The organism is Streptomyces johnsoniae, from assembly GCF_031845565.1.
Taxonomy (GTDB): domain Bacteria; phylum Actinomycetota; class Actinomycetes; order Streptomycetales; family Streptomycetaceae; genus Streptomyces; species Streptomyces johnsoniae.
Genome location: NZ_JAVREV010000021.1, coordinates 1 through 113,553 on the forward strand (window position 1 = coordinate 1; position 113,553 = coordinate 113,553).

Annotated in this window: 103 protein-coding genes, 4 pseudogenes and 1 riboswitch (1 of these 108 only partly in view); of the genes and pseudogenes, 66 read left to right on the plus strand and 41 right to left on the minus strand. The window is 72.4% G+C overall.

Annotated elements, in window-relative coordinates; translation table 11 throughout:
* On the plus strand, positions 1-1,530 hold a 1,530-nt coding region (locus tag RM779_RS28985; RefSeq protein WP_311620756.1), incomplete at its 5' end, for a chondroitinase-B domain-containing protein.
* 77 nt (positions 1,531-1,607) lie between these two features.
* On the opposite strand, the gene RM779_RS28990 is transcribed toward RM779_RS28985, so the two are convergent.
* Entirely contained in the window at positions 1,608-1,823 is a 216-nt protein-coding gene (locus RM779_RS28990) for a DUF6243 family protein (protein ID WP_311620757.1), read from the minus strand.
* Positions 1,824-2,026: 203 nt separating this feature from the next.
* Positions 2,027-2,512, minus strand: a complete 486-nt coding sequence (locus RM779_RS28995) for a pyridoxamine 5'-phosphate oxidase family protein (RefSeq protein WP_311620758.1) — start codon at positions 2,510-2,512, stop codon at positions 2,027-2,029.
* A 905-nt stretch (positions 2,513-3,417) separates the two neighbouring features.
* Between RM779_RS28995 and RM779_RS29000 the strand changes: the two genes are divergently transcribed.
* From RM779_RS29000 to RM779_RS29015, 4 genes are all read left to right on the plus strand, one after another.
* The gene (locus tag RM779_RS29000) at positions 3,418-4,209 is read left to right on the plus strand and encodes a DUF5753 domain-containing protein (RefSeq protein WP_311620759.1); all 792 of its coding nucleotides are present in this window, start codon (positions 3,418-3,420) and stop codon (positions 4,207-4,209) included.
* On the plus strand, positions 4,206-4,388 hold the full coding sequence (locus RM779_RS29005; protein WP_311620760.1) for a DUF397 domain-containing protein: 183 nt from the start codon (positions 4,206-4,208) through the stop codon (positions 4,386-4,388). Before RM779_RS29000 ends, RM779_RS29005 begins: the two co-directional genes overlap by 4 nt.
* A 25-nt stretch (positions 4,389-4,413) precedes the next feature.
* On the plus strand, positions 4,414-4,602 hold the full coding sequence (locus tag RM779_RS29010) for a DUF397 domain-containing protein (protein WP_311620761.1): 189 nt from the start codon (positions 4,414-4,416) through the stop codon (positions 4,600-4,602).
* A 70-nt stretch (positions 4,603-4,672) separates the two neighbouring features.
* Positions 4,673-5,632 (plus strand): hypothetical protein, encoded by a 960-nt coding sequence (locus RM779_RS29015; RefSeq protein WP_311620762.1) that lies wholly within the window; start codon positions 4,673-4,675, stop codon positions 5,630-5,632.
* Positions 5,633-5,639: 7 nt separating this feature from the next.
* On the opposite strand, the pseudogene RM779_RS29020 reads toward RM779_RS29015, so the two are convergent.
* Positions 5,640-5,831: pseudogene (locus RM779_RS29020) on the minus strand (MerR family DNA-binding transcriptional regulator); the annotation flags it as partial.
* Between the two features lie 31 nt (positions 5,832-5,862).
* A complete protein-coding gene (locus tag RM779_RS29025) occupies positions 5,863-7,611 on the minus strand; it encodes an ABC transporter ATP-binding protein (protein ID WP_311620763.1) in 1,749 nt (582 codons plus the stop codon).
* Positions 7,612-7,891: 280 nt separating this feature from the next.
* Between RM779_RS29025 and RM779_RS29030 the strand changes: the two genes are divergently transcribed.
* The 6 genes from RM779_RS29030 (at position 7,892) to RM779_RS29055 (ending at position 13,091) form a co-directional block, all read left to right on the plus strand.
* Positions 7,892-9,196, plus strand: coding sequence for an ATP-binding protein (locus RM779_RS29030; RefSeq protein WP_311620764.1), 1,305 nt, complete (start codon positions 7,892-7,894; stop codon positions 9,194-9,196).
* Positions 9,193-9,633, plus strand: a complete 441-nt coding sequence (locus tag RM779_RS29035; RefSeq protein WP_311620765.1) for a roadblock/LC7 domain-containing protein — start codon at positions 9,193-9,195, stop codon at positions 9,631-9,633. The genes RM779_RS29030 and RM779_RS29035 overlap by 4 nt, the downstream gene beginning before the upstream one ends.
* A gap of 93 nt (positions 9,634-9,726) precedes the next feature.
* Entirely contained in the window at positions 9,727-10,074 is a 348-nt protein-coding gene (locus RM779_RS29040; protein WP_077061226.1) for a DUF742 domain-containing protein, read from the plus strand.
* Positions 10,052-10,651, plus strand: a complete 600-nt coding sequence (locus tag RM779_RS29045) for a GTP-binding protein (RefSeq protein WP_311620766.1) — start codon at positions 10,052-10,054, stop codon at positions 10,649-10,651. Before RM779_RS29040 ends, RM779_RS29045 begins: the two co-directional genes overlap by 23 nt.
* A complete protein-coding gene (locus RM779_RS29050) occupies positions 10,648-12,003 on the plus strand; it encodes a cytochrome P450 (RefSeq protein WP_311620767.1) in 1,356 nt (451 codons plus the stop codon). The genes RM779_RS29045 and RM779_RS29050 overlap by 4 nt, the downstream gene beginning before the upstream one ends.
* Positions 12,004-12,011: 8 nt before the next feature.
* A complete protein-coding gene (locus tag RM779_RS29055) occupies positions 12,012-13,091 on the plus strand; it encodes a cytochrome P450 family protein (protein ID WP_311620768.1) in 1,080 nt (359 codons plus the stop codon).
* A 132-nt stretch (positions 13,092-13,223) separates the two neighbouring features.
* Here RM779_RS29055 and RM779_RS29060 read toward each other — a convergent pair whose 3' ends face one another.
* On the minus strand, positions 13,224-15,479 hold the full coding sequence (locus tag RM779_RS29060) for an MMPL family transporter (RefSeq protein ID WP_311620769.1): 2,256 nt from the start codon (positions 15,477-15,479) through the stop codon (positions 13,224-13,226).
* A 197-nt stretch (positions 15,480-15,676) separates the two neighbouring features.
* Between RM779_RS29060 and RM779_RS29065 the strand changes: the two genes are divergently transcribed.
* Positions 15,677-16,423, plus strand: a complete 747-nt coding sequence (locus tag RM779_RS29065) for an SGNH/GDSL hydrolase family protein (RefSeq protein WP_311620770.1) — start codon at positions 15,677-15,679, stop codon at positions 16,421-16,423.
* Between the two features lie 374 nt (positions 16,424-16,797).
* Here RM779_RS29065 and RM779_RS29070 read toward each other — a convergent pair whose 3' ends face one another.
* Complete coding sequence (locus RM779_RS29070; protein ID WP_311620771.1) at positions 16,798-17,100, minus strand: hypothetical protein; 303 nt, start codon at positions 17,098-17,100, stop codon at positions 16,798-16,800.
* 72 nt (positions 17,101-17,172) lie between these two features.
* Complete coding sequence (locus RM779_RS29075; protein WP_311620772.1) at positions 17,173-18,003, minus strand: phytanoyl-CoA dioxygenase family protein; 831 nt, start codon at positions 18,001-18,003, stop codon at positions 17,173-17,175.
* Between the two features lie 93 nt (positions 18,004-18,096).
* On the opposite strand from RM779_RS29075, the gene RM779_RS29080 reads away from it, so the two are divergent.
* Positions 18,097-18,894, plus strand: coding sequence for an AraC family transcriptional regulator (locus RM779_RS29080; RefSeq protein ID WP_311620773.1), 798 nt, complete (start codon positions 18,097-18,099; stop codon positions 18,892-18,894).
* A 19-nt stretch (positions 18,895-18,913) separates the two neighbouring features.
* Here the strand turns inward: RM779_RS29080 and RM779_RS29085 are convergent, their stop codons facing one another.
* Positions 18,914-19,996, minus strand: a complete 1,083-nt coding sequence (locus RM779_RS29085; protein WP_311620774.1) for a terpene synthase family protein — start codon at positions 19,994-19,996, stop codon at positions 18,914-18,916.
* Positions 19,997-20,516: 520 nt separating this feature from the next.
* Between RM779_RS29085 and RM779_RS29090 the strand changes: the two genes are divergently transcribed.
* The 6 genes from RM779_RS29090 to RM779_RS29115 are packed head-to-tail and all read left to right on the plus strand — an operon-like array spanning position 20,517 to position 35,448.
* Positions 20,517-27,338: an SDR family oxidoreductase gene (locus tag RM779_RS29090; protein ID WP_311620775.1), complete on the plus strand. Its 6,822-nt coding sequence runs from the start codon at positions 20,517-20,519 to the stop codon at positions 27,336-27,338.
* On the plus strand, positions 27,335-31,855 hold the full coding sequence (locus RM779_RS29095; protein WP_311620776.1) for a polyketide synthase: 4,521 nt from the start codon (positions 27,335-27,337) through the stop codon (positions 31,853-31,855). Before RM779_RS29090 ends, RM779_RS29095 begins: the two co-directional genes overlap by 4 nt.
* Positions 31,852-32,268, plus strand: coding sequence for a hypothetical protein (locus tag RM779_RS29100; RefSeq protein ID WP_311620777.1), 417 nt, complete (start codon positions 31,852-31,854; stop codon positions 32,266-32,268). The genes RM779_RS29095 and RM779_RS29100 overlap by 4 nt, the downstream gene beginning before the upstream one ends.
* A 9-nt stretch (positions 32,269-32,277) precedes the next feature.
* Entirely contained in the window at positions 32,278-33,132 is an 855-nt protein-coding gene (locus tag RM779_RS29105; protein WP_311620870.1) for an alpha/beta fold hydrolase, read from the plus strand.
* Positions 33,129-34,376 carry a glycosyltransferase gene (locus tag RM779_RS29110; RefSeq protein WP_311620778.1) on the plus strand — a complete coding sequence of 416 codons (1,248 nt, stop codon included), beginning with the start codon at positions 33,129-33,131 and terminating at the stop codon, positions 34,374-34,376. Before RM779_RS29105 ends, RM779_RS29110 begins: the two co-directional genes overlap by 4 nt.
* Before the next feature lie 13 nt (positions 34,377-34,389).
* The gene (locus tag RM779_RS29115; RefSeq protein WP_311620779.1) at positions 34,390-35,448 is read left to right on the plus strand and encodes a class I SAM-dependent methyltransferase; all 1,059 of its coding nucleotides are present in this window, start codon (positions 34,390-34,392) and stop codon (positions 35,446-35,448) included.
* Between the two features lie 25 nt (positions 35,449-35,473).
* Here RM779_RS29115 and RM779_RS29120 read toward each other — a convergent pair whose 3' ends face one another.
* From RM779_RS29120 to RM779_RS29130, 3 genes and pseudogenes are all read right to left on the minus strand, one after another.
* Positions 35,474-36,472, minus strand: a complete 999-nt coding sequence (locus tag RM779_RS29120) for an RICIN domain-containing protein (protein ID WP_311620780.1) — start codon at positions 36,470-36,472, stop codon at positions 35,474-35,476.
* A gap of 243 nt (positions 36,473-36,715) precedes the next feature.
* A pseudogene (locus RM779_RS29125) lies at positions 36,716-37,132 on the minus strand (bifunctional 5,10-methylene-tetrahydrofolate dehydrogenase/5,10-methylene-tetrahydrofolate cyclohydrolase); the annotation flags it as partial.
* Positions 37,133-37,323: 191 nt separating this feature from the next.
* Positions 37,324-37,782 (minus strand): annotated as a pseudogene (locus tag RM779_RS29130) (tetrahydrofolate dehydrogenase/cyclohydrolase catalytic domain-containing protein); the annotation flags it as partial.
* Positions 37,783-37,804: 22 nt separating this feature from the next.
* Positions 37,805-37,893, minus strand: a riboswitch (ZMP/ZTP riboswitch).
* Positions 37,894-38,050: 157 nt separating this feature from the next.
* Here RM779_RS29130 and RM779_RS29135 point away from each other — a divergent pair.
* Positions 38,051-38,695 (plus strand): hypothetical protein, encoded by a 645-nt coding sequence (locus tag RM779_RS29135; protein ID WP_311620781.1) that lies wholly within the window; start codon positions 38,051-38,053, stop codon positions 38,693-38,695.
* Between the two features lie 154 nt (positions 38,696-38,849).
* On the opposite strand, the gene RM779_RS29140 is transcribed toward RM779_RS29135, so the two are convergent.
* Complete coding sequence (locus RM779_RS29140; protein ID WP_311620782.1) at positions 38,850-39,515, minus strand: M23 family metallopeptidase; 666 nt, start codon at positions 39,513-39,515, stop codon at positions 38,850-38,852.
* Between the two features lie 436 nt (positions 39,516-39,951).
* Here RM779_RS29140 and RM779_RS29145 point away from each other — a divergent pair, with 436 nt between their 5' ends.
* From RM779_RS29145 to RM779_RS29160, 4 genes are all read left to right on the plus strand, one after another.
* Positions 39,952-40,479, plus strand: coding sequence for a GNAT family N-acetyltransferase (locus RM779_RS29145; RefSeq protein WP_311620783.1), 528 nt, complete (start codon positions 39,952-39,954; stop codon positions 40,477-40,479).
* A 738-nt stretch (positions 40,480-41,217) separates the two neighbouring features.
* Complete coding sequence (locus tag RM779_RS29150; RefSeq protein ID WP_311620784.1) at positions 41,218-42,405, plus strand: IS701 family transposase; 1,188 nt, start codon at positions 41,218-41,220, stop codon at positions 42,403-42,405.
* Between the two features lie 418 nt (positions 42,406-42,823).
* Entirely contained in the window at positions 42,824-43,843 is a 1,020-nt protein-coding gene (locus tag RM779_RS29155) for a ScbR family autoregulator-binding transcription factor (protein WP_311620785.1), read from the plus strand.
* Between the two features lie 284 nt (positions 43,844-44,127).
* The gene (locus RM779_RS29160; protein ID WP_077061244.1) at positions 44,128-44,793 is read left to right on the plus strand and encodes a ScbR family autoregulator-binding transcription factor; all 666 of its coding nucleotides are present in this window, start codon (positions 44,128-44,130) and stop codon (positions 44,791-44,793) included.
* On the opposite strand, the gene RM779_RS29165 is transcribed toward RM779_RS29160, so the two are convergent.
* Genes RM779_RS29165 through RM779_RS29175 form a run of 3 tightly spaced genes read right to left on the minus strand, consistent with a single transcriptional unit; the run spans position 44,747 to position 49,946 of the window.
* Positions 44,747-46,249, minus strand: coding sequence for a maltokinase N-terminal cap-like domain-containing protein (locus tag RM779_RS29165; RefSeq protein ID WP_311620786.1), 1,503 nt, complete (start codon positions 46,247-46,249; stop codon positions 44,747-44,749). The two genes, RM779_RS29160 and RM779_RS29165, sit on opposite strands and share 47 nt — an antisense overlap.
* The gene (treS, locus tag RM779_RS29170) at positions 46,246-47,985 is read right to left on the minus strand and encodes a maltose alpha-D-glucosyltransferase (RefSeq protein WP_311620787.1); all 1,740 of its coding nucleotides are present in this window, start codon (positions 47,983-47,985) and stop codon (positions 46,246-46,248) included. The genes RM779_RS29165 and treS overlap by 4 nt, the downstream gene beginning before the upstream one ends.
* Positions 47,982-49,946: an alpha-1,4-glucan--maltose-1-phosphate maltosyltransferase gene (locus RM779_RS29175; RefSeq protein ID WP_311620788.1), complete on the minus strand. Its 1,965-nt coding sequence runs from the start codon at positions 49,944-49,946 to the stop codon at positions 47,982-47,984. Before RM779_RS29175 ends, treS begins: the two co-directional genes overlap by 4 nt.
* A gap of 280 nt (positions 49,947-50,226) precedes the next feature.
* On the opposite strand from RM779_RS29175, the gene RM779_RS29180 reads away from it, so the two are divergent.
* The 7 genes from RM779_RS29180 to RM779_RS29210 are packed head-to-tail and all read left to right on the plus strand — an operon-like array spanning position 50,227 to position 58,003.
* Positions 50,227-51,054: a type 1 glutamine amidotransferase domain-containing protein gene (locus RM779_RS29180; protein ID WP_311620789.1), complete on the plus strand. Its 828-nt coding sequence runs from the start codon at positions 50,227-50,229 to the stop codon at positions 51,052-51,054.
* A gap of 37 nt (positions 51,055-51,091) precedes the next feature.
* On the plus strand, positions 51,092-52,747 hold the full coding sequence (locus tag RM779_RS29185) for a thiamine pyrophosphate-binding protein (RefSeq protein ID WP_311620790.1): 1,656 nt from the start codon (positions 51,092-51,094) through the stop codon (positions 52,745-52,747).
* A 20-nt stretch (positions 52,748-52,767) separates the two neighbouring features.
* The gene (locus RM779_RS29190) at positions 52,768-53,196 is read left to right on the plus strand and encodes a hypothetical protein (RefSeq protein ID WP_311620791.1); all 429 of its coding nucleotides are present in this window, start codon (positions 52,768-52,770) and stop codon (positions 53,194-53,196) included.
* Positions 53,193-53,798 carry a DJ-1/PfpI family protein gene (locus RM779_RS29195; RefSeq protein WP_311620793.1) on the plus strand — a complete coding sequence of 202 codons (606 nt, stop codon included), beginning with the start codon at positions 53,193-53,195 and terminating at the stop codon, positions 53,796-53,798. Before RM779_RS29190 ends, RM779_RS29195 begins: the two co-directional genes overlap by 4 nt.
* Positions 53,795-55,627 carry an AGE family epimerase/isomerase gene (locus RM779_RS29200; RefSeq protein WP_311620794.1) on the plus strand — a complete coding sequence of 611 codons (1,833 nt, stop codon included), beginning with the start codon at positions 53,795-53,797 and terminating at the stop codon, positions 55,625-55,627. The genes RM779_RS29195 and RM779_RS29200 overlap by 4 nt, the downstream gene beginning before the upstream one ends.
* 7 nt (positions 55,628-55,634) lie before the next feature.
* Positions 55,635-57,680 (plus strand): glycogen debranching protein, encoded by a 2,046-nt coding sequence (locus tag RM779_RS29205; RefSeq protein WP_311620795.1) that lies wholly within the window; start codon positions 55,635-55,637, stop codon positions 57,678-57,680.
* Complete coding sequence (locus RM779_RS29210; RefSeq protein ID WP_311620796.1) at positions 57,677-58,003, plus strand: STAS domain-containing protein; 327 nt, start codon at positions 57,677-57,679, stop codon at positions 58,001-58,003. The genes RM779_RS29205 and RM779_RS29210 overlap by 4 nt, the downstream gene beginning before the upstream one ends.
* Here RM779_RS29210 and RM779_RS29215 read toward each other — a convergent pair.
* A complete protein-coding gene (locus tag RM779_RS29215; RefSeq protein ID WP_311620797.1) occupies positions 57,972-58,823 on the minus strand; it encodes a helix-turn-helix domain-containing protein in 852 nt (283 codons plus the stop codon). The two genes, RM779_RS29210 and RM779_RS29215, sit on opposite strands and share 32 nt — an antisense overlap.
* 173 nt (positions 58,824-58,996) lie before the next feature.
* Between RM779_RS29215 and RM779_RS29220 the strand changes: the two genes are divergently transcribed.
* Entirely contained in the window at positions 58,997-59,866 is an 870-nt protein-coding gene (locus RM779_RS29220) for an LLM class F420-dependent oxidoreductase (RefSeq protein ID WP_311620798.1), read from the plus strand.
* Between the two features lie 118 nt (positions 59,867-59,984).
* On the opposite strand, the gene RM779_RS29225 is transcribed toward RM779_RS29220, so the two are convergent.
* The 4 genes from RM779_RS29225 to RM779_RS29240 form a co-directional block, all read right to left on the minus strand.
* Positions 59,985-60,674 (minus strand): EthD domain-containing protein, encoded by a 690-nt coding sequence (locus RM779_RS29225; protein WP_311620799.1) that lies wholly within the window; start codon positions 60,672-60,674, stop codon positions 59,985-59,987.
* A gap of 13 nt (positions 60,675-60,687) precedes the next feature.
* A complete protein-coding gene (locus RM779_RS29230; RefSeq protein WP_077061258.1) occupies positions 60,688-60,996 on the minus strand; it encodes a muconolactone Delta-isomerase in 309 nt (102 codons plus the stop codon).
* 78 nt (positions 60,997-61,074) lie between these two features.
* Entirely contained in the window at positions 61,075-62,514 is a 1,440-nt protein-coding gene (locus RM779_RS29235; protein ID WP_311620800.1) for an ankyrin repeat domain-containing protein, read from the minus strand.
* A 111-nt stretch (positions 62,515-62,625) separates the two neighbouring features.
* Positions 62,626-62,982: a transposase gene (locus RM779_RS29240; RefSeq protein ID WP_311620801.1), complete on the minus strand. Its 357-nt coding sequence runs from the start codon at positions 62,980-62,982 to the stop codon at positions 62,626-62,628.
* Between the two features lie 130 nt (positions 62,983-63,112).
* On the opposite strand from RM779_RS29240, the gene RM779_RS29245 reads away from it, so the two are divergent.
* Positions 63,113-63,526: a nuclear transport factor 2 family protein gene (locus RM779_RS29245; protein WP_311620802.1), complete on the plus strand. Its 414-nt coding sequence runs from the start codon at positions 63,113-63,115 to the stop codon at positions 63,524-63,526.
* Between the two features lie 85 nt (positions 63,527-63,611).
* Positions 63,612-64,325 carry an SDR family oxidoreductase gene (locus RM779_RS29250; protein WP_311620803.1) on the plus strand — a complete coding sequence of 238 codons (714 nt, stop codon included), beginning with the start codon at positions 63,612-63,614 and terminating at the stop codon, positions 64,323-64,325.
* Between the two features lie 171 nt (positions 64,326-64,496).
* Here RM779_RS29250 and RM779_RS29255 read toward each other — a convergent pair whose 3' ends face one another.
* Positions 64,497-65,408, minus strand: a complete 912-nt coding sequence (locus RM779_RS29255) for a helix-turn-helix transcriptional regulator (protein WP_311620804.1) — start codon at positions 65,406-65,408, stop codon at positions 64,497-64,499.
* Between the two features lie 309 nt (positions 65,409-65,717).
* Here RM779_RS29255 and RM779_RS29260 point away from each other — a divergent pair, with 309 nt between their 5' ends.
* The 9 genes from RM779_RS29260 to RM779_RS29300 all read left to right on the plus strand — a co-directional run bounded on the left by RM779_RS29260 (position 65,718) and on the right by RM779_RS29300 (position 74,132).
* A complete protein-coding gene (locus RM779_RS29260) occupies positions 65,718-66,179 on the plus strand; it encodes a TIGR03618 family F420-dependent PPOX class oxidoreductase (RefSeq protein ID WP_077061263.1) in 462 nt (153 codons plus the stop codon).
* Positions 66,180-66,341: 162 nt separating this feature from the next.
* Positions 66,342-67,820, plus strand: coding sequence for an MFS transporter (locus RM779_RS29265; RefSeq protein ID WP_311620805.1), 1,479 nt, complete (start codon positions 66,342-66,344; stop codon positions 67,818-67,820).
* Positions 67,821-67,876: 56 nt separating this feature from the next.
* Positions 67,877-68,323, plus strand: coding sequence for a VOC family protein (locus RM779_RS29270; RefSeq protein ID WP_311620806.1), 447 nt, complete (start codon positions 67,877-67,879; stop codon positions 68,321-68,323).
* A gap of 243 nt (positions 68,324-68,566) precedes the next feature.
* A complete protein-coding gene (locus RM779_RS29275; protein WP_311620807.1) occupies positions 68,567-69,076 on the plus strand; it encodes a flavin reductase family protein in 510 nt (169 codons plus the stop codon).
* A 61-nt stretch (positions 69,077-69,137) separates the two neighbouring features.
* Entirely contained in the window at positions 69,138-70,199 is a 1,062-nt protein-coding gene (locus RM779_RS29280) for an LLM class flavin-dependent oxidoreductase (protein WP_311620808.1), read from the plus strand.
* Between the two features lie 130 nt (positions 70,200-70,329).
* A complete protein-coding gene (locus tag RM779_RS29285) occupies positions 70,330-71,136 on the plus strand; it encodes an SDR family NAD(P)-dependent oxidoreductase (RefSeq protein WP_311620809.1) in 807 nt (268 codons plus the stop codon).
* A complete protein-coding gene (locus RM779_RS29290; RefSeq protein ID WP_311620810.1) occupies positions 71,133-72,413 on the plus strand; it encodes an aminotransferase class I/II-fold pyridoxal phosphate-dependent enzyme in 1,281 nt (426 codons plus the stop codon). The genes RM779_RS29285 and RM779_RS29290 overlap by 4 nt, the downstream gene beginning before the upstream one ends.
* Complete coding sequence (locus tag RM779_RS29295) at positions 72,410-73,357, plus strand: diiron oxygenase (RefSeq protein WP_311620811.1); 948 nt, start codon at positions 72,410-72,412, stop codon at positions 73,355-73,357. The genes RM779_RS29290 and RM779_RS29295 overlap by 4 nt, the downstream gene beginning before the upstream one ends.
* A complete protein-coding gene (locus tag RM779_RS29300; protein ID WP_311620812.1) occupies positions 73,350-74,132 on the plus strand; it encodes a tryptophan 2,3-dioxygenase family protein in 783 nt (260 codons plus the stop codon). Before RM779_RS29295 ends, RM779_RS29300 begins: the two co-directional genes overlap by 8 nt.
* Before the next feature lie 161 nt (positions 74,133-74,293).
* On the opposite strand, the gene RM779_RS29305 is transcribed toward RM779_RS29300, so the two are convergent.
* The 6 genes from RM779_RS29305 to RM779_RS29330 all read right to left on the minus strand — a co-directional run bounded on the left by RM779_RS29305 (position 74,294) and on the right by RM779_RS29330 (position 77,634).
* A complete protein-coding gene (locus tag RM779_RS29305) occupies positions 74,294-74,674 on the minus strand; it encodes a toxin Doc (protein ID WP_311620813.1) in 381 nt (126 codons plus the stop codon).
* Positions 74,674-74,913 carry a hypothetical protein gene (locus RM779_RS29310; protein WP_311620814.1) on the minus strand — a complete coding sequence of 80 codons (240 nt, stop codon included), beginning with the start codon at positions 74,911-74,913 and terminating at the stop codon, positions 74,674-74,676. Before RM779_RS29310 ends, RM779_RS29305 begins: the two co-directional genes overlap by 1 nt.
* Positions 74,914-75,496: 583 nt before the next feature.
* Positions 75,497-75,718, minus strand: coding sequence for a hypothetical protein (locus tag RM779_RS29315; RefSeq protein WP_311620815.1), 222 nt, complete (start codon positions 75,716-75,718; stop codon positions 75,497-75,499).
* Positions 75,715-75,915, minus strand: a complete 201-nt coding sequence (locus RM779_RS29320; RefSeq protein ID WP_311620816.1) for a hypothetical protein — start codon at positions 75,913-75,915, stop codon at positions 75,715-75,717. The genes RM779_RS29315 and RM779_RS29320 overlap by 4 nt, the downstream gene beginning before the upstream one ends.
* The gene (locus tag RM779_RS29325) at positions 75,908-76,234 is read right to left on the minus strand and encodes a hypothetical protein (protein ID WP_311620817.1); all 327 of its coding nucleotides are present in this window, start codon (positions 76,232-76,234) and stop codon (positions 75,908-75,910) included. Before RM779_RS29325 ends, RM779_RS29320 begins: the two co-directional genes overlap by 8 nt.
* A 209-nt stretch (positions 76,235-76,443) precedes the next feature.
* Positions 76,444-77,634 (minus strand): helix-turn-helix domain-containing protein, encoded by a 1,191-nt coding sequence (locus RM779_RS29330; RefSeq protein WP_311620818.1) that lies wholly within the window; start codon positions 77,632-77,634, stop codon positions 76,444-76,446.
* Positions 77,635-78,206: 572 nt separating this feature from the next.
* Here RM779_RS29330 and RM779_RS29335 point away from each other — a divergent pair.
* The 6 genes from RM779_RS29335 (at position 78,207) to RM779_RS29360 (ending at position 82,528) form a co-directional block, all read left to right on the plus strand.
* Positions 78,207-78,704, plus strand: a complete 498-nt coding sequence (locus RM779_RS29335; protein WP_311620819.1) for a DUF6879 family protein — start codon at positions 78,207-78,209, stop codon at positions 78,702-78,704.
* A complete protein-coding gene (locus RM779_RS29340) occupies positions 78,701-79,531 on the plus strand; it encodes a helix-turn-helix domain-containing protein (RefSeq protein ID WP_311620820.1) in 831 nt (276 codons plus the stop codon). Before RM779_RS29335 ends, RM779_RS29340 begins: the two co-directional genes overlap by 4 nt.
* Before the next feature lie 334 nt (positions 79,532-79,865).
* Positions 79,866-80,621 carry a hypothetical protein gene (locus tag RM779_RS29345; protein WP_311620821.1) on the plus strand — a complete coding sequence of 252 codons (756 nt, stop codon included), beginning with the start codon at positions 79,866-79,868 and terminating at the stop codon, positions 80,619-80,621.
* A 20-nt stretch (positions 80,622-80,641) separates the two neighbouring features.
* Positions 80,642-81,535 (plus strand): phosphotransferase family protein, encoded by an 894-nt coding sequence (locus RM779_RS29350; protein WP_311620822.1) that lies wholly within the window; start codon positions 80,642-80,644, stop codon positions 81,533-81,535.
* A 68-nt stretch (positions 81,536-81,603) separates the two neighbouring features.
* Positions 81,604-81,966 (plus strand): class I SAM-dependent methyltransferase, encoded by a 363-nt coding sequence (locus RM779_RS29355; protein WP_311620823.1) that lies wholly within the window; start codon positions 81,604-81,606, stop codon positions 81,964-81,966.
* Positions 81,967-81,991: 25 nt separating this feature from the next.
* Positions 81,992-82,528: an HAD domain-containing protein gene (locus RM779_RS29360; protein ID WP_311620824.1), complete on the plus strand. Its 537-nt coding sequence runs from the start codon at positions 81,992-81,994 to the stop codon at positions 82,526-82,528.
* On the opposite strand, the gene RM779_RS29365 is transcribed toward RM779_RS29360, so the two are convergent.
* Positions 82,505-83,353 carry an alpha/beta hydrolase family protein gene (locus RM779_RS29365; protein ID WP_311620825.1) on the minus strand — a complete coding sequence of 283 codons (849 nt, stop codon included), beginning with the start codon at positions 83,351-83,353 and terminating at the stop codon, positions 82,505-82,507. The two genes, RM779_RS29360 and RM779_RS29365, sit on opposite strands and share 24 nt — an antisense overlap.
* 136 nt (positions 83,354-83,489) lie before the next feature.
* On the opposite strand from RM779_RS29365, the gene RM779_RS29370 reads away from it, so the two are divergent.
* Entirely contained in the window at positions 83,490-85,367 is a 1,878-nt protein-coding gene (locus tag RM779_RS29370) for a coagulation factor 5/8 type domain-containing protein (RefSeq protein WP_311620826.1), read from the plus strand.
* Between the two features lie 135 nt (positions 85,368-85,502).
* Here the strand turns inward: RM779_RS29370 and RM779_RS29375 are convergent, their stop codons facing one another.
* Both RM779_RS29375 and RM779_RS29380 read right to left on the minus strand, forming a co-directional pair.
* The gene (locus RM779_RS29375) at positions 85,503-86,060 is read right to left on the minus strand and encodes a cysteine hydrolase family protein (RefSeq protein WP_311620827.1); all 558 of its coding nucleotides are present in this window, start codon (positions 86,058-86,060) and stop codon (positions 85,503-85,505) included.
* A gap of 299 nt (positions 86,061-86,359) precedes the next feature.
* On the minus strand, positions 86,360-87,418 hold the full coding sequence (locus tag RM779_RS29380; protein WP_311620828.1) for an aldo/keto reductase: 1,059 nt from the start codon (positions 87,416-87,418) through the stop codon (positions 86,360-86,362).
* 107 nt (positions 87,419-87,525) lie between these two features.
* Between RM779_RS29380 and RM779_RS29385 the strand changes: the two genes are divergently transcribed.
* The 3 genes from RM779_RS29385 (at position 87,526) to RM779_RS29395 (ending at position 90,068) form a co-directional block, all read left to right on the plus strand.
* A complete protein-coding gene (locus tag RM779_RS29385) occupies positions 87,526-88,203 on the plus strand; it encodes a TetR/AcrR family transcriptional regulator (RefSeq protein ID WP_311620829.1) in 678 nt (225 codons plus the stop codon).
* Between the two features lie 348 nt (positions 88,204-88,551).
* Positions 88,552-89,109: a MarR family winged helix-turn-helix transcriptional regulator gene (locus RM779_RS29390; protein WP_311620830.1), complete on the plus strand. Its 558-nt coding sequence runs from the start codon at positions 88,552-88,554 to the stop codon at positions 89,107-89,109.
* Positions 89,106-90,068 (plus strand): phosphotransferase family protein, encoded by a 963-nt coding sequence (locus RM779_RS29395; RefSeq protein WP_311620831.1) that lies wholly within the window; start codon positions 89,106-89,108, stop codon positions 90,066-90,068. The genes RM779_RS29390 and RM779_RS29395 overlap by 4 nt, the downstream gene beginning before the upstream one ends.
* A 61-nt stretch (positions 90,069-90,129) precedes the next feature.
* Here the strand turns inward: RM779_RS29395 and RM779_RS29400 are convergent, their stop codons facing one another.
* Entirely contained in the window at positions 90,130-92,397 is a 2,268-nt protein-coding gene (locus RM779_RS29400; RefSeq protein WP_394813418.1) for a glycosyl hydrolase, read from the minus strand.
* Positions 92,398-92,652: 255 nt separating this feature from the next.
* Between RM779_RS29400 and RM779_RS29405 the strand changes: the two genes are divergently transcribed.
* Together RM779_RS29405 and RM779_RS29410 are read left to right on the plus strand one after the other, a co-directional pair.
* Complete coding sequence (locus RM779_RS29405) at positions 92,653-93,897, plus strand: NAD(P)/FAD-dependent oxidoreductase (protein WP_311620832.1); 1,245 nt, start codon at positions 92,653-92,655, stop codon at positions 93,895-93,897.
* 10 nt (positions 93,898-93,907) lie between these two features.
* Entirely contained in the window at positions 93,908-94,852 is a 945-nt protein-coding gene (locus RM779_RS29410; protein ID WP_311620833.1) for a sigma-70 family RNA polymerase sigma factor, read from the plus strand.
* A gap of 9 nt (positions 94,853-94,861) precedes the next feature.
* Here RM779_RS29410 and RM779_RS29415 read toward each other — a convergent pair whose 3' ends face one another.
* The 3 genes from RM779_RS29415 to RM779_RS29425 all read right to left on the minus strand — a co-directional run bounded on the left by RM779_RS29415 (position 94,862) and on the right by RM779_RS29425 (position 96,472).
* The gene (locus RM779_RS29415; RefSeq protein WP_311620834.1) at positions 94,862-95,065 is read right to left on the minus strand and encodes a hypothetical protein; all 204 of its coding nucleotides are present in this window, start codon (positions 95,063-95,065) and stop codon (positions 94,862-94,864) included.
* Between the two features lie 85 nt (positions 95,066-95,150).
* Positions 95,151-95,867 carry a hypothetical protein gene (locus tag RM779_RS29420; protein WP_311620835.1) on the minus strand — a complete coding sequence of 239 codons (717 nt, stop codon included), beginning with the start codon at positions 95,865-95,867 and terminating at the stop codon, positions 95,151-95,153.
* Entirely contained in the window at positions 95,864-96,472 is a 609-nt protein-coding gene (locus RM779_RS29425; protein ID WP_311620836.1) for an RNA polymerase sigma factor, read from the minus strand. The genes RM779_RS29420 and RM779_RS29425 overlap by 4 nt, the downstream gene beginning before the upstream one ends.
* Positions 96,473-96,982: 510 nt before the next feature.
* Between RM779_RS29425 and RM779_RS29430 the strand changes: the two genes are divergently transcribed.
* The gene (locus RM779_RS29430; protein ID WP_311620837.1) at positions 96,983-97,948 is read left to right on the plus strand and encodes an oxidoreductase; all 966 of its coding nucleotides are present in this window, start codon (positions 96,983-96,985) and stop codon (positions 97,946-97,948) included.
* 101 nt (positions 97,949-98,049) lie between these two features.
* Positions 98,050-98,823 (plus strand): hypothetical protein, encoded by a 774-nt coding sequence (locus RM779_RS29435; protein ID WP_311620838.1) that lies wholly within the window; start codon positions 98,050-98,052, stop codon positions 98,821-98,823.
* A gap of 24 nt (positions 98,824-98,847) precedes the next feature.
* Here RM779_RS29435 and RM779_RS29440 read toward each other — a convergent pair.
* Positions 98,848-99,180: pseudogene (locus RM779_RS29440) on the minus strand (anti-sigma factor domain-containing protein); the annotation flags it as partial.
* Here RM779_RS29440 and RM779_RS29445 point away from each other — a divergent pair.
* Positions 99,145-99,318, plus strand: coding sequence for a hypothetical protein (locus tag RM779_RS29445; RefSeq protein ID WP_449657312.1), 174 nt, complete (start codon positions 99,145-99,147; stop codon positions 99,316-99,318). The pseudogene RM779_RS29440 and the gene RM779_RS29445 overlap by 36 nt on opposite strands.
* 41 nt (positions 99,319-99,359) lie before the next feature.
* Here RM779_RS29445 and RM779_RS29450 read toward each other — a convergent pair whose 3' ends face one another.
* Positions 99,360-100,064 carry a cation transporter gene (locus RM779_RS29450; RefSeq protein WP_311620839.1) on the minus strand — a complete coding sequence of 235 codons (705 nt, stop codon included), beginning with the start codon at positions 100,062-100,064 and terminating at the stop codon, positions 99,360-99,362.
* Complete coding sequence (locus RM779_RS29455) at positions 100,064-100,399, minus strand: ArsR/SmtB family transcription factor (protein WP_311620840.1); 336 nt, start codon at positions 100,397-100,399, stop codon at positions 100,064-100,066. Before RM779_RS29455 ends, RM779_RS29450 begins: the two co-directional genes overlap by 1 nt.
* Positions 100,400-100,576: 177 nt before the next feature.
* On the opposite strand from RM779_RS29455, the gene RM779_RS29460 reads away from it, so the two are divergent.
* From RM779_RS29460 to RM779_RS29470, 3 genes are all read left to right on the plus strand, one after another.
* Positions 100,577-101,518, plus strand: a complete 942-nt coding sequence (locus RM779_RS29460; protein WP_311620872.1) for an arsenic resistance protein — start codon at positions 100,577-100,579, stop codon at positions 101,516-101,518.
* Positions 101,519-101,629: 111 nt separating this feature from the next.
* Positions 101,630-101,857, plus strand: coding sequence for a hypothetical protein (locus RM779_RS29465; RefSeq protein WP_311620841.1), 228 nt, complete (start codon positions 101,630-101,632; stop codon positions 101,855-101,857).
* Between the two features lie 312 nt (positions 101,858-102,169).
* A complete protein-coding gene (locus RM779_RS29470) occupies positions 102,170-103,228 on the plus strand; it encodes an FAD-dependent oxidoreductase (protein ID WP_311620842.1) in 1,059 nt (352 codons plus the stop codon).
* 4 nt (positions 103,229-103,232) lie between these two features.
* On the opposite strand, the gene RM779_RS29475 is transcribed toward RM779_RS29470, so the two are convergent.
* Positions 103,233-103,874, minus strand: coding sequence for a sugar O-acetyltransferase (locus tag RM779_RS29475; RefSeq protein WP_311620843.1), 642 nt, complete (start codon positions 103,872-103,874; stop codon positions 103,233-103,235).
* A gap of 101 nt (positions 103,875-103,975) precedes the next feature.
* Here RM779_RS29475 and RM779_RS29480 point away from each other — a divergent pair, with 101 nt between their 5' ends.
* On the plus strand, positions 103,976-104,599 hold the full coding sequence (locus RM779_RS29480) for a GNAT family N-acetyltransferase (protein ID WP_311620844.1): 624 nt from the start codon (positions 103,976-103,978) through the stop codon (positions 104,597-104,599).
* A 24-nt stretch (positions 104,600-104,623) separates the two neighbouring features.
* On the opposite strand, the gene RM779_RS29485 is transcribed toward RM779_RS29480, so the two are convergent.
* Positions 104,624-105,721, minus strand: a complete 1,098-nt coding sequence (locus tag RM779_RS29485) for a LacI family DNA-binding transcriptional regulator (RefSeq protein ID WP_311620845.1) — start codon at positions 105,719-105,721, stop codon at positions 104,624-104,626.
* 529 nt (positions 105,722-106,250) lie between these two features.
* Here RM779_RS29485 and RM779_RS29490 point away from each other — a divergent pair.
* A complete protein-coding gene (locus RM779_RS29490) occupies positions 106,251-108,119 on the plus strand; it encodes a rhamnogalacturonan lyase family protein (protein WP_311620846.1) in 1,869 nt (622 codons plus the stop codon).
* A gap of 112 nt (positions 108,120-108,231) precedes the next feature.
* Complete coding sequence (locus RM779_RS29495; protein WP_311620847.1) at positions 108,232-108,582, plus strand: hypothetical protein; 351 nt, start codon at positions 108,232-108,234, stop codon at positions 108,580-108,582.
* An 83-nt stretch (positions 108,583-108,665) separates the two neighbouring features.
* On the opposite strand, the gene RM779_RS29500 is transcribed toward RM779_RS29495, so the two are convergent.
* Positions 108,666-109,205, minus strand: coding sequence for a DUF1062 domain-containing protein (locus RM779_RS29500; protein WP_311620848.1), 540 nt, complete (start codon positions 109,203-109,205; stop codon positions 108,666-108,668).
* Between the two features lie 273 nt (positions 109,206-109,478).
* Here RM779_RS29500 and RM779_RS29505 point away from each other — a divergent pair, with 273 nt between their 5' ends.
* On the plus strand, positions 109,479-109,853 hold the full coding sequence (locus tag RM779_RS29505) for a DUF488 domain-containing protein (protein ID WP_311620849.1): 375 nt from the start codon (positions 109,479-109,481) through the stop codon (positions 109,851-109,853).
* A gap of 550 nt (positions 109,854-110,403) precedes the next feature.
* Positions 110,404-113,289: a chitobiase/beta-hexosaminidase C-terminal domain-containing protein gene (locus tag RM779_RS29510; protein WP_311620850.1), complete on the plus strand. Its 2,886-nt coding sequence runs from the start codon at positions 110,404-110,406 to the stop codon at positions 113,287-113,289.
* A 116-nt stretch (positions 113,290-113,405) separates the two neighbouring features.
* On the opposite strand, the gene RM779_RS29515 is transcribed toward RM779_RS29510, so the two are convergent.
* Positions 113,406-113,553 carry the 3' portion of a LacI family DNA-binding transcriptional regulator gene (locus tag RM779_RS29515; protein WP_311620873.1) on the minus strand. 872 nt of this gene lie beyond the right edge of the window, so the window shows 148 of its 1,020 coding nt (coding positions 873-1,020); its start codon lies beyond the right edge, outside the window; its stop codon occupies positions 113,406-113,408.

The window sequence follows — 113,553 nt, forward strand, 5'->3', positions numbered from 1 at the left end:
GAGAACTCCGGCGACGGCAACTACTTCAAGGCCGGCGCCTACACGCAGGCCAACTGCGACCGTTCCTCCCCGTGCAGCGGCGACAACTACGGCGAGGTCGAGATCTACGACCTCAACGTCACGCACGGCGACGGCGACGAGGACGGGGGCGGGGACGACGATGAGCAGAACCCCGACCCGAACCCCGGCAGCACTGTCGACGTCTCGGACTCGGACGAGCTGGCGGACGCGTTCGACGCCGCGCAGGCCGGTGACCGGATCGTGCTCGCGGACGGCGCGTACGAGATCAGCGGTATGAGCGGCAAGCACGGGACGGAGGACGAGCCCATCACCGTCGTCGCGGCAAACCGCGGCGAGGCGGAGATCAACGACGGGCAGCTGGAGATCGAGGACTCCTCGTACGTGACGTTCGAGGGCCTGACGTGGACCAACAGCGACACGTTGAAGATCACCAGCTCAAACAACGTGCGCCTGACCCGCAACCACTTCCGGCTCACCGAGGAGGAGTCCCTGAAGTGGGTCCTCATCGGCGGGGCGGACAGCCACCACAACCGGATCGACCACAACCTGTTCGAGGAGAAGCACGAGCTGGGGAACTTCATCACCATCGACGGATCGGAGACCGAGCAGTCCCAGCACGATCGCATCGACCACAACCACTTCCGCAACATCGGCCCCCGCGCGGAGAACGAGATGGAGGCCATCCGGGTCGGTCAGAGCGCGATCTCCGAGTCGGACGGACACACCCTCATCGAGCACAACCTCTTCGAGGAGTGCGACGGTGACCCGGAGATCATCTCCGTGAAGAGCAACAACAACACCGTCCGCTACAACACCTTCCGTGCCTCCCAGGGCACCGTGACCCAACGGCACGGCAACGAAGGCCAGTTCTACGGCAACTTCTTCCTCGGCGAAGGGAAGGAGGGCACCGGCGGCATCCGGATCTACGGCCAGGACCACACGATCTACAACAACCACTTCGAGGGCCTGACCGGCAGCGGCTACGACGCGGCGCTCCAGATCGACGGCGGCAACGTGGACACCTCCGGCGCGCTCAGTGAACACTTCCGTGTCTACCGGGCGACCGTGGTGAACAACACCTTCGTCAACAACACCTCGAACATCGAGATCGGCGCCAACTACGACCTCGCCCCCGTCGACACGGTCATCGCCGACAACCTGGTCGTCGGCAGCGAGGGCAAGCTGTTCAACGAACTCATGACGCCGGAGAACATGACCTACGCCGGCAACATCGCCTGGCCGACCGGATCGGCGACCGTCGGCGTCAGCGAACCGGACTCCGCCATCATGACGGCCGACCCGCTGCTCAGCGGCGAAGGCCCCGTGCAGCACATCGGCGCCGACAGCCCGGCGATCGACGCCGGCACCGGCGACCACGCGTTCGTCACCGACGACATCGACGGCCAGCCCCGCACCGGCACCGCCGACATCGGAGCGGACGAACACTCCTCGTCAACCATCACCCGAACCCCCCTCAACGCATCCGACGTCGGCCCGGACGCCGAGTAGGCGCAGCGGAACGGCAAAGCGGCCGGGGCGGCGCAGTCATGCTGCGCCGGCCCGGCCGCCCGGTGAAACGATCAGCTTTAAGTGTTGTCCTCGGCGGGCTCGGCGGCCTCAACCGCCGGAGTCGTCCGAGCCGCCTCGGAGCGTTCGCGCATCTTGCGCAGCAGCTCCTGCTTCCGATCGGCGGCCGACTCACGGTCCGCGGTACCCGCATGGGCAGAGCCCTGCCGGTCGGCACGGGACAGCCTCTTGCGCTGCCCGCCTACGCCGAGAAGGTTGTTCTGGCGCTTGGCCATGGAGAGTTCTCCATCCTGATGAGAAGTGGTCCGGAAGACGCCGGTGAGGATGGCAGACGCTACATGGCACGACCTTAACACGAGCCCGAACCCCCGGCACCTGATTTTCCCCCACGCCACCCCGGCCCCCGTCCACGACGTTCAGGTTCTCCAGCATCCGCTGGCCCCTCCGGCGACGGCTGGCAGGAGCGGTGGCGACGCGGTCAGCTCGACTTCTTGGCGAGTTCGGCGAGGAAATGCGGCAGTCGGCCGGCACCGAAGTCGTAGAACCGTGCCCACTGCGGCTCGACCGCGATACGCGCCATCTGGTCGTACATAGCCCGGCAGTTCCGCTCGAACTCGGCCGCGTACTCGGCGTCGAAGTTCTTCCGCGCGGCCGCGAGGTACTCCGGAACCACCCCGTCGACGATGGTGAGGTGTACGACGCCGCGCACCGACAGTGTCTTGGCCGAGCCAGGGCTGTCGCCGGCGTCGATGGTCAGGGCAACCTCGGGGCGGGCGGACAGCGCTTCTACCTTGGGCGCCGTGGCCGCGGTGGACATGACGATCTCGTCACCGGTCCAGAAGATACCGATCGGGATGACGCGTGGCCGCCCGTCGAGTCCGTTGTATGCCAGCCGCGCCATTGACGCCTGGCTCAACAGCTCGTGGGCGTCGGCCAGCTCCTGTGCGATCTGCTCGGGGTCCATGAGTCGTCGTCCTCTGCTGTCGTGCGGCCGCGCGCGGCCGCCATGTCCCTGGGACGGAGACGCCGGCACGCTCTCGACACCCGCGGCCGCATCACCGTCGACTCGCCCACGGTATTCGTGCCTACAGACAAGACCGAGTGGCGAAGTGGAGGTCCAGGACTTCGAGCAGGTCTCCGTCCTCGCGGTACGCCCCCTCGGCGAGCAAGGGGCGCGCGATCGTGGTGAGCGTGTCGCTGAACGGCCTCCGCGAACGACTCCCGCTCTCGGGATTCGGTGACGTCCGTGCTCAGCCCGAGGCCGGCGAGCCTGCGTGTCAACGGTTTCTTCTCCCCGAAGGCGGCCGCTTTCCCCCCGCCGGCCCCGGCCGCGTCAGGTAGAGGACAGGCCACGATGCTCTGCCCAGTGCACAGCGGCATTGAGGACCGCCTTCGACCAGGGTTCGTCGGGACTACAGCGCTCGGAACCTCTCTTCCATGTCATCGATGCGCTCGGCTCGGCGGCTCATCAGGTAGACCTTGGTGTGCGTGCGCTGTACTTCGTGCAGGAGCTTGAAGCCCTGGGTCTCGTTGTATCTCGGCCGCGTTCTCCCGCCAGCTCGGAAGCCCGCGTTCCTCCAGCCAGTTGGAGCGGACGAGGATCATTTCTTCAACGGCGGGAATGTCATCGGCTGTGGCCGGGCGCATTCCGAACACGGTGTCTCCTGATAGTTGGAACCCACCGGGAGTCTTCGTGTGAGGCCCGCTTTGCAGTTGCCGGGCATCCTCTTGCGCCTTCCCGATTGCCTGCTGTAGTCCTATCGTCGCGCTCCGGTATCGGTTCGGGGCAGGGGTCGTCCGTCCCGGGCGGCGGCAGGGACGGGGAGGCATATGACATTCGAAGCGGGCGAGTTGAGTCCTGAGCGGTCCGTGCGGCACCTGTACGGTTTCGACTTGCGGCGGCACCGCGAGCACGCGGATCTGTCGCTGGCGAAGCTGGCCGGGGAAGTGCCGTGCAGCAAGAGCCAGCTGGCGAGGATCGAGACGGCCGAGTCCATGGCCCTGCCGGGCCTGTCGGAGGAGTTCGACCGGCTCTTCGGCACCAACGGGCACTTCGTGCGACTTCATGCCCTGGTCCGCCGGGAGTTGCATCCGGACCAGTACCGGCGCTTCATGGGCTATGAGGAGAACGCCCAAGTCATCGAGTACTACGCCACGCAGGCGGTGCCCGGCCTGCTTCAGACGAAGGAGTACGCACGGGCTTTCTTCGGATACGCGCCGGATGTCGCCCCGGAGGTGCTCGAGGAACGGTTGGCGGCTCGCATGCTCCGGCAGGAGCGGCTTGAAGGGGCGGGATCTCTTCGTGTGTGGGCGATTCTGGATGAGGCGGTCCTGCGCCGCCCGGTCGGCGGCCCGCGCATCATGCGGGGCCAGCTTGCGCGTCTGCTGCTGCTCGGGGACGACTCGGCCTCGGCGCTTCAGGTCCTGCCCTTTGCGCACGGCGGTCACGCCCTGATGGAAGGGCCGCTCACTCTCCTCCGGATGCGCGACGGCAGGGCGGTCGCCTGGGAGGAGGGGCGCAACTCCGGTTATCTGCACGAGGATGCGGAACTGGTCGAGCGACGCAGGCGGCTTTACGATGCGCTCAGGGCGTACGCGCTGTCACCGAAGGAGTCGGCTCAGTTGATCCGGCGCATCATGGAGGAGTACAAGCCGTCGTGAGCGTTGTCAGGTGGCGGAAGTCGAGTTACAGCAACATGGACGGCGGGAACTGCGTCGAGGTGGCCGATGGGGTCGCCGGGGTGGTTCCTGTGCGGGACAGTAAGCGTCCGGGGCCGGTTGTCGTTGTGTCGGCGGGGGCCTGGCGGGCGTTCGTCCAGGGTGTCGGATTGAATCCGTAAGTCTTCGAGCGGAACGGTGTCTGTCATGCGAGTTGATCTGAGTGGTGTCAGGTGGCGGAAGTCGAGTTACAGCAACATGGATGGCGGGGACTGCGTCGAGGTGGCTGATGGGGTCGCCGGGGTGGTTCCTGTGCGGGACAGCAAGAATCCGGGGCCTGTTGTCGTCGTTCCGGCCGGGGCGTGGCGGGTGTTCGTGCGAGGTATCGGGCGCTGAACGTCACACCTTCGTACCGCGGGGGTGGGCCGCATGGCGTGGGGTGGGGGTGAGGTTTTAGGGTCGCGGCATGAGGCCAGGAGAGCAGCAGCCGGGGGGCGAGTCTTGGTCGAACCCCTATCAGCAGCCGGGATATCAGCAGAACAACCCGTACCGCGCCGAGCAGCCCGGTGGGCCGTGGCAGGCGGCGGGTGATACGCCGCCGCCCGTGCCGCCGCCGGGCGGGGGTGGCGGTCGGCGGCGGACGGTGATCGCCGTGGCGGCCGTGGTGGTCCTGGTGGTGGCGGGGGTCCTCGGCAGGGTCTTCGTCGTCGCCGGGGACGATGGGGAGCCGGAGGCCGGAGGCGAGCAGAGCCCGTCCGCGGAGGAGACCGAGCGGCCCGCGGCGCCGGACGATCCACGGCAGGGGGTCGTCGAGCAGCCCGATCCCGTCGTCGCGCCCGACTGGCAGGTGCAGACGAACGAGGACCGCAACAACGCGTTCGACGTGCCCCCAGAGGACTGGGAGATCGAGAGCGCGAGCACCGCGCGCGGCTACGAGCAGGAGGTGCCGGGCGAGGAGCCGACGGGCGAGATGACGATCGGGGTCATGGCACCGGCCGTCTACCTGAACGCCTACTGCGCGGAGGCCGAGTACCTCAGCGATCGGGCGATGGCCGGGACGCGGGGCGGGCAGGGCTACACCGGTACCGAGGAGGCCGCGGCGGCGGACGCGGAGCGCTTCGCGCTCGCGGCCTGGGCGGGTACGCACGAGGCCGAGGTGGAGGTGGGCGAGCCGGAGCCGTTCGAGAGCGAACACGGCCTGGTGGGGCACACCGTGACGGCGACGGTCACCGGGCTGCCGCAGGGCGAGGACAGCCCGTGCGGTCCGCCGGCCGGCCGGGTGACGACGGTCTCGTACCTCGACCCCGACAACGACCTCGCGACCTGGGTGCTCGTCGCGGACGTCGGCGTTCCCGAGGCGCTGGACGAGGAGACGATCGGCCAGATCATGAACAGCCTGCGGCCGTTCCCCGCCGAGAGCGACTGACCGCGCCTCAAGGCGGCGGGGGCACAACGGCCGCGGCGAGGCGCAGCCCCGCGGCCTGGGCGCCGCGTATGAACACGAGGCGGTCCGCGCTCTCCGGCGGGTAGTCGCGGTAGCCCGACGGGGTGCGGGGCGGCTCGGGCAGGAGTCCCTTCCGTTTGTAGAACCTGACCGTCTTCGTGGTCACCCCGGCCGCGTGGGCGAGCGATCCCGCCCGTCGCCCGGAAGGGTGCTCATTCGACGGTGGCGAGGAACTGGGTGGCGGCCAGTTCGGCGTACAGCGGGCTGCCGTTGACCAGTTCGGTGTGCGTGCCGACGGCGAGCACCCGGCCGTTGTCCATCACCACGATGCGGTCGGCGGTGGTGACCGTCGACAGCCGGTGTGCCACGACCAGCACGGTGGTTTCGCGCGCGACGGCCGCGACCGTGTCGCGAAGCGCCGCCTCGTTCACCGCGTCCAGCTGGGACGTCGCCTCGTCGAGCAGCAGCAGCCGCGGGCGGCGCAGCAGGGCCCGTGCGATGGCGACGCGCTGCCGCTCGCCGCCGGACAGTTTGGTGCCGCGGTGGCCGACGACGGTGTCGAGCCCTTCTGGCAGCCGTGTCACCAGCGTTTCGAGGCGGGTGGTGGCGAGGACGGCGGTGACCGCCGCCTCGTCCGCGTCGGGCGCGCCGAAGAGCAGGTTGTCGCGCAGCGTGCCGGAGAGCACGGGGGCGTCCTGCTCGACGTAGCCGATCGCGGCGCGCAGCGCGGCGACGTCCCACTCGGCGATGTCCAGGCCGTCGAGCAGGACCCGGCCCTCGACGGGGTCGTAGAACCGCTCGATGAGGGAGAAGACCGTCGTCTTGCCCGCGCCTGACGGGCCGACGAACGCGGTCATGCCGCGCGGCGGCACGGCGAACGTCACCCCGTGGTGGATGTACGGCAGTTCGGGGGAGTAGCGGAAGCGCACGTTCTCGAAGGTGACGGCCGCGGGCTCGGCGCCGGGCGTGGGCAGGGGGGCCGGGGGCCGGTCGGGCTCGCCCGGCAGGGCCTGCACTTCCTGGATGCGGCTGATCGCCGCGGAGCCGAGCTGGTACTGCGCGACGGCCGTGACGAGCTGCTGGATCGGCGACATCAGATAGAAGACGTACAGGAGGAACGCGACAAGCGCGCCGACGTCGATCGCGCCGGTCGACACCCGGGCGCCGCCGACGGCGAGCACGGTGATGAACGCGACCTGTGTGGAAAGACCGGCCGTGTTCCCGGCGAGCGCCTGCCATTTGGCGGCGCGCACGCTCTCCCGCCAGGACTCCTCGGCCGCGCGGTGCACCGCGTCCCGTTCGCGCCGCTCGGCACCCGACGCCTTTACGGTGCGCAGGGCGCCGAGTGCGCGCTCCAGAGCTGCTCCCATGCGCCCCACGGACTCCTGTGCGCGCTTGCCCGCCCGGTTGATCAGCGGGACGATGCCGCCGATCACCAGGGAGGCGACGGCTATGACGCCGACGGTCACCGCGAGCAGCACCGGGTCGACCAGGCCCATCATCAGCAGGGTGCCGACCAGGGTGAGGCCTCCGGTGCCGAAGCCGATCAGCGAGTTGGTGGTCATCGCGCGCAGCAGCGTGGTGTCGGAGGTGGCGCGCGCCAGCAGGTCGCCGGGCTCGACGGCGTCCACGGCGGAGATCCGCAGCCGCAGCAGGGCGGAGGTGAGGGAGTGGCGGGCGGTCAGCACCACCGATTCGGCGGTGCGCTGGAGCACGTAGCCGCCGAGCGCGCCGATGCCCGCGTTCGCGACGACGAGCAGGCTGAGCAGCATGAGCGCGCCGGAGATGGAACGGTCCGCCGACAGGTCGCCGATCAGCTCCTGGGCGACGAGCGGCAGGGCGAGGCCGGTGGCGCCGGTGGCCAGGGAGAGCAGGGCGCCCGCCACCAGCGCCTTGCGGTGCGGTCGGACGTAGGCCAGGAGGACACGCCAGGGCGGGGCGGAAGCGGGAGGGGTGGACACGCGTTCACCCTACCCACGCTTGGTCACCAGTGCGGCTTGCGGAGTGACGTTCCGCCTGCTTGACTCTGGCCTGCCGCTGGAGCGGTGCTTGCAACTGGCACAGGTTGGCTGCCGGTTGCTGTGCATGGTCGGGCACGGTGCGGGCAGGTCGCCGTGCCCTGATGTGCCTTTCCCCGCCGCGGATATGTTCAATTTGTGGGTAGCCGACACCTTTTGGGTGGGTGCGATGGAGATACCGGCGGCGTTGGCCGTCTGTCTGGTGGCCGGCACTACGTCGGCCGTGCTGTTTGCCGCACTGTGGTTGCGGCAGCAACGAAGCCAGCGACGGCTGGACGTGGAGATGCGGCGCAGGACGGCGGATGCCGACGCCGAAGTGGCCGCCCTGCGCGACCGGCTGGCCGAGGCCGCGCGCCGCGAGCGGCTGATCGCCGAGGAGGCGGCGCACCTGGCGGAGAACCGGCTGCCCGCGATGGCCAAGGCGTTGCGGCACCCGCACGTCAGGGTGCCGGCGGCCCGTTACCCCGAGCTGCTCGACGGGCCGGGCGGCAAGGCGTTCGAGTTGGTACTCGCAGGGGTGTCATCGGCCGTTCTGGGGGAGCGGCGGCGCGTGGACGGCGCGGCGCAGGCGGCCATGCGCGGGGCGACGACCAAACTCCAGACCATGTGCTACCAACTCCAGACGACCGTCGACGACATGCTGCACAAGTACGACGATCCCGAGCTGGCGGAGAAGCTGGCGGGGCTCGACTACCTGAACGAGCAGATCCTGCGCCGCCTCCAGGTCACCCGCGTCGTCTGCGGCGCGGGCGCGGGCCTGGTGCGCACCGCCTCGCCGCTGCGCGCGCTGGTCATGGGCGCCAGTTCCCGCATCCCGAGCTACGAACGGGTGCAGATCGTCGACCACCTGCCGGAGCCGGTGGCCGTCGCGGACCGCGCGGCCGAGCCGGTGGCGATCGTCATCGCCGAACTGATGGCGAACGCGGTGCACCACTCGCACGGCTCGCTGCCGGTGGAGGTGTCGCTCCACCAGGCGCACAACGGTGCCGTGGTCGTCATCAACGACGCGGGCATCGGCATGAACGCCGACGAGTTCGGGCGGGCCCGCCGCCTGCTGTCGGGCAAGGAGGACATCCACCTGGCGGAGCTGGGCGACCCGCCGCGCTCGGGGTTCGCGGCGATCGGCGAGATGTGCCGGCAGTACGGCGTCGCGGTGTCCGTGGAGCCCTCGCACTACGCCGGAGTCAAGGCCGTGGTGTTCATCCCCAGCGAGCTGCTGACCCCGGTGACCGAGGAGCCGCCGATCCCCGCGCCCGTGTCGCGCCCCGCGCCCGCGGGCCCGGCCGTGGCCCCCGCCCCGGCGGCGGCAGCGGACGACCCGCCGGCCCTGCCGCAGCGGCGCAACCGCCGCGCGTCCGACCCGGCTCCCGCCGCCTCCGGCGGCGTGGGCGGCCCGGCGAACCGCGCGTTCCGCGATCCGGACGAGGCCGCGGCACGCATGGGCGCGCTCCAGCGTGGGACCGCCAGGGGACGGGCCGCGGAGCCAGGCAGCGCCCCCGAGCACGACTCTGAAAGGGATAGCCGATGAACGCCCGAGTCCCCGTCACCAAGCCCAAAGTGGACCTCTCCTTCGTCCTTACGCCCATCCTTGAGGTGCCGGATGTCCAGCACGCCATGGTGATCACCGCGGACGGTTTCTACGAGGCCCACTCGGGTCTCGACACGGAGACCGCCGAGAAGCTGTCCGCGGTCCTGGCGTCCCTGCTGGCCTCGGGGCGCGGCACCAGCCACACGTACTACGGCGGCGATTCGCTGCTGCGGCAGGTGATGGTCGAGACGTACGACGGGTACGTGTTCGTGATCCCGGCGGGCGAGGGCACCTACCTCGCGGTGTTCACGGGCCCCGGGGTGGCGATGGACAACGTTTCGTACGAGATGCAGAAGCAGGTGCAGACCCTGGGCAAGGCGATGGTCAGCCCTCCCAGGGGCGACGTCGGCAGGGCTCCGGCCGGCAGCGACGGCTGACCGGTCCGGCGGACCGGACGGCGCCCCAGGGGCGACGCCCTCCGCCGGGCAGCTCGTTGACCGCTGCGTGTGCCTTCACGCAAGGGAGTTTCGATGAACCGGCGGCTGATTCCGCCCTATGTGTGGACCGGCGGCAGAACGCGTCCGAGCCGGAACGTTCTGGACCGGCTGACCGTGCTGCGGTGCGCCATCGAGGAGATCCCGGGCGACGTGACGCCGGCCGGGCAGCGGGTGATGGAGATTCTTCAGGCGGGTGCCCTCCCGCTGGCGGAAGTGGCCGCCCACCTGTCCCTGCCCGTGAGCTTCGTCAAAGTCCTCGCCAGTGACCTCTTCGACCAGGGGCTGTTGATCGTGCGGGCGCCCACCGCGGTCCCCGCCGGTGAGCAGCCGGACAAGCAACTCCTTGAAAGGGTGATCCGTGGACTCCGCGCCCTCCAGTAGAGGTATTTATCTGCGCAACCCTGACCAGCAGTTGGTCAAGGTCATCGTGAGCGGCCCGTTCGGCGTCGGCAAGACCACCATCATCCGCACCCTGTCGGAGATCCCGCCGCTGAAGACCGAGGAGGTCATGACGGCCACCGGGGCCGTCGTCGACCACCTGCACGGAGTCAGGGACAAGACCACCACCACCGTCGGTCTCGACTACGGCCGCATCTCGCTCGGCGACGACCTCGCGCTGTGCCTGTTCGGCACCCCGGGTCAGAAGCGCTTCCACGCGCTGTGGGAGGACCTGACGCACGGCGCGCTCGGCGCGCTGATCCTCGCGGATACCCGCCGCATAGGGGATTCCTTCGAAGTGATGGGCATGATCGAGGAGCAGGGCATTCCGTACGCGGTGGCCCTGAACGACTTTCCCGACTCGCCCGACTACCCCGACGAGGACCTGCGGCAGGCCCTCGACCTGGCCCCCGAGACCCCGCTGGTCAGCTGCGACGCCCGCGACCGCGGCACGTCGCTGAACGCGCTGCTCGCGCTCGCCGAGCATGTGATGAAACTCCCCGCCCTGGAGCAGTCGTGACCACCGACCCCATGCAGCCGGTGCCGATGTACGGACCCGAGTTCGCAGGCGATCCGCACACCGTCTACGCGAAGCTGCGCGCGTACGGCGCCTGCGCGCCCGTCGAACTCGCGCCCGGAGTCCGCGCGACGCTGGTGACCAGCTACCGGGCGGCACTTGAGGTGCTGCACGACACCGACACCTACTCCAAGGACCCGCGGGTGTGGCAGCACACCCTCCCGGCGGACAGCCAGTTGCTGCCGATGCTGATGTGGCGCGCCAACGCGCTGTTCAACGACGGCGAGGTGCACGCCCGTTACCGCCGCGCCACGACCGACAGCCTGGCGCTGATCGAGCCGCACGAGCTGCGCGACCTGGTGCACCGGTCCGCCGACTCGCTGATCAGCGGCTTCGCCGACCGCGGCGAGGTGGACCTGATCAGCGAGTACGTCCGCGTGCTGCCGCTGCTCATCTTCAGCGGCGTGTTCGGCGTCTCCGAGGCCGCGAGCCCGCGTCTGGTGGCCGCGGCGCACGGCATGTTCGACGCGCACTCGCCGGAGGAGGCGCACCAGGCGAACGACGAGTTCGGCCACCTGCTGGCCGAACTCGTCGCGGCCAAGCGGGAGAAGCCCGGCCCGGACTTCACCTCCTGGCTGATCGACCACCCGGTGGAGCTGAGCGAGGAGGAGGTGATCGGCCAGCTGGTGACGACCCTTGCCGCCGGCTACGACCCGCTCACCAACCTGATGGGCAACGCCCTGGCCCGGATGCTGTCCGACCCCCGCTACTACCGCACGGTCTCCAGCGGCGCGCTGACCGTCACCGACGCCATCACCGACGTGCTGTGGAACGACCCGCCGGTGGCGAACTATTCGGCGCACTACCCGCGGCGCGACGTCGACCTGCACGGCACCTGGATTCCGGCCGGTACGCCGGTGCTCGTCTCCTACGCCGCGGCCAACACCGCGCCCGCCGACCTGCCGCCGGGGCCGCGTTCCGACTCCGGCGCCCACCTGGCCTTCGCCGCGGGGCCGCACGCCTGCCCGGCGCAGCAGCCGGCCGTGCTGATCGCCACCACCGCGATCGACCGGCTCACGTCGTGGCTGTGCGACATCCGGCTCACCGTTCCCTTTGACCAGCTCACCTGGCGCCCCGGTCCTTTCCACCGGGCGCTCACCGAGCTTCCCGCCGTCTTCACACCGATCGCGCCCGATCAGAAGGGAACCAGTCCATGGACCGTCAGCCGTTCGTCCTCGACCCCACCGGAAGAGACGTCCCCGGCGAAGCAGCCCGTCTCCGGGAGGCAGGACCGGCCGTCCGTGTCTTACTCCCCGGCGACGTCGAAGCGTGGGCCATCACCAGCCACGCCCTGATCAAGCGGTTGCTGACCGACCCGCGGGTCTCGAAGGACGCGCGCAAGCACTGGCCCGAGTTCATAGCCGGCCGGATACCGGAGACCTGGCCGCTGTACACCTGGGTCGCCGTGCAGAACATGTTCACCGCCTACGGGATGGACCACACGCGGCTGCGCAAGCTGGTCGCACCGGCCTTCACCGCCCGCCGCACCCGCGCCCTCGCCCCGCGCATCGACTCCCTCACCCGCGACCTGCTCGACACCATGGCCGCCGCGCCCGCGGGGCAGCCGCTCGATCTGCGGGCCGCGTTCGCCCAGCCGCTGCCGATACGCGTGATATGCGAGCTGTACGGGGTGCCCGCCCACCTCCAGCCCGGGATGCTGCGGACGATGGACAGCATATTCAGGACCTCGGTGCCGCCCGAGGAGGCCGCCGCCAACTACCGGCAGCTGTACGAGATACTCAGCGAACTGGCCGCCCTCAAGCGCGCCGAGCCGGACGACGATCTGGCGACCGCGCTGATCGAGGCCAGGGACGGGAACGACCGGCTCTCCGAGCAGGAGCTGCTCGACACGCTGCTGCTTGTCCTGTCCGCCGGACACGAGACCACGGTCAATCTGCTGGCCAACGCCGTCAGGGGCCTGCTGGCCCACCCCGACCAGCTGGAGCTGGTCCGCTCGGGCCGCGCGAGCTGGGACGCGGTGATCGAGGAGACGCTGCGGTGGGCCCCCTCGGTCGCAAGCCTCCCGCTGCGGTACGCGACCGAGCCGATAGAGCTGGACGACGACGTCACCATCGGCACCGGTGAGGCGATACTCGCCGTGTTCGCCGCCGCGGGCACCGACCCCGCGCAGCACGGGCCCGACGCGGCCACGTTCGACATCACCCGCCCCACCCGCGACCACCTGGCCTTCGGCCACGGCGTCCACTACTGCCTGGGCGCGCCGCTCGCCCGGATGGAGGCGCGGGCCGCGCTGCCCGCCCTGTTCGACCGTTTTCCCTCGATGGAGCTGGCCGAACCCACGCCGCCGCCCATCGAGTCCTTCATCTCCCACGGCCCCGAGATCCTGCCGGTCCACCTGGTCCGCGAACGGGTCGCCGGCTGAGCCACGCCGCGCCGCGCCGCGCCGCGCCGCGCCGCGCCGCGCCGCGCCGCGCCGCGCCGCGCCGCGCCGCGCCGCGCCGCGCCGCGCCACGCCGCGCCACGCCACGCCGGAGCGGCGTGGCGCGGCGCGCGTTCACCGGTCGGCGCGGACCCGTTCCCCGGCGTCCCCGGCGTCCGTGGCGGGCGGCGGCACGTGCTCGTGCAGCCCGAACCGCCGGTGCACGCGCCGAAGTCCCGGCGGCAGCCACCAGATCGCGCGCCCGCCGAGCCGCATCGTGGCGGGCAGCAGCACGCCGCGGATGAGCGTCGCGTCCATCAGCACCGCCAGCGGCAGCCCGACGCCCATCGCCATCATGAACGAGATGTCGGAGATGAGGAACGCGAGGAACACCACGGACAGCGCCGCCGCCGCGGCGGTGACGATGCGCCCGATGCGTTCGAGCCCCACGGCGACCGCGGCCGTCGGGTCGCCGGTGTGCTCGTACTCCTCCCGGATGCGGGACAGCATGAACACCTGGTAGTCCATGCCGAGCGCGAACGCGACGGCGAACAGCAGCACCGGCACCGTGCCGACGACATCGCCCGTGGTGGTGAACCCGAGCAGCCCCGACAGGTGCCCGTCCTGGAATCCCCACACCAGGGCGCCGAACGTGGCGGTCAGGCCGAGGCCGCTGAGCAGCATCGCGAGGAAGGGCAGCAGCACGCTGCCGGTGAGCAGGAACAGCAGGACCACCATGGTCACGGCGAGGGTAAGACCGGCGACCGGCAGGCGGTCGAGGATGCTGTCGATGCCGTCCATGTTGACGGCCGTCTGCCCGCCGACCAGCGCCTCGCCGGGGGCGGGCAGGTCCCTGATCTCGCGGACCAGCTCCTCGCCGGCCGCGGTGCCGTTCGGCTCGGGCACCACGGACAGGTGAACGCCCCCGCCGTCCCGCGCGGCGAAGTCCTCGTGCCGCGCGCCTGGGGGCGCGGCCTCGGCGCCCTGCGCGTAGGAGCCGGTGACGGTGTCGACGCGGGCCACGCCGGCCAGGGCGGAGATGTCCGCGGCGTAGGCGGGCACCTCGCCGGAGTCCGCGGGCGTGCCGGGGAGCACCACGTTCAGCGCCTGGCTCTCGCCGGAGTCGAACTCGGCGCGCAGCGTCTCGGCGACCTGCCGCCCGGCGGAGGACTCCGGCAGGCCGCGCTCGTCGGCGGTGCCCATCTTGATGCCGAGGAACGGGCTGCCGAGCAGCAGCAGGACGAGGACGCCGAGGGTGGCCACCGGGACCGGGCGGCGCATGACGAACGAGGCCAGCCGGTGCCAGAAGCCGTTCGCCACGTCCCCGGCCGCGCCCGGGGCGGCCGCCGCCGCGCCGCGGCGCCGGAAGAGGCGGCCCGCCTCGACGCGCGGCCCGAGCAGCGCCAGCAGCGCGGGCAGCACGGTCAGCGTGACGACGGCGGTCAGCACGGCGACGGCGATGCCCGCGTACGCCATGGACCGCAGGGCCAGCAGCGGGAACCAGGCGAGGCCGGCGAGGGTCACCGCGACGGTGACGGCGGAGAAGACGACGGTGCGGCCCGCGGAGAGCATCATGACGCGGATGGCCGCGGCCGGTTCGCGCCCGGCGGCCAGCTCCTCGCGGTAGCGGTTGACCATCAGCAGGCTGTAGTCGACGGCCAGGCCGAGGCCGAGCAGGGTCACGACGTTGACGGCGAAGACCGACAGGTCGGTGACGCCGGCCAGGGCCCACATCATGCCCATCGACAGCATGATGGTGAGGGCGCCGACGATGAGCGGCAGCGCGGCGGCGACCAGGCTGCCGAAGATCAGCACCAGGATCACCAGCAGGATCGGGAACGCGAGCATCTCGCCGCGCACGGCGTCCCGTTCGCTCAGCTCGCCCAGCTCCCGGTTGATCATGGCGGTGCCGCCGATCTCCACGTGCAGGCCCCCGGCCTGCTCGCCCTCGAAGTGGGGCTCCAGCTCGGTGAGCCGCTCGCCCGCCTCGGTGTCGTCGCCCTCGACGGCGGCCAGGATCAGCGCCTTGTCGCCGTTCTCGGCGCGCAGTTGCGGGGCGCGGTCGGCCAGCCAGTAGGAGAAGACCTCGGCGACGCCGTCCTCCTCGGCCAGCCGGCGGCTCAGCTCCTCGCCCGCGGCGGCGGTGGCGGGATCGTCCACACTGCCCCGCGCCCTGACCAGCAGGGCCAGGTTCATGTCCTCGCGGCCGAAGTCCTCGGCGAGCACGTCGGCGGCCCGGCCCGACTCGGCGCCGGGGTCGTCGAACCCGCCCGCCTTCATCTTGTCGAACAGCGTGGCGCTCAGGGCGCCGCCGACCAGGGCGAGCAGGACGGCGACCAGGAGCACCACTCTGCGCCGTCGCAGCAGGAGCCCGGTGAGGTTCGCCAGCATCGTTCCATCTCCCTCGCATCGCGGTGTGTGTCCGCCGCAAGCCAGGACGGAGCGGGGGGCGCCGGATGTGACATCGGGAGGAGTACCGCGAGGACGCGGCGGGAAGAAATTCCTCGCCACCGGAGAGGGGGCTGAGCACGGGCTGTCCGAACGGCCCGCGCATCCGGCGGGACTTCCACCTGCCCTGGAGCAGCCCCATGTCCATCCCCATGCCCACCTTCATGTCCGCGCTCATCCGCATGCCGCGGAGATCCGGCCTGGTCCTGTCCGTTCTCCTCGCCGTCTTCCTGACCCTGGCGGCCAGGCCCGCCCAGTCCGCCGAGCCGGTGCGGATCATGCCGCTCGGCGACTCGATCACCGGCTCGCCCGGCTGCTGGCGCGCCCTGCTGTGGCAGGACCTGACCGCGGCGGGACACACCGGGATCGACTTCGTCGGCACCCAGGCCCCGCAGGGCTGCGGGTTCGCCTACGACGGCGAACACGAGGGCCACGGCGGCATCCTGGCCACCAACATGGCCGATCAGAACCAGCTGCCCGGCTGGCTGGCGCAGACCTCGCCGGACGTGGTGCTGATGCACCTGGGCACCAACGACGTGTGGAGCAACCGTTCGACGGACGCGATCCTCGCGGCCTACACCACGCTCGTCGGGCAGATGCGCGCCGAGAATCCGCAGGTGACCGTCCTCGCGGCGCAGATCCTGCCGATGGCGCCCAGCTCGTGCGGCGCGTGCGGACAGCGGGTGATCGACCTGAACGCGGCGATCCCGGGCTGGGCGGCGGAGTTGAGCACGGCGCGGTCACCCGTCGTCGTGGTCGACCAGTGGACCGGTTTCTCGACCGCGACGGACACGGGGGACGGCGTCCACCCGAACGACGCGGGCACCAGGAAGATCGCCGACCGCTGGTTCCCCGCGCTCTCCGCGGTACTGGCCGGAACGGCCTGACGCGGCCCGCGCCGCCGGCCCGCGGCCTCAGGTCGGCGGCCTCAGGTCGGCGGCGGGGCCGGCGGGGGAGCGGGCTGCGGGCGCGGCTCCGGGTGATCGGGGCCCGGCGGCGTCGGCGGCACCGGATCGGGCTCCGGCGGCGGCATCGGCTCGGGCGGGGGCCCTGGCGGCGGTGCGGGCGGCGGCCCGGGCACGGGGCCCGGCGAAGGGCCGGGCCCCGGCCCGCCCGGATCGGGCGGCGGGGTGGGCGTCGGCGGTACCGGATCGGGCGGCTGCGGTGTGACCATCGGGGCGCTCTCCCGTGGACGGCTTGCGGAAACGACAAGGACGCCACGGGTGCCCGCCCGCCCCGCACCCGAAACGGGCCGCCGCGCTCAGACCCGCACGAGCTTTTCGAACAGGAACTCGTGCTTGAGGAACGAGACGTCGTACTCGTGCCCCGGATAGGGCGGGATCAGCTGCGCGGCCTGGATCAGCCGCCAGCCGTCCCGCAGGGCCGCGACCCCGTCCGGGTAGGGCGGTTCGTCGCCGTCGCCCGTCGTCGGCGTGGTGGTGCCCGTTCCGTCGTAGCGGGCCCAGCCGACGGTGCCGCTGTCGAGCGCCGAGGTGGAGAGGTACAGGACGAGCACCTGCTGCCGCAGCGTGCCGGTGGCTGCGGGGGTTTCCGCGGTGGTCATGGGAGACGGTCCTTCCTGAACGGTGATTTCCCGGAACGTGCGGAACGTGCGGAACATGCGGAACGTGCGGGGTCAGGCGTCGGCCGGCTGGCGTTCCGGCCGGTTGCTGACCCGGGTCACCCAGTGGTCGAGGTCGAAGTCGTCCTCGCCGGTCAGGGCACGCCACAGCCGGACCCGGTTGTGGAATTCGAGCCGCCCGGTCGCCTGCTCGTACCAGGGGAACTGCGCGCGCAACTCCTCGGCCACCGCCGGGTCGTCGAGGTCGGCGGTGTTCCACAGCAGCCGCTGCCGCACCACCGGGTTGAAGCGGATCTTGAACATGTAGCGCCGCTCCGTGCCCTCGTTCCGCCGCCCGCCGTGCCACAGGCCGTGGTGCAGGATCAGCACCGTGCCCGCCGGGCAGGTCAGCCGGTGCTGGCCGCGCAGGTTCTGGTAGCGGCCGGTGTCGGTCTCGTTCGTGCGCCGCAGATGGCTGCCCGGCACGATCAGCGTGCCGCCCGCCCGGAGCGTGACCTCCCGCGGGTAGTACATGAGCTGCACGTCGAACGCGTCGGGCCGCACGTCGATGATCGCGTCGCCGTGCAGCGGCTGGGCCGAGCCCTCGCCGGGCTCGCGCACGTGCACCGCGTGGTGGTCCACGTGCGGCGCCGGGCCGACCAGGCTGTGCAGCGCGCCGGCCACCGCGGGCACCCCGATCAGCCGCGCGGGCAGGGAGCCGGGCGGGAACGCCTCCGCCACCGGGGTGCCGTAGGGGACGGCTGGGATGCCGGCGGACAGCACGTCCACCGCGTCGGCGTTCAGCTCCTCGGGCACCACGGCGTCGAGCCGCACGAAGCCGTGGGCCACGAAGCGGGCCATCTGGACGGAGGTCAGCAGGTGCTCGGGTGCGGGACGGTTGCTCATCTTTCCCTCCAAGTGGTTGCTGCTGACCAACGGTAGAAGCGAAGGCCCAGCGTGCACATGGGTACTGCTCACCACTACTGGTAACTTTTCACCATGCAACGCTTCCAGATCCGGCTTGGCGAGCCGCCGCGCGTGGAGGGGATCGGTGTCGGCGTGCACGGCACGGCGAGCCTGCACGACACCTTCCGGCTGCCGGATCTGTGGCAGCTGCACCTGTACCGGTACACGGCCCGCCTCACCGTCGACGACACCGTGTACACCGTCAGGCCCGGCTGGGTCAGCCTCGTCCCGCCCGGCACCCTCGTGCGCTACCACTACCGCGGGCGGTCCGAGCACCTCTACGCGCACCTGCGGACGGCCCGCACCGGCGAGCGGCACACGCTGCCCGCGGTGCAGGACGCGGGGACGCGGACCACCGCGCTCTCCGACCAGCTCCTGCGGGCCATCGCGGCCCGCCCGCGCACCCCGGCGCGCACCGTCGCCGAGGTGTGGTCCGCGCTGTGGGGCATCGCGGACCTGCCCGCCCAGTACGGCGCGGACGGCGCGGACGGCGGCCACCCGGCGGTCGCCGCGGCCGTCGCCCATATCGAGGCGCACCTCGCCGAGCCGCTCACCGTGCCGGGACTGGCCCGGGCCGCGGACGTCTCGCACAACCACCTGACGCGCCTCTTCCGCGCCGAGACCGGCGACACGGTGGTCGCCTACCTCAGGCGCCGCCGCATGGAGCGCGCGGGTCACCTGCTGCGGGACACGACGCTGCCCATCGCGTCGGTGGCCGCGTCCGTCGGCATCGGCGACCTCCAGGCGTTCAACAAGATCTGCCGTCGCGAGCTGGGTGCCTCCCCGCGGGCCGTGCGCGCCGCCGCCCGCCGCGGCCCCGCGTCCGGGTGAGGCGCGCGGTGCCCGGCGTTCACCCGGGCCCGGGGCCCGGCTCCCGCGCGTCCGAAGGCAGCTGCCACCACCAGGCCACGGCAGGCAGCGGCAGAGGGCCCTCGTCCCGGCCCGGCGGGGTGCCGGTCAGGCGCACCCGGCCCGCGGCCGGCGCGCCGGCCGGCCGGTGGCGCGCGGAGCGCACCGACCAGTCGAGGTTGCCGCGCACCCAGGTGCCCAGGCCCCCGAGGTAGCGCCGCACCGGGTCCGCTGCCACCGGCTCGGCCCGGGTGCGCACCGCCTGGAACCGCTGCATCACCCGGTCCCGCGCGGCCACCGCACGCGCCAGCGCCTCGGCGGGCGGGCAGCCGTACTCGTGTCCCGTGACGTCCACCAGATTGGGCCGGGGGGCGGCGCGGTGCCGCTCCTCGTGCCGCGCGGCGACGATGTCGTTGTCCCAGCACACCAGCACGGCGCACATCTCGGTCAGGGCCCTGACCTCCGCCCGCCCGGCGTCCGCGGGCGGCAGCTCGTAGCCCTCCACGACGTCCATCAGCGTCACGCAGGCCGTCACGGCGCCGGAGCGCAGCCGGTGGGACGCGTAGTCGTTCAGCGAGGGCGGCGGGGCCGCGCGCCCGCGCGCGCTCTCCCGCGCCCTGCCGGTCAGGAAGTGCCCGGTCGCCGCGACCCAGCGGTCCAGCTGCACCGGGGTGGCCAGCGCCTGCACCCGCAGTCTGATCTCCCGCAGCGCCCGCGCCCACCGGTCGCCGCCGGGGCCCGCGCACGGCGTGTCAAGCACCCGCAGGAGCGGGGCGCAGACCGCGGGCGCCGCCGCCTCGCCCTCCTTCCCCAGTGCGTCGTCGAGGGCGTCGTCGAAGGCGAACAGCCACATCTGGAAGTCGGCCGACAGCCGAACGCCCTCGGCGGAGCCGCGCGGCAGCACGCGCGCCGACAGCTCGCCCGCGCGCGCCCCGGCCAGCCTGGCCCGGCCGGCTTCGTCCGCGAACAGGCCCCAGGAGCCGAGCCAGGCGCGGCACTCGGCCTCGATCCGCTCGGCCTGCGGATGCACGGCCGGGGCGATCGGGCAGTACAACACGGGTCCGTCGGCGGCGGGTTCGCGCACGCGGCTGTCCTCCCGGGGTCGGGTCGGCTGCCTGCTTCGTGCCCCGCGCCGCCGCACGCGCACACCCCGAGCGCCCGGCGCGTGGTGGCGCGGCGGGGGGAGAACGGCGGCGCCGGAGCGGGTGAATGGCGCCGCACCACCCGCACCATCCCAACGAGCGATGTCGTCAACTTTGCGCGTATGGAATTACCTCGACCGTGGATATCGGCGATGCGTGCTGACGAATTCGATAAGAAAATAATACATTGCTGGGGTGAATGCGGCGCGGAACGGTCCACATGTTCGTACGCCTCGGGGATCTGCCGCCAGGACAGGGCGTCACACCACCGCCTTTGCGGCGGAATTCGCCGGAAACGGGCCGGATGTGTCACCCCTGTGTCAGCCCGCCCAGCAGCGGAGAAGACCACGTTGCACGTCACTGGGGCGCCGGTAATAATGACGGCAATAAGGCTGCCCAGAAGCCAGGCGAAAAAGCGGATGCGCGCGTTCGAAACCCCACACGTCCTGCACTTGGAGTGCCATGGCGCCCGTCTCAGCAAATTATCCACTTGTCATCGGTGTCAGTCCCTTCGGGGAGCCTGATGCCCGGCTCACCGCCGCCGTCTGCCGGGCCGGCGGGCTCGGTGTGCTGGATCTGGGACTGGGTGACCGGCACGCGGCCGAGGCGCTTTCCAGACTCCGTTCCTGGGCGGGCGGCCCGTTCGGCGTCCGCGTCGGCGCGGATTGCGCGCTCGCCCCCGAGGACATGGGCGACCTCCCCGGCCTCACCGCCGTACTCGGCCACGGCGCGCCCTGGCACCCGGCGGACCTGCCCGCCGGATGGCGCGTGCTCGCCGAGGTGACCAGCGCGGCCGAGGCCGCGTCCGCCGTCAACGCCGGCGCACACGGACTGATCGCGCGCGGCAGCGAAAGCGGCGGCCGCGGCGGCTCGTTGAGCACCTTCACGCTGCTCCAGCAACTGCTCGTCCGCGAGGCCCCCGGCGTCCCGGTCTGGGCCTGCGGCGGGATCGGCCCGCACACGGCCGCCGCGGCGGTGGCCGGGGGCGCCGCCGGAGTCGTGCTGGACACCCAACTGGCGCTGCTCGCCGAGTCCGAGCTGCCCGAGCACCTCGCCGCCGTCGTCCGCCGCCTCGACGGCACCGAGACCACGGTGACCGCGGACGGCCACCGGGTGCTGCACCGCCCCGGGCCCGGCGGGCCCGCCGGGCCGCCGCTGCCCGTCGGCCAGGACGGTTACCTCGCCGCCCGGTTCGCGGACCGGTGGGGCACCGCGGCCCGCGCCGTCGCCGCCGTCTCCTCGGCCGTCACCGCCACCTTCCGCGACGACGCCCCGGCCCGCGCGCTGCGCCCCGGCTCCCCCATGAGCCGCGCCCTCGGCACCGAACTGCCCATCGCGCAAGGGCCGATGACGCGTGTCAGCGACCGTCCTGGATTCGCCGCCGACGTGGCGGCCGAGGGCGGCCTGCCGTTCCTCGCCCTCGCCCTCGCCACCGGCGAGCAGACCCGCGACATCCTGACCGCCACCCGCGCCGCCCTCGGCGACCGGCCCTGGGGCGTGGGGCTGCTCGGCTTCGCCGACGAGGAGATCCGCGCCGCGCAGCTCGCCGTCGTCCGCGAGGTGCGCCCCAGCCACGCCGTCATCGCGGGCGGGCGGCCCGCGCAGGCCGCCGACCTCGAAGCCGCGGGCGTCCGTACGTTCCTGCACGTGCCCACCCCCGGGCTGCTGCGGCAGTATCTGGCCGCGGGCAGCCGCAGGTTCGTCTTCGAGGGCTCGGAGTGCGGAGGCCACGTCGGCCCGCTGACCAGCTTCGCCCTGTGGGAGGCGCAGCTCGCCGTCCTGACCGGCTTCCTCGACGAGCCGGGCCGCGCGCCGGAGGACGGCGGTGGCATCGAGGTGCTGTTCGCGGGCGGCATCCACGACCAGCGCTCCGCCGCCATGGTCGCCGCACTCGCCGCGCCGCTCACCGCACGCGGCGTTGCGGTCGGCGTTCTCATGGGCACCGCCTACCTCTTCACCGAGCAGGCGGTCGCCCGCGGCGCGATCGGCCCGGTCTTCCAGCGGCAGGTCCTCACCGCCGGTTCCACCGCGCTCCTCACCACCGCGCCCGGGCACGCCACGCGGTGCGTGACCAGCCCGTTCACCGGCGAGTTCGACGCCGCGCGGCAGGCGCTGCGCGCGGCGGGCGTGCCCGAGCGCGAAGCCTGGCCCGAGCTGGAGAAGCTGAACCTCGGGCGGCTCCGCATCGCCAGCAGGGGCGTCGAGCGCGTCGGCGCCGAGCTGGTCCCCGCCTCGGAGGAACGGCAGCTGGCCGCCGGGATGTTCATGGCCGGCGAGGTCGCCGTGCTGCGCGCGCGGACCACCACCGTCGGCGAGCTGCACCGGGCCGTAGGCCCGGGCGCCGCCGAGCACTTCGCGGCGCGGGCCGCCGCGCTGCGCGCCTCGGCCGACCCGGCCCAGGGCGCCGCCGAGCCGCCCGCCCCACTGGACATCGCCGTCGTCGGCATGTCCTGCATGTTCCCCGACGCCGCCGACCTCGGCACCTTCTGGGCCAACGTGCTCGGCGGCCACGACGCGGTGACCGAAGTGCCCGGCGAACGCTGGGACCCGCGCGTCTACTACCGGGCGGACGGGGCCGGGGACGGAGACGGGAGCGGGGACGGAGACGGGAGCGGGGACGGGACCCACCCGACGAGTCCTTCCAAGTGGGGCGGGTTCCTGCCGCGTATACCCTTCGACCCGCTGGCCTACGGCATCCCGCCGGCCGCGCTCGGCAGCATCGAGCCGGTCCAGCTGCTCGCCCTGGAGGCGGCACGCCGCGCCCTGGACGACGCGGGGTACGACGCGCGCCCGTTCGACCGCTCCCGCACCTCGGTGATCTTCGGCGCCGAGTCCGGCAGCGACCTGTCCCAGGCGGCGGCGCTGCGCACCGTCCTGCCGTCCTACCTGGCGGAGCTGCCCCCGGGGCTCGCCGAGCAACTGCCGCCGCTCACCGAGGACTCCTTCCCCGGCATGCTGGCCAACGTCATCGCGGGCCGCATCGCCAACCGCCTCGACCTCGGCGGCGCCAACTACACCGTGGACGCGGCCTGCGCCTCCTCGCTCGCCGCCGTCGACGCCGCCTGCAAGGAGCTGGCCGCCGGATCGAGCGACGCGGTGCTGTGCGGCGGCGCCGACCTGCACAACGGGATCAACGACTACCTCATGTTCGCCTCGGTGGGCGCCCTTTCGCCCACCGGCCGCTCCCGCACGTTCGACGCCGGGGCCGACGGCATCGCGCTCGGGGAAGGCGTCGCCTGCGTCGTACTCAAACGCCTCGCCGACGCCGAGCGCGACGGCGACCGCGTCTACGCCGTGATCAAGGGCGTCGGCGCGTCGAGCGACGGCCGCGCCCGCGGACTGACCGCGCCGCGGCCCGAGGGGCAGCGCGCCGCGCTGCGCCGCGCCTACCGCGCCGCGGGCGTCTCGCCCGCCGACGTCGGCCTGGTGGAGGCGCACGGCACCGGCACCGTGGTCGGCGACCGCACCGAGCTGACCGTGCTCACCGAGGAGTTCGCCGAGGCCGGGGCCCGGCCCGGCAGCTGTGCGCTCGGTTCGGTCAAGTCGCAGATCGGGCACACCAAGTGCGCGGCCGGTCTGGCCGGGCTCATCAAGACCGCGCTCGCCCTGCACACCGGCGCCCTGCCCCCGACGGGCAACCTGACGCGGCCCAACCCGGCCTGGGAGCGCGAACGCAGCCCGTTCGTCTTCCACACCGCGCCGCGCCCGTGGCCGCTGCCCGCGGCCGAACGGCTGGCGGGCGTCAGCGCGTTCGGCTTCGGCGGGACCAACTTCCACGTGGTGCTCGGCGGCCACGGCGCGCCGCCGCCCCCGCACGGCTGCGAGGTGTGGCCCGCCGAGCTGTTCACCTTCCGCGGCCACGACCGCGCCTCGGCCGCGCGCGAGGCCGAACGGCTGCTCGCCGCCCTGGAGACGGGCCACGCCCCGCTGGCGCGCCTCGCGCGGGACACCGCCCGCCGTTCCGACGCCGCGGGCGGCACGGTGCACATCGCCGTGGTCGCGGGCAGCACCGGCGAGCTGGCCGCGGCCCTGCGCAAGGCGCTGGCCGGCGGCCACGACCCGGCCCTCGGCATCCACCTTGCGCCCGAGCGGCCCGAGACGCCGGAGACGCCGGAGACGCCCGAGCCGCCGGGCCGGGTCGCGTTCCTCTTCCCCGGCCAGGGCAGCCAGCGGCCCGGCATGTTCGCCGAGCTGTTCCTCGCGTTCCCCGAAACGCAGCGCCACCTCGGCCTGCTGCCGGGGCTCGCCGACATCCTGTACCCGCCCGCCGCGTTCGACGAGGACACGGCGGAACGGCAGCGGGCCGCCGTCACCGACACCCGCGTCGCCCAGCCGGCCCTCGGCGCCGTCGGCCTCGCCGCGTTCGACCTGCTCGGCCGCGCCGGTATCCGGCCCGACCTGGCGGGCGGCCACTCCTACGGCGAGCTGGTGGCGCTGTGCGCGGCCGGCGCGCTGAGCCCCGCCGACCTGCTGCGGCTCAGCGGCCTGCGGGCCGGGGCGCTCCTCGCCTCGGCCGCCGGGGACCCGGGCGCCATGGCCGCCGTGCCGGCGTCCGCCGCCGAGGTCGAACGGCTCCTCGCCGACGGGGCCGCGGCGCGGGACGGGCACGTCGTCCTCGCAGGCGACAACGCGCCGGACCAGTGCGTCATCTCCGGCGGGACCGCCGCGGTCGCCGAGGCCGTGGCGGGGCTGCGCGCCGCGGGCCTCAAGCCCAGGCCGCTGCCCGTGGCCTGCGCCTTCCACAGCCCGCTGATGGCGGACGCGGGACCGGAGTTCGCCCGCGCGCTGGCCGGATACCGCTTCCGCACCCCGGAGTTCCCCGTGTGGGCCAACCGCACGGCCGCCGCCTACCCGGCGGCGGGCGAGGCCATCCGCGCCGAGCTGGCCGCCCAACTCAGCGCGCCCGTGCGGTTCGTGGCGCAGGTCGAGGCCATGTACGCCGCCGGGGCCCGGGTGTTCGTCGAGGCGGGGCCGGGCGCCGTCCTCACCGGCCTGGTGCGCAAGATCCTCGCCGGCCGCCCGCACCACGCCGTCGCCGTCGAGCCGCGGCCCGACGCCGGGCTGCGCGGCCTGCTGAGCGCGCTCGCCGAGCTGGCCGTCGCCGGTCTTGACGTGCGCACCGGCTGGCTGTTCCACGGCAGGGGCGGCGCGCCCGCGCCCGAGCGGGTACCCGGCTGGCTGGTGGACGGGCACCTGGTGCGCACGGCGGACGGCGAGCCGCTGGCCGGCGGGCTGCGTCCGGCCCGGCGTGTTCCCGCCGCCGCGCCCGGGACCGGCGAGCCGGCCGCACGGGACGCGCTGGTCACGCAGTTCCTCACCACCACCAGGGAGTTGGTCGCGGCCCAGCGCGATGTGCTCCTGTCCTACTTCGGCGGTGCCGCGCCGCCAGGCGCGCTCCCCGAGTCGGGCCCCGCGCCGTCCGCGCCGTCCGCGCTGCCCGCCCTGAGCGCCGACGCGCCCGTTCCCGTGACGCCCGCCGCCCCGGCGGGCGCGGCGCCCGCGGCCCCCGCGTCGGAGGCCGCCGCGCGACCGGCCGCCAGCACGCTGGACACCGTGCTCGACGTCATCAGCGAACGCACCGGCTACCCCGTGGACATGCTGGACCCGGCACTCGACCTGGAGGCCGACCTCAGCATCGACTCCATCAAACGCACTGAGATCGCGGGCGAGTTGGCCGCGCGGCTCAGCGGCCCTGGCGCGGCGCCGCTGACGGACGCAGAGGTCGACCGGCTCTCCGGCGCCCGCACCGCGGCGGCCATCGCCGACTGGCTGGCCGGGCGCACCGCCGCACCCGTGCCCGCGCAGCGCTCGGCCGAGCCGCGGCCGGATGTGCCGCGCGGCACCGCGCCGAAGCGGCTCGTTCCGCACCGCGTGCCGCTCGCCGCGCAGCCGGAGCCGGGGGACCTCGCGGGGCGGCGCTTCGCCCTGCTCGGCGAGGGGCCGCACGCGGAAGCCCTCGCCGCCGCACTCGCCGCCCGCGGCGCCCAGCCCCTGCCGCGGGCGGCGGGACACCTGCTGTCCGAGCGCGAAGGCCCGCTGGACGGCGTGCTGTTGCTCGGGCCGCTCGCGGACGGGGCCGAGCGCCCGCCGCTGCCCGCCGCGTTCCCCGTGATCAGGGCGGCCCTGCGGCTCGGCCCCGCGCGGCTGCTGTGCGTGCGCCCGGCCGAGAGCCGGGCCACCGGCCTCGACGGGCTGCTGCGCACCGTGGCCCGCGAATACCCCGGGACCCTGGCGCGCGTGGTCGGCATCGATCCGGCCGCGCCCGCGGAGGCGACCGCCGCGCTGCTGCTCGGCGAGCTGGCCGACGCGGACCGCGCCCCCGTCGTCCTGCACACGCCCGCGGGGCGGCAGGGCTGCGCGACCGTGCCGTCCGCGCTGACGCCGCCCCCGGGGCGTTCGGCCGCGGCCGACGGCGCGGCGCTCGGCCTCGGCCGCGACGCGGTGGTGCTGCTCGCGGGCGGCGCCCGCGGCATCACCGCGCACGTCGCCACCGCGCTCGCCGCGGCCACCGGCTGCCGGATCGAGCTGCTGGGCCGCACCCCGCAGGCCGCGGGCCCCGAGGCGGCGGACACGGCGCGGGCCGCGGACCGCACGGCGCTGCGCGCCGCACTCGCGGCCCGCGGCGGCCACGACCCGGCCGCGATCGAGCGCGAGGCCGCGCTGATCCTGGCCCAGCGGGAGATCGCCGCGACCCTCGCCGAGCTGAACGCGCGGGGCGCCGAGGCCCGTTACCAGTCCGCCGACCTGCTGGACCCGGAGTCGGTGCGGCAGGCCGTCAAGGCGGTGCACACGCGCCACGGGCGGCTGGACGGCGTGGTGTGCGCGGCCGGGGTCATCGAGGACCGGCTGATCGACCAGAAGACCCCCGAATCCTTCGCCCGGGTCTTCGCCACCAAGGTGGACGGCGCGCGAACGCTGCTCGACGCGGTGGCCCAGCTGCCCCAAGTGCCGCGGTTCGCCGTCCTGTTCGGCAGCGTCTCCGCCGTGCTGGGAAACCGGGGGCAGGCCGACTACGCCGCGGCCAACGACGCGCTCGAAGGCGTCGCCGCCGCCTGGGCGGCCCGCACCGGGGCGCGCGCGCTGACCGTTCACTGGGGGCCGTGGGCGCCGTCCGCGGCGCATCCGGGGATGGTCTCTCCCGAGCTGGGGCGGGACTACGCGCGGCGCGGTGTCGGCCTCATCGAGCCGGACGAAGGCGCGCGGGCCCTGCTCGACGAGCTGGCCTGGGGCGATCCGGCGCAGGCCACCGTCGTGTACAGCGCGGCGGACGGGTGGGGCGCGTGACGGCGGCGCGGGGGGCGGTCCCCACGGTCCCCACGGTCCCCCCGGTCGCCGTCGTCGGCATGGCGGCGATGCTGCCCGGCGCGCCCGATCTGGAGACCTACTGGCGGAATCTGGTCGCGGGCACCGACGCCATCACCGAAGTGCCGGGCGAGCGCTGGGACCCGGCCTACTACCCGGACCCGGTGTACTGCCGGCGCGGCGGCTTCGTCGACGAGTTCGCCGAGGTGGAGGTCACCCGGTTCGGCATCATGCCGGGCGCGGTGTCCGGCACCGAGCCCGATCAGCTGATCGCGCTCTCGGTCGCCGCCGACGCCCTCGCGGACGCGGGCGGCCCCGAGCGGCTGCCCGACCGCGACCGCGTGGGCGTGATCCTGGGGCGCGGCGGCTACCTCTCGCCCGGCCTGGCCCGCCTCGACCAGCGGCTGCGCACCGCGCACCAGCTCACCCGCACCCTGCGCGAGCTGCTGCCCGAGCTGGGCGACGAGCAGCTGAGCCGGGTGCGTGCCGCCTTCGAGGAACGGCTCGGGCCGCACCGCCCCGAGCACGCGATCGGCCTCGTTCCCAACCTCGCGGCCTCGCGGCTCGCGGGCCGCCTCGACCTGCGCGGCCCGGCCTACACGGTGGACGCGGCCTGCGCGTCCGCGCTGATCGCGGTGGACCAGGCGATCGCCGCGCTGGCCTCCGGCGCGTGCGACGTCATGCTCGCCGGGGGCGTGCACCACTGTCACGACATCACCCTGTGGAGCGTGTTCGCCCAGCTGAAGGCGCTCTCGCCGAGCCAGCGCATCCGCCCGTTCCACGCCGGGGCCGACGGCCTGCTCATCGGCGAGGGCACCGGCGTCGTGGTGCTCAAGCGGCTGGCCGACGCCCGGCGCGACGGCGACCGGGTGTACGCCGTCATCCGCGGCTCCGGGGTCGCGGGCGACGGCCGGGCCGGGGGCCTGGTCAGCCCGGACCCGGGCGGCCAGGCCCGGGCCGTGCGGCTGGCCTGGCGCGCCGCGGGCCTCGACCCCCGCGCGCCGGGCGCGCTGGGGCTGATCGAGGCGCACGGCACCGCGACGCCCGCCGGGGACGCCGCGGAACTGGCGACGCTGGCCGAGGTGTTCGGCCCGCCGGGCGCGGGTGACGCGCCCGTCATCGGCTCGGTGAAGTCGATGATCGGCCACCTCATGCCCGCGGCCGGGGCGGCGGGCCTGATCAAGGCGGCGCTGGCCGTGCACCGCGCGACGCTGCTGCCCACGCTGCACTGCGACGAGCCGCATCCGGCGCTCGCGCGGACCGTGTTCCGGCCGCTGGCGGGCGCGGCGCCCTGGGAGGGCGGCCCGCGCCGCGCCGCGGTGAACGCGTTCGGCTTCGGCGGGATCAACGCGCACCTCGTGCTGGAACAGGACCCGGACGCCCCCGACGGCCGGGCCGCCGCGGGCGCGGGCGCCGCGCCCGCGGCCGTGCGCGAGCCGGAGCGGGTGCTGCGGCTCGCCGCCGCGGGACCGCGGGGGCTGGCGGAGCTGCTCGACGCGGACGACGCCGCGGTCCGCGCCCTGCCGCGGCCGCCCGCCGCCGCGCCCGCGGCCGAGGGCGAGAGCCGGCTCGGTCTCGTCGAGCCGACCGCGAAGCGGCTCGCGCTCGCCCGCCGCGCGGTCGCGCGCGGCCGGGCCTGGCGCGGCAGGGACGACGTGTGGTTCAGCCCGCGGCCCCTGCTCGGCGGCCCGCGGCCCGGCCTGCTGGCGTTCGTCTTCCCCGGTCTTGAGGCCGAGTTCGAGCCGCGCGGGCTCGCGGAGGTGGCCGAGCGGTTCGGTCTCGCGCTGTCGGCGCGCGCCGCCGCGGACACCGGTGACACCGTGCGGCAGGGCCTCGGCGTGCTGTCGGTCGGCGGGCTGATCGAGGCGGCGCTGCGGCGGATGGGTGTGGCGCCGGACGGCGTGGCCGGGCACAGCGTCGGCGAGTGGTCCGCGATGGTCGCCGGCGGGCTGTACGGGCGCGAGCAGTCCGACCGGCTGCTCGCCGCGTTCGACCCGGACTCCCTCGTGGTGCCCGGTCTGGTGTTCGCGGTGCTCGGCACCGCGGCTGACCGGGTGACCGAGGCGCTGGCCGGCCGGCCGGACATCGTGCTCAGCCACGACAACTCGCCGCATCAGACGATGGTCTGCGGTCCCGAGCCGGCCGTGGCGGAGCTGGTGCGGTGGTTCCGCGCGCGGCGGGTCCTGGGGCGGGTGCTGCCGTTCAGGTCCGCCTTCCACACGCCGATGCTCGCGCCCTTCCTGGCGCCGCTCGCCGCGAGCGCGGAACGGCTGGAGGTGCTGCCCGCGGCGCTGCCGGTGTGGTCGGCCACGACCGCCGCGCCGTTCCCGGCCGATCCGGCGGCCGTGCGGGAGCTGTTCCTGCGGCACCTGCTTGAGCCGGTGCGGTTCCGGCCGATGATCGAGGCGATGCACGCGGCGGGCTACCGGGTGTTCGTGCAGGCGGGCACCGGGCAGCTGGCCTCGCTGATCGACGACACGCTGACCGGCCGCCCGCACCTGACCGTGGCCGCCAACTCCCCGCACCGCGGCGGCCTCGCGCAGCTGCGCCGCGTCGCGCTCGCGCTGTGGACGGAGGGTTCGCCCGCCGCGGCGGAGGCCGAGCCGGGCCCCGCGGCACAGTCGGCGCGCGCTCCCGCGCCGCGCGCCGCCATGCCGCCGGCGCGGCTGCCGCTCGGCGGCCCGCTCGTCTCGCTGCGCGCGGAGGACCGCGCGGCCCTCGGCGCCGCGCTGCGGTGCGCGCTGGCCGACGGCGCGGCCCGGGCCCGGGCCGGGGCCGCGGGGCCGGGGCCGGCCGAGACGGCCGAGACGGCCGAGTCGGCCGAGTCGGCCGAGTCGGCCGAGCTGGCCGGACTGCGCGACCTGGGCGAACGGGTCCCCGCCGCCAGGGAGTTGGCCGCGCTGCTCGCCGAGACCGCCGGTGCCGCGACCCGCGTCATCACCGCGGCCCGCGCGCCGCGGCCACCCGCGGCGCCGCTGCGCAGCACGCTGCGGATCTCCACCCGCACCATGCCCTACCTGCTCGACCACTGCTTCTTCGCGCAGCCGCCCGGCTGGCCCGACATCGCCGACCGGCGGCCCGTGGTGCCCGCCACCACCATCGTCCAGCACATGCAGGACGCCGCGGAACGGGCGGCGCCCGGCCGCCGCGCGACGGCGCTGCACGGGGTGCGGTTCGACCAGTGGGCGGACGCCCTGCCGGAAGCGACCGCCGACATCACCGTCACGCCCGGCGCGGGCGGCGCGTTCACGGTCGCCTTCGGCGCGTACGCGCGCGCCCGTGTCACCGTCGCGGCGCACCACCCCGCGCCGCCCGCCCCCTGGCCCGCGCCCGCCCCCGGCACGGAACACCCCTGTGCGCACGGCCCCGCCGACCTGTACGCGGACCGCTGGATGTTCCACGGCCCCGCGTTCCAGGGCGTCACCCGCCTCGCCGGCACCGGGGAACGGCACATCCGCGGCACCATCACCGCGCCCGCCGCGCCGGGCGCGCTGCTGGACAACGTCGGCCAGCTCCTCGGGTACTGGCTGATGGCGACCAGGCCGGGCCGGGCCATCGTCTTCCCGGTGCAGATGGACGCGATCCGCTTCCACGGGCCGCAGCCCCCGCCCGGCACCGACGTGGAGTGCACCGTCCGCGTCACCGGCCTCGACGAGACGTCCGTGACCGCCGACGTCCAGCTGACCGTGGGCGGCCGGGTGTGGGCGGAGATCGACGGGTGGCGCGACCGCAGGTTCGCCGGGCCGCTCTCGCTGCGCTCCGGCGGCTACCCGGAGCGGCGCCCGCTGGCGCGGCAGCAGCCGGGCGGCTGGTGGCTGCTGACGGACCAGTGGCCCGATCTGGCCTCGCGGGAGCTGGTGATGGGCACCCAGCTCGGCAGCGAGGAACGGGCCGCCTACGCCCTGCGCCCCCCGCGCGGGCGCAGGGAGTGGCTGCTCGGCAGGATCGCCGCGAAGGACGCGGTGCGCGGGTGGCTGTGGCGGCACGGCGAGGGCGACGTCTTCCCCGCGGAAATCGGCATCGGGAACGAGCCGACCGGTCGGCCGTTCGCCACCGGCAGGCACGGCCGGGCGCTGCCGCCCCTCGACCTGTCGCTCGCGCACCGCAAGGACGTGGCCGTCGCGCTCGTCCGCACCGCGGGCGCGGGCGCTGGCATCGACGTGGAGCTGATCGCGCCGGACACCGAGCGCGCCGTCGCGGTGGCGCTCGGCCGGGACGAACGCGCGCTGCTGGACGCGTGCGCCGCCGGGGGCGCCGAGCCGGGCGACGCGTGGTTCGCGCGGTTCTGGGCCGCGAAGGAGGCCGCGGCCAAGGCCGAGGGCACCGGATTCCGCGGCCGCCCGCGGGACTTCGCCGTCGTCGAGGCGGCGCGGGACGAGCTGGTCGTGGCCACCGGCACGGGCCGCCACCGGGTGCGCTGCACCGGCGTCACGCACGGGGCGAGGGCCTACGCCGTCGCCTGGACCGTACCCAACGAGCACGAGGAGAAGAGCGAGTGAGCGTCGTACAGCCGGTCGCGACCAGGGAGGCCGTGCTGGCCACGATCGCCGGGATGATCATCTCGATCCTCGGCGACGACGAGACGGGCGATGCGGAGGGGACGGGCGATGCGGAGGGGACGGGCGATGCGGAGGGGACGGGCGATGCGGAGGGGGCGGGCGAGCCGGGCGACTCGGGCGAGGCAGGGGACCTGGGGTTCGAGATCGGCATGGACACCAGCCTCGGCGAGGACCTGATGCTGGAGAGCATCGACCTGGTCGCCCTCTCCGAGCGCCTGGCGGACCGGTACGGGGAGCGGGTCAACCTCGCCGAGCTGATCGCGGGGATGGAGCTGGACGAGCTGATCGAGCTGACCGTGGGCCGGCTCGTCGACCACGTGCTCGGCGGCATCGAGCCGGCCGGGGAGCGCTGAGCGGTGCCGATGGTCGAGGCCAACGGCGTGACGCTGAACGTGGTGCGGCTGCCCCCGCGGCAGGCCGCGGCGGAGCGGCCGGCGCCGGTCGTGGTGTTCCTGCACGGCGCGTTCATCGACAGCCTGGCCAGCTTCTACTTCACGCTCGGCCCCGCGTTCGCCGCGCGGGGCTGCGAGGCCGTCATGTACGACATGCGCGGGCACGGGCGCAGCGAGCGGCCGCGTTCCGGATACACCGTGCAGGACTTCGGCGCCGACCTGCGGGCGCTGCTGAGGCGGCTCGGCGTCACCCGGCCCGTTCACCTGGTGGGCAATTCCTTCGGCGGCACCGTGGCGCTCGACCACGCGCTGCGGTGGCCGGGGAGCACCGCCTCGGTGCTGGTCATCGAGTCGGGTCCGGCGACCGAGCAGTGGGCGGCGACGATGCGCGCCGCGCTGCGCGACACCACGGGGGGCGGGCTCGACGCCGGGTCGCTCTCGCGGTTCGTGGAGCTGTACGGGATGGTCTCGTCCACCAGGAGCGGGCCGCGGCAGGAGGCGCGCATCGAGCGGCTCGGCCGGTCCGCGGGGCGGCTGATCGGCTCGACCACCATCGTGCAGGACATCACGGCGGGCCGGCCGGTGACGGAGGAGGAGATCCGTGCCGTCGACTGCCCGGTGCTGCTGGTGAACGGCAGCCGGGGTCTCGTCGGCCCGCAGTCGGCGTGGCTGGCCTCGGTGCTGCCGCGGGCGCGGATCGCCGAGGTCGCCGGGATGAAGCACTCGGTGCTGGTGGAGGCACCGGACGCGGTCGGCCGGCTCGCACTCGACTGGGTGCGGGAGCACACCGGTGCGGGCGGCGCGGTGCGCGGAGCGGGCCGATGAGCCGTTTCCTCTTCGTGGTGCCCCCGCTGGTGGGGCACGTGAATCCGGCCGTGGCGGTCGCGGGCGAGCTGGTGGCGCGCGGGCACACCGTGGCGTGGGCGGGCGAGCCGGGCCTGCTGGCGCGGCTGCTCCCGGACGGGGGCCGGGTGTTCGCCTGCGCGGTGCAACCGGACTGGTCGGCGCGGCCGGACGGGCTGCGCGGGGTGGCGGCGCTGAAGTTCCTGTGGGAACGCTGGTTCGGGCCGCTGGCCGAGGCGATGCTGCCGGGCGTGGCGGAGGCGGTGGAGCGGTTCCGTCCTGATCTGGTGGTGGCCGACCAGCAGACGGTGGCGGGCGCGCTGGCCGCCGAGCGCGCCGGGCTGCCGTTCGTGACGCTGGCGAGCACCTCGGGGGAGCTGACCGGTGCGGTGGGGCTGCCGAAGGTCGGCGCGTGGACCGGCGAGCTGCTGGCCGGGCTGCGGGCGCGGTTCGGCGACCCGGGGGCCGGGCACGATCCGCGGTTCTCGCCCTGGCTGACGATCGTGTGCTCCACGCCCGAGCTGGCCGGGCCCGTACCGCGGGACAAGGGGCCGCTGGCGTTCGTCGGGCCCGCGCTCGGCGCGCGCCCGCGCGACGCGGCGTTCCCGTGGGACTGGGTCGGGGAGGACGGGGGGCTGCCGCTGGTGCTGGTGACGCTGGGCACGGCGAACAGCGCGGCGGGTGCCCGGTTCCTCGGCGCGTGCGTGGCCGCCGTACGGGAACGGGCGGACCGACTGCGGGCGGTGGTCGCCGATCCGGGCGGGGTGCTCGGGCCGCCGTCGGCCGCCCCCGGCCTGCTGGTGCGGCCGGTGGTGCCGCAGCTGCCGCTGCTGGCCGGCGCCGCCGCCGTGGTCTGCCACGCCGGGCACAACACGGTGGCCGAGGCGCTGTGGCACGGCGTTCCGCTGGTCGTGGCGCCGATCCGGGACGACCAGCCGGTGATCGCCGGGCAGGTCACGGCGGCGGGGGCCGGGGTGCGGGTCAGGTTCGGGCGCAGCGGCCCGGAGACGGTCGGCGCCGCGCTGGACGCGGTGCTGTCGGGGCCCGGGTACGCCGCGTCGGCGCGCCGTATCGGCGCTTCCTTCCGGGCCGCGGGCGGTGCGGCGGCCGCGGCGGAACGGGTGGAGCAGGTGGAACGGGCGGAACGGCCGGAACGGGCGGAACGGGCGGAACGGGCGGAGAAGGTTGGCGGCGGGCACATGAGCGCCGCCGCTCCCGAGAGGTGAGGAGAGCCAGGAGATGACGCCGGACACGGAGCAGATCGCGCGGGCGCGCGCGGACTACCGCGAGGAGCTGGCCGGCGGGCTGGAGCCGTTCCTGCTGCCGCGCAGGACGGACTGCCCGTGGTGCGGGTCGGAACGGCTGACGTGCCGGGTGCGCACCCGCGACTGGTTCCAGAGAAAACCGGGGGAGTTCACGGTGGACCGGTGCGGGGCGTGCGGGCACGTCTTCCAGAATCCGCGGCTGAGCGAGGCGGGTCTCGCGTTCTACTACCGGGACTTCTACGACGGTTTCTGCGCCGACACCATCGGGCGGCTGTTCGAGAGCGCAGGCCCGCGGTTCCGCGCGAGTGTGGCGGCCGTGAGGCCGCATGTGACGCCGGGCACCTGGCTGGACGTGGGGACGGCGAACGGGGCCTTCCCCGCGGCGGCGCGGCGGATGCTGCCGGACACCGAGTTCCACGGTCTCGACATGGGCGAAGCCGTGCTGGAGGCGGAACGGTCGGGCCGCGTGGCGCGGGCGTTCCGCGGTTTCCTGACGGAGCTGGCGAGCACGGAGCTGGCCGGGGCCTACGACGTGGTGAGCATGTTCCACTACCTGGAGCACACGCAGGACCCGCGGCGCGAGCTGGCCGCCGCGCGCGCCGCGCTGCGGCCGGGCGGCCAGCTGGTGATCGAGGTGCCGGACCCGGAGTCGCTGTCGGCGCGGCTGTTCGGCCGGTACTGGATGCCGTGGTTGCAGCCGCAACATCTGAACCTCGTGCCCCTGGCCAACATGCGCAAGGAGCTGACCGGGCTCGGCTTCACGGTGCTCGATGTCCGCCCACGCCCCGCGCACGTGCGCGGGGACGTGATCGCCGCGTCCTGGTTCCTGCTGAACCGGGCGCTGCCGCGGGACGACGTGCCCTGGGACGCGCGCCGGCCGGGCGCGGCGGCGCGTTTCGTGCGCAAGGGCGGGGTGCTCGCCGCGCTGCCCGCGCTGGCCGTGGCGCAGGGTCTTGACGCGCTGCTGGCGGTGGCGGCCAGGCGCGGCAGGCTGTCGAACGCCTACCGGGTGATCGCCAGGCGCGGGGCGTGAGCCGGGACGTCGGGGCCTGTGGGGCTCAGTCGGCGGCTTCGATGAGGAACTGCTGATCGGCCGTGCCGACGCACGTCATCTGCGCGACCTCGGCGCCCTCCTCGTCGACCGGGCCGATGAAGCCGAGGCACTTGTCGCCGTGGGCGGGCATGATGCGGTAGCCGCCCGCGGTGGGTACGTCCATGGGCTCGATGACGAACCGCTGGTGCGGCAGGCCGTCGTTGCAATCGTGAGGCGCGAGCAGGCGGCCGTCCTCCTGGCCGCCCTGGTCGACGGTCAGGCAGCCGGGTCCGTGGTCGGGGTGGACGAACAGGAGCTGGTAGGTGCCTTCCGCCGCCTGTTGCAGGACGAGCCGTGGCGGGGCGGCCGTCGCGGTGGCGCATTCGCGCTGGACGAGCAGCGGCCGGTCGGTCCGCCCGTTGCGTTCGCGTCCTTCGGTCAGGCACATGCCGGTGTGGGCGGGGCGCAGCAGGACGTCGCCGAGGGGCGGGACGTGCTGGTCGGCGCTTTCGGGCGTCGGTTCGGCGACGGGGTCCCGCGACTCGTCGTCGGAGCCGACGGCGAGGACGCCGCCCAGCCCTGCGACGATCAGGCCGCCGGCCGCGGCGGCGGTGAGCAGGCGCCGCCGGTGGCGGCGGGCCGTCGGCGCCGCGGGCCGCGGCGGCTCGTCCGGCTCAGCCGGCTCGGCCGGCTCGGCTTCGGCTTCGTCGGGGTCTTCGGCTTCGTCTGGGGCTGCGGCGCCGATGGCGATGCGGGTGCGCGCCGCCAGCCACCGTTCCGCGTCCTCGCCGGTGCCGCCGCAGGCGCGGACCAGCCCGGTGACGACGGCGGCGCTGGGCAGCGAGGTGCGGGTCAGGCTGCCGGCGAGGGTGCTGGTCGGCAGGCTGTGGCCGACCGCCGCGGCGCGTTCCGTCAGCTCCCGGAAGGTCAGGCCCGACGCGTTCTTCAGCGCCCGGAGCGCGTCGATGAACTCCTCGGGCGTGGCGAGGCCCGCGGGGTCGTTCCTCCTGCGCTCTGGCCTCATGGCCGCTCCCCCTCTGTGCTGCTCGCGCGGAAGCTTCCCCCCAACCGGCGTTCCTGCCAAGCCGCGGGGTGCACTGTCGGCCATTCCGGGGGCGGCGCGGTCCGGTGCCCGGGCCGCGCCGCGGGTCCTGCCGGGCGTGCCCGGCAGGCCCGTGAACGGCCAGGACGCCCGCCCGCGCCCGCCCGCCTGCCGCGTTCGACGGAGCGGCGGCGGCACCGGGCGGGGCGGCGGGCACCGCCGGAATCAGGCCGGAACGAACGCGCCCGCGGCGGCCCCGCGGGCGGCGGCCTCGACGGTCTGGGCGAGGAGAACGGCGATGGTCATGGGACCGACGCCGCCGGGCACGGGGGTGATGAGACCGGCGCGCGCCGCCGCCGACTCGAAGTCGACGTCGCCGACGTTGCCCGGGTTGTAACCGGCGTCGATGACGACGGCGCCGGGCTTCACGTCCTCGCCGCGGATGAAACGGGGCCGGCCGACGGCGGCCACCAGGATGTCGGCCCGGCGCACGGCCGCCGCCAGGTCCTCGGTGCGGGAGTGACAGTACGTGACGGTGGCGTTCCGCTGGAGCAGTAGCATCCCGACTGGCTTGCCGAGGATCGCGCTGCGGCCGACGACGACGGCGTGCCGCCCGGCCGGGTCGACCTCGTACGCGTCCAGGTCCTGTCCTGTCGATCTTGTCGGATCAGCCCGCGGCTCCCCCAGACTCCGTCCGGGAGGTGCCCCCAGATGCGGTGCATCGCAAGGCGGAGTATCACAGCTCGTACTTGGCCGTACTTGCGTGATGCGACAACGCAGCGAGGTGCCGTAGCCGGCGTCGCGGGCCCGGCAAGATCGGCAGGACAGGGCCTGAGCCGCATGATGCCGCCCGGGGTCGCGGACAGGAATCCGGGCAGGCCGAAGGCCATGGCGGCGAAGGACCGCGTCGTGACGCCGTCCACGTCCTTGTGCGGGGCGATCGCCTCGAACGCGGCCCGTTCGTCGATGTGCGGGCCGACGGGGTGCTGGAGCAGGATTCCGTCGACGCCGGGGTCCTCGGACAGGCCGGTGAGGGTGTCCACCAGCTCCGCGGTCGTGGTGGCCGCGGGCAGCGCGACGAGGCGGGAGTCGATCCCGGCCTTCGCGCACCGGTTGCGCTTCATGCGGACGTAGGTCACCGAGGCGGGGTCCTCGCCGACCAGCACCGTGGCCAGGCACGGAGCCCGGCCGGTGCCGCGGGCGAAGTCGGCCGCGGCGGCGGCGCTCCGCTCGACCAGGTCCCGGGCGATGTGGGTGCCGGTCATGAGACGGGCGGTGGGGGCTGCGGACATGGGCCACTCCTGCACGGTCGTCGTGGGGTGCCCAGGCGCACGGCAGTGGCGGAATCGCCGGGCCGCTTCCCGGTGGTGCTCCACCTGAAGGCGCCAGTCACGGCCCGGCTCCAGGGTACCGGCGGCCGTTACTGCCCGGGGAGTACGGGCCCGGGGTACTGCCCGGGGAGTACGGGCCCGAGGGGAGTCCGCCCTCCGCAGGACGCCCGCGGTCGGCCGCGGGGGCAGCCTGGTGGGGCGGCAGTCGAGGAGAGGCGAGGAGGACCGGATGTTGCTCATCGACGTGTACGTTCCGCCGGGGGTGCTGGACGGCCGGGAGAAGCAGGAGCTGGGGCGTCGCATGATCGACGCGCTGATGGTGGAGGACGGCAGCCACGCGCGGGCGGTGCTCGACGCGCAGCGGCGGCTGACGCAGGTGCTGGTGCACGAGCCCGCGGGCTGGGTGCTGGGGGACCGACCGGCGGCCGATCCGGCAGACGCGCCGCGCTACCTGGTGCGGTTGACCGTTCCCGCTCCGTGGCGCAAGGACATGGCGCCGCACGTCGTCGGCCCGCTGACGGACGCCATCGCCGCCACGGAGGAGGCGGCGGGGCGCGACCCGGGGCGAGTGCGGGAAGAGCCGCACGTCACCGTCCAGCTGGTGGGCGTCTCGGAGGGCGGCATCGGGCTTTTCGGGCGGTCCCTGGGCAGCCAGGAGCTGGTGGAGCACGTCACCCGCGACTACCGGACCGGGCGGCAGGGAACGGAGCAGGAGCTGCCGCCCGGCATGGCGCTCGACCCGGTGTGCGGCATGGTGGTCGACGCGGCGGAGACGGTGCTCACGCTGGAGCACGAGGGGGTCCGGCACGTCTTCTGCGACGGTTCGTGCCGCCGCATCTTCGCGGCGGACCACGGGCTCGCGCTGAGCCGCTGACGGCGGGACCGGCGGCCGGCACGGGGGCGGCGGCCGGTCACGGGGGCGGCCGGGTACGGGGGCCGGCCGGGCACGAAGGCGCCCTCCCCGCTCGGTGCGGGGAGGGCGCCGTGGGTGGGCCGGGGCGCGGGGGCGCGGGGGCGCGGCCCGGGGGTCAGAGCTTCAGGTCCTGCTTCGCCAGGAAGGCCACGGGGTCGACGGCGGAGCCGTAGTCGGCCGTGGTGCGGATCTCGAAGTGCAGGTGGGGGCCACTGCTGTTACCGGTGTTGCCGGACAGGCCGATCTCGTCGTTCGTCGAGACCTTCTGCCCCGCCTTCACGTCGACCTCGGAGAGGTGCGCGTACTGGGTGAAGGTGTCGTCGTCGTGCTTGATCACGACGGCGTTGCCGTAGGCGGGGCCGTCGCCGGCGCCGTTGCCGCCCGCCTTCACGACGGTGCCGCTGTGGGCCGCGTGGACCGGGGTGCCGGTGTCGACGGCGAAGTCCTGGCCGCTGTGGCCGCTCGCCCAGCGGTCACCGCTGTTGCCGTAGGTCGCGGACAGGGTGTAGTCGCCCTCGATCGGCGAGGTCCAGGTCTTCTCCAGCTCCTCGGCCTTCTCGGCCGCGGCCTGCTGGGTGTCGGCCTGCGCGCCGGTGGCGTCGGCAAGCTGGGTCGCGGTCGCGGGGGCGAAGACCTGGGTGGGCTCGCCGCCGCCGTCGCCTGCCGCCACCGAGGCGCCGGTCACGGCCACCGAGGCGCACAGTCCGGCGGCTATGGCGACGCCGGTCCTGGAGCGCGGACGGAGGTTCTTCACGGTGCGGAGCGTGGTGGTGTTCGGCATGGGAGAACTACCTCGCAAAGTCTGGGATATCCGCCGGAAACGGCCGGACACGTTCATTGATAAACGGCGGCTCGGAGGGGTTCAAGAGGCCCTTTTACGAAGCTGGGGCGTAGCGGGGGAAAGTGCGGGACCGGCGGAATAGCGTTCATTGTTCCGGTGCCGCGCGGCCGGGGGCGACGGGGGCCGCAGGTCCCCGCGTCCCCCCGCGTTCTCCCGTCATGACCTGCGCCTATGAGGGAGGCGGCGGTGTCCGTCCCGCAGGGGTCCCGCGCGGTCGGACCGTAATTCCCGAGCCGGGTGACAAAGGTCCCGGGACCTTTGTCATTACCGTGTCTACGAAGCTGGGTCGTGGTCACCGATTTCCCTGTGACGAGCACCACTCGGGGGGTGCGGGGAAAGGCGGGCACATGGCGCGGAATCCCGGCATGATCCCGGCATGGTGTTCTTGAGAGTGGTGACCGAGTCGGACTGGCCGCTGTGGCGGGAGGCGCGCCTTGCCGCGCTCGCCGATGCCCCGCACGCGTTCACCGCGCGGCTCGCGGACTGGCCGCGGGGCGGGGCGGAGCAGTGGCGCGCCCGCCTGGCCCTGCCCGGGTCGCGCAACGTCGTTGCCGTGCTGGACGGCCGCGCCGTCGGCATGATCAGGGGGGTGCCGCTGAGGGACGACGTGTGCGAGCTGAGGTCGGTGTGGGTCGGACGCGCGGCCCGGGGCCGGGGCGTCGGGGGCCGGCTGCTGGCGGCGGTCGAGACCTGGGCCCTGGAGTCGGGGGCCACGTCACTGCGGCTGTCCGTACTCCCCGGGAACGTGGGGGCCATCGCCTTCTACCGACACAACGGCTTCCTCCCGACGGGCCGGCCGCTGCCGACCGGGGCGACCGGGGCGACCGGGGTGGCCGGGGCCGCCGGGGTGGCCGGGGCCGCCGGGGTGGCCGGGGAGCAGTCCATGGCGAAACGGCTCGGCTGACAGCCGCGGCGACGGGAACCGGTGGGTGGGGGTGTCCCGTTCGCCGGGGGCTGCGGGTTGCCGGGGCGGTGCCCACTGCCGTGGCCTCCTGGTTGGTGGTGTAATGCAGGTTCCGTGGCGGGCGGCGGCGGGGGTGTGCCGCCGGTGAGCCATCGGGGTCCGCGCGGCGGGAATGTGCATACCGGACGGTTTTTTTGGCGGCCCGTGCCGCAACGGGCATATGGCGAGGAGAGCGTCAACGGCCCTCGCGCGCCGGGTCGGTGGGGGTTTCCCGTGGGGCGCGGGCGGCCGCGCGGGCGCGGACGCTGCCCGTGGGGCGGCGGTGGTGCGCGTGGGGTCACGGTGGCGTTTCCCGAAGGTGCAGGTCGTGCCGGTCGTGCGCGTTTCCTGTGTCGGTGGCGCCGACCGCGGCCGGGTGCGGGGAGCAGGCCGCCAGGCGGCCCGCCAGGGCCGTATCCAGCCAATCTGGGAGAAGCGGCCCGGCTCCCCTTGGTGCAGGTAAAGGTCTCGGTAAAGGCCAATAAAGTTTTGGACCCGCATGCGGTTTTATTTCGCAACGGTGCGTGCGGTCATTCGCCCTGCCCAGTGCGTCATTGATTGCCTCGTGAACCGCATCTTCCGCATTAACCGTGGTCGTATCGCAACTACGTCAGGTTCAACTTGCGCGTCACCCTATGCCATAAGGAAACATGAGACCGTCGCCAAAACGAGACGTGCTGGCCGGGAGGTTTGGAGTCCATGTATGCGAGCACCATCGTCCCGAGAATCATCCCTGACGCGGTCGCGTCATTCGCCGATGGAGTCTTCAGTCCCATGCCGCGGGTAGACCAGCGGCGGTGGGCGGAGGTGTACCTCCGTGGGCTGCTTCTGGTCGAGGGAAAGAAAACCGTCCGCAAGATCGCCGATAGCATACTGTCCATTCCGGCGCATCAGTCCCTGCAACAGTTCATCAATCAGAGTCCGTGGGAGTGGGAGCCCGTCCGGGCCCTACTGGCGCGTCACATCCAGGCCGCGGAGCGGCCGATGGCCTGGGTGCTGGCGCGTACGGCCATACCCAAGCGAGGAGACAGATCGGTGGGCGTGGAACGTCAGTTCCTGCCCGAGGCGGGGCGCACGCTGAATTGCCAGATCGGCGTGGGAGCCTTTCTCGCCAACAGTTCGGGAAGCATTCCGGTGAATTGGCGGATTCTGCTTCCCCGAAGATGGGGAGACAACATGAAGTTGAGGAAGTCGGCCTATATCCCGGATGGAGTGGGAGCGCAGCCGGAATGGCGGGAGTCGATCGACATGGTGAGCGAGATGGACACGGAGTGGGGGCTCGCCCGCGCGCCCGTCATCGCCGATATCAGGCACCTCAGGCACGCGGACGACTTCATCACGACGCTGATGGACCGCGGGTTCACGTTCGCCCTCGAAGTCGACGGATCGATGAAGGTGCTCGGCGGTGCGCACCTGAGTGCCGTTTCGAGCCGCCGCCCGGCTTTGCGGGGCGCGACCGGAAAGGTGGTGGCCGTCCGCGACTACGTGCAGTACCCGGGCGCGCAGCGCAGCAGCGTGCTCGCCCCCGTCAAGGCGGAGGCCCGCCGCAGCCGCGTCGTCTCCTCGCTGGTGCGCATCCACGCAGGTGGCCGCCATACGCCGCCGCGGGTGGTGCGCCTGCTGAGCGAGATCTTCCCCCTGGGCCGCCCGGCCCGCTTCTGGATCACCAACCTGGCCGATCACCGTGTTGACTCGGTGATGTCCCTGGCCCGGCTGTCGCTGCGGAGCAAGGAGGACATGCAGAAGCTGGAGGACAGGTTCGGCCTGCGGGACTTCGAGGGGCGCTCGTTCCGCGGGTGGCACCACCACATGACCATGGTTTCCGCCGCATACGCGTTCGACAAAATCGGCTGGGGCCATGATTCGGCACTGTGTTCGTGCAATTGACAGCAGGAGTGCACGTGTCGGCCATGACACCTCCGCCTCCGCCTTCTGTGCCCGCCGACGCGATCTGGGGAGATCGCGCTGCCGGCGGACACCGCCTGCTTCCGGAGTGCGCTGCGGACCGCGTAGGGGACGCGGGCCGCGACAGGAGTGAATGGATGTGCCTCGCGTGAATAAGGTGACGGGCTTCGCGACATCCTGTGTTCTTCCGTCGCATCGTCACTTTTCGAATACAGCCAAACATGAAGTGAAGGCGCAGGCACCGGCCACGCCCACCGGCGGTCCGGGGCACGCGCGGCGCGGCGGATGCCGTCCGGCCGCCAATTCCCTGCCGGGCGAGCCGGATTGAGTCCCTCCGCTTCGTGATATGCAAGGGGCGAGGGCGCACAGCACGGCGGTTTCTTTCCGAGGAGGGGCGGGAGTGCAGCAGACGAGGGCCCGCAGGACGCGACGAGCGATCCTGGACGCGGCGGCCGAGGTGTTCGGCCGGCAGGGGTACGACGGAACGGCCCTCACGGACATCCTTCGGGCCGCGGGTGTGACCAAGGGGGCGCTGTACTTCCACTTCACGTCGAAACAGCAGGTCGCCGAGGTCGTCCTGGAGGAGGAGGCGGTGGCGTGGGCCGCTCTTGCGGCACGCGCCAAGGAGCTGGGGCCGCGGGGGCTCCAGGGGCTCATCGACTTCTCCTACGCGGTGGCCCGGCTGCTGCACGGCAGCACCGCCGCCCACGCGGGGGTGCGCCTGCGTCGTGAGGTGGGCGTGTTCGACGGCCCGTGGGGCGCGCCGGAGCGTTCCTGCGTCGTCATGGTGCGCGGCTACCTCGCCCGTGCGCTCGCCGATCGCGAGCTGCGGGCCGGAGTGGACTGCGACGCCGCGGCGGAGGCCATCGTCGCCGCGGTCATCGGCGCCCAACTGCTCGCCGAGCGGGTGGCCGAGGGGCCGGGGCTCGAAGACCGGCTCACCTCGATCTGGCGCATGCTGCTGCCGACCCTGGCCGCCGACCCGCGGCCGTACCGCCTCACCGCGGCACCGACCGAGAAGCCGGCCCGCGCCCCGGAGCCGGCCCGTGACCCGGACTCGGCCCGCGCCCCGGACTCGGCCCGTGACCCGGGGTCGGTCCGTGTGCCGGGGTCGGCTCGCGACCCGGACTCGGTCCGTGCATCGGAGTCGGTCCGTGACCCGGAGCTGGCCCGCCACCCGGGGTCGGTCCGTGACCCCGGGTCGGTCCGCGAGCCGGATTCGGCCCGTGACCCCGGGTCGGTCCGCGAGCCGGAGCCGAGCCGTGCAACGGAGCCGGTTTGTGACCCGGAGTCGGCTCGCGAGCCGGGGTCGGTCCGTGTGCCGGACTCGCCTCGTTTGCCGCGGCCGCCCGTTCCGCCGCAACCGGTCTCCCCGCGGCCGGCCGCCGGTGCCGTGCCGGACGTCGCCTCGGCCGGGTAACCGCCCGGCCGCGCGCCCGCCGCTCCCGCGCTCCGCCCACCGGCGGAGCGCGGGGCGCGTGCCGCCGCGCCGCCGTGGCGCGGGACAAGCCTGACCATCCGGCCAGAAGGCGCGTCCCGGGTTCCGGTCCCGTAACAGATCACCGTGAGCACCCAAACGCCCCCGTTAAAGTACGCACCAAACGGTTTGTTTTGGACGTGACCGACTCGCTCACGGCAAGGCCCCGGCCAGCACGCGGCTTTCGCGGGCCGCGGCGTGTTGCGGCTCACCACCAGGAGGTTCGTTTGGCCACCCAGCAGCGGGCGTTGCGCACCAGGCGCCGTGTGATCGAAGCCGCCGCGGCCGTCTTCGACGAACACGGGTACGCGTCGGCCAGCATCACGGACATTCTCCGAGCCGCGGGCGTCACCAAGGGCGCTCTCTACTTCCACTTCGACTCCAAGGAGGCCCTGGCCCGCAGCGTCATGGCGGAGCAGCGGCGTTCGGTCATGCTCACCAACACGGGCCTCCACGCGCAGACGGTCATCGACATCACGCACGGGGTGGCGCGGTCCTTCGCCACCAACACGCTGCTGCGGGCCGGCGTGCGGCTGACCGTCGAGCAGGGCGTGCTCGGCGAGTCCGACCCGGGGATGTACCACTGGTGGACGGAACTGTGCCGCAGCCAGCTGATGCTGGCGAAGGACCACGGGGAGCTGCGTCCCGGCGCCAGCCCCGAGGACCTGGCCTACATGATCATCGGCTCCTTCACGGGGGTGCAGTTACTGTCGGCGGTCGCCTGCGACCGCGCCGATCTAGTGGAGCGGCTCACCACCTGGTGGCGGGTCGCGCTCCCCGGCATGGTCCAGGAGTCCGTCCTGCCGCGGCTGCGCCCCCACGGCAGCGCCGATGTCATCGCCATGGTCAACGGGACCTCCGCGAGCCACTGTTGCGGCGACGCGCTGTGCTGACGCGGGCGGGCAGCGCGCGCCTGAGGAACTGGAGGGGAATCCACGCCCACGCCGGCCGGTACCGCGTCTCGTACAGCACCTCGTACACCGCCTTGTCCAGCTCGTAGGCCCGCAACAGCGCCGCGTCCTCGGCCGGTTCGCGGCCCGCGGCCCGCGCGTACCCGCGCCAGAAGGCGTCCGCGCTGCGTTCGGCCCACCGCAGGGCCGCGGCGCGGCGCCGCGGACCCGCGGGGGTGTCCGCCGCGGCGCCGGTGAGGCCGTGGTGCGCGGCGTAGTCGAAGGAACGCAGCATCCCGGCGACGTCCCGCAGCGGGGAGTGGGCGGCGCCGCTCTCGCCGTGGGACGCGGCCAGCGGCTCGCCCTCGAAGTCGATCAGCAGCCAGCCGTCCGCCGTGCGCAGCGTCTGGCCCAGGTGCAGGTCGCCGTGCACGAGGTGCGCGGTCCGCCCGGCCGCCGGGTCCAGGTCCGCGACTGCCGCGAACGCCGCGCGCAGGCCCGGCGCGTGCCGGGCCAGCCGCGGCGCCGCGGCAAGCGCCGCGTCCAGCCGCCGGAGGAACGAGGCGGCCAGCGCCGCGTAGTCCGCGGCGCCGAGCGGCGTCACCCCGCCGGCGGCGGCCAGGTCGCGGTGGACCGCGGCGACGGCTTCCCCGAGCCTGCGGGCCTCCGCGGTGAAGTCCCCGGCGCCCGCACCCGCGCCTGCACCCGCGCCCGCACCCGCACCGGCGCCCGCACCGGCGCCCGCGCCCGCACCGGCCAGCGCCAGCTCCCAGCCGTCGGCGGCCCGCGGCAGGTAGGTCTGCACCGTGGCCAGGGTGGCGGGCGCGCCGCCCGGCCCGTCAGGTCCTTCGGACTCCACGGCGCCGAGCAGCGGCGTGACGTGCGGCGAGCCCGCGTCCCGCAGCATGCGGTGCAGCACCAGGTCCGGGTTGGGGCCCGGCAGTACGCGCCGGAAGACCTTCAGGATGTACCGCTCGTCCACCACCACCGAGGTGTTGGTCTGCTCGGCGCCCGGCGGGCGCACCGGCGCCGCGGGCCGCGGCGGGCGGAACCCTGGGGGTTCGGCGCGGAAGCGCAGCCCGTCGCGTTCGTGCCCGGCGGCGACGTGCGCGATCAGCACGCCGACGAGCGAGGCGTCCGCGAGTGCGTCCCACACGGCGGTGCCGCCCGGCCGCGCGATCACCGCGGCGCCGGGCGGCGCCGCGTCCGCGGGTCCGACGCCGAGCGGCACCTGGTAGTCGCCGCCCGCGCGGCCGGCCGTCGCCTCGTCGCGCACCAGCGCGATCACCCCGGCCGTGCCGCCCGCGCGGTGGAACGTGTGGGTGCGCACGACCGCGGGCCGCGGCAGGCGCCCGCCGGCCGCGGCGAACCAGCGCTGCCGCGGCAGCCATGCGGCCAGGGCGGCGCGGACCTCGGGCGAGCGCAGCACGTCGGTCGGGTCAAGTGGGGCGTGCGTCACGGCTGTTCCGGCCTTTCGACGCCGAACCAGTAGACGCCGTGTCCCGGGAGCGTCAGCTGGTAGGGGGCGGAGCCGAGGGCGGGGAACGTCACGGCGCCGGTCAGTTCGACCAGCCCGGCGCCCGCCGCGTCCGGCAGGGAGAGGGAGACCGGCTGCGGCATGCGCGAGAAGTTGTTCACGCACAGCACCTGGTCGTGGGAGCCGTCGGGGCCCCGGTAGTGGCGGATGAAGGCGAGCACGGCCGGGTTGGAGGTCTCCACCTCACGGAAGGTCCCGAGTCCGAACGCCGGGTGCCGCCTGCGGATGGTCAGCATCCGCCGGGTCCACTGGAGCAGCGAGGCCGGGGAGCGCAGCTGCGCCTCGACGTTCACCGCGGGGTGCCCGAAGACCGGGTCCATGATCACCGGCAGGTCCAGCCGGCCGGGGTCGGCCGCGGAGAAGCCCGCGTTCCGGTCCGGCGTCCACTGCATCGGGGTGCGCACCGCGTCCCGGTCGGCGAGCCATATGTTGTCGCCCATGCCGATCTCGTCGCCGTAGTAGAGGATCGGCGAGCCCGGCAGCGACAGCAGCAGCGAGGTGACCAGCTCCAGCTGCCTGCGGTCGTTGTCGAGCAGCGGCGCGAGGCGCCGGCGGATGCCGATATTGGCCCGCATCCGCGGCTCGGGCGCGAACTCCTCGTACATGTAGGCGCGTTCCTCGTCGGTGACCATTTCGAGGGTCAGCTCGTCGTGGTTGCGCAGGAAGATGCCCCACTGGCAGTGCTCGGGGATGCCGGGGGTGCGGGCGACGATCTCCGAGACCGGGGTGCGGTCCTCCTGCCGCAGCGCCATGAAGATCCGCGGCATCAGCGGGAAGTGGAACGCCATATGGCACTCGTCGCCGCCCTGCGCCGGGTCGCCGAAGTACTCGACGGCGTCGGCCGGCCACTGGTTGGCCTCGGCCAGCAGAACGCGCCCCGGGTACTCGGCGTCCACGATCTTCCGGACGCCCTTGAGGAACGCGTGGGTCCGCGGCAGGTTCTCGCAGTTGGTGCCCTCCTGCGCGAACAGGTAGGGCACCGCGTCCAGGCGGAAGCCGTCGATGCCGAGGTCGAGCCAGAAGCGCAGCGCGTCCAGCATCGCGTCCTGCACGCGCGGGTTCTCGTAGTTCAGGTCGGGCTGGTGGGAGAAGAACCGGTGCCAGTAGTACTGACCGCGGACCGGGTCGTACGTCCAGTTCGACGTCTCGGTGTCGACGAAGATGATGCGCGCGTCCGGGTACCCGGTGTCGTCGTCGGCCCACATGTAGAAGTCCCCGTACGGGCCTTCCGGGTGCCGGCGGGACTCCTGGAACCAGGGGTGCGCGTCGGAGGTGTGGTTCATCACCAGGTCGGTGATGACGCGGATGCCGCGGGCGTGCGCGGCGTCGACCAGGCCGACGAAGTCGTCGATGGTGCCGAACTCCGGCAGCACCGCGCGGTAGTCGCTGATGTCGTAGCCGCCGTCGCGCAGCGGCGAGGCGTAGAACGGCGGCAGCCACAGGCAGTCGACGCCGAGCCAGCGCAGGTAGTCCAGCTTCTCCGCCAGGCCCTTCATGTCGCCGGTGCCGTCGGCGTCGGAGTCGTAGAACGAGCGGACCAGCACCTCGTAGAAGACGGCCCGCTTGAACCAATCGGGCTCAACCGGCAGCGCGCGGGCCGTGCCGAACGCCTCGGAGGCGGGCTCGACGATGACCCCGGGGGCGATGCGCCTGCTCATCGCGGCAGCTCCTTCGTCAGCAGCCGGGCCACGGCCCGCGCCGGATCGATGCGGACCCGCGTGGCCCCGTCCCAGGGCACGAGTTCGCCGGTGGCCTCGTCGCGCAGCACCAGCGGCCGGTCCGCGGCGCCGAACGCGGCGGGCGCGCCGCGCACCGTTCCCTCCTCGGCGCCGAACGGGTTGAGGGTGACGACGCACAGCACGGCGTCGCCGGTCGCCGGGTCGGTCTTGACGTAGGCGAGCAGCGCGTCGTTGTCGACGTCGAGGAAGTCGATGCGGCGCAGCTGCCTGAGCGCCGGGTGCGCGCGGCGCACGCGGTTCAGCAGCGTGAGCCACGGGGCGAGGCTGCGCCCGGCGGCCTCGGCCGCCGCGTGGTCGCGGGGCCGCAGCTCGTACTTCTCCGAGGACAGGTACTCCTCGGTGCCCTGCCGCACCGGCAGGTGCTCGTACAGCTCGAAGCCGGAGTAGACGCCCCAGGTGGGCGAGAGGGTAGCGGCCAGCGCGGCGCGCAGCGCGAACATGCCGGGGCCGCCGTGCTGGAGCCCCGCGGGCAGGATGTCGGGTGTGTTCACGAAGAAGTTCGGCCGCAGGAAGTCGGCCTCCGCGGCGAGTTCCCGCGCGTAGTCGGTGAGTTCCTGTTTGCCCGTACGCCACGTGAAATACGTGTAGGACTGCGTGAACCCGACGCGGGCCAGATCCTTCAGCACCGCGGGCCGGGTGAATGCCTCGGCCAGGAACAGCACATCAGGATGCGTTTCCTTGACCCGCCATATCAGGTACTGCCAGAACGCGAGCGGCTTCGTGTGCGGATTGTCCACCCGGAAGATCAGGACCCCCTGGTCCACCCAGTGCAGGACGATGCGCAGCAGTTCCGCGTACAGCCCTTCCCTGTCGTTGTCGAAATTCAGCGGATAGATGTCCTGGTAGCGCTTGGGCGGGTTTTCCGCGTAGGCGATCGTGCCGTCCGGCCGCGCCGTGAACCACTCCGGGTGCTCCCTGACCCAGGGGTGGTCGGGCGAGCACTGGAAGGCGAGGTCGAGCGCGACCTCCAGCCCGAGGCCGCGGGCCGCCGCGACGAAGCCGCGGAAGTCCTCGGCCGTGCCGAGCGCCGGGTGCACCGCGTCGTGCCCGCCCTCGGCCGAGCCCACGGCCCACGGGGAGCCGACGTCGTCCGGGCCCGCGGTCAGGGCGTTGTCGCGGCCCTTGCGGTGGGTGGTGCCGATCGGGTGGACGGGCGGCAGGTACACCACGTCGAAGCCCATCGCGGCGATGCGCGGCAGGTCGGCCGCCGCCGTGGCGAACGTGCCGTGCCGCGGGCGGCCGCGGTCGTCCCGCCCGCCGGTGGAACGCGGGAACAGCTCGTACCAGGCGCCGTGCAGCGCCCGGGTGCGGTCGGCGAAGACGCGGTGCACCGGGCCGCGGGTCAGCAGTTCGCGCAGCGGGTGCCGCGCGGCCAGCGCGGCGACGTCCTCGCCGAGCGCGGGGGCGAGCCGCCGGTCGAGCGGCAGGTCGGCGCGCCGCAGCCGCGCCGCCGCCGCCCGGGCCGCGGCCGGCTCCGCGGCCTGCGCGGCGAGCCGGTCGAGCAGCGCGGCCCCGGTGGCGAGGTCGTTGGCCAGCGCCGCGGCGCGCAGCCCGGCGCCGGTCTTGGCCCGGATGGTGTGCAGCCAGGTCGCCCAGGGGTCGCCCCAGGCGTCGACCCGGTAGGACCACATGCCGGGCCGGTCGGGCACCACCGTGGCGCGCCACCGGTCGAGCCCCTCGTCGGCCAGGGTCATGGGTACCGTCACCGGTCGCGCGTCGGGGCCGGGACCCGACCAGACGACCGCGGCGGCCAGGCTTTCGTGTCCCTCGCGCCAGATGGTCGCCGTCACCGGCACGTGCTCGCCCACCACGGCCTTCGCCGGGTGGCAGCCGCCGCTGACGACGGGTGAGATTTCCGATACGGCCAGTCTGCCGCTCATATCGTGGTCCCCTTCTTGGCGGGTTGTCCCGTCCAAGAGTGCGAAATACTCCCGCACGCACGGCAATAACGCACCACAAAAGCCGCTCACTGCGTCAACTCGTGCAAGTGGCCCGCGCCGCGGCCGGTTGTTTCCCGGCGGGCCGCGCGCCGCGACTTTCCGGCAAGTTGAACAAGTGGTCGCGCCCGTACCGCGGCTCCTTGCCGCGCCCGCCGGGCGGCGGCTCTACTGGGAAACGTCCTGGAATTCAGGCCACCGGAATCCAAACGTGGGAGGGCCCGTGCCCAAGCAAATACTCGTCGTGCTTTCCGAGTACGGCTACTGGGGTGAGGAACTTGTCGGACCCGTCGAGGCGTTCGACGCCGCCGGGTACCGCGTCACCTTCGCGACGCCCACCGGCGAGCGGGCGCACGCGCTGCCGCCGAGCCTGGACGCCGAGTACATCGACCCGCCGCTCGGCCGGTCCGTCACCACCCGGGACATGGCCCGCAGGGCGCGCGAGCTGGACGAGTCGAGCCGCCTCGACAACCCGCTGAGCCTCGCCGACCTGATCCCGGAACGCCCCTACTACAGCGCCCTGAACCACCTGCGGGAGCTGGAGGACTACCACGCCAGGCGGGACGCGGCCGTGCTGGACCTGGTGACCGGCTTCGACGGCCTGGTCATCGTCGGCGGCAGCGGCCCCATCGTCGACCTGGCCAACAACGAGCGGCTGCACGAACTGGTCCTCGCGTTCGTCTCCGCGGACAAGCCGATCCTCGCCGAGTGCTACGGCGTGGCCGTGCTCGCCTTCGCCCGCGACGTGGAGTCGCGCGCCAGCCTGCTGTGGGGCAAGCACGTCACCGGACACCCCAAGGAGTACGACTACAAGGACGGCACCGGCTTCCTCGGCGTCGACTTCAACATGGGCCCGCCGCCGTACCCGCTGGAGTACATCCTGCGCGACGCCACGGGCCCGGACGGCGGCTTCCACGGCAACGTCGGCAAGGAGACCTCCGTCATCGTCGACTACCCGTTCGTCACGGCGCGTTCGACGCCCGACTCGGCGCCCTCCGGCGCGCTGATGGTCGAGGTGCTGGACAACGGCCTGCGCCGCCACGGCTGGTGACCCGACCGACCCACCTCTGACGGAAGGAACGGCCAGCATGCCTGCCAGGCCCGGAAAGACCGCCATCTTCGAGCAGTTCGCGGCGGATGGCATCTCGTACATGTTCGGTAATCCAGGAACCGTCGAGCAGGGCTTCCTTGACGAAGGAGGCCGCTTCGACCTCTCCTACGTGCTCGCGCTCCACGAGGGCGCGGCCGTGGGGATGGCCGACGGGTACGCCCGCGCCACCCGGCGCCCGGGCCTGGTCCAGCTGCACAGCGGCGTCGGCCTCGGCAACGGCATCGGCATGCTGTACCAGGCCAAACGCGGCGGTTCACCGCTCGTGGTGCTCGTCGGCGAGGCCGGGGTGCGCTACGACGCGATGGACGGCCAGATGGCGGCCGACCTGGTCGCGATGGCCGAGCCGGTGACCAAGTACGCCACCCGCGTCGTCGACCCCGACTCGACGCTGCGCGTCCTGCGGCGCGCCGTGAAGATCGCGATGACGCCGCCGCGCGGACCGGTCGTGGTGGTCCTGCCGGCCGACGTGCTGGACCGCATGACCAGCGAGCCCGCCGTGCCGACCAGCCTCCCCGACATCCGCTCCCGCCCCGCCCCGGAGGCGGTGGAACGCGCCGCCCGCGTCCTCGCGGACGCCGCGCGCCCGCTGATCGTCATGGGCGACGGCGTGGCGGTCTCCGGCGCGCAGCAGGAGCTGACGCGGGTGGCGGAACGGCTGGGCGCGAAGGTGTGGGGCGCCAACTCATCCGAGGTCAACTTCGACACCACCCACCCGCTGTACGGCGGGGAGCTGGGGCACATGTTCGGCGCCAGCAGCGCCCGCGTCGTCGGCGACGCCGACGCGGTGCTGATCGTCGGCACCTACGTCTTTCCCGAGGTGTTCCCCTCGCTGACCAGCCCGTTCCGCGACGAGGCCCGCATCGTCCACATCGACCTGGACGCCTACGAGATCGCCAAGAACTTCCCCGTGGACATCGGCCTCGTCGCCGATCCGCGGCTCACGCTCGCCGCCCTGGCCGACGCACTCGGCCAGCACCCCGGCGGCCCGCCGGCCAGCCCGCTGACCGGCCCGCCGACCGGGCAGGCGACCGCGCAGGCGCGCGAACCCGCACGCCCGGCGCCCGCGCCCGCGCCCGCCGGCGCGGAGCCGCTGCTCGACGCGTTCGTGCGGACCCTCGCCGAGACCGCCCCGCCCGGCCTCGCCGTGTTCGACGAGGCGCTGACCGCGGGCGCGCCGCTGGCCCGGCACCTGCCGCCGCGCGTGGCCGGCACGTTCTTCCAGACCCGCGGCGGCTCCCTGGGCGTCGGCATCCCCGGCGCGCTCGGCGTGAAGCTGGCGCGCCCCGAACTGCCGGTCGTCGGCTTCACCGGGGACGGCGGCAGCATGTACACCTTCCAGGCCCTGTGGACGGCGGCGCGGGAGCACATCGACGCCAAGTTCGTCATCTGCAACAACGGCCGCTACCGCCTGCTCGACCTCAACATCGAGCAGTACTGGGCCGAGTTGGGCATCCGGCCGCACGACGCGCCCGACGCCTTCGACCTGACCAGGCCCGCCATCGCCTTCGCCGACCTGGCCGCCGCGCTCGGCGTGCCCGCCCGGCGGGTCGACCGCCACGACCACATCGCGCCCGCGCTGGCGGAGATGTGGGCGCACGAGGGCCCGTACCTGATCGACCTGGTCATCGACTGAACGGCAACGAGGAGACCCAAGTGAACGTGCCCGCTGCCCGCTCGACGCCGCCCACGGCCACCGTGGAGGCGCTGGTGCGCGACTGGTACGAGGCGCTCGGACGCGGCGTTCCCGCCGAGCAGTTGCTGCCGCACCTGGCCAACGGCCTGCGCATCGACCTGCCCACCACCACCCTGCGCGGCCGGCAGGAGTTCGAGCGGTGGTACCGCACGGGCGCCTGCCGCCCGCTGACCGGCGCCCGGCCGGAACCGGGCGGTATCCAGGTCCACATGCAGTCGCCCGTGCACGCGCTGGCCTCGGTCGCCGTGGCCGGCGCGGGCGACGTGCCGCCGGCCCGCCACGAGTGGTGGGTCGTGCTCCAGGACGGCGTCCCCCGCATCAGGACCATCGCGGTCCAGCCGCGGACCGCGCCCCACCCCACCCGCGACGTGCAAGGGACGGAACGATGAGCACGCATCCGGGCGGCCGGCTGACCGGCCGCCGCATAGGCATCCTGGTGGAGAACGACTTCGTGGAGGAGGAACTCTCCTACTACCAGCGCCGCTTCGCCGAGGAGGGCGCCGAGGTCGCCCTGCTGACCCGGCTGTGGGGCCAGTCCTCGCTGCGCTTCACCGGCCACGACCGCGGCGCGCCCGTCGTGGTGGCCGGCGACCTGGAACGGCTGGACTACGCCGAGCTGTCCGGGCTCTCCGCCCTCGTCGTGCCGTCCGGACAGGTCGCCGACCGGCTGCGGTACAGCGAGGACGTGGACCGCCTCGCGCCCGCGGTCGAGCTGATGCGCCGGGCGTTCCGCATGCCGCAGCTGGTCAAGGCGTTCTCCTGCCACGCGCTGCTGCTGCTCACCGCGGCGCCCGACCTGGTGCGCGGGCGCGAGGTCACTTGCCACAACAACCTGGTGGGCGACGTCCGCAACATGGGCGCGCACTACACGGACCTGGACGTCGTCGTCGACGGCGACCTGGTCACCAGCCGCACCGTCGAGGAGTGCCACCTGCTGGCCCGCACCCTCATCGACCGGCTCGACCCGCCCGCCGCCGAGGCCGCGCCGTGAGCGGCGGCGGGGAGCCGCAGGCGGCGTTCACGTTCTCCGACACCACCGCCGGGTACGTCATCCGGCGGCAGGACCGGCGCGTGGACCTGCGCACCCTGGACGGCGGAACGGTCACGGTCCACCTCACCGCCACCACCTCGGGCCGGCGGCTGCGCAACCTGGGGGAGCCGTACGAGGACGTCAGCGGCAGCCTGTACGACGTGCTGCTGCCCGGCTGCTTCGTCTTCTGCCACGGCCCGATCTACCCGGCGGACGGCGGGCCGCACCACCAGGCGGCGCAGCTGACCGTCGTCACGGGGCCCGACGGCGGCTGGCCGTTCGAGCGCGCCGGCTGGTGGACCGGGCAGCTGCGGCAGCTCGCCGCGTTCTACCGGCGCTCCCAGTTCGGCGACGGGGAGCCGGACTTCGGCGACTACCGCACCGAGATCCTGGGCAACGGGCAGAAGGGCGCGGGGCCGAGGCAGGAGGCCGACACCATCTCCCGCATGGTCTACGGCATGGCCGCCGCCTACCTGCTGAGCGGCGAGGAGGACTTCCTCACCGTCGCCGAACGCGGCTCCCGCTACCTGCACGACCACCTGCGGCTCGCCGACCCGGACGAGGACGTCGTCTACTGGTACCACGGCATGGACAACACCGGGCCGCGCGACCACAAGCTGTTCGCCTCCGAGTTCGGCGACGACTACCGGGCGATCCCCGCCTACGAGCAGATCTACGCGCTCGTCGGCCTCGTCCAGACCTACCGGGTCACCGGCGCGCCGGAGATCCTCGCCGATGTCCAGGCCACGCTCCGCCTCTTCGAACGGTACTTCCGCGATCAGGACCGCGGCGGCTACTGGTCGCACATCGACCCGGTCACCCTCAGCCCGTTCCACGACTCCCTCGGGCCCAACCGGGCCCGGAAGAACTGGAATTCGGTCGGCGACCACGCCCCGGCCTACCTGTTCAACCTGTACCTGGCGACCGGCGACCCGCAGCATCTGCGGATGCTGGAGCACACCTTCGACATGATCGTCACCCACCTGCCGGACCGCTCCGCGCGGCCCAGCCCGTTCGTCCACGAACGCTTCCACGGCGACTGGACCCCCGACCGCACCTGGGGCTGGCAGCAGGACCGCGCCGTCGTCGGCCACAACCTGAAGATCGCCTGGAACCTCATGCGCATGCAGGGCGCCCTGCCCAAGCGCGAGTACCGCGAGCTGGCCGAGCGCATCGGCAGGGCCATGCCCGACGTGGGCCGCGACGTGCGCCGCGGCGGCTGGTACGACCTGCTGGAACGCGAACAGGAGGGCGGGCGGCACGCGTTCGTCTGGCACGACCACAAGACGTGGTGGCAGCAGGAACAGGCCATCCTCGCCTACCTGATCCTCGCCGGGAACACCGGCTCGGACGACTTCCTGCGCCACGCCCGCGAATCCTCCGCGTTCTACAACTCCTTCTTCCTCGACCACGACGAGGGCGGCGTGTTCTTCACCGTCCTGGCCTCCGGCATCCCCTATCTGCTCGGCAACGAACGCCTCAAGGGCAGCCACGCGATGAGCATGTACCACAAGGCCGAACTCTGCTTCCTCGCTGAGGTGTACACCCGGCTGCTGGTCCACCGCGAGCCGCTCGACCTGTGGTTCAGGCCCCGCGCCGACGCGGCCTTCCCCGGCCGGCTGCTGCGCGTCTCGCCCGACGTGTTCCCGCCGGGACGCGTCGTGCTCGACCGCGTCCTCGTCGACGGCGCGCCCTACGACGACTTCGACCCCGAGGCGATGACGGTGCGGCTGCCCGCGAGCACCGAACGGCTCACCGTCCAGGCCCGGGTGCGGCCGGGCGGCGGGTGAGCGCGCGATGCCCGCCGCCGCCCCGGCCGTCCGGCCCGGCGACCCGTACCCGCTGGGCGCCCACGTCCGCGAGGACGGCGTCGGCTTCGCCGTCCGCTCCGCCACCGCACGCGCCGTCTGGCTGGTGCTCATGCGGCCGGCGGACGGCGCGGTCCTGCGCGAGATCCGCTTCCCCGACGCGTTCCGCGTCGGCGACGTCTTCGCCATGACGGTGCCCGGGCTCGACCAGGCCCTGTTCCACTACGGCTACCGGGTCGCGCCCTGGCCCGGCGGCGACGGGCGCTCCCCGGTGATCCTCGACCCGTACGCGGCCGAGCTGGCCGGCGCCGGGCCCTGGGGAACGCGGCCCGCCTACCGTTCGGCCGTCCCCGACCGTTCCTTCGACTGGGGCGAGGACCGGCCGCCCCGCGTCCCGCCCGGCGAGCTGGTGATCTACGAACTGCACGTCCGCGGCTTCACCCGCCACCCCGGCTCCGGCGTCGCGGAGCCCGGCACCTACGCCGGGCTCCGCGAGAAGATCCCCTACCTGCGGCGGCTCGGCGTCACCTGCGTCGAGCTGCTGCCGGTACAGGAGTTCGACGAGACCGACAACACGTTCACCTCACCCGCGACCGGCGCGCCGCTGCCCAACTACTGGGGCTACAACACCGTCGGCTTCTTCGCGCCCAAGAGCGCCTACGCCGCCGACACCGGGCCCGGCGGGCCGGGAGCCGAGCTGAAGGAGCTGGTGAAGTCCCTGCACGCGGCGGGCATCGAGATCATCCTCGACGTCGTCTTCAACCACACCGCGGAGGGCGACCACCGCGGGCCGCTGCTGTCGTTCCGCGCGCTGGACGAGGCCGCCCACTACCTGCTCGGCCCCGACGGCTCCTACCGCAACCTCACCGCCACCGGCAACACCGTCAACGCCAACCATCCGGCGACCCGCGCGTTCATCCTCGACTGCCTGCGGCACTGGGTCACCGAGTACCACGTCGACGGTTTCCGCTTCGACATGGCCGCCATCCTCACCCGGGGCCCGGACGGCGCGCCGATGGACGACCCGCCGCTGCTCGCCGACATCGCCCGCGACCCCGTCCTGGCCGGCCGCAGGCTGATCGCCGAGGCCACCGACGCCGCCGGGGCCTACCAGGTGGGAACGTTCCCCCACCACGGCCGCTTCGGCGAGTGGAACATGCGCTACCGGGACGGCATCCGCCGTTTCCTCGCCGGACGGCCGGGCAGCGCCGTTGAGTTGGCGGCCCGCGTGGCCGGGTCGCCCGACCTGTACCCGGGCCGCCCGACCAGCGTCTCCGTCAACTACATCACCTGCCACGACGGGTTCACGCTCGCCGACCTCACCACCTACGAGCGGCGCCGCAACGAGGCCAACGGGGAGGGCGGCACGGACGGCGTCGCCGACGAGGACAGTTGGAACTGCGGCCACGAAGGCCCCACCGACGACCCGGAGATCCGCGCGCTGCGCGCCCGGCAGGCCCGCACCGCGTTCCTGCTGCTGCTGACCAGCCGCGGCATCCCCATGTTCCCCGCGGGTGACGAGTTCGGCAGGAGCCAGGGCGGCAACAACAACGCCTACAGCCAGGATTCGCCGACCAGTTGGCTGGACTGGTCGCTGCCCCACACCGACCGGGGCCGCGACCTGTTCCGCTTCGTCCGCCGCTGCCTGGCGTTCCGCCGCGCCACGCCCGCGCTGCACCGCCAGGAGCACGCGGGTGTCCGTGCGGCGCCCGGCGCGGACGGCGGCGCCGCGCCGCTCACCGTTCTGTTCACCGACGACGAACCGCACCGGCCGGGCGCCGTGTTCGTCGCCGCGCACAACGGCGGGGGAACGCGCACCGTGCGCGCGCCCGCGGCCCCGCCCGGCACCCGGTGGCACCTGTTCGCGGACACCGCCGCGCCCCCCGGCCGCGACGCGCACCGGCCGGGCGAGGAACCGGCCTGCCCCGGGCCGCTGTTCACCCTGGCCGCCCACAGCGCCATCGCGCTCGTCGCCAGACCCCACCCGCAGCCCCACCCGCACCCCCACCCGCATCAGGAGGACGCAACGCCATGACCTTCCACGCAACGAGCGGCACCTCCGGCGGCTCGGCCGTCATCACCCTGTCCGGCGACCTCACCGGCGAGGCCGCCGCCGCCGAATTCCGCGGCCACGTCGAACACGCCGTCCAGGACGCCCCCCGCCGCCTGGTCCTCGACGTGCGCCGGCTGCCCGCCCTGACCGCGGCCGGCCTGCGGTGCATCGCGTTCGCCCAGCAGCACCTGCCGCCCACCGCACAGATCTTCGTCCTCGGCGCCACCCCCGCGTTCCGCGAGACGCTGCGCCACGGCGGCCTCGCCGAGTCCGTCACCCTCCTCGACGAGCAGCCGGGGAACTGACGGCCGTCTCCGCCAGCCGGTCGAGCGCCGCCTGCGAGGAACTGCCGGGCGGCGCGGTGTAGGTGATGAGGTGCTGGTCCGGGCCGTCGGGGAGTTGCAGAGCCTCGTAGTCCAACGTCAGCCGGCCCACCACGGGATGGTCGAACGCCTTGCTGCCGCTGCCCCGGGCCCGCACGTCGTGCCGCGCCCACAGATCGCGGAACTCCTCGTCAGCCGACGACAGTTCGGCCACCAGGGCCGCGATGCCCGGATCGCCGGGGTGGCGGCCGGCCGACAGCCGCAGATGGCTGATGCCCTGCCGGGCGACCTGCTCCCAGTCGACGTACAGCGAACGTGCCGCCGGATCGCGGAAGACGTGCCACACCAGATTCCGCCGCCCCGCCGCCGCGGGAAAGTTCCCGAACAGCGCCGCGGCCGTCGCGTTCCACGCCAGGACGTCCATGCGCCGCCCCAGCACGTACGCGGGCGTGGGCGCGAGCACGCTCAGCAGCCGGTGCACCCCGTCCCGCACACGCTCCACCGGCGCCGCCCGCGGCGGCGCGCTCCCGGCGCGCGCCAGCAGATACAGGTGGTCGCGCTCGTCGGCCGCCAGGCGCAGCGCCCGCGCCAGCGCGTCGAGCACCGCGGAGGAGGGGCGGTCGGCTTTTCCCTGCTCCAGCCTGATGTAGTAATCGACGCTGATACCGGCCAGCTGCGCCACTTCCGCGCGCCGCAGTCCCGGCGACCTCCGCCGTTCCCCCGCGGGCAGCCCGTGCTCCTCGGGCCGGATTCTGTCCCGGCGCGAGCGCAGGAAGCCGGACAGTTCGCTTCGTGCGTCCATGGATTCATCCCCCAGTCGGCGACGGCAGCAGTCAAGAGTAGACCGGCTCGGTAAAGGCAGTACAAAAAAGTGGACTCGCATGCGGTTTTTCCGGCTTTTGCCATGGTCTGGAACGGACTTCGCGCGGCCGGTAATCTGCCGCCCGGACCCCCTGTGCGAGAGGAAGTTCCGCAATGAAGTACGGGCTCTCCGCGTTCGTCGCGGCGGAAACGAACACGCCGGGGGGAAAGGCGATCCCGCCGGTCGATCTGGGCCGCGCGGCCGAGGAGCGCGGATTCGATTCCGTCTTCGTCGCGGAACACACCCATATCCCGGCCCAGAAGATAGCCCTCCCGGACGGCGGGGACATGCCGCGCTACTTCTCCCACATGCTCGACCCCTTTGTCGCGCTGACCGCGATGGCGGTGACGACCACCCGGATACGGCTGGGCACCGGCGTCACCCTGCTCAGCACCCGCGATCCGATCGTCACCGCCAAGGCCGCCGCGAGCCTGGACCTGATCTCCGGGGGGCGGCTGGAGTTCGGCGTCGGCACCGGGTGGATCACCGAGGAGGTCCGCAACCACGGCACCGACCCGGCCCGCCGCTTCGCCGTGCTCCGCGAACGCCTCATCGCCATCACCCGCATCTGGGCCGGCGAGGTCTCCGAATTCCACGGCGAGTACGTCGACTTCGGCCCGCTGCACTCCTGGCCCAAGCCGGTGCAGCGGCCCCGCCCGCCGGTGCTGCTCGGCGGCTGGAGCCCGCACATGGCGCGGCGCGTCCTCGACCTCGCCGACGGCTGGATGCTGCCGCCCCTGTGGGACCTCGACCGGGTCGAGGCGGAGGTCACGGCGCTGCGGCGGCTCGCGGCCGAACGGGGCGTGCCGGCGCCCGCGGTGAGCTTCTTCGTGACCGAGGGCAGCCGCGAGGAGCTTGACCGGGCCGCGGCTCTCGGGCCGGAGCGCGTCCTCTTCTTCGCCGACCCGTGGACCAGGGACGACACCCTGCGCCGCCTGGATACCTGGCGGGCGGCCATGGAGTCCTGGCAGGGCGCCGCCTGAGCCGGTCCTGGGCGGGAACGCCGGGGTCCCCCGCGCCCCGTGACGGGTGCGGGGGGCGGGGGACCGCGCGCTCACCGGCGTGGGGAGATGGGCCTCCCCGCGGTGCGACCCGGCCGGTTCAGCGCGCCTCGGGGCCGATGATCCAGTGCTGACGGACCAGCAGCGTGTGCACGTAGTGCTCGTTGAGGAAGTGCCTGCGGTCGTCCAGCACCGCGGCCATGGCCGGCGCCTGCCGCGCCGCCGCGACGGCCGCCAGGTCGTCGAACCAGATGTGGTACGCCACGTCGAACGGCGGCTCGCTGACGCTGTACCAGGCGTCCCGGGTGAACGACTGGTAGAAGCGCCGCACGCCGGGGAGCCCGGTGATCATCGGGACGTGCATCCGGCGGCTGTAACGCCGGAATTCCTCCCGCGTCATGCCCTCCCTGCGCTTGCCGAGCACGATCAGCTTCACACCCGGCTGCACCGCGCTCTCCGGCTCGCCCTGCACCAGGACCTCGGTGTCCGTGTCCAGGACGACCGACTGCCAGAACGCCGCCCAGCGCGGCTCGTCGAGCCGGGCGCCCTCCAGGAATTCCGGCGTCTGCAACGAGGCCAGCTGCTCCTCCTCGTTCTCCAGCCAGATCTCCGCGACGCCACTCCACAGCGCGTTCTCGCCCGGCTGCGGAATCGTGGTGTCCACCGCGTAGCGCTTGATCTGCGGAATTTTGGCGGCGTAGCGGACCGCGTGCTCCTCGACCCAGTAGCGCTGGAATTCCTGCACGGACATGCCGGGCTTGGGCGCCGCGAAAATCAACTGATGAATCATGGCACTCACTCCCTCAGACCTGGTAGCGGAGCTTGACGTCCTCGGCAAATCCGAGGTAGCCGCGCAGCGGCCACACCTCTTCGAATTCGAGGTACTCCCGCATGGGCAGCCGGCCGAGGGCCGTGCGGTCCAGCTCCTCGGCGTCGGGGGAGTCGATGATGGCGATGACCCGCTTCTGCGCGGCCACCTTCCAGATACCCACGCAGAAGCCCGAGTCGACCGTCTCCTGCGCGTGCTCGGCCTCCTCCCGTTCGATCTCCCACAGCTCGTCGAGGGTGATACGGCCTTCGTGATTCCACTTCATCTGGACGTAGAACAGCATTCCGACTCCTTGCGGCAAGAGGTGAGTTGAGGTGAGGTGAGGTGACGTGGTGGGAAGGGCGATGCGTGCGGAACGGCGTCAGCGGCCGAGTTCGGCGACCAGCGGGTGGCCGGCGCCGAAGGTCTCGGCGGCGATGTCCCGCGGCGTCTTGCCGTCGTGGCCGACGAGGTCGGTGCGCGCGCCCGCGGCCAGCAGCACCCGGGCGCAGTCCTCGTACCCGTGCCACAGCGCGTCGTGCAGCGGCGTGTAGCCGTTCGTCGCGCCCTGGAAGTCCAGGTCGGTGCCGGGCGCCTCGGCCAGCAGGCGGGTGATGTCGGCGTGGCCGTTGTAGACGGCCTTGTGCAGCGGGACCGCGCCGAACGTGGGCTCGCTCGCGTTCACGTCCGCGCCCGCGGCCAGCAACTCCCGCACGATGTCGGTGTGTCCGTCGCGGCAGGCGACGAGCAGCGGCGTGTGCGCGTCGTTGAAGCCGTTCACCACGGGGAACCTGGCGTCGACGGGCGCCCCCTCCGCGAGCCGGGCGCGCACCGCCGCGGTGTCGCCCGCGGTCACGGCCGCCATCAGCCGCTGTTCCTCGGCGGCCCGCTCGTCGCCGCGGGTGCGGTCGGCCAGCAGCTTCTCGGCGGCGAGCAGCTTCTCCTTGCCGAGGGTGTTGACGTTCAGCTCGTACTCGAAGTGCTCGCGCAGCGAGAAGCCGTAGTGCGTGTGCAGGCCGAGCCCGGCGTCCAGCTCAAGCAGGTATGCCACGACGTCCGGCCACTTGTACCAGAGGGCGTCCATCAGCGGCGTGTGCCCGGTGGTGGGCGCCACCGCGTCGACGAACGCGCCGGCCGCGACCAGGGCCCTGATCGTGTCGAGGTCGCCGCGCTGCACCGCCTTGTGCAGCGCCGTGCCGCCGGCCCTGCTGTCGCCCGAGTGCACGTCGGCGCCCGCCTCGATCAGGGCCCGCACGACGCCGCCCGCGCCGAGTCCGGCCGCGGTCTGGAGGGCGGTGAGGCCGGTTTCCCCGTCGCGCTGATTCGGGTCGGCGCGGTGACCGAGAATGCGGCGCACTTCGCCGAGGTCTCCGCTTCGAATGGCGGGAAGCAGCAGCGCATTGGTCTCGGCCTGGTACATGGCGACCTCGGCCGAGGAATCGAAAACCACCTTGCAGTGGGTGACGAGACCTTCTTCCCCGTAGGTGAGCGAGGTGGTGAAATCGGTCGGCGCCAGGGTGCCGCCCGCCCGGTGCCTGATCAACTGGGTGGTCGCGACGACGGCGTGGTCGCCGTCCACGACAATGCCGCGCCGCCTGAACTCGACGATGTCGACGAATGCGCTGCGCAGCCGCAGGTGTTCGGCGAATCCCGCGCGCCCCTCCCATACTCCGTAACCCGGTATGAGGGCGTTCAGGTCGTTGCCCGGAAATTCGAGGACGACGTCCGGCGACATCGCGCCGAGAACGCCGTCCACGTTTCCGTCCGCCACGTCGGCGAAGAGCTTCACGACAAGCGCTCGTGTGGTTTCCGTGCCGGCCATACGCTTCTCCCGCGGTCTTCTCGTCTCGGTCGTCTATGAGTTAACTCGCGGCCGCCCCCGCGGGCCAAGACCACGGCGCCGCGCCGCGGAGGCATGTGCAAGTTGACGCAGTCACCGCGAAGCATTACTTCCGCGCCGCGCGTGCCGTGCGGCGGTGCGTGCCGCGCGCCCCGTGCGGCGGTGCGCGGGGGAGCGGCGCAGCTTTCTGATTTCGACATGCGCCTCGCCGAGCGCGATTTTCAGCTGCCGCACCTCGCGCGTCAGCTGCTGCACGTGGCGCAGCGGGTCGTGGCGGTCGCCGGCCAGAGCGGCCGTGCCGCCCTCGACGAACTGCCGCTTCCACGTGCTGATGGTCTGCCCGGACACGGAGTTGCGGCGGGCCGCCTCCGCCGCGGACATCGATCCGGCGAGCACCTGGAGCACGATCCACACCTTGTCCTCGACCGGCAGCGCGGGCGGACGGCCCATCGTCATCTCCTCCCTGTGTGTCCCTGCGCGTCGCGCTACTTCGTGCACTTCTCGTTGCCTTCCGCCGAACCCGCGGGTCACGATCGAACGAGGAATGAAACGTCCGGTGAGTCCAGATTGGGGAAGCGTTGTGAGTGGAACACGCGAGGTCGCGTCCGGCTGGTTCGATGCCCTGACCGGCGGCGACATCGAACGGGCCCTGGGATATCTCGACGAGGATGTGGAATGGATCAATTACTCGCCGGTACCCGGCTTCAACGACGACATGGCATGGATCGGCACCTGCCGCGGCCCCGTCGAGGTGCTGGAGAGTTTCCAGACGTTTGTGGGCGTGGTGAACGTGGGCAGTGAGTCCCTGGTCCGGCTCGTCGTGGACGGCGAGGAGGCCATGGGGGTGATTCATGAAACCGGCACCGTCAAGGAGACGGGTCTGCCGTTCGAGATAGAGTTCATTCAGTGGCTCACCATCAGGGACGGAAAGATCACCCGCTGGAAGTCCTACACCGATCCTTCCCAGATCATCCGGGCCATTCGCGCCCGGTAGTCCCGCTCGTTCTTATGGTTTCGCCGGTGCCCGCGCCGCCGTGGCGCGGGCACCGTTCCGCTTCAATTCCCCCTGGGAGGCCGCATTGCCAGCGTCGCCAGCACATTCGCCCGTAGCCGTCGTCACCGGTGCCAATCGCGGCATCGGCCTCGAAGTCGTGCGCCGGCTCGCCGAGTCCGGCTACACGGCCGTGCTCGGCTCCCGCGACCCGGCCAAGGGCGAGGCCGCCGCCGAGCCGCTGATCCGGGCGGGCCTCGACGTGGTGCCGGCCGCACTCGACGTCGACGACGACGAGACCGTCACCGCGCTCGCGCGGTGGCTGACCGCCGAGTACGGGCGCTGCGATGTCCTCGTCAACAACGCGGCGATCCTCTACGACACGTGGCAGCGCCCGGCCACCGCCGACCTGGACGTCGTCCGCCGGGCCCTGGAGACCAATCTGCTCGGCGCCTGGCGCACCGCCCTGGCGCTGGTCCCGCTGCTGCGCGACAGCCCGCACCCCCGCATCGTCAACGTATCGAGCGGCGGCGGCTCGATATCCGGCATGGGCGCCGGCGCCCCCGCCTACTGCGTGTCGAAGGCCGCGCTCAACGCCTCGACCCGCATGCTCGCCGCCGACCTGCGCGGCCACGGCGTCCTGGTGAACGCCGTCTGCCCCGGCTGGGTCGCCACCGACATGGGCGGCCCCGGCGGCCGGCCGGTGGCCGAGGGCGCCCGCAGCGTCATGTGGGCGGTCGAGCTGCCGGACAACGGGCCCACCGGCGGCTTCTTCCGCGACGGCCGCCCGCTGGACTGGTAGCCGCCCCGGGAGGAACATCCGGTCCGGCGACACCTCGGGGGGTGTGCCGCCGGACCGGACGGGGCGGCCCGCGCCGGGGGTTCGCGGACGCCTGCGGGCTGCGGCGGCGGCGGAGCGGGGGCACGCCCGCGCCGGGCCGACGGCCCTGTCACCATGGCTCTCCCTGCCTCTTCAGCCGCGGGCCCGCTCCTTGCGGCGCGCCGCGGGACGTTTCGCCTCGCGCCGCCCGCCCGCGTTGTCCTGCGCCAGGTCGGCCAGCAGCCGCAGGGCGATCTCGGACGGCGAGCCGGTCTCCGCGGTGAACACCGAAAGCCGCTGTCCGTCGTCGTTGGGCAGGCTCATCAGCTCGTTGGTGAGCGTCATCGGGCCGACGAGCGGGTGCTGGAAGTCCCGCGTGTTGCGCTCGCAGGAGCGCACCGGATGCACGGCCCACAGCGAGGCGAAATCCTTGCTGCGCAACGAGAGTTCGCCGACGAGCTTCTCCAGGTTCTGATCGTCGGGGTACTTGCCCACGGTCAGCCGCAGATCCGCGACCGTGTCATGCGACTTCTGCTTCCAGTCCGCGTACAGCTCGCGCGCGTGCGGGTCGAGGAAGACCAGCCGCGCCACGTTCGGCCGGTCCGCCGCGCGCGCCGGGGCGTCGAACGCCAGGTGGTCGGCCAGCAGCGCGTGCGCCGTCAGGTTCCACGTGAGGATGTCGCCGTAACGGCCCACGACAAGCGCGGGCAGCCCGCCGAACGCGTCGACCATCAACTGAACGCTCGGCCGCACCTGTTCCGGCTTGGTGCGGCGCCGGGTGCGGGGCTTGCGCCGCGCCAGGCTGTGCAGGTGGGCGCGCTCCGTCGCGTCGAGTTGCAGCACGCGGGCCAGCGCGTCGAGCACCGCCTCCGAGGCGTTCGGGCTCTGGCCCTGTTCCAGCCGGGTGTAGTAGCCGACGCTGACGCCGGCCAGCTGCGCCAGTTCCTCGCGCCGCAGCCCCGGCACACGCCGCAGGCCGCCGTAGTCGATGAGCCCCACGGCCTCCGGGCTCAGCCGCGCCCGCCGCGAGTGCAGGAATCTCCCGAGTTCCGTTCGCTGCTCCATGCCCTCAAGCATGCCCCGCGACCCCGCCGCCGTGCCTGCACCTGACAGGGGCAGGCACGGCGGCGGCCGGAACGTCATGCTCCTTGCATGGCCACGCGTTCCTCATCCGGCAGGCTCGCGCGCACCTTTCGCGTGCGGGCACGGAACGCCGCAACGTCAAGTGCACGTAGTGCACGGGGCATTGCTCCGATTTCTGGGAGAGACCGCCGTCGAAAGGCAAGCTGTTGATGTCTCAGCACATCAATCTCGGCGGTAGTCGGAAATTGCCTGGGAGGACGGAACATGAGCGGTTCCCCTGATGAGAAGGACATGGCCTTCGCGCTGCCGGAATCGGCTCGGCGCCTGATCGAGTCACCTGCGCTTGCCCACGTCGTCTCCCTCAATCCGGACGGCAGTCCGCACGTCACCGGCGTGTGGGTCGGCATGGACGGGGGAGACATCGTCTTCGCGTCGATGTACGCGTGGCGCAAGACGCAGAACCTCCAGCAGGACGAGCGGGTCGCCCTCACCATCGAGGGCGACGGATTCCACGGCAGCGGCCTGCGTGAATATCTGGTGGTCTACGGCACCGCCGAGGTCACCGAGGGGGGCGCCTTCAGCCTGCTGCGGCGCCTCGCGCGCACCTACATGGGGCAGGACGCACAGTTCCCGCCCGATCAGTTGAGCACCCTCGGCGGATATGTCATGCGGGTGAGGATCGAAAAAATCGGCGGTGTCGGGCCCTGGACGGCAGGCCCTCCCGGCCTTCCCGAGGACGCACAGACCACCTGACCAGGAAAACCCGGAGACCCGGAAGAAGAGCCGGAAGAAGACCCGGAGAAGCCCGGAAGAAACCCGGGAGAACGTGCCCGGTCGGCGCCCGAACCGCCCCTGACATGCGACCACGCGAAAGGGAAACGATGTCCAGTAATGGGAATGACAGGGAGGCCCGTTATGGCGCAGGTGAATGACCGGGCCGCCACCGGCGGGGCGATAGACTCGCGCAAGGGATTCGCCCTCGCGGTCCTGTGCGCCGCCATGTTCCTCGACGCCCTCGACACCTCGGTCGTCGGCGTGGCGCTGCCGAGCATCCAGGAGGACCTCGGCCTGTCCAACACCTCCCTCCAGTGGGTGGTGTCGGCGTACACCGTCGCGTTCGGCGGGTTCCTCCTCTTCGGCGGCCGGGCCGCGGACCTGCTGGGCCGGCGGCGTACGTTCCTGATCGCGATGGGCCTGTTCGCGGCCGCCAGCCTCGCCGGCAGCCTCGTCTCCGAGGGCCCGCTGCTGGTCGCCTCCCGCATCGTCAAGGGCCTCGCCGCCGCGTTCACCGCGCCGGCCGCCCTGTCGATCATCACGACGACGTACCGCGAGGGCGCGGAACGCAACCGCGCCATCGCCATCTACGGCGCGACCGCGGCCAGTGGCTACAGCCTCGGCCTCGTCCTGTCCGGCCTGCTGACCACCGCGGACTGGCGGCTGGTGTTCTTCGTGCCCTCCGTGCTCGCCGCGGCGGTCATGATCGCCACCCCGTTCGCCCTGAAGGCGGACCGGCCCAGCGGCGAGCGCCGCTCCTACGACGCGGGCGGCACCATCCTGGTCACGGCCGGCGCCCTGCTCCTGGTCTTCGGCCTCGTCCAGATTCCGCACGACGGCCTGTTCAGCGCGACGACGCTGCTCCCGCTCGGCGGCGCCGTCCTGCTCCTGATCCTTTTCGTCATCGTCGAGAACCGCCATCCGGACCCGGCCGTCCCCCTGCGCCTCTTCCGCTCCTGGACGCGCAGTTCGGCCAACGTGCTGGCCCTGGCGTTCGCCAGCTCCAGCATCGGCTGGGCCTTCGCCGCCACGCTCTACCTCCAGGAGTTTCTGGGGCACAGCGCGCTGCGCACCGGCATCGAGCTGCTGCCCTACGGCCTCACCGTCGTGGTGGTCGCCAACTTCGTCACCGGCCGGCTGGTCTCCGCCATCGGCATCAGGTCCGTCGCCGTCCTCGGCATGACCGCCCAGACCCTGGGCATCGGCCTGTGGATCGCCGTCGGCGCGGACGCCCGCTACGCCCTGATCCTGATGCCGGGACTCATCCTGCACGGCATCGGCAACGGCCTGACGTTCTCCACCATGAACATCGCCGGCGTCAGCGGCGTCAAGGACGAGGAACAGGGCATCGCCTCCGGCATGATCATCGCCTCCTTCCAGATCGGCAGCGGGATCGGCGCCGCCGCCATCAGCGGCGTCCTCACCGCGGCCACCAACGGCACAAGCGACGCCGCGCGGGTGGACGGCTTCCAGGTCAGCTTCCTCACCGCGACGATCTTCGGCGTCGTCGGCATCCTGATCTCCTGGCTCGGCCTGCGCACCTCCACGCCGAAGGCCGCGGCGCCCGCCACCGAGGCAGAGGCACGGCCCGAGGCCGCCGCCTCACCCACCCCCTCCTGACCCACCGCTGACGCGTCAGCGGTGCGACCCACGCCCATCGAGAGAGGACCCCTGTCATGAGCCAGCACACCTCCGGAAGCTCCGAAGTCCTGCTCAGCCGGATGCGCTTCCTGTCCGTCGGCCTTTCCGTGGCCGATGTGGAGGCAATGGCCACGTGGTATATCGAGCAGCTCGGGTTCGAGCACGTGCTGACGCACAACTTCGAGGACTACGGCGTCACCGCCACCTTCCTGCGGTACGGCGACCTGTCGATCGAGCTGGTGCAGAACGACACCATCGTCAAGGTCGACAGGCCGCTGCCGCCGAATCACAACGCGGTACTCGGCGTGAGTCAGCTGAGCATTCACGTCGATGACGTCGAAAAGGCCCACGAGATCGCCGTGTCCCGTGGCCTGCCGATCGTCATGGACCTGGCCCCCTACCCGCCGATCCAGACGAACGCGTTCTTCATCCAGGACCCCGAGGGCAACATCATCGAGGTCTTCAAGGCCGAGTGGGAGTAACGAAAAGCCGCTTCCCCGCCACCCCGGCGGCGCCGTAACGCGAAATCCGCGTTGCGGCGCCGCCGTTTTTTGTGCTTCGCCGCGGTCCGGGAAGGCCGCCCGGAGGAGGTCGTCCGGGGAAGGCCGTCCGGGAAGTCAATTCCGCATTACGTTAAATGCGCCTTGCTCGTGCGCCGTGCCGGAGCGACCCTATGGATAGGGGAATTTGGCGAATCGCCAGCACACGAGAAGGCAGAGGAGAAGATGCAGATTGACACCGATGGATTCCGCAGCATATTCGGGGCTCTCCCGACGGCCGTGGCCGTCGTCACCGCCATCGACGGCGAGGGGAACCCCCGGGGGCTGACGACCAACACCGTCACCGCGCTGTCGGTCGAGCCGCCGATGCTGCTCGTCTGCCTCGACGAGGAATCGACGACGCTGCCCGCCGTCCACGACGCCGGCCATTTCGTCGTGAACTTCCTCGCCGATTCGGGCGGCGGCATATCGCAGACGTTCGCAGGAAAAGCCGATGACAAGTTCGCCGGCCTCCGGCAGCGGCCCGCCGCGCGGGCCGCGGGCGCCCCCGTACTCGCCGACGACATCGTGGCCCACGCCGAATGCGAGGTACACAGCACGATCCGCGCGGGCGACCACACCATCGTCGTCGGCCTCGTCCGCGACGGCGCGGTCTACGACCGCACACCCCTCATGTACCACCGCCGGCAGTACTTCACGTGGCCCCCGCGGCAGCTCGCGGCCACCGGGAACTGACCCCGCGCCAGCCCGGCGGGACCGGCTCAAGCCCTCTCCTACCCACACCAAGGGAGCACCAGTGAAGTTCGGTATCGACCTCGCACCCGTCATCTCGCCGGACGAGAAGAGCGCGGTGGACTACTACGAGGAGGCGCTGCGCCTCGCCGTCCTCGCCGAGGAACTCGGCTACGGGCACGTGCGGACCGTGGAGCACTACTTCACCTACTACGGCGGCTACAGCCCCGACCCCGTGGCCTTCCTCTCGGCCGTGGCCGCCCGCACGGAACGCATCAAGCTGGTGACCGGCGCGGTCCTCCCCGTGTTCAGCCACCCCGTGCAGCTGGCCGGCAAGCTGGCGATGCTCGACAACATCTCCAAGGGGCGCCTTGCGGTCGGCTTCGGACGCGCGTTCCTGCCCTCGGAGTTCGAGGCGTTCAACGTGCCCATCGACGAGAGCCACGAGCGCTTCCGCGAGGGCATCGAGGCGTGCCGCCGGCTGTGGGCCGAGGAAGACGTCGTCTGGAACGGCACCTTCCACTCCTTCGGCCCCGTCACGCTGCTGCCCCGCCCCTACCAGCAGCCGCACCCGCCGGTGCTGGTCGCCACCGCCAGGACCCCCGAGTCCTGCGTGGCCGCGGGCGAGGCGGGCTTCGGCCTCATGATGGTGCCGGGCATCAACTCCGCCGAGCAGACCCAGCACATGCTGTCCCTCTACCGGCAGGCGTGGGCCGACGCGGGCCACGAACCCGGCGGCGAGAACGTCCACATGAGCTACAACGTCTACATCGACGAGGACGGCGAGGAGGCGTACCGCCGCGGCCGCCACTACGACCCCAGGATCGGCGCCAAGCTGGCCCACGCGGTCGCCGACTGGAAGACCACCCGCAGCAGCGCCTACCGCGGCTACGAGCAGCTGACGCAGGCGCCCGAGGGCGGCGACCCGTTCGACGAGCACATCCGGGACAACAAGGTCCTCGTCGGCACCCCCGAGCACATCCGCGGGCAACTGGCGGCGGTCCGCGACCTGTACGGCGACGACCTCACCATCAGCTTCCTCGTCTCCAGCGGGGACATGCCGGTGGAGGACTCCATGCGCGCCATGCGGCTGCTCGCCGAGCAGGTGGTGCCGCACCTTTCCTGACCCTGCTGCCCCTGCCCCTGCCCGCGGCCGGACCTCCCCCCGGCCGCGGGTACCGGGACGTGCGCGCCTTGTGGGCCTCAAGTCCTTGGGATTACGTTGCGGACCCATCCGTTACGCCGGAGGAACATACATGCCGATTGGGAACGTGCTCATCACCGGAGGGTCCACGGGCATCGGCCGGGCCTGCGTGGAACGATTCGCCCGCGAGGGCGACGCCACGGTCTGGTTCACCTACCGGAGCGGCCGGGCGCGCGCCGAGGAGCTGGTGGCGTGCCTGGCCGCCGAGGGACGCGGCGCCGCCGCCTTCGAACTCGACCAGGGCGACTGGGAGTCCCACCAGCGGCTGCTCGCCGCACTCCCGGGCCCCGTCGACGTCCTGATCAACAACGCCGCCGTCGGCTCCCAGACCGTCGAGCAGTACGCCCAGGGCCCCGCGCACACCAAGGCGTCCGCGTTCTTCCAGATCAACGCCGTCGGCCCGCTGTGGCTGATCGAGCAACTGCTGCCGGGCATGCGGGAACGCGGCCACGGCAAGATCGTGAACGTCGCCAGCGTCGGCGGCGGCATCGGCCAGTTCCCCGGCTTCCACCCGGCGGACGGCATGAGCAAGGCCGCACTCGCCTACCTCACCCGGCACCTCGCCGCCGACCTCGTGCACACCCCCGTGCACGTCTTCGCGCTGTGCCCCGGCGCCGTCGAGACGGAGATGTTCGAGGCGAGCACCCTCAGGCCGCTCGGCCCGGAACGCCGCGCCGCGTTCACCGCCGGACTGCCCGGCGGGCGGCTGATCCGCCCCGAGGAGATCGCCGAACTCGCCTACTGGCTCGCCGGGGAGCACTCCGCCGCACTGCACGGCGCCGTCATCGACGCCTCCATGGGCCTGGGCGTCCACCCCGGCCTCCTCACCGCCAACCCCGTTACCGGAGGCGCCGCGTGATCTCCCGTCAGTCCGCGCGCCTGGTCGCCGACACCCCCGCCATCGCCGACGCCCACTTCCGCGCCGAGGCCGAGCCCTACCACCCCCGGCTGCGCCCCGGCGGCTACCTCAACCTCGGCACCGCCGAGAACCGGCTGCTGTGGGACCTCGTCGGCGCCCGCCTCGCCGAACTCCCCCCGCCCACCGAGCAGACCGCCCGCTACGCCCCGCTGCACGGCGCCCCCGCCCTGCGCGAGCGGATCGCCGCACTCCTCACCAAAACGTGCCGCGCCCCGATCGACGCGGACGAACTCGTCGTCATCAGCGGCGCCACCGGCGCCCTCGACGCCATCGCCACCGTGCTGTGCGACCCCGGCGAGGTCATCGTGGTGCCCGCCCCCTACTACGGCGCGTTCGACACCGACCTCGGCGGCCGTTCCGGCGCCACGCTCGTCCCGGCCCTGCTGTCCGCGGACGACGGCTTCCGCCTCACCGCCAAGGCCGTCGACCGCGCCCTGACCGAGGCCAGGCGCGCGGGCTCGGTCGTGCGGGCCGTCGCCCTGTCCTCCCCGTCCAACCCCATCGGCGAGGTCCACCCGCCCGGGGTGCTCGCCGACCTGCTGCACGTCGTCCGCGAGCACGACGTGGACCTCGTCACGGACGAGATCTACGCGCACGCGGTCTTCGGCGACCGCCCGTTCACCAGCGCGCTCGACCCCGCGGTCAACCCCGACTGGGCCGAACGCACGCACCTCGTCTGGGGCTTCGCCAAGGACTTCGCGCTGCCCGGCCTGAAAACCGGCGTCCTGCACACCCGCCGCCCCGACGTGCTCGCCGCCGCCCGCGCGCTCGCCTACTTCGCGCCCGTATCCACCGCCACCCAGGACGTGTTCACCGGCCTCCTCGACGACCCCGCCTGGGTCGCCGGCTTCCTCGCCGAAGGCCGCCGCCGGCTCGGCGCCAGCTACCGGCACGCCGCCGACCTGCTGCGCCGCCACGACCTGCCGCACGCCCCCGCGGAGGCCGGCTTCTCCGTGTGGCTCGACCTCGGCGCGTGGCTGCCGGGGCCCGAGCAGCCGGCCGCGGACGGCTTCGCCGCCGAGGAACGGCTGTGGCGCGACCTGTTCGAGACCGCCCACGTCAGCATCCTGCCCGGGGCCGCCTTCCACTCCCCGCGGCCGGGCTGGTTCCGGCTGTGCCACACCCTCGACGCCGCGCTGGTCGCCGAGGCGATCCGGCGCATCGCCGCCCACGTGCACGACACGGGGCTTGACCACGAGAAGGGAAACCGCCCGTGACCACGTCTCCGGGCCCACTCGACCGCTGGTACGAGGCCGCGGGCGTCCGCGGCGGCGTCCGGCGCATCTTCCACGCCGAAGCCGAACAGGGCCGCGTCTTCTTCCCCGAGGCCCTCGTGCCGCACCTGGACCACCCCGAGGTCCGCGCCCTGCCGCCCGAGCGCATACGCGAGCTGACCGTTCGCCACCTCTACCAGTTCCTGCACGCCACCACCCACCTGGAGACCCGCGTCGTCAACGGGGCCGCCGAGCCGGTCGCCAACGGCCGCGTCGGCATGGACTTCTCCGCCGCGCTGCGCATGGACGCCTTCAAGGTGTACTGCGACGAGGGCTACCACGCCCTCTACAGCCTCGACCTGGCCGACCAGGTCGCGAACGTGACCGGCATCGCCGTGCCCGACGTCGACTACGGCGGCTTCGTCACCGCCCTCCAGGCCGCCGGACGCGCCCTGCTGCCCGACGACCCCCTGCTGGCCGGGCAGTTGCAGGCGGTCGTCTTCGAAACCCTGATCACCGCCGTCCTCAACGAGGTGCCGCAGGACCCGACCGTCGTCAGCACCGTGCGCGAGCTGATGCGCGACCACGCCAAGGACGAGGGCCGCCACCACCGCTTCTTCTCCGCCTTCTTCCTCCAGTTATGGGGTCGGCTCGACCAGCGGCGGCGCATCGCCGCGGGCCGCGCGCTGCCCGCGATGATCCGCGCCGCCCTCGACTGGGACCTGGGCCCGGTGCACACCTCGCTGCGGCTCGCCGGGCTCGGCGAGGACCAGGCCCGCGCCGTGCTCGCCGACGCCTACGGTGAGACGGCCGTCACCGCCCGCATCCAGACCGTCTCCCGCGCCACCGTGCGACTCGCGGCCCAGGCCGGAGCGTTCGAACTGCCTGGCGTCGCCGAGGCGTTCGCCGCCCACGGGCTGCGCGAGCCGGAGGACCACGATGACTGAGCCCGGCCCCACCTACTCCAGCTACCTGCGCATAGCCGAACTCCTCGCCCTCCAGTCGCCCTCCGCCGCCCGCGTCCACGACGAGCGGCTGTTCATCACCGTCCACCAGGTGCAGGAGCTGTGGTTCGCCCAGTTGCTCACCGAACTGGCCGACGCCCGCGACCTGATGCTCGACGGCGAGCCGCGGCGTGCCCGCCTCCGCCTCGCCCGCTGCCTGGAGATCGACCGCGCCCTCATCGCCGGGCTCAGGCCGCTGCACACCATGCCGCCGCGCGAATTCCACGCGTTCCGAGGCCACCTCGGCACCGCGAGCGGCGCCCAGTCCGCCCAGTACCGGGAGATCGAATCCCTGTCGGGCGCCACCTGGGCCCGTTCCGACCGCCTCCCCACCGGCCTCGCCGCGGCGGAAGGGGAACGGCTGCGGCGCCGCAACGCCGAACCGAGCCTGTGGGACGGCTTCCTGACGCTGCTGGGCAAGGCCGGGTTCGACATGGCCACCAGGGAAAGCCGCAGAACGGCGTTCGCCCACCTTGCCGCGCACCCCGACGACCTGCCGGAACTCACCCAGCTCGCCGAGACCCTGCTGGACCACGACACAGTCTGGGCGGAGTGGCGCGCCGCCCACACCCTGCTGGTGGAACGCCAGATCGGCGCCCTCCCCGGCAGCGGCGGCAGCACGGGCGCCCCCCACCTCCGCGCGGGCATGCACCGCCGCTTTTTCCCCGAACTATGGGAGTCCGGCACCCCCGACCCCCTGACCGCCACCCCCCACTAGCCGCCCTTCCGCGCCCCCGCCCGACGGGGGCGCGGAACGGGGCCAGGAAGCCGGCGGTATGCGGCGTATGAACGAACCGTTCGGGGTGTCCACGATGAGCGTGAAGGCGCGGGGGCCGTCGTCCTGGAGGAAGTGCCGCAGCGCGGAGGGAGGCTGATCGGTCACGCAATGCGCCAGGTGCGGATGCGGTCGGCGGCGGTGTAGATGGTGGCCTTGCAGGCTTGGATGTCGCGCACCAGCTCGACCAGGGCGCCGTAGGGCGGGTCGATGCCTTCGCCGCTGACGTGCATGTAGGCGGCGGCGACCTGGCAGGCGTACAGGCTGTTGCGGTAGGGCAGCGGCTCCAGCCGGACCAGGGTGTGCAGCAGGGCTGCGGCGCGCCAGGCCGGGTCGGGGTCGGCGGTGGTCGGGTGGGGGATGCGGGTCTTGTGGCGGGCGACGGCGGCGACTAAGGCGGAGTAGTCGGCGACGGTGACGTCCTCGGGGACGGCCTGCTCCTGGACGTCCAGGAGCCAGGGTACGTCGATGTAGACGGGGGCCATCAGGCGGCTTCGGCTCCCCGCTGGTGCTGGGCGGGAGGTGCTTCGTCGGGGAAGGCATCGTCGAACTCGGTGGCGTGCTGCTCGCCGAAGGTGGCGGCGTAGCGGACGAACTGCCGACGGTGCAGCTCGCGCAGCGGGAGGTCGTGGACGTACTGCTTGAGGGACTTGCCGTCGGCGGCCGCGGCCGCCCGGACAGCTTCCATTTCCTCGTCGGTGAAGGCGATGTTCAGGGAAGGCATACCCTCAAGGTACCTGATTGGTACCTGGCCGGGGGAGGTGCCAGCCCAATCCGCCCCCCATGCGGATGACGCGCGCCCCGCCGTCCTGGCCGGCGGGGCGGATGCTGAGTGCATGGCCCGTGAGACACCGATGGACTGCGAGGCGGCCGGCCGGATCGCCGCGGCCGATCGCGACGACCCCGATCCGTGGGACGAAGACGAGGACTGGTGACCGAGCCCGGACGGGGCGCGCTCCCGGGTAGCCGGTGCGCACACCCGATGCGCGCCCCCGGGGAAAGGCCGGGGGCGCGCATCGGGCATGCTGGAGGTCTGCTCTGGGCTCCCATCGCGCCGCCGGCTCACTGCGCGACCTGGCCGCCGGCATGCGTGAGCGGACGGAGATCCCGGCCGTGCGGGACTTCCGCGAACGCGTCGCCAGTGCCCCGGCCGTGTAGCCAGGCCCCCCACGCCCCGAGCCCTGAACCTCGGCCACCTCCGCCGGCCTGAATCGGTGTGCCGCGGTGCCCCCCCCGCCGAGTGCCCCACGAGCCAAATGCGGCCGTCGAACGGGGAGCCCGCCGCGGCTTTCGGCCGTCGGCGCTGCTCAAGGGCGGTATCGGCGGGGGTTGTGGCGGCGGGCGGCCCACAGCACGGTGAAGCGGGTCATGACCAGTGATTCACCACCGGTGAACACGACCCGTTTCGCACCGCCGCGCAGCGCGGTCATATCCGTGACGGTGAACGTCTGGCCGCCGATCATGATCTGGTCGCCGCGGGCGATGGTGGCGGCGTCCACCTCGACCGATACGAGTACCCCGGCGTTCACGGCCGCCCCCCGCAGGCCGGGGAACAGGCGTGCAGCGGGCGGCCGTTCACGGTGGCCAGGACGCGGGAACGTTCGCCGGGGCGGTGGCCGAGCCAGGCCCGGCACAGTACACAGGCGGTCCCGGACCCCTGCCGCGGCGACAGGTCCCGTTCCAGATCAAGCCCCATCAGCAGGACGGGCAGCGGCGCGTCAGGCACGGCGGCCTCCCCGCGGTGGGAGCACGTGCCGCAGCGCTTCCAGCAGCACCGGCGGATCGGTCAGGCACGTCGGAGTCGGGCCGATCAGCCAGCGGATGGCCGCGCCACCGGTCCACGGCCCCTCACACCACGACGCGGGCGGCACGGCCAGCACCCGCGGCGCCCGCATGATGTCCACCCCCGGCGCCCGTTCCTCCCACCCCGCCGCCGCACCCGGCCGCACCAGCCACGTCAGCACGTCCGCGACCTGATCCTGAACGACCGGCCCCGACCGCTCCCGCAACCGCGAGACAACCCGCAACCCGACAAACGTCGGCAACTGCACTCCGTCGAACCACCGCCCACACGGCAAGGACTCCACCCCCTCCGTGGGCAACCACTCGGGCAGTACGTCGGATGTCACCATGATCGGCTCCCGTGACGGTCTTTTCGCTGACAGTCACAGCCTGCCCGGGCAAAAACACGCGCGCGTTGCCCGGATGGCAAGGGGAAAGGGGGTGAATCAGTTGACGGAGAGTCGTCGCCGTGTTACACGCCGCTCCACTGTGCGAACTCCCTCAAGCGGGCAGTCGGTCGGGGCCGCGCGCGCAGCAGCGTCCCCACGGTCTCGTGAACTCCTGGGTGGTAGCGGGTCAGCTGCGGTGCGACAGACTGCGCCTGGTGCAGGGACTCAATCGCGTCATCGAGCCGGGCTGTCCAGGTCTCGCTCTTGGCCTTCTCCACCCAGAATCCGGCCGCCCGGGTGGGCGCGTAATCCTCCGGCAGCCGGACCCGCGACGCCACCCGGAGTGCACCGTCATAGTCTTCCCGGGACGCTCGTGTCGCCATCTCGTTGAGCGCCACGTTCAGCGGCCCGAACGCCATTGCGTAATCGGTCGTTTCTCCGACGGCGTCCGCGAGTTCCGCGGCTTGCCCCATCCAGTCATCCGCCCCGCTCCTGTCGTTCAGCGTGGCAGCGAGGATTGCCGCGCGCAGCTGCAGAGTGCCACGGATCGCCCGGGTCGCCGGGGCGCCGTCGTCGTCCAGGTCGCGGAGCGCGAGGCGCATCAGGGCGACGCCCCTGTCTGGCCGACTGCTCTCCGCGTGGGTGATGTGCGCCCGCTCGTAGCGTTCGACGGCGACCTGGCGAGGGTCGCCGCTCTGCGGGGCAGCAATGGCCATCCTCGTCAACGCAAGGCGTGAGAGGTCCATGTAGCCGAGCCGGTAGGCGATGATCGCCGCCGAGCGGGCCACCTCCGCCTGGATGCCGAAGGCACGTTCCCGGTCGTGGCCGGGGCGACCGTGAAGCTGCACGGAGAGAGCTGCCTCGATAATCAGTGCCGGCAGGCGCTCGGCGATCGTGGCGAACTCGGTCCTTACACGCAGATCCACGATGCGCCGCAGCTCGGCCTCCAGAACGTCCAGGGAGCGCGGCGCGGGTTCCCCGTCCGGGGGGAGATCCCAGCTGTCCAGTGCGCTACTGATGGGGCTCAGAAGGGCGTCCAAGTGTTCCTTCTGCAACATGTGGATGTAGGGCTGGCCACGCAGGACGGAGACACCCACGCCGAGCGCCCTGGCCACGGCGGCGGTGATGGTGGGTGAGGCGTATCGCTTCCCGGTTTCAACCCTGGACAGTTGTGATACGGAGACGTGGGCCCGCTGACTGAGCTGCGCAAGAGAGTATCCCCTGATGGCGCGAAGCTCCTGGATGCGTGCCCCGACGCCGGTGCGGTCGGGCATGCTGGCTCCCGATGTGCGGTTCTTGACTCGACACTCACAAACGGTACTCCCGGCGCAACCGGGCCAACAGCGAGCGGCCCGCCTCTCACTGGCGGACCGTTGTGCGGTCCGGGCTCCAAGGAAGCGGCCCGCGCCGACGATTCGCGGGGCGGCGCAGCCTGCCTGGCGGTGCGGCCTCCGGTCCACTGCACGAGCAGACGCCAACCGGAGCGATAAAAGCATCACGGCTAGGCGAAAGCAGTCAATATCGGTCATTTGTTAACCTGGGGCGCCCGGTTTCCTGTGTTGGAAAAACTTGCCCGTTGTCCGCCTGTGTCCCTGTGGGAAGTTCGGAGCAAGAACAGTCCAGACAGCGACCCGAAGGTAGGAAGATGTGAAGCTGACGCGCTTGGTGGGCGAGTGTGACGAGAACGAGTGTCCGACGCTCTACCGGACCGAGCGGGGCACGCTGGCCGTCCAGGGTGATCTACTGGCCGACCACGGAGTCAAACTTTCCGAGGGTGAGGGAGTCGTTGAAATCCCCGTATCGTTGATCCGGAAGGCGATCTCGAATGGTGTCATCTAAGCGGAACATGATTGAGGAGTTTCGGACCGAGGCATTTCGCCTGGAAACTCTCGACAACTACGGCGTCTCTCGACTGGAAGGGCACTTCCACGCCTTCTTGAACGGTGAACCGCGGCCGGAAAAGTTCATGAACTCCCCATGGGTCTCGACCGTCCGCCGTGCTGTGGAGAACGACAGGCGAATGTATCGTGTGCATGTCCTCTCGCGCCCGCTGACCGACTATCTCCGCTATGAACTCGGTTGGGGCTACCACCGGAACATGGCTGCCGGAGAAGAGTTCTTCATTCTCGACACCACAGACCAGCCGAATCCCCTGGAAGGGGTGGGCGACTTCTGGATGTACGACGAATCCACCGTGGAGGTCATGAAGTATGAGGATGACGGGAAGTACATCGGTTCAGAAACCCTCCCGTCGGAGAGAGTGCCTGAGTTCGTCGAGTATCGCAACATCGCTGTGAGTCGTGCGGTGCCGTTTGAGGAATGGTGGGAAAAGTACCGGGAGTGAACAGAGGAGAGCTGGGTGCGGCGCTCCGGGCGCTTCGGCAGGCTGCCGAAAAGGAAGCGAAATCCGTCGCCCGGAGTTCTGCTATGTCTGTAAGTAAGCTCAGCAAGATTGAAACGGGTAAGGTTACTCCCTCCCTCACGGATGTTGACCAAATTCTCATAGCTCTAGGTGTGTCGAACGAAGTCAAAGCCGAGTACCTGAGGATTGCGAGGGCCCAGGTAACAGAAGCTACGGCTTGGCGTGAACTCCGGCGTATGGGGCTGCATAAGGCGCAGGAGCAGTTGAAGGCCATTGAAGCCCAGATGGCCATAATGAAGGTTTTCCAGCCCGCGCTTATCCCCGGACTCCTGCAGACTCCCGAATATACCCGAGCTGTCATGTCTCGGCATGGGTTGACTCCCGAAGTCCTCACACGGACCGCTCAAGCCCGTCTGGAACGACAACAGGTTCTGTGCGACGAGTCCAAAGATGTGAGCTTTATTGTCACCGAGCACGTGCTGCGGTGGCGTATCGTTTCGGATAATCGGATGGCTGAGCAGATCGATCGAATCATCTCTCTGTCCCGGCTGCCTAACGTTGACGTTCGGGTCGTCCCAACTGCCGCGAGACAGAACGACATCGCCAGTCACGCGTTCGTTATCCGAGATGACAGGACCGTCTCTGTCGAGACAGTGCACGCAAAGATCGTCGTCACCGATCCGAGAGACGTAGCCGTGTACATGCGGAAGTTTGAACGTTTCGGCACTGCGGCCCTTCGAGGTGACGAGATGCGGGCGAAGCTGGAAAAGACCAGAGACGAGTTTTTGCGGGAACAGGAAACTGGCTAGACCCTTCCCCTGCAGATTTCTATTCTGGGTACTCCGGTAGTGCAAGGAGATGTCCCCCATGAATGGTCTCTTCGGTCGACGCGTCGCCCCTGACAGGGGGCAGCGCGCGAACTGCGCGAACTGAAGGCCGCGTTCTATGGATCACGCTTCGCTGGTCGGCACGTATATGAGTCCGTTGATCGGACTCGGGCCATCAACCTGGGAACCGCAAGACTGCCGCCCGTACGGCCGGAGAGAACGACCCCGGCCGGACGGGCGGTGCACCACCCGTGCCCCGCAGGCACCACCGCGCGGAGCGCGGTCACCCATCCGCGAAACCAAGGAGGTTGCGCACATGACCGCCACCGCCCCACCCGCCATCAGCGTCGAACTGCGCCGGGCGTTTGACCCGCGCTGGTCCCGTCTGCCCGGACTCACCGTGGACGGCAAGCGCCTGACCATCGACCCGGCCGAGTACTTCTTCCGCTTCGACTCCTCCTCCTGGCTGGTCTGCGACTGGCAACTGGTCCGCGACCGGCTCCTGCATGTGGCAGAGACGGCCGAAGCCGCCCTTGAACAGACCGCGCTGGAGTTCATCCGCACCCATGGCCGCTCCACCGCCGACGCCGCCGAGGTGCTGACCATCGCCTTCGAGGTGTACTCCTACCTCTTCCGCGACGAACTGCTGCCGGTCGGCGGCCTGGAACAGATCGGCCCGGGCGAGCTGCGGATGCTGCGCGAGGCGGCCACGCTGATGGCCCTGAACAAGGTCGAGCCGGACGGCCGCATCGCCAACGTCGGCCCGTGCTGGTTCTTCCCGGCCGCCACCTCCGTCGTCTTCGACCTGGACGAGGCGACCGGCGGCACGATCGACGAGGTGTACCACAGCACCTGGTTCAACGAGTCACGGCGGGTGGAGTCCATCAGGGCCCACGCTGCCCTCGGCGGACGGCTCGTGCACGGCTGCCAGTCCGTACCTGATCAGTCCGGCGGTGCATGCCTGCCGTATGGCGCCTCCGTCGAGACCTTCCGCACCGAGCTGCGGGCTTTCCGCGACGAGTGGCTGGCCGCCGTGTACGCCTGTCGCACCAGTCCGCAGACCGGCAACTGACCGACTAACGGAGTCTTCTGATGGACACCACGGATGTGACCGTCATGCTGTCCGACCTGCTGGCCGACGCCGGCCTGCCCCGGGGCGCCGAGCGCCAGCCGATCCGGGTCTGGGCCCGCTCCGGCGTGGAACGCCTGGCGTTTCCCGGCGCGACGTCCGTGGTGTTCAAGTACGCCGAAGCACCCTTCGACCGCGAAGACCACGCCCTGAAGGCCGCAGCCGCCGCCGGGCTCCCAGTCCCCATCGTCCAGGCTGCCCGCCACACCGGGCACCTGCTGGGCATGCTGATCGAAGACCTCGGTGTGCCCGTCCGCGAGGCCAACGATCTGGACGGCGCCGCCGCCGCCGTCCAGATCCACCGCGTCGCCTCGGCTTTCGGCCTGCCTCGCGTCGGTGAGACCGAACTCGCCGCCCTCCCCGAGAAAATCGCCCGGCGCCTGGTCCGCTATGGCGCCACCGAGGAAGCCCGCACCGCGGCGAACGCCCTGTCCCGGGCTGCCCAGGTCCGCGCCATGGACGCCGAGCTGCCGCCGTTCGGCCTGGTGCACTCCGAATTCCACCCGACCTCCCTTCACGTCGGCACCGCCGGCCTGCGAGTGCTGGACCTGGCACGGGCCTTCACCGGCCCTGGCCTGCTGGATCTGGCCTCCTGGCACGGCACGACCACCGCCCCCGGCACCGATCGCACCCATGCCTTCCTCACCACATACGCCGAAGCCGGCGGTCCCGCCGAGGCTTTGGCCGACCGCGGTGGCCTTGACGCCGCCGCCTGGGCCCTGGGCTGGCACCGAGTCTGGGTGGCCGAATGGTTCAGCCAGCAGATCGGCCTGGGCTGGGCCGAGGGAGCCGAGGACAAGTGGATGACCGTCATCACCCGTCACGTCCTGGACGCCGCCGAACTCCTGCACGTCTGACCCCGCCCGGCCGCCTGGAACTCACCAGACGGCCGGGCACCGGCCCCGACGCTTCCCTCCTCGGCGACTTGACCGGGGCCCTGGTGGTCGAACTCGGCTGCGGCAGTGGCCACAACCTCGCCCACCTCACTACCTACGGCGCCAGATGCCTCGGCATCGACCACGATCCCGCAAAGGTCCACCGGGCCCGCACCTTCTACGGCCACCTCCCCCGACTGCATTTACTCCTCGGAGATGCCGCCGAGCACCTGCGCAGCCTTCCGCCCGGCTCCGTCGATGTCTGCCTGTCCATTTTCGGAGCCTTCTCCTTCACCACCCCCCGCCTTCTCCTGGCTGCCACCGCCACCGCGCTCCGCCCCGGCGGACAGCTACTCATCGTCCTTCGCGCCGACGACCGTCACGACTACATCACCGTCCTCACTCGACGCTGACCTGCGTGAACAAGGGAGAACCGGCATGCTTCTCTACCTCGATGTCGACGGAGTCCTCATTCCGGGACCAGACGACGATGGCAACACACCCACCACCCACCACATCCATCACGTCACTCCCACCGGCTACGGCAAGCCCGTCAAGATCTGGCTCAACCCCCATCACGGTCTCCAACTGCGGGAACTCATCGCCGACACCGGGCTGATCCCCGTGTGGTGCACCAGCTGGCGTCAGGACGCTTCCGCCCTCATCGCTCCCCGCCTCGGCCTCCCCGCCTGGCCGCACGTCTCCCTTCCGCACCTCCCGCTGACGACTAGCCACCCCGACGGCTACCTCTGGAAGCGCAACCACCTCGCCGAACACGCCGCCGGAACTCCGTTCGCCTGGATCGATGACGACTTCACCCCCGCCGACCACACTTGGGCCACCGCCCGCACCACCAGCGGCCGACCCACTCTCCTCGTCCAGCCCCAACACCGCGTCGGCATCCAGCGCGAACACCTTCGGACCGTTCGAGCCTGGGCAACCACGCAGCGCCTACGTGCTCGGGGCGGCGAGTGACTTCAGGGTGGTGAGCAGTGTGGGCCAGGCGGTGCTGAGGGGGTCGATCAGCTCGAAGTGGCCGGTGTTCTGGAGGGGGAGGAGCCGGGCGGTGGGGTGGGCGGTGGTGTAGGCCGTGCTGAGGGCGGGGGGTACGCGGATGTCGTCCGTGCCGTGGGCGAGGGCGACCGGGGTGGTGGGGGCGGGCAGGCGCACGGGGTCGAGTGCGGCCGCGTCGTCCGGTGGGCCGCCGAGGAAGTCGGCGACCGCGCCGTCGTCCAGGCCGAGCCGGTGTGCCAGCCGCAGGTCCGCCACCGGCGCCAGGGCCAGCGTGCCCGCGAGCCCGTCCGGTGGGTGTGCCGCGGCGGCCCACAGGGCCAGGTGGCCCCCGGCCGAGTGCCCCACCAGCAGGATGCGGCCGTCGAACGGAGCGCCCGCGGCGGCCAGTTCGCCCGGCAGCCGGTCGAGCGCCGCGCGAACGTCGGCCGTGGTGGCGTGCGGGTCGCCTGGCTCGCGCCGGTACTCGACGGATGCGGCCGTCCAGCCCGCGCCGCGCAGCGCGGCGGCCAGCGGGCGGGTGTGCTCGCGGTCGTACTCCGGCCGCCAGAACCCGCCGTGGATCAGCAGCAGCAGCGGGCGCCGCGCGGCCCGTTCGTCGCCGGGCCAGCCGTCGGCAACGTGCGCCGCGCCATCCCCGTGGCGCAGGTGCAGCGGGGGCGGGGGAGCGGGTCTGGTCAGCACGGAACGGTCTTCCCCCACCACGGCCCTCCCTGTCGCCTGCGGCATCGCCGCCCACAGTAGCCGCCGCACCGTGAAGTGCCAGGGCAGCGGCGGGAGTTCCGGCACGGTTCCGGCACTGTTCCGGTCCTTTCGCCGCCTTGACACCGTGCGGCCACGCACACAAACTCGGCGCCGAGGCCCTCAGAGAGCGCTCTCCGAGCGCTCGCCGCGCCCCTTCACCTCCCCCACTCAGGAGCCCCCCATGACCTCAGCTGACGAGCAGCCGCGCCCGCCTTCGCGCCGTTCCGTGACCGGCCTCGGCGCCGCGGCGCTGCTCGCCGCGGGACCCGTGCTCGCCGCGGGCGCCGGCGGCGCCGCCGCTGCTCCGGCCGACCCGGCCGCCCCCGCGCGCCGCGCGCCCGCGCGGCCCTCCGCGGTGCCGCCTACCGACCCGCGCAACCCCGACTTCGGCCCGAGCGTCCTGGTGTTCGACCCGGGCATGTCCGCGGCGGAGATGCAGAGCCGCGTGGACGCCATCTCGGCCCAGATGCACACCAATCAGTTCGGCACCGAACGGCACGCGGTCCTGCTGCGCCCCGGCGCCTACGACCTCGACGTCAACCTGCGCTTCTACACGCAGATCATCGGCCTCGGGCTCAACCCGGACGACGTCACCGTCAACGGCCACGTCCGGGTCGAGGCCGACTGGCTCCAGCAGGGCGACGACCCGAACAACCTGGGGAACGCCACGCAGAACTTCTGGCGCGGCGCGGAGAACTTCTCCGTCAGCGTCCCCGCCGGCGAGATCGAGCGCTGGGCGGTCTCCCAGGCCGCGCCGTACCGCCGCATGCACCTGCGCGGCATCGGCGTTCAGCTGTGGAACGGCTACGACGGCTGGGCCAGCGGCGGTCTGCTCGCCGACTGCAAGGTCGACGGCGTGGTCGAGTCCGGCTCGCAGCAGCAGTGGCTGACCCGCAACAGCGACCTCGGCGCGTGGAACGGGTCGGTGTGGAACATGGTGTTCGTCGGCTCCACGGGCGTGCCGGGACAGCACTTCCCGAACCCCTCGCACACGGTCGTCGACCGGACGCCCGTGATCAGGGAGAAGCCGTTCCTGTACGTCGACGGCTCCGGCGCGTACCACGTGTTCGTCCCGGCGCTGCGCCGCGACGCGTCCGGGTGCAGCTGGAACGGCGGCGCGGCGGCGGGCGAGTCGATCTCGCTCGCCGACTTCTTCGTGGTGCGCACCGGCACCCCCGCGGCGACGATGAACGAGGCGCTGGCGGAGGGCAGGCACCTGCTGTTCACGGCCGGGGTGCACCACCTCGACGAGGCGCTGCTCGTCGAGAACCCGGACACCGTGCTGCTCGGCATCGGCCTGGCCACGCTGGTGCCGGACACCGGGCAGCCGGCCATCCGCATCGCGGACGTGGACGGCGTGAAGGTCGCGGGCATCCTCATCGACGCGGGGGCGGTCAACTCCCCGACTCTGATGGAGGTCGGCCCCGAGGGCGCCTCGGCGGGCCACGCCGACAACCCGACCTCCCTGCACGACGTGTTCTTCCGCGTCGGCGGCTCGCACCTGGGCCGCGCCTCGGTCAGTCTCACCGTCAACAGCGACCACGTCATCGGCGACCACCTGTGGGTGTGGCGCGCAGACCACGGCAATTCGGGCACGTGGGGCTGGACGGTGAGCACCGGCGCCAACGGCGTGGTGATCAACGGGGACGACGTGACGATGTACGGGCTGATGGTCGAGCACTACCAGGAGTACAACACCGTCTGGAACGGCAACGGCGGGCGGACGTACTTCTTCCAGAACGAGCTGCCCTACGACCCGCCGGACCAGGCGGCCTGGGGGTCGAGCGGCAACGGCAGCCTCGGCTGGGCGGCCTACAAGGTCGCCGACTCGGTCACCAGCCACGAGGCGTGGGGCGTCGGCAGCTACTGCTTCTTCAACGTCAATCCGGGCGTGGTGGCGAGCCGCGGCTTCGAGGTCCCCGACACGCCGGGCGTGCGGTTCCATGATCTGGTGACGGTCTCCCTCGGCGGCGTCGGAACGATCAACCGCGTCATCAACGAGACCGGCGGCACCGCGAACACCGGAACGCAGGTCCAGTACTGGGTCAACTACCCGTAGGCCCGGCTCCCCGCCCCGGCCCGACGCTGTGGATCGGGAACGCGGATCGGGAACGGTGCGGAGCACCGAGGAAGGAAGCCCTGGGGAGGGATGGGCCCCCGCATCCCGGCCTACAGGAACGCGGGCTGAGGCAGGTCAGTCCGCGTCCGGGGCCGTGAACAGGGCGGCGTCGGTGGAGTCGGTGACGCGGGCGGCCATGTTCCGTTCCATCATGCGCAGCGCGGCGTCGGCGAGGTCGGCGTGGATGTGCGCCACGGCGTCCCCGGCCACGCTGATGCGCAGGCGCCTGATGTGGGCGTCGAGTGCGGAGTAGAGCACGCACTGCTCGGTGACCTGGCCGGTGAGCACGACGTGCCGGACGCCGTGCTGGGAGAGCAGGAATTCCAGCGGGGTCTCGTAGAACGCGGAGTGGCGGGCCTTCACCACGAACATCGAGTCGTCGTCGGGCCGGACGGGCTCCACCAGGTCGCCGTGCGGCCCGCGCAGGGCCGCGTCGAGCAGCTCGTCGTGCTGGGAACGCCACCGGCCGAAGTTGTCGTTCACGTAGATGACGTCGATGCCCTCCGCCCTGGCCCGGTGGATGGCCCGGCGCAGCCCGGGCAGGGCGGCGCGCACCGAGGGGAGCAGCAGCTCGGCGTCGGCATGGCGGTAGGTGTTGATCATGTCGGTGACGATGAGTGCTGTCCGGTTCATGCTGAATTATCTCTCGGCGGTCCGCGGGTCTCCCGGTCGGGGTCCCGGTCGGGGTCGGGGTCGGGGGCGCGGTCGGGCCAGGGCCCGGCGCCGGAGACGCCGGGCCCTTCCCTGCGTGTGCAACTGGCGATCTCGCGTAAGCGGCTGTCGCCTGTTCCTCGGCTGGTGAGGTATCGCTGTCACCGTCTGTGGCCGTCAACGCAGTTGTCCCAGGTCCGGGCATGGCGCTGGGCGACGCCGCACCCGTCGGCCCGGACCTGGGACGCGCGTTTGTCCGCTCCAGCCGCTTGATGCCGGTGTCAGGCAGCAGTGGGAGGTGTGAGGTCACCCACTGGCGGGGCGAGGCGGGCGAAGCCTTCCTGGCGCCGGTAGGGGAAGTATGGGTAGGGCGCTGCCTTGCTGCTCGCCGCGTTGAGTTTCGCCATCTGGTCGGGCGTGAGCGTCCAGCCGATGGCGCCGAGGTTCTGACGGAGTTGCTCCTCGTTGCGGGCGCCGATGATGACGGAGGAGACGGTCGGCCGCTGTAGCAGCCAGTTGATGGCGATCTGCGGAATGGCTTTTCCGGTCTCCTGGGCGATCTCGTCGAGGGCGTCGACCACGCGGTAGAGATGTTCGTCCTCGATCGGCGGGCCGTAGTCGGCGGTGTGGTGCAGTCGGCTGCTGGCGGGCAACGGTTGGTGGCGGCGGACTTTGCCGGTGAGCCGTCCCCAGCCGAGCGGGCTCCAGACGAGTGCCCCGAGGCCCTGATCGAGTCCGAGGGGCATCAGTTCCCATTCGTAGTCGCGGCTGATGAGGGAGTAGTAGACCTGATGGGCGACGTAGCGCGGGCGGCCTTGCCTCTCCGCGATGGCGAGGGACTTCATCACCTGCCAGCCGGAGAAGTTGGAGACTCCCAGGTAGCGGACCTTTCCTGCTCGAACGAGATCGTCGAGCGTGGACAGGACTTCCTCGATGGGTGTACCGGCGTCGAAGGCGTGCAGTTGGAAAAGGTCGATGTAGTCGGTGCCGAGCCGGCGCAGCGCGTCCTCGCACGCGGTGATCAGGCGCGACCGGGAGGAGCCCGCATCGCCTGGGCCGTCGCCCATCGGCAGGCTGGTCTTGGTGGATACGATCACCTGGTCCCTGCGGCCTTTGAGCGCTTCGCCCAGCACTTCCTCGGACGCGCCGCCGGAGTAGACGTCGGCAGTGTCGAACATCGTGACCCCGGCGTCCAGGCAGATGTCCACGAGGCGGCGTGCCTCTCGCGCATCGGTGCTGCCCCAGGCGCCGAACAGCGGCCCTCGGCCGCCGAAAGTCCCCGCGCCGAAGCTCAGCGCGGGGACCTTGAGCCCGGATGCACCCAGCCGCCTGTACTCCATGGCCACTCCTCGATCTGCTCAACTGCCCTAGCTAACGGTCCTGTAGTTCCGTTAGTGTTGTCCTCAAGGTAGCAGGTGTAAGCAATTAACGAAACTGGGGTCCCGTTATGGATGCGGAGAGTGCGGAGCCGGGGACCGTCCGGCCGGGAGGGCGCACGGCACGGGTGCGGGCGGCGGTGTTGCAAGCGGCCGGGGACTCCCTGGCCGAGCGGGGCTTTGCCCACTTGGACCTCGCCGACGTCGCGCGCCGTGCCGAGGTGGGCAAGACGACCGTCTACCGCCGCTGGGGAACGGTGACCGGCTTGGTGGCCGACCTGCTGACGGACATGGCCGAGCAGTCACTGCCGCGTACCGAGACCGGCTCGCTGCTCGGCGACCTCAGGGCCAATGCCCGGCTCGTGCAGCGCACTTTGGCCGATCCGCGGCAGGGGGCGCTGTTCAAGGCGGTGATCGCGGCCGCCACCTGCGAGCCGAAGACGGCCGAGGCTCTGCACCGCTTCTACGACATCCGCGTCAGCGAGTGGGCACCCTGCGTCCAGCAGGCCATCGACCGGGGCGAGGTGCCCGAGGGGACCGACACCCACGAGGTGATCCGTGCTACCTCCGCCCCCCTCTACTACCGACTGCTGACCAGCGGCGATCGCCTCGACGAAGCCGCCGCGGACCGGGCCGCCGAAGCCGCCGCGGCTGCGGCGCGCGCGGGAGCGTACCCGCGGAGCACGCGGCCCTCCGGCACGAGGCCGGGAGTCAGCCGTTCGACGCCGCGGCCCGCGCACGTTCCGTAGGTCTCCAGGGCCCTGGCCCCCCTGGCCCACCAGTGCTGGAACGACGGGGGCTCGGGAACGACCGGGTACTCCGCTGGGGGCGTCGGCCGCAGGGGGCGGGAACACCGAGCGGACGGGGGCCGTCGCCGCCCTCCGGCTCGCGGGGCACGGATCGGCGGCACGCTCGGCGCTGTCGGCGTCATCGGTGAGGATGCGGTAGGCGGTATCGAGAGAGGGGGCGCATGCCCTGGTTCTCCCACGCGAGGCGATGACGAGCCTGTGGGCGATCAGCTGATCCCCGCACTCGCCCCCGCGCGCCCCGCGCCGCCGCCGGCCTCGGGTACCGTGGGGCGCGCGGAGGTCACGGGGATGTCGACAAAGCCGGTCACGGGCGCGAGCCTGAGCACGGAGCAGGCCGTTCGGGCGATGCTCCTGACACTGCCGCGCCTCGTCTCGCGTGCCAAGCGCGCCCCCGTTCCCGAGCGGCTGCGCTCCCTGCACCTCGCCCCGCGGCACCTCACGCTGCTCTCCTGCCTGCTGTTCGACGGGCCCACCCCCGTCAAGGATCTCGCCGCCCGCCTCGAAGTCGCCCCGACCACCGTGAGCCTCATGGTCAGCGACCTGCAACGGCAGGGCGTCGTGCGGCGCCGCTCCGACCCGGGCGACCGCAGGCGCACCATCGTCTCGCTCACCGGCGACCCGGACACCCGCGCCGCCATCGACGCGTGGCTCGCCGCGGGCGCGCGCGCCTGGCGCACGGTCTTCGACGGCCTGACACCGCAGGAGCGCGCCACGTTCGTCCGGGCGATTCAGGCGTACGAGGCGGAGGTCTCGGCACTGCCGCCCGGGGACGCGGGGAACGGGGACGCGGGGAACGGGGACGCGCGGAACGAGGACGCGGGGAACGACGCGGGAGGCGCGGCGTGACGGCACCGCTCGACACCGACTGGGCAGCGGTCTTCGACGCGCTCGGGCACCGTTCGGCAGGGCCGATCGGCCAGGGCATGGAGGGCGTCGTCCACCGCCTCGACGGCGGGCTGGTCGGCAAGGCGTGGACCGGACCGCACGGCGCGGGCGGCCGGCGCCTGTCCCGGCTGAGCGCCTTCTACGAGGAACTGGCCGCACAGCACCTGCCGTTCGCCACCCCCCGCATCGTCGCCCGCCACGAACACCGCGGCACCGCGGTCAGCATCGAGCACGAGCTGTCCGGCACGCCGCTGACCGAGGCGCACGGGCTGTCCGACGCCACCGTGGAGGAGGCGACGGCCACGGTCGTCACCGCACTGGCGGGCACCGAGGCAGGCCCCGCCGCCCGCGCCCTGTCCGCGCTCGGCGAGGACACGCCGCTATGGGCGGGGCACGCCGACTGGCCCACCGCCCTGGCCGCCCTCGTCCGGCGCCGCGCCGCCGCGTTCCACCCCGTACTCGCCGCCGCCGTACCGGACTTCGACACGACACTCGACCGCCTGCTGCACCGGCTGGAACGCCTCACCGGCCGCGGCGCCCGCGGCGGCGAGGCGATCGTGCACGGCGACATCTGCCCGGAGAACCTGCTGGTCGACGGCGCCGGACGGGTCACCGCCGTTCTGGACTGGGGCTTCTTCACCACCGCCGGTGACAATGCCTTCGACGCGTCCACCGCGGCCGGCTTCCGCGACATGTACGGGCCGGAGGCCGCGCGGCGGGACGCGGCGCTGCTGCGCCGCTTCGAAGCGCTCGGCCACGACCGCGAACGGCTCCTGATCTACCGCGCCGCCTACGCCGTCGCGGGGGCCAACGCCTATGGAGCGGACGGGAAGGACGGCCACTTCGCGTGGTGCGCCGCCGCTCTGCGCCGCGACGACGTCCGGGCGGCACTCGGCCTCCGCGGCCGGGCCGCGGACTGAGCCGCCGCACCCCGCCGCCCGGATGCGGGCGGCGGGGTGCGGGCTCGTGGGAGATGTGGTGTCAGCCGGCCTCGCTCGCCGAGGAACGCGGCGGGACCGTGAGCACCTTGCCGTCCGAGAAGGTCACCGTCTGTTCCGCGTCGCCGTAGTTGTGCGCGGCGTAGGTGACGGTGTCACCGTTCGCGAAGGCCGCCGCCGTCGGGCTGTCCGCGGTGACCGACGTGTCCGGCGCGCCGATCGCGTCCAGGGTGTAGATCCAGTGGTAGACGTGCGCCCAGGACTCGCCGGCCTCCGGCTCGTACGTGCCGCCGCCGTCGCCGTCGTACGCGGCCCTGGCCGCGGCCGGATCGCCGAGCGCCTGGAACTCCCAGAGGATCTCCTTCCACTCCACCGGCGGCCCGCCGTTCTCCTCCACCAGCTCCTCCAGGTTGCGGGCGATGGCGTCCTTGTCGCGGGCCAGGTGCAGCGAACCGCCCGTCACCGGAAGCACGTTGATGCCGTGGATCTCCTCCGGGTTGCCGGTCCACCAGGTGGCGTGCGCGGCGCCGTTGCCCCACACCATGCCGACCGTGTTGTGCTGGTAGTCGGCCGGGAAGTTCTCCTCGTCCCCGTCGAACCAGTACTGCCTGATCGCCTCCGACTCGGTGGTGAGCAGGTAGACGCCCAGGTCCCGCAGGGCGGTGTCGCCGGTGGCCGAGCCCCACATGATCAGGCCCGCGCTCAGGTTGACCGACTCCGAGGACGACTCCTGGTTGTTGCCGGCCGCGAAGCCCTGGTGCCCGGAGGCCCAGCTGTGTCCGGCGTAGACGTCGAAGCCGCGCAGGAACGGGTAGCGGTCGTCGCCGCGCTCCGGGTTCGCGGCGTCGCCGATCAACTCCTCGACCATGCCGCCCCAGGCCGATTCGGCCGCCCAGGCCGGGTCGTACTGGGCCACCGTGGCGGCGGCGAACACGAAGTAGGAGTAGTGGAAGTGATGGTCGTTCAGCTCACGGTCGCTGCCGTAGGAGGCGGGATAGCCGGTGAGCGTCCGCCAGTCCGCGTCGTAGGCGAAGCCGGTGTCGCCGCCCGCGGTGAACCACTCCTCCAGGCGCGACTTCATCGCGTCGAGCAGCGTGTCGCGCGCCTCGGTCGCGCCGATCTGGTCGGCGATCGGCACCACCTGGGCGAGCCGGCCGAACGCCTTGCCGCTCCAGTAGGTGTCGCCCACGGCGATCTCGGCGGAGGCGGCCACCTCGTTGACGAACGCGGTCAGTTGCGCGGTGTCGGGCCCGTCGCCGGCCGGCAGCGCGGGCAGCACGCCGGTGACCGCCTGGGAGGTGGTGAACGCGTTCCCGTTCCGCACCTTCATCGTGCCGCGCGGTGACACGTACTCGTAGGCCGTCAACTCGTCCGCGGTGTGCTGCCACTGGTGCGGGTAGAGGGCCTGGATGGTGCCGGTCTCCTCGCCCTCCCTGGCCTCGGTGGTGAGGGTGTACGTGGCGTTCACGGTGCCGCCCGCCTCGTCGTAGTCCCACTCGACGGTGGAGCCGGTGACGAAGCTGTAGGCGTACTGGGCGAATTCGGCCAGCGCGCCCCGCTCGGGGAGGACGGCGACCGAGTAGTACTCCTGGCCGCCGAGGCCGGAGGTGATCGTCGACCCCGAGACCTGCCAGGTGCTGCCGCCCGGCGCGAACAGCGCGTAGTCGTGCCCCGCGACGGTGATGCCGAGCACGCTGCCCTCGTCGGAGAAGACCTCCGGCGCGGCGGATGCGGTGATCTCCGCGTTGCCGCCGGTGGCCTCCGCGTACACGTACGGGCTGCCGTGGCCGATGGTGGCGCGGAAGGTGTGACCGGCGTCCTCCCAGTAGGGGCTGACGGTCCAGTCGGACCAGCCGTCGGCCTTGGTGTCGGGGGAGTTGAGCCCGGCGACGCCGAGGGTGAGGTCGGCCTGGTGCGGGAACTCGTAGCCGCTGCCCTCGCCGACGATGGCCGCCTGGGTCGGGTAGCCGACTTCGAGCCCGGCGGCGACGGCGCGGTAGCTGAGGGGGTGCCCGAACATGGGCTGGGAGTACGGGTTGTCGCCGTACCGTTTGAAGACCAGCGAGGACCACCAGTCGTTGGTGGGCACCGGCTGACCGGCCATGGCCTCGGTGACCTGCGGCGTGACCGGGTTGCCCTGGTTGTCCTCGGGCCCGGCGGTGCCTTCCGGCCTGGTGTCCGAGTAACTGCCGCTGCCGACCGGTATGTCCGCGGCGGTCGCGGAGCCGGGCACCAGCGCCAGTCCGGCCAGCGCGGTGGCCGCGGCGGTCAGCATCAGCGCGATACGTCTGGTGGGGGTCGGGGGCCTCATGTGCTGTTGCACCTCGCAACCGGTGGGGGGACGGGCTGAGAGCGCTCTCATGTACGCGGTCGAACCTAGAGATCGGCAAATTTTGTGTCAATGCTTCGAACGGGAACCGGGTCGCGGAGCCGGGTCGCGGAGCCGGGTCGCGGAGCCGGAACGGGAGTCGGCCCTGGGCAGTGACCCGTGTCACACGCGGCTCCTGTCAGCAATCTGGGTGCCGTCCCGTTCAAAGGCCACGCGAACGAGACAGGGAGCAACGCCATGAAGCACCGCATCGTCGTACTCGGCGCCGGATACGCCGGGGCCTTCGCCGCCGGCAACCTGGCTCGCCGGCTCTCTCCCGCCGACACCGAGATCACCGTCGTCAACGCCGTGCCCGACTTCGTTGAGCGGATGCGGCTCCACCAGCTCGCGAGCGGCCAGGACCTCGCGCTCCGCAAGCTCGCCGACGTGTTCGCGGGCACCGCGGTGCGGCTGCGCCTGGCGCGCGTCACCGGCATCGACCCCGAACGCAAGACCGTCGCCGTGACCGACGAGGACGGCGGTGGGGATGCCGGTGGGGATGCCGGTGGGGATGCCGGTGGGGATGTCGGCGGCGACGGCGAACTCGCGTACGACACGCTGATCTACGCGCTCGGCAGCTCCGTGGCCCACCGCGGCGTCCCCGGCGCGGCCGAGTACGCCTTCGACGTGACCAGCCGGCCCTCGGCGCTGCGGCTGCGCGAGCGCCTGGCCCGCCTGGGCGCGGGCGGCACCGTGCTGGTCGTCGGTGAGGGGCTGACCGGCATCGAGAGCGTCACCGAGTTCGCCGAGTCCCGGCCCGACCTCTCGGTCGCGCTCGCCGCCCGCGGCGAACTGGGCGCCTGGCTCTCCCCGAAGGCCCGCGATCACCTGCGCCGGGCCTTCGACCGGCTCGGCATCACCGTTCACGAGCACACCGGCATCGAAGCCGTCGAGCCGGTACGGGCGATCGCCGACGACGGCACGTCCATCCCGGCCGATGTGACCGTGTGGTCCGCCGGGTTCATCGTGCAGCCCATCGCGGCGGCCAGCGGCCTTGAGGTCGCCGGGACCGGCCAGATCGTCGTCGACCGCACCATGCGTTCGGTCTCGCACCCGGACGTCTACGCCGCCGGTGACAGCGCCTACGCGATCGGCGACAACGGCCTGCCGCTGCCGATGTCCTGCGCCTCGGCAGGCTTCACCAACATGCAGGCGACCGCCGCGATCATCGCGCGCCTGACGGGCAGTAAGGTCCCGACCACCGGCCTGAAGTACCAGGGCAACCACATCAGCCTCGGGCGGCGGGACGCGATCATCCAGATGGTGGACCGGGACGTCCGTGCCAAGTCCTGGTTCCTGGGCGGCCGGACCGCCGCGCGTATCAAGTCGGGGGTGCTCATGGGGGCCGGGTGGGGCATCGCCCATCCGACCTTCGGCATGCCGAAGCGCAAGCGCCGCCTGGCCACCGTGTCCGACCTGGCCGAGGTGCGGGGCGCGGCATAGGCTGTTCCGCGTGGACAGGGCAGCCGTCGATCGGTTCGAGGCCAGCCGGGGCCGGCTGGCCTCGCTCGCGTACCGTCTGCTCGGTTCGGCCGCCGACGCCGAGGATGCCGTGCAGGACACGTTCCTGCGCTGGCAGGCCGCGGATCGCGAACGGGTCGAGGTGCCGGAAGCGTGGCTGACCAAGGTCGTCACCAATCTCTGCCTCGACCGGCTCCGTTCGGCGCAGGCGCGGCACGAGCGGGCGGCCGGTGCCTGGCTGCCCGAGCCGCTCCTCCAGGGCGACCCGATGCTCGGCCCGGCCGACACCTTCGAGCAGCGCGAATCGGTGTCCCTGGCCGTACTGACCCTCTTGGAGCGCCTCGCGCCGGTCGAGCGGGCCGTCTACGTCCTGCGGGTTGCCTTCCTGTACAGCCACGCGGAGATCGCCGGGATTCTCGACATCACCGAGTCCGCGAGCCAGCAGCACGCCCACCGGGCCAGGTCCCGGGTCCGGGACGTCGCCGGGCACCGCCGCGGCGGCGAGGCCGACCCCGCGTCGGCGCGCCGGGTCGTCGAGGAGTTCCTCGCCGCCGCCATGTCGGGGCGCACCGAACGGCTGGTGGCGCTGCTCACCGACGACGCGACGGCGGTCTCGGACGGCGCCGGGCTGAGCAAGCGGCTGGTGCGGTACGAGACGCGCGAGCGGGTCGCCTCCTTCGCGCGGGCCGGCTTCAAGCCCACACCGGCGAAGCGGCGGCTGGCCGGCGGCTCGCCCGCGATGCATATCGAGGTGATCAACGGCTCCCCGGCCGTCCTCGCCGTGGTGGACGGCCGGGTCGTGGGCATCGTGGCGTTCGAGGTCGGCGAGGGCAAGGTCACGGCCCTGCACGGCATCGCCGCCGCGGACCGGCTCGGGCGCCTCAACGAGACCTGGCGGCAGCACGTTCCGGACGCGCCGGTCATCAGCGCGTGGTGATCACAGCCGTCACGAACGGTGCTGCAGCCAGAGCGTGATGAGGCTGACGACGCCGGTGCCGGCGCTGTAGTACAGGCCGTTCACGAAGTGGCGCCCGGCGCCGCGGTGGCACCGCAGGGCCCGTCGGCCCAGCCGGCGCAGGCGCCCGCGGTCGTCGGGGTCGCCGGGGTCGTCGCGGTCGTCGGGGTCGTCGGGGTCCGGTTCGTATCCCATCTGCGGTCTCCTTCACGTGCGGTCGGTGGCGCGCGCCGTGGCCCGCGCGCCGGCCGCGTCGCCGGGTCGGGCGCGTTCCCGATGGTCAGTGGCTGGCCGCGTCGTGCAGGCGTTCGGCCAGGCGGCGGTCCGGGCGGACGACGATCCGCCCGTCGTGCGGCGAGCAGGCGGCCAGGCGGTCCACCTCCGCCTCCAGCGAGGCGGGGACCCGTATCGCTGGCCGGTCCCTGCGCGTGTAGCGGGCGAACACTTCGAGCACCTGGTAGAAGCCCTCGACGGGCGGCACGACCCGCGCCCCGGCCAGCGCCGGACGTTCCTGGCTGGCCTCGTTCAGCCAGTGCCGCGACTCCCGTTCCTCGCCGAGGCGCAGGTGGAGCAGGTGCAGGCAGTAGGCGGCGGTCCGGTGCCCGGCGCCCGCCGCCAGCTGCCACCAGAACTGGGCGCTCTCCAGCCGTTCGGTGAGGTACAGCAGCGCGGCGAACACGACGGTGCCCTCGATGTCCAGTTGCTCCTGCGCGGTCTGGCGGCTGGCGGCCGGATCGTCGACCAGCCGGGCGAAGTGGTCGGCCGCGTCGGGCTGGTCGAGTACCCACTGCGAGATGCGGCGCAGCCGCTGCCGCGCCTGTTCCGCCTCGCTCGCCCCCCGGTCCGCCGCCGCCGTGGCGGCGGCCCTGGCGGTGGCGACGTCGGCGGCCAGGCGCCGGAGCGCGGCCCCGACGTCGAAGCGGGACGCCGCGGACGCCGCCGCGTGGGTGGGCGTGATCCTGGCTGCGTCCAGGAGGTCGTCGATCCGGACGGTCATCCCCGTTGTCCCCCGTTGTCCTCGTCCTGCGAGACCTGTCGCGCGTCCTGTCGCGCGTCCTGTCGCGCGTCCTGTTCCGCGTCCTGTTTCGATAAGCCGTCCGGCAGGCCGAGGCACACCCGCAGGTGTTCCTTGGCGCGGCGGACGTGATGGTCGACGGTGCGCTCGTGCAGGTCCATGAACCACGCGATGCGCCGGGTGCTGTAGCCGAGCACGTAGCGCAGCACGATCACGTCGAACTGCCGCGGCGGCAGCTCGGCCATCGCCGCGTACAGGCCCATGCTGCTGTGCATCACCCGGAACTGGTCGCGCGTCGCCCGGAGGGCCTGCTGGACGGCGCCGTTGAGGATGAACGCCGCCGGCCGCCGCTGCCGTTCCAGCTGCTCGGAGACGGTGCGCCGCACGATGGCCCACGCGCGCCGGCCCAGGTTTTGTTCGCGGAGCAACTCGTCCCAGTGATCGATTATTTCCACGAAGGCCAGGTGGACCGCCTCCTCGGCCGACCTGCGGTCGCCCAACTGGGCCTGGGCGTAGGCGTGGTACATCTCCTGGTGCGTCAGGTAGAACGCCTCGGCCTCCAGGGGCAGGTCGAGCGGGGTCTCCACCGGTGTGTTCGCCCGTCGCGCGGGGCCAGGTTCGGGAGGGCGGCCGTCTTCGGATGCGCCGTTCGTCATCACCGCACCCCCCGCTCCTGCGACCGTCCGCCGAGAAGCGGCTGATGCTGCCGGACGTCGGTGCTCCTCTTCATCGATCCCTCTTCGTCGCGGGTCGTCGGGGTCGGCGCCGTCTCACGCGCAGACGGAGAGCGGGCGCCCAAGGCCGCGTTGCGTTGGCCTTGAGTACCACCTAATCGATATTGGGAGTCGAACACGCATCTGTGACTCAGAAAAAATCACCACACGATCATGAACGGTCACCGGCCGTAGGTTCTGTGGCCCGGAACGTCGCCGGGAGCAACCGTCTGACCTGCGGATGTATGGGCACGCTCGCCGCCCGGCACCTCAAGCCGGACATACGTGTGGCGTGCGTCACGTGAAGTTCCGGTCCCGCGACGGGATGTGACGGCGACGTGGTCCGCTTGCCCTGGAGTGCGGTCCAATGCGTAGCTTCGCCCCATGACCACTCCACAGCGGAAGACAGGCTCCGGCTTCGGGGCGCACAGCACCACCCGGGACGTGCTGCGGGGGACCGACCTGTCCGGCAGGCTCGCCGTCGTCACCGGCGGCCACGCGGGACTCGGCCTCGAAACGACGCGCGCGCTGGCCGGTGCCGGGGCCCGGGTCGTGGTGCTCGCGCGGCAGCCGGACGCCGCCCGCGAGGCGGTCGCCGGTCTCGAAGGCGTCGAGGTGGACAGGACCGACCTCGCCGACCAGGACAGCATCGCCGCCTTCGCCGCACGCTTCCTCGCCGCCGGCCGCGCCATCGACATCCTGGTCAACAACGCCGGGATCATGGCCTGCCCCGAGACGCGCGTGGGGCCCGGCTGGGAGGCCCAGTTCGCCACCAACCACCTCGGCCACCACGCGCTGACGAACCGGCTTTGGCCCGCCCTCGCGCGGCGCGGCGCGCGCGTGGTGTCCGTGTCGTCGAACGGCCACCAGCTCTCGGACGTGCGCTGGGACGACGTGCACTTCGCGCACGGCTACGACAAGTGGGCGGCGTACGGGCAGGCGAAGACGGCCAATGCCCTCTTCGCCCTGCACCTGGACGCGCTGGGCCGCGACGCCGGGGTGCGGGCGTTCTCGGTGCATCCGGGCACCATCATGACCGGTCTCGGGCGGCACATGTCGCGGGAGGAACTGGCCGATCTGTCGGCGAGGATCGACGCGGCCCCGACGAACACCGGCTGGAAGACGGCGGAGGAGGGCGCGGCCACCCAGGTCTGGGCGGCGGCCTCCCCGCGGCTCGCGGGCCTGGGCGGCGTGTACTGCGAGGACTGCGACGTCGCCGAACCGGCCGCGCCCGGCACGGTCCTCGGCAGCGGCGTGAGCCCCTGGGCCGCCGATCCCGCGCGGGCGGCGCGGCTGTGGCAGCTGTCGGCCCGGCTCACCGGCGTCGACGCGTTCGCCCCGGCGTCCTGAGCCCGCGTTCCGGGGGTGGCACGCGACGGTCCGCGGCGGGCCACTACCCTGCCCCCTGCGCGGGGCGCATGGCCCCGCGGAACGACACGGGGAAGAAGCACATGACACAGCAGCGCAGAACGCCGGGCGCCCTGGCCGCGGTCGCCACGGTGGCCGCGGTCGCCGCGGTGGCGAGCACCACGCTGGCCGCGTCGCCCGCCGCGGCCGGGGAAACCGGGCGGAACGAACGGGCCGGGCAGGCGGACGACCTCGGCACGTACGCCGACTTCTCGCGCCTCACCGAGCGTTCGGCCGGGCAGTTCGGCTCCGGCGGCTCGATAGCCGGGCAGTGGTCCTGGCGCACCGACGCGCCCGGCGAGTACAGCATCACCTGGGACCAGGAACGCCCCGAGAACCGCGAGCGTTTCCTCCGTTCCGACGACGGGGAGTGGCTGCTCCTCGACGGCTGGGGCATGAAGGGCGTCGAGTACTACGAGCAGCGCATCACCTCCGAGTCCATCGGCGACGCCGACTGCACCGGCATGGAGCCCATCCCCTCCGACGGCGACCTTCAGCACTACGTCCGCTGGGACATCCCGGCCGAGGGCTATTGTCTGGACGCCCGCGGCACGATCGTCGAGGAGGACGGCGGGCCCGAGATCACGTTCCGGCACCGGCAGGTCTGGTCCCCGCCGGCGCCCTGCGCCAACTCGGTGTTCCCCGACCGCGTGTGCATCACCCAGCACGAGACGTGGTGGGACGACAACGGTCACCCCTACCAGCAGACCCTGGACCGGGAGATCCGCCTCGCGCGCGGCCTGGGCATGGCGTTCACCATCGAGCAGTCCTTCCCGCAGCCCTGGTCGTCCGAGCTGGTGAACGTCTGGGACTACTGACGTCGTCGGGGCGGGCCGCGGGGGTCAGGTGCCGAAGGCGAGGACGGCCAGCGGGTCGGACGTGGGCTGCGGGGAGCCGCCCGCGGGTTCGAGGGTGATGCCCATGCCGGACGCCTCCGCCAGGGGGCCGTCCATGAGCAGCGCCTGCGGCGCGGCCGCGGGGTCGAGCAGACCGGCCGGGCGCATCGCGCCGTCCTCCGCGAACCACAGCTGGTACACCATCCCGCCGGGCGGGGCGGGCAGCGCGGAAGCGATGAACGCGGCCCGGTCCTCCGCGCGGGAGGCCACCACGGTGGCCCGCACTACGCCGAAACGCTGCGGCTGTGGCGGGAACGGTTCACCGAACGCGCCGACTGGGCGCGCGGCCTGGGCTGCGACGACGCGTTCCTGCGCCGGTGGACGTTCCGCCTGGCCGCCTCGGAGGCGGGCTTCCGCGCCGGACAACTCGACGTCGTCCAGATCGCCCTGGCGTCATGCGCCACTGCCGCCGGCTGATCACCAACCGGTGCGCCCGGCCCCCCCGCCCCCGTCCTCGGTCAGGCGCAGCAGGCGCAGGCGTCCGCCGCCTGCCGTGGGGCGGGGGCCGCGGCGTTGGCGGGGGCCGCGCAGCAGCCTTTGCCCCGCCAGGCGTCGCGGCCCTCCTTCACGGCGATGGCGGCGATGACCAGGGCCGCGATCGGGTCGGCCCAGGACCAGCCGAAGGCGGCGTTGAGAACCAGACCCACCAGCAGCACCGCGGACAGGTATGTGCACAGCAGCGTCTGCCGGGAGTCCGCCACCGCGCTGGCCGAACCCAGTTCGCGCCCGGCCCGGCGCTGGGCGGCGGACAGGAACGGCATCACCGCCAGGGACAGCGCCGCCAGCACGATCCCTGGCACCGAGCCGTCGGCCTCGCCGGTGCCGGCCAGCGCGCGTACGGCGTCGGCGCCCACGTAGGCGGCGAGCACGAAGAACGAGACGGCGATGATCCGCAGGGTGGTCTTCTCCCGGGCCTCGCGCACCGCGTGGTCGTGAGCGGAGAACTGCCAGGCGACCGCGGCGGCGGAGGAAACCTCGATGACCGAGTCCAGGCCGAAACCGATCAGTGCGGTGGAGGAAGCGATCGTTCCGGCGGTGATCGCGACGATCGCCTCGATGACGTTGTAGCCGATGGTCAAGGCGACCAGCAGCCGCACCCGGCGGGCGAGCGCCTCCCGCCTGGCCGGGCCGGGGTCGAGGGCTATGGGCAGGTCGGCGGCCATCAGCAGCAGCCCTTCTCCTCGGCCTCGGCACAGGTGCGGTCGGTCTCGACGGCCACCACGGCGCTGCGCAGATCGTCCAGCGCGTGGCCGAGCCGGGGATCGGCCAGCTCGTAGCGGACGCGGCGCCCGTCCGGCACCGCGACGACTAGGCCGCAGTCGCGCAGGCACGCCAGATGGTTGGACAGCCTCGTGCGGGAGATCCCCAGGGCGTCGGCGAGGTCGGCCGGATAGGCCGGAGCTTCGCGCAGGGCGAGCAGGATGCGGCAGCGGATCGGGTCGGCCAGCGCCCGGCCGAACCGGGTCAGGGCGTCGAGGTCGGTGGCGAGGCTCAGCATGGACCGAACGATACATCGACACCTGAATTCATGAAACCCTGAACCCCATTCTCGCTGCACTGCCCCCCGAGGGCTACGGTCGGGGGGGCAGCATGATGCTGGGTCGGCCCGCACCAGGCGGGGCCCGAGCAAGGAGAAGCAGCAGTGTCCCAGCCCGCAGGCGGACCGGTCGCGGCCATGGAACGGCACCAAGTCGCCGTCTACGTCGGGGCGATGGCGGTCGGGGCCCTGATGGGCTGGGCCGTTCCCGAGGCGGGTCCTGGCCTCGAACACGCGATCAACCCGGTGCTCGCGGTCCTGCTGTACGTGACGTTCCTCCAGGTGCCCGCCGCCGAACTGATCCGCTCCCTGCGGGCGGGCCGGTTCCTGGCGGCCGCGCTGGTGGTGAACTTCGCGGTGGTGCCGCTGGTCGTCGCGGCGATGTTCGTCTTCCTGCCCGACAACCGTGCGGTGCGCGTGGGCGTGCTGCTCGTGCTGCTGGCCCCGTGCGTCGACTACGTGATCGTCTTCGCCGGGCTGGCCGGGGGCAACGCCCGGCGGCTGCTGGCCGCCACCCCGCTGCTGCTGATCGCGCAGATGGTGCTGCTGCCGCTGTTCCTGCTGCTGTTCATGGGCTCGGAGCTGGCCGACATCATCGAGGCCGGGCCTTTTGTCGAGGCGTTCATCGTGCTCATCGTCGTCCCGCTGGCGCTGGCCTGGCTCGCCCAGGGCGCCACTGCCCGCCGCCCGGCCGCACGGCGGGTCGTCGACGCCGCAGGAACGGCCATGGTGCCGCTGATGGCGGCGACCCTGTTCACGGTGGTCGCCTCCCAGGTGCCCAAGCTCGACGACAGCCTCGCCGACGTGGCCCGCGTCGTTCCGTTCTACGTGCTCTTCCTGACCGTGATGGCGTTCGCCGGCCGCGCCGTCGCCCGGCTGTTCCGCCTGGACGTACCCGACGGCCGCGCACTCGTCTTCACCGGCGCGACCCGCAACTCCCTGGTCGTCCTCCCGCTCGCCCTGGCCCTGCCCGACCACCTCGCCGTCGCCGCGGTGGTCGTCGTCACGCAGACCCTGGTCGAAGTCGTCGGCATGGTCATCTACGTTCACGCCGTACCACGACTGCTCCCGCCCCGCTGACCCGGAAAGACTGGGTCGTCACCGGTATTCGGGACCCATCCCGGCGAAGCGGCCTTATCGCCCGAAACGTCATGCGCAGTACGTCGCATATCGTGAGGTGGGGGACACATCATGCGCAAGCTGATCGCGGCGGGAATCTCCGCATTGGTGCTGGGGACCGCCCTGCCGGCGGGAACGGGCTCGGCTCATGCCGCCGGGTGGGAGTACGAGAACTGGTACTTCAGCCAGAACAACTGCCTCGTCGCGGGCGGCGAGCTGGCGACGAGCGACCCCAGCGTCATCCAGACCCGGTGTGACGGGAAGGACGGCGGGATCTGGTACCTGTACGCACTCCGCTGAACGTCACACGGCCGGCCGTCGAATCCGCGCAGCAGGACCGGCCACATCGGCACCCTGATCGGTCGTGCGACAAGCTGAGACCGTCTTCGCTGCCCTGCCCTGCCCTGCCCTGCCCTGCCCTGCCCTGCCGTGCCCTGCCCCGTCCGATCCGTGTTCGCCTGCCTCGCCGAAGCAGACGCAGCACCGCGACCACGGTTCCGCCCGCCTGCCCGTTCCGGCAGGGGGGCGTTTGGCAACGTGCCGCGGTGGACTGGAGGATGTGGCGGAAGTGAGCCATTGGGTGTGACGTGGCCGATGGAGGAGGGAGCGGTGATGAAGGTTGTCGTGTGCGGTGCGGGGATCGCCGGGCTGGCCGTGGCCTGGTGGCTCGGGCGGGACGGCCACGATGTGCTCCTCGTGGAACGGGCACCCGGGCGGCACGGTGCCGGCTACATGCTGGACTGCCAGGGGCCCGGCTACGACGCCGTCGCGCGCATGGGGCTGCAGCCGCTGCTTCAGGAACGTGCCGTCTCCCTCTCCGAGTTGGTCTACCACGACGAGGACGGCGGCGTCCGCGAGCGTTTCACCGACGAAGGGCCCGCGGGCGACCGCATGGTGTCGGTGATGCGGGGCGACCTGGAGGACGTCCTGCACGACGTGCTGGCCCCGGGGACCGAGGTCCGCTTCCGCAGCGGCGTCGAGGCGTTCACCGACCATGGCGACGGCGTCGCCGTGACCCTGACCGACGGCTCCGTCGAACGTGCGGACCTGCTCGTCGGCGCCGATGGCATCCACTCGCGGGTGCGGGCCCTGGCGTTCGGTGCGGAGGACCGTTTCCTGCGCGACCTCGGGTTCCACACCGCCGCCTACGTCTTCGACGACGAGCAGACCGCGCGCGGCCTGGGGGACGCGCTGCACATGATGGACGCACCCGGCCTCCAGGCCGGGGCCTACCCGGTGGGCGCGCACCGCGTCGCCACCCTCTTCTCGCACCGCGTGCCCGCGGGCACGCCGCTCCCCGGCGACCCGCGTGCGGAACTGCGGCGCGTGTACGGAACGACCGGCTGGATCGTTCCGCACCTCCTCGACCGCTGCCCCGGCCCGGCGGAGGTCTACTACGACCGCGTCGCCCAGATCGAGTTGCCCACGTGGAGCCGCGGCCGGGTGACGCTCGTCGGCGACGCGTGCCAGGCCATGTCGCTGCTCTCGGGCCAGGGCGCCGGCATGGCGCTGGCGGGCGCCGAGGCGCTCGCCGCGGAGCTGCGCCGCGGCGGCGGCGACATCGCCGAGGCGCTGCGCGGTTACGAGGAACGCCTCAAGCCCGTCGTGCTGCAACGGCAGGAGGAGGCCAGGGGTATGGCCGAGGAGTTCGTGCCCGCCCTGGCCCCCTGACCCGTCAGATGTCGTCCGCCGTCAGGGTGCGGGGCGGGCGGTAGGTCCACTCGCGGTCCGCGTCGGTGATCGTCCGCAGGATGCGCGCGGGCGTTCCGGCGGCGACGGTCATCGGCGGCACGTTGGCCGTCACGATGCTGCCCGCGCCGATGACCGACCCGCGGCCTATCGTGACGCCGGGCAGGATGGTGGCCCCGGTCCCGATCCACACATCGTCCTCAATGTGCACGGGCGCGGAGAACTGGCTGCCGTCGGTGCGCAGTTCGGGATGAACGGGGTGGCCGGTCGTGGTGATCGTCACGTGCGGCGCGAACATGACGCGGTTGCCGATGAAGACGTCGGTGTCGTCGACGAGGGTGAGCCCGAAGTTGGCGTAGACATCGTCGCCGAGGTGCGTGTAGTTGCCGTAGGCGACGTGCAGCGGGGGCTCGACCCACACCCGCTCGCCCAGCGTGCCGAACAGCTCCCGCAGGATGTCGGCGCGGCCGGGCTGGTCGCGGGGGGCGGTCCTGTTGTAGGCGTCCGCCAGCTCCTTGCCGCGGATGCGTTCTTCCTCCAGTCGTTCAAGACCGGGGGCGTGGTCGGTGTAGAGCTCGTGCGCCGCGATACGGCGGCGCACCTCCCGTTCGCGATCATCAATGGTCACGTAAACATTGTCGCAAAGCGCTCATGGAACCCCGGGGCGGGCGGGGGCGTACGGTGGCGGTGGACCGGCCGTCGGCGCGCCGGCCGGGAAGGGCGGTCACCGTGGCGGACAACACCGTGCGGCAGCGCGACGCGGCCGAGCCGTTCGGCACCCGGCGGCTCGATCTGGTGCCGCTTCGGGCCGGGCACGCCGAGGAGATGGCCGCGGTCCTGTCCGATCCGGCCCTGCACGCCTTCATCGGCGGCAGCCCGGACACCCCGCAGGCCCTGCGTTCCCGCTACCGGCGCATGACCGCGGGCTCTCCCGCCCCGGCCGTCTCCTGGCTGAACTGGGTGATCAGGCTCCGTGCGGACGCCCGGCTGACCGGCACCGTTCAGGCCACCGTCCACGCGAACGCCGGCCCCGCCGCCGAAGGCCCCGCCGCCGAAGGCCCCGGCGTCGAAGGCCCCGGCGTCGAAGGCCATGCCACCGAAGGCCCCGGCGTCGGCGCCGTCGCCGAGGTCGCCTGGATGGTGGGAACGCCGTGGCAGGGCCGCGGCATCGCCACCGAGGCGGCCCGCGGACTCGTCGACTGGCTCGGCCACCGGGGGGTGCGGACCGTCATCGCCCACATCCACCCCGACCACGCGGCGTCCGCGGCCGTCGCCTCCGCCGCCGGGCTCAGGCCCACGGACATGTGGCAGGACGGCGAGGTGCGGTGGCGCGGGAGCACCACCGGTCGGTGACCTTCCCGACCGGACCGGTGCCGTTCAGAGGCGGCCCGCGGCGCGGGCTGCGTCCGGCGGAGCCGGGATCGGGCGCACCGAGTCGCGGATCACCAGGCGGGTACCGAGCAGGACGTGCTTGGCCGTGCCGGGCGTCTCGCTCTCCAGCGCCAGCCGCACCGCGGTGCGGCCCAACTCCTTGTGCTGAACGTGAACGGTGGTCAGGTCGATGTCCGCGGCCGGCGGCAGGTCGTCGAACCCGGCCAGCGAGATGTCGTCGGGAACGCGCAGCCCCGCCTCGCGCAGTGCCTGCCGGGCGCCGGCCGCGATCAGGTCGTTGCTGGCGAAGACGGCGGTGAAGTCCCTGGGCCCGCTGTCGAGCCGCCGCCGCATCATGCGGTGGCCCTCGTGCCGCTCCATCGTGCCCTCGATCTCCAGGCCGGGGTCGTGCGGCAGCCCGTGCGCGGCGAGTGCCGCGCGGTAGCCGGCGAGCCGGCTCTCGGGCGTGCTGTACCCGTCCCGGCGGCCGAGGAACAGAACGCGGGTGTGGCCCGCCGCGATCAGGTGGCTCGTGATGGCGTGGGCACCGCCGGTGTTGTCGTACTCCACGACGATGGCCGGTACATCGGGCCCGAGCGAGGGGCGGCCGCACAGCACCAGGTGGGAACCGGCCAGTGCCAGCGCGCGGGCGTACCCCGCCATGCGTTCGCGGTAGGCGGCATCCGCGCTGATGTTCCCCACGAGGACGACGGCTTCGGCGTGCTGTTCGCGCATCAGCCGGATGATGGCCAGCTCGCGCTCGGGGTCGCCGCCGCTGGTGCCGACGAGGCACAGCCTGCCTTCGCGCGCGGCCTGGTCCTGAACGCCCTGGGCGACGTGGGCGTAGTGCGGGGAGGTCACGGAGTTGACCACGATGGCCACGCTTCTGGGCTGCACGCCCGCGAGGCCGCGGGCGTGGGCGTTGGCCACGTAGTCGAGCTCGCGCACGGCGCGCATCACCTTGTGCCGCGTGACGGGGGCGCTGGGATACGTGCCGGAGAGAATTCTGGAGACGGTCGCGACCGAGACACCGGCGTGCCTGGCGACGTCGCGGATCGTCGTGGGACGGTCGCGCCCGTCCTCGGACGTGGGCCGACGCGCCATCCGGCCTCCTTGAATACATCGATGGGTAACCGCTTCAACCGATGATCGCGGCAGGGCGGCACCCCGTCAATCTTCCGACTGCCCTTGAAACACAAGGGATTTCGGACGTCCGGGCAACGCTGTGCGAACTCTTGACGACCCTCCGGGCGCATGCTTCGATCCTCGTTGTGTAAACGGTTTAACTCTCTCGTTCAGCCCGCGCTGATGCTCCGCGCCCCCTCTCCCGAGGGGAGCGGGGTCCCCCACAGCGATGGAGTTCTCTAGAGCCTTGCGACGCCGGACCCCGCTCCGCCCAAGGGCGCGATCACGTACGGCGACCGGGAGAGCCAGCACGCCGGCCGGTCGGCCCATCCGCACGAGCGGACCCGCCGGCGGACGGGACGGGGCAGCGCTGCCGGGTCGCTCGCGGGCCGGATCGACAGCGGGTGGCCCGGGCCGCGCCGTTCCCGTCGTCTCTCACACGCGATACGCGGAAGAAGACGAGGAGGTCTTCATGCAAGGCACACACCGGTGGCGCTCCGGACGACGGGTGACCACCATTTCCGCCGCTCTGGCCGCGGGCACGGCACTGACCGTCGGGCTCACGACGATGGGCAACGCCTCACCCGCCACCTCGCCCGCCCCCTCACCCGCCACCTCGCCCGCCGCCGTGGGCGAGGCCGCGGCGGCGCGTCCGATGGAGGACCTGGGGCGCGGCGTCGTGGCCGTGCGCGCCAGCGACACGGATGTCCTGGTCTCCTGGCGGCTGCTCGGCCTCGACCCGGAGGGCACCGGGTTCCACGTGTACCGGTCCGCCGACGGCGGCGAGTACACGCGGATCAACGACGAGGTCCTGACGGGAGGCACCAACTACATGGACTCCGAGGCCGACTTGGGCCAGGAGAACAGTTACCGGGTGGCACCGGTGGTCGACGGCGAGGAGCAGGAGCCGAGCGAGCCGTTCACGTTGACCGCGGACCACGCCGAAGAGCCGGTCGTCCGCGTTCCGTTGCGCGAGGGCGGCACGGTGAAGTTCGCCTGGGTCGGCGACCTCGACGGGGACGGCGCGTACGACTACGTGATCGACCGGCAGGGCACCACCCAGGCGCTGGAGGCGTACACCGGCGAAGGTGAGTTCCTCTGGGAGGTCGACATGGGGCCGAACAGCCGGGACCAGAACAACATCGAGGGCGGGTCGGCCACGATCAACGTGGGGCACAACGACGGCGTCACCGTCTACGACTTCGACAGCGACGGCAGGGCGGAGGTCGCCGTGCGGGTCGCCGACGGAGTCACGTTCGGCGACGGCGCCGTGCACCGCGAGTCCGACGACACGCACCAGTCCATCGCCATCCTCGACGGCGAGACCGGCGCGGCCCGCGCCACGGCCCCGGTGCCGACCGACTACATCGACGACGGGCCGATGTACGCGCGGTTCGGCGCGGGCCATCTCGACGGCGTCACGCCGAGCCTGGTGTCCTACCTCAAGAACCGGCAGGACGGCGGGGCGTTCAACCTCATGATCGCCGCCTGGCGGTTCGACGGCACGGAGCTGACCCAGCAGTGGAAGTGGCTGCGCGGGGGCCAGAACGCGCCGGACGGGCACAACACGCGCGTCATCGACGTCGACGGCGACGGCGCGGACGAGGTGGTGGAGATCGGGTTCGTCCTCAACGGCGATGGCACGCTGCGCTATTCGCTGGCGGATCACGGCATCGTGCACGGTGACCGCTTCCACATCACGGACATCGACCCCGACCGCCCGGGCCTGGAAGGCTACGGCGTGCAGCAGGACAACCCCAGCGGCCTGCGCGAGTATTACTACGACGCCGCGAGCGGCGAGATGATCTGGCAGCACGTCGAGGACGGCGTCGGCGACGTCGGCCGGGGCGTGGCGGGTGATGTCGACCCGCGCTTCCCCGGCATGGAGGTCTGGTCGTTCTCCGGCCTGTACAACGCGGCCACCAACGAGCTCACCGAGCCGGACACTTCGCTCAGGCCGTGGCCGCAGATGAGCTTCCAGTGGGACGGCGACCTGACCACCGAGCTGCTGAACGACGGCAAGTTCGAGCAGTGGGACCCGGAGAACCCGACCCCGACCGGTAGCCTGCCGCGGCTGCTCAGCACGTGGAACTACGGTGCGGTGAACGCCAGTCAGGGCATCAACCCCGTCATCTACGGCGACATCCTGGGCGACTGGCGCGAGGAGGCCGTCTACACCAACGCGGCCTCCGACGAGCTGATCATCTTCACCACCGACCAGCCCACGGACACCAGGCTGTACACGCTGGCGCACAATCCGGCCTACCGGAACGCCATGACGTTCAAGGGGTACATGCAGTCGCACTACCCCGACTACTTCATCGGCGACGGCATGGCCCAGCCGGCCCGGCCGGACATCACCTACGCGGGCGGCTGAACGAAAGGGTGCACGAAGACGGAACGGTCGGGGTGACGCCGGGAGTACGGTCTGCCCCCCGGCGCCCGGCAGCCCTTCCGGCAGCCCTTCCGGCAGCCCTTAGGGTGGACCGGTGCCACTCGTCGAGATCACCTACGCCCCGCACATCAGCGAGCCCGTGCTCCGCGCCCTCGCGTCGGTGCTTCCGCACCTGGTGTCCGAAGCGGTGGAGTGTCCCGAGGAGCCCTATGACGGGGACCTGCGGCCGGGCGATGTGAGCTTGCGGTTCCGGCCGTTGGGGCCCCTCGACCGCGGCGGCCTCGACCTCGTGATCGAGGTGCGGTCCAAGTGGTTCGAGAGCAGGGCGGCCAACCGTCAGCAGCGGACTGACCTGATGTACGAGAGCATCAGCGCCGCCACCGGACTCCGCGACATCGGCGTCTACCTCTCGCTCCCGGTGGCCGCCTGGTCGCAGGGCGACTGAGCGAGGCGAGCGGCGCGGGCCGGGGCGGGCCACGGCACAGCCGTGGTCCGCCCCGGCGGGGAGCGGCGCGACGCCGCCAGGACCTACTGAGCCGGCGCCACCAGGAAGAACGAGAAATCGTCCTTCGTCCTGCGGTTCAGCGGGATATCGGCCTTGACCCGGTCGGCGATCTCGTTGCGGCTGATGCCCAGTCCCCGGGCGATGAGCCGTTCGGGACGGACCGGCACGGGATCGTCGAAGGCGACTGTGATCCGAAGCGGCCACGGGTCCTCTGGAACGGGGGGCGCGTGGAGTTCCCAGCGCCCGTTCCAATCGAGCGCGAACCGGTTGCGCCGGGCGATCAACGGGTCGAGAAGGGTATCCACGACCAGGGAAGGCGAGTTGTCCGAGTAACCGGCCAGCAGCACGGCCGGCAGTGAACGGACCGGGACGCGGTCGTGGACGGTGAGCTTGCCGGTCCGGTCACACGAAACGCAGTTGACCAGGAGCCAGACGTCGAGACGTTTGCCGTTGGCGTTGACGCGGAACCTGCCGTTGCCGAGGGTGGCGCGGCCGGCAGGGCAGGCCACGCACCGGAGGGCGAGCAGGGGCAGGCGGGTGCGCCGCACGGCCCAGGGCAGCACGGTATGAGGATGTGAGGACATGAGCTCTCTGAAGACCTGACGAAGGCATGGGAAAAAGAGCCGACGGCGTCGTCGGCGACCAATGCGCTGGGAAGCGTCAGATCTGGAGAGCGGGCGGCGTCATGCGCGCGAAGTCCTCACGTAGGGGAGGGCCCAGGGTAGGCGACCGCCATCCACCAGGTCCATCCGTTTTCCGACCGCCGTCAGCGTCGGGCGATCTCCATTAAAATGGACAAACCGACCGAGATGCCCATTCCGGAAAGGGTGAGGATGATGGCCGGAGAGATCACCTGTCGCAGGGTCTACGAGGAGACTTCCGCCGAGGACGGCAAGCGGATACTCGTCGACCGGGTCTGGCCGCGGGGCATACGCAAGGCGGACGCGCACCTCGACGAGTGGCTGCGGGACGTCGCGCCCTCGACGGAGCTGCGCAAGTGGTACGGGCACACCCCCGGTCGTTACGCCGAGTTCCGGCGCCGCTACCTCGCGGAGCTGCGCGATGCCGGGCACCGGCAGGCGGCCGGGCATCTGCGCGACCTGGCCGGGCGCGGCAGGCTGACGCTCCTGACCGCCAGCAAGGACGTCGACCACAGCCAGGCGGCCGTTCTGGCGGAATGGCTGACCGGCAGCCGCTCCACCGGCTCCTGACCCCGCCGCGTCCGGCCACCCACCCCCTCAAAGCCCGCCGTGGCGGGGCAGGTTGCGTGCACGTCTTTGGGTCGACACTCGCCAGTATGGACCTGCCGCGCGCGCCGTCAAGGGGGTGCGCACAGGAAAGCCCAAAATCCAACGGTGTCAACCCACTCGGGCAGGGCCACCCGGCCGCCCTTCCGGTGTCGGGTGACCCGCCCTGCCCTGGGAAGCCCGGTGCCTGTGCGGGCGATCACCAGGTACCCCGCACGTCCCGCCCGTGCGTTGGTTTTTGAGGTTTCTTGTGCGTACCCCCTTGACCGTCGAGGCGGCGACGCCATACTTGCCTGCATTGAGGCCGCAATGTTTACGTGAACTTTCCGCCTGAGGCTGCCTCACCGATGCTCGCGGGCGGGGAGTTGTCCAGCCGGTCGTCAGTGACGGCACGCTCCCGTTCGGTCGCGACACCCGTGTCACCCGAAGCCCGGGGGCACCGCCCTGCCCACACAACCGGTCAGCTCCGGGCGCCCTGCGCGCCCCGGCCGATGACGCAAGGAGAACGACGACGATGCGACACAGAAGGTGGCGAGCGTCGCGGGCAGGAGCCCTGACGCTCGCCGCGACCCTCACCCTGGGGCTCCTCCCGGCGACAGCCCTGATCACCGCGGGGACGGCGACGGCCGCGTCCACGGAGGCGTCCACGGAGGCGTCCGCGTACGACGCGATCCCGAACGGGCAGACCTGGCTGGATACGGACGGGAACGCCATCCAGGCGCACGGCGGTGGGTTCCTCAAGGTCGGGGACACCTACTACTGGGTGGGTGAGAACAAGGCCCACGGGAGCGCCGCGTTCGGCGGGGTCAATCTCTACAAGTCGACCGATCTGGAGAACTGGGAGAACGCCGGCGCGATTCTCTCCGTCGACTCGGCCGATGTGAACGGGAACAGGATTCTCGCCCACTCCAAGGTGGAGCGGCCGAAGCTGCTGTACAACGAGGAGACGGGCAAGTATGTCCTTTGGGGCCACTACGAGATGCCGGGGAACTACGCCGCCTCCGAGGTGATCGTGGCCACCGCGGACGACATCGAAGGTCCCTACACCATCACGGAGAAGGGGCACTTCCGGCCGGGTGCGGGCAACGAGGGCGCGGAGGCGATGGGCGACCGTGCCGGCGCGCTGATCGAGGACTGGGACACCGCCGCGCGCGACGAGACGAACACCGAGCACGCCTACCGGCCGGCCCAGGCCGACTATCCCCCGCGGGTTCACCAGTATCAGGCCCCGGACGCGGACAGTCCCGAGGACCTCCAGTACGTCTCCGACGAGGACTACGGCACCAGCCAGGCCGGTAATGGGTGGAGCTACCACCTGAACGACATCGCGCACGACATGACGCTCAAGGCGCAGACGTACCGGATGGAGGAGTTCGACCGGTCGGCGTACGACACCTACTCGGCGGACTACAACACTTCCACCGGGAGCTACATCGTGCGCTACCCGACCGAGGAGAGCTCGGCGGTGGCGACGGCGGACTACGTCATCGGGGACCCGGGCGGGGAACGCGCCGAACTGGCCGCGCCCGGCCTGCACCCGACGCTTGAGGAGTCGTCCTCCGAGGAGGTGGTGTTCGTCAACGGCCAGGACTCGGCGTTCGTCACCACCAACACCGACGGCGCCCAGCTGTACTTCACCACCGATGGCTCGGACCCGGCGGACGGGTCCAACGAGGCCAGGCAACGGTACTGGGACGGCATGCGTCTGTCCCTGGCGGGCGAGGCGGGGCAGCGGACGACGGTGCGGGCGGTCGCGGTCCTGGACGGTGAGACGAGCGAGGAGACGCAGGTGACCTACGAGGTCGCCGAGGACCCGGCCGACGTGCCGCTGTTCCGTCCGGTGCTCAACCGGCCCTCGGGGACCTATGACGGCTTCGGCTACAAGGAACTACGGGTGTATTCCCCGTCCTACGGGGCCGAGGTGTACTACACGATGGACGGCCAGGACCCCGACCCGGCCCAGCGCGGGGAGAACATCGGCTTCGGCTCCCGCGACCTCACCGTCTACCAGGACGAGAAGACGGGCGACGCCTACCTGATCACCGCGCAGGACCACATCTACATGCGGGTGTGGAAACTGAACGACGAATTCACCGACGTGGTGCCGGAGCTTGAGTACGACATGTACGTCGGCGACCACCGCGAGGCCCCGGCCCTGGTCCGGCACGGCGGCACGGCAGGCCAGTACGTCTACCTGCTGACCTCAAGTCAGTCCGGCTGGTACCCCAACCAGACCCAGTACGGCCGCACGGAAGACCTCGACGCCGGGTTCGACCAGCCCAGGGACGAACACGGTTACCGCAACGGGCAGTCGATCTGGTCCGCTCTTCAGCCCGTCGGCGATAACACCGCCTACCACAGCCAGCCCACCCGCATCCTGAACATCGGCACCGAGGCCGAGCCCGAGTACGTCTACATGGGCGACCGGTGGCGCCCGGACCTGCTGTCCCGGTCCACCTACGTGTGGATGCCGCTGACCATCGATGATGCGGGCAACGACGGCAACGGCCTGGTCGACTTCTCCTTCACCCCAGAACTCGACGTCGACGTCGCAGGCGGGCGCATCAACGAGCCGGACTGGGAGCTCGTCTCGCTCAATCAGCCCGTCGAGGCCAGCCCGCAGGTCGACGTGCCCGTGGGCGCCCCGGCGGAGGAGGGCGGGGACTGGGAGACGACCCCGGAGCAGGAGGAACAGGAGGGCATCTACCGGCACTACAACGCCGAGCAGGCCAACGACGGCATCGACCACGACCTCGACATCCACGACGACACCGAGCAGTTCTTCAAGAGCGAGGGCATGCCGTTCCACTGGCAGGTCGACCTCGGCGAGCCCACCGAACTGTCCTGGATCGGCCTGTCCTTCAAGACCGTCAGCGGTTCCGACAACGTCCACCGCTACGCCGTCAGCGCCAGCAACGACGGTGAACGGTGGACCGAGCTCGCCGACAACACCTCCAACCTCAGGATCGGCTACCAGAACCACGCCCTCGAAGGCCAGTACCGGTACGTCCGCGTCGACGTGTACAGCTCCTTCGACCTCGCGCACGGCCGGGATGCGGCCTGGGCCCGCGGCCTGTACGAGGTGTCCGTGTACGGCTCCGGTCAGGACACCGCGCCCGAGGGGCCGCAGCTCGCCGCTCCCGAGGACGGCACCACGGTCCGGCACGATGACGTGGGCTTCGCCTGGGAGCCGGTCGAGAACGCCCGCCGGTACGAGTTCCAGTCCTTCCGGAACGAGGAACTGACCGAGGGCAAGTGGCAGCGCTCCACCCGCGAGCCCGCCGTCACGGCCAGGAACGTCCGCCACGGCGACTACTGGTGGCGGGTCAGGGCCGTCCTGGACGACGGCACGAAGACGCCGTGGTCCGACGCGTGGCAGGTCACGGTCCGCGACAGGTAAACAGCGCACCCCGATCACATAACGGCACGGCCGGACCGGGGCGGGACCGAGCACACCTCCCCGCCCCGGCCGGCCCGACGCCCGTCATCGCCCCGGACAAGTTCACCGGAACAAGTTCAGCCGTGCCACCCTGCCGGACGTGCGCCCTCCGGGACACCGGGGGGAGCGGTGCTGGCGCGCACGACGAGGTGCGTGGGAACCAGGGTGATGCCGGGCTCGACCGAGTCGGTGCGTAGCCGACGGAGCACACCCTCGACCAGCAGG

Excerpts from the sequence above, each read along its gene's own strand:
- RM779_RS29225 (WP_311620799.1), bottom strand. The coding sequence starts at position 60,674 with ATGATTCATCAGTTGATTTTCGCGGCGCCCAAGCCCGGCATGTCCGTG.
- RM779_RS29195 (WP_311620793.1), top strand. The coding sequence starts at position 53,193 with ATGAGCACGCATCCGGGCGGCCGGCTGACCGGCCGCCGCATAGGCATC.
- RM779_RS29015 (WP_311620762.1), top strand. The coding sequence starts at position 4,673 with ATGAGGCCAGGAGAGCAGCAGCCGGGGGGCGAGTCTTGGTCGAACCCC.
- RM779_RS29375 (WP_311620827.1), bottom strand. The coding sequence starts at position 86,060 with ATGAACCGGACAGCACTCATCGTCACCGACATGATCAACACCTACCGC.
- RM779_RS29070 (WP_311620771.1), bottom strand. The coding sequence starts at position 17,100 with ATGACCACCGCGGAAACCCCCGCAGCCACCGGCACGCTGCGGCAGCAG.
- RM779_RS29455 (WP_311620840.1), bottom strand. The coding sequence starts at position 100,399 with ATGCTGAGCCTCGCCACCGACCTCGACGCCCTGACCCGGTTCGGCCGG.
- RM779_RS29430 (WP_311620837.1), top strand. The coding sequence starts at position 96,983 with ATGACCACTCCACAGCGGAAGACAGGCTCCGGCTTCGGGGCGCACAGC.
- RM779_RS29270 (WP_311620806.1), top strand. The coding sequence starts at position 67,877 with ATGAGCCAGCACACCTCCGGAAGCTCCGAAGTCCTGCTCAGCCGGATG.
- RM779_RS29505 (WP_311620849.1), top strand. The coding sequence starts at position 109,479 with ATGGCCGGAGAGATCACCTGTCGCAGGGTCTACGAGGAGACTTCCGCC.
- RM779_RS29415 (WP_311620834.1), bottom strand. The coding sequence starts at position 95,065 with ATGGGATACGAACCGGACCCCGACGACCCCGACGACCGCGACGACCCC.
- RM779_RS29470 (WP_311620842.1), top strand. The coding sequence starts at position 102,170 with ATGAAGGTTGTCGTGTGCGGTGCGGGGATCGCCGGGCTGGCCGTGGCC.
- RM779_RS29150 (WP_311620784.1), top strand. The coding sequence starts at position 41,218 with ATGTATGCGAGCACCATCGTCCCGAGAATCATCCCTGACGCGGTCGCG.
- RM779_RS29305 (WP_311620813.1), bottom strand. The coding sequence starts at position 74,674 with ATGGCCCCCGTCTACATCGACGTACCCTGGCTCCTGGACGTCCAGGAG.
- RM779_RS29175 (WP_311620788.1), bottom strand. The coding sequence starts at position 49,946 with ATGAGCGGCAGACTGGCCGTATCGGAAATCTCACCCGTCGTCAGCGGC.
- RM779_RS29120 (WP_311620780.1), bottom strand. The coding sequence starts at position 36,472 with ATGAGGCCAGAGCGCAGGAGGAACGACCCCGCGGGCCTCGCCACGCCC.
- RM779_RS29405 (WP_311620832.1), top strand. The coding sequence starts at position 92,653 with ATGAAGCACCGCATCGTCGTACTCGGCGCCGGATACGCCGGGGCCTTC.
- RM779_RS29260 (WP_077061263.1), top strand. The coding sequence starts at position 65,718 with ATGGCCTTCGCGCTGCCGGAATCGGCTCGGCGCCTGATCGAGTCACCT.
- RM779_RS29215 (WP_311620797.1), bottom strand. The coding sequence starts at position 58,823 with ATGGACGCACGAAGCGAACTGTCCGGCTTCCTGCGCTCGCGCCGGGAC.
- RM779_RS29370 (WP_311620826.1), top strand. The coding sequence starts at position 83,490 with ATGACCTCAGCTGACGAGCAGCCGCGCCCGCCTTCGCGCCGTTCCGTG.
- RM779_RS29390 (WP_311620830.1), top strand. The coding sequence starts at position 88,552 with ATGTCGACAAAGCCGGTCACGGGCGCGAGCCTGAGCACGGAGCAGGCC.
- RM779_RS29310 (WP_311620814.1), bottom strand. The coding sequence starts at position 74,913 with ATGCCTTCCCTGAACATCGCCTTCACCGACGAGGAAATGGAAGCTGTC.
- RM779_RS29275 (WP_311620807.1), top strand. The coding sequence starts at position 68,567 with ATGCAGATTGACACCGATGGATTCCGCAGCATATTCGGGGCTCTCCCG.
- treS (WP_311620787.1), bottom strand. The coding sequence starts at position 47,985 with ATGAGCAGGCGCATCGCCCCCGGGGTCATCGTCGAGCCCGCCTCCGAG.
- RM779_RS29300 (WP_311620812.1), top strand. The coding sequence starts at position 73,350 with ATGACTGAGCCCGGCCCCACCTACTCCAGCTACCTGCGCATAGCCGAA.
- RM779_RS29240 (WP_311620801.1), bottom strand. The coding sequence starts at position 62,982 with ATGGGCCGTCCGCCCGCGCTGCCGGTCGAGGACAAGGTGTGGATCGTG.
- RM779_RS29035 (WP_311620765.1), top strand. The coding sequence starts at position 9,193 with ATGAACGCCCGAGTCCCCGTCACCAAGCCCAAAGTGGACCTCTCCTTC.
- RM779_RS28995 (WP_311620758.1), bottom strand. The coding sequence starts at position 2,512 with ATGGACCCCGAGCAGATCGCACAGGAGCTGGCCGACGCCCACGAGCTG.
- RM779_RS29265 (WP_311620805.1), top strand. The coding sequence starts at position 66,342 with ATGGCGCAGGTGAATGACCGGGCCGCCACCGGCGGGGCGATAGACTCG.
- RM779_RS29435 (WP_311620838.1), top strand. The coding sequence starts at position 98,050 with ATGACACAGCAGCGCAGAACGCCGGGCGCCCTGGCCGCGGTCGCCACG.
- RM779_RS29255 (WP_311620804.1), bottom strand. The coding sequence starts at position 65,408 with ATGGAGCAGCGAACGGAACTCGGGAGATTCCTGCACTCGCGGCGGGCG.
- RM779_RS29345 (WP_311620821.1), top strand. The coding sequence starts at position 79,866 with ATGACCGCCACCGCCCCACCCGCCATCAGCGTCGAACTGCGCCGGGCG.
- RM779_RS29205 (WP_311620795.1), top strand. The coding sequence starts at position 55,635 with ATGCCCGCCGCCGCCCCGGCCGTCCGGCCCGGCGACCCGTACCCGCTG.
- RM779_RS29450 (WP_311620839.1), bottom strand. The coding sequence starts at position 100,064 with ATGGCCGCCGACCTGCCCATAGCCCTCGACCCCGGCCCGGCCAGGCGG.
- RM779_RS29210 (WP_311620796.1), top strand. The coding sequence starts at position 57,677 with ATGACCTTCCACGCAACGAGCGGCACCTCCGGCGGCTCGGCCGTCATC.
- RM779_RS29075 (WP_311620772.1), bottom strand. The coding sequence starts at position 18,003 with ATGAGCAACCGTCCCGCACCCGAGCACCTGCTGACCTCCGTCCAGATG.
- RM779_RS29235 (WP_311620800.1), bottom strand. The coding sequence starts at position 62,514 with ATGGCCGGCACGGAAACCACACGAGCGCTTGTCGTGAAGCTCTTCGCC.
- RM779_RS29220 (WP_311620798.1), top strand. The coding sequence starts at position 58,997 with ATGAAGTACGGGCTCTCCGCGTTCGTCGCGGCGGAAACGAACACGCCG.
- RM779_RS29065 (WP_311620770.1), top strand. The coding sequence starts at position 15,677 with ATGTCCATCCCCATGCCCACCTTCATGTCCGCGCTCATCCGCATGCCG.
- RM779_RS29350 (WP_311620822.1), top strand. The coding sequence starts at position 80,642 with ATGGACACCACGGATGTGACCGTCATGCTGTCCGACCTGCTGGCCGAC.
- RM779_RS29060 (WP_311620769.1), bottom strand. The coding sequence starts at position 15,479 with ATGCTGGCGAACCTCACCGGGCTCCTGCTGCGACGGCGCAGAGTGGTG.
- RM779_RS29465 (WP_311620841.1), top strand. The coding sequence starts at position 101,630 with ATGCGCAAGCTGATCGCGGCGGGAATCTCCGCATTGGTGCTGGGGACC.
- RM779_RS29010 (WP_311620761.1), top strand. The coding sequence starts at position 4,414 with ATGCGAGTTGATCTGAGTGGTGTCAGGTGGCGGAAGTCGAGTTACAGC.
- RM779_RS29105 (WP_311620870.1), top strand. The coding sequence starts at position 32,278 with ATGGTCGAGGCCAACGGCGTGACGCTGAACGTGGTGCGGCTGCCCCCG.
- RM779_RS29115 (WP_311620779.1), top strand. The coding sequence starts at position 34,390 with ATGACGCCGGACACGGAGCAGATCGCGCGGGCGCGCGCGGACTACCGC.
- RM779_RS29285 (WP_311620809.1), top strand. The coding sequence starts at position 70,330 with ATGCCGATTGGGAACGTGCTCATCACCGGAGGGTCCACGGGCATCGGC.
- RM779_RS29485 (WP_311620845.1), bottom strand. The coding sequence starts at position 105,721 with ATGGCGCGTCGGCCCACGTCCGAGGACGGGCGCGACCGTCCCACGACG.
- RM779_RS29090 (WP_311620775.1), top strand. The coding sequence starts at position 20,517 with ATGGCGCCCGTCTCAGCAAATTATCCACTTGTCATCGGTGTCAGTCCC.
- RM779_RS29330 (WP_311620818.1), bottom strand. The coding sequence starts at position 77,634 with ATGCCCGACCGCACCGGCGTCGGGGCACGCATCCAGGAGCTTCGCGCC.
- RM779_RS29135 (WP_311620781.1), top strand. The coding sequence starts at position 38,051 with ATGTTGCTCATCGACGTGTACGTTCCGCCGGGGGTGCTGGACGGCCGG.
- RM779_RS29145 (WP_311620783.1), top strand. The coding sequence starts at position 39,952 with ATGGTGTTCTTGAGAGTGGTGACCGAGTCGGACTGGCCGCTGTGGCGG.
- RM779_RS29080 (WP_311620773.1), top strand. The coding sequence starts at position 18,097 with ATGCAACGCTTCCAGATCCGGCTTGGCGAGCCGCCGCGCGTGGAGGGG.
- RM779_RS29360 (WP_311620824.1), top strand. The coding sequence starts at position 81,992 with ATGCTTCTCTACCTCGATGTCGACGGAGTCCTCATTCCGGGACCAGAC.
- RM779_RS29230 (WP_077061258.1), bottom strand. The coding sequence starts at position 60,996 with ATGCTGTTCTACGTCCAGATGAAGTGGAATCACGAAGGCCGTATCACC.
- RM779_RS29380 (WP_311620828.1), bottom strand. The coding sequence starts at position 87,418 with ATGGAGTACAGGCGGCTGGGTGCATCCGGGCTCAAGGTCCCCGCGCTG.
- RM779_RS29510 (WP_311620850.1), top strand. The coding sequence starts at position 110,404 with ATGCGACACAGAAGGTGGCGAGCGTCGCGGGCAGGAGCCCTGACGCTC.
- RM779_RS29400 (WP_394813418.1), bottom strand. The coding sequence starts at position 92,397 with ATGAGGCCCCCGACCCCCACCAGACGTATCGCGCTGATGCTGACCGCC.
- RM779_RS29460 (WP_311620872.1), top strand. The coding sequence starts at position 100,577 with ATGGAACGGCACCAAGTCGCCGTCTACGTCGGGGCGATGGCGGTCGGG.
- RM779_RS29140 (WP_311620782.1), bottom strand. The coding sequence starts at position 39,515 with ATGCCGAACACCACCACGCTCCGCACCGTGAAGAACCTCCGTCCGCGC.
- RM779_RS29040 (WP_077061226.1), top strand. The coding sequence starts at position 9,727 with ATGAACCGGCGGCTGATTCCGCCCTATGTGTGGACCGGCGGCAGAACG.
- RM779_RS29420 (WP_311620835.1), bottom strand. The coding sequence starts at position 95,867 with ATGACCGTCCGGATCGACGACCTCCTGGACGCAGCCAGGATCACGCCC.
- RM779_RS29335 (WP_311620819.1), top strand. The coding sequence starts at position 78,207 with ATGATTGAGGAGTTTCGGACCGAGGCATTTCGCCTGGAAACTCTCGAC.
- RM779_RS29185 (WP_311620790.1), top strand. The coding sequence starts at position 51,092 with ATGCCTGCCAGGCCCGGAAAGACCGCCATCTTCGAGCAGTTCGCGGCG.
- RM779_RS29385 (WP_311620829.1), top strand. The coding sequence starts at position 87,526 with ATGGATGCGGAGAGTGCGGAGCCGGGGACCGTCCGGCCGGGAGGGCGC.
- RM779_RS29110 (WP_311620778.1), top strand. The coding sequence starts at position 33,129 with ATGAGCCGTTTCCTCTTCGTGGTGCCCCCGCTGGTGGGGCACGTGAAT.
- RM779_RS28990 (WP_311620757.1), bottom strand. The coding sequence starts at position 1,823 with ATGGCCAAGCGCCAGAACAACCTTCTCGGCGTAGGCGGGCAGCGCAAG.